Here is a 115,343-nt window from a genome sequence, read left to right as displayed (position 1 = left end):
ATTCGATATCGGGGCGAACTTCGGATGGCATGCGACCTTGTTCTCCGAGCGTGTCGGAGAGGAAGGGCAGGTCCACGCTTTCGAACCCGTATCGTCCATCCATGAGGATGCTGCTGCAAATCTTAGGTTGAATAATTGTCAAAATGTTCGTTTGAATCGTGAGGCGCTCTCCGATCGCAGCGGTACCGGTACGATGCACATCCCTAAAGCAAGAGGCGGAACCTATGCAGCGCTGCGAATGGACAGCAGGGAGGATTCGTTTACAGTGGAGCCATGCAGGTTGGAAACGCTGGACCATTATTGCCAGCAACATGAATTGCGATCGATTCAGCTCGTCAAAATCGATACGGAAGGCTCCGAGCTCTTGATTCTACAGGGGGCTGAGCGCATGCTCGCAGCGTATAAGCCTGTATTGCTGATTGAAACGGATCGCCGCATGATCGGAAAGTTTGGTGGTAGCATCGAGGAGATGGCGCGTTATGTCAAACGTCTAGGCTATTCTATCCACTTGTTTACGGAGGGGGAGCTCATCGAGATGGAATCTATTCAAGATCTTATCTATGGGAATCTGATCTGTATTCCCAAGGCCGATCGATGAAACGCAATATCGTCGATATTGAACTGCCGATCGGTTCGCCCTTATTCGTTACGTATAAGCATCATGCGCTTCCGCTTGCCGTATTGGCCAACGATCCGGCGAACAGAGCGAGTTGTTTAACTAATTTTATCCCTTTGTATACGGGATATGATTTAATGGGGGATTCCTATTGCGACACGCACTGGCTTGATTTTCTGAACACACAGCCCCTTGAACATTGGCTCGACAGAGAAGCGATCCTTTACGCGGACGTCAGTGCGGAGTTGATTATGCATGCGCTGGCAGCCGGGAAATATGCTTATGTTAACTATGATTCTTATTACATGAAGCATAGCTATGCTTATGGGCATCTGCATATAGGCAATAATTTGCTGGTGTACGGCTATAACGCCGAGCGGCATAAGTTCTTGGTACTGGACTACCGTTATGAGAACGCGTCCATGAATTATGCGAAGTTTCAAAGCGCTCCCAAGCTTGAGCAGATACTTGTCGATCCGCAGGAGCTTGAGATGGCGGTTAGGGCTGTTGAGCATCTCGACAGCGAATGGACCAGGTGCTCCTATCTTTGGACGCCTAAGGCATCTGCGTTCCGTTTCGATCGAACGTTAACGAAACAATTGATCGATGATTATTTGCATAGCTACCCGACGCATGCGCGCTTCTACCCAGGGAATTCGTTTTATGAGAAGTCGTTGTCGGGAATGGAAGTCTATAAAGCGCTTTACTATTATATTGACAGGCTCGCGTGCGACCAGACACATCCCACCATGCTTCCTTTTGCCGTATTGAGCGAGCATAAGCGGGTATGGGTAGAAGTCTCTCTTGAATTGGCCAACCATGACAACCACTTTGATCAGGGGGTAATCCAATCGGCCAAGGTACTGGAGGAATTGGGGGCGCGTATCAAAATGACAGCCATGATGTACATACTGACGGGGAAGAGGCATTATTTGCCTGCGCTCGAGCGGATGATCCGAATGCTGGAGCAGGAGGAACGCAGTTTTCTGAAAGCACTGCTTGATCAATTGGATGCGGTGCCAAATGTGGATGAGGGGAGTAGCTGGCTATGAATGCGATGAACAGCCCAGCCAGAGTCGGGATCGCCAAATTTGCTTATGTTGTATTCCTGATCGTCCTTTATCCCTTCTACTATTATGTCAAAAAGGATTTTATGAGACAGGTCAAAAAGAATCTCTTCTACCCGAGCCGGTTTGTCAGCTATAGCGAAACGCGTCCGGTCTATTATGATGTTTTTGCTTTTTTCGTCAATTTCCCTTTGTTCGATAAGGTGTATCGGGTGCTGCCGCCGCTTACGGGCCGCGTGCTGCAGGTTGGCTGCGGGACTGGGCTGATGAACCGTTACTTAAAGAAGCAAGGCATATTGCCGGACATGGTGAATTTGGATCCGAATATTCATTCGTTGAAGTACGCGATGAAGTGGAAACGCATCGATTCCTTTCTTCAATCCGGTATTGAAAAGGTGGATTTGCCGGATCAGAGCTTCGACACGATTCTGATGGCGCGCTGCTTCCACCACATCCGCAGCACCCGAAAAGCGCTGTCTGAGTGTTCACGCTTACTGAAGCCCGGCGGGAAGCTGATTATTTTCGACCCCGTTTTGCTGGACCGCAAACATGAAATTACCGAAGCGTACATGGCGAATTCAACGATTGACGGCTTCATCTGGCGCTATTCGGAGGAGTGCCTTGTCCGGCATGTGCGGAAGTTTACGCCGCCGGAGCTGCCCGTCACGGATATCCGGGCGGTACGGCTACCAATCACGACGAATTATTGTTTCAAGTACGAACATAAGGACATGATCATTACGCTGACCAAAACAGAGGAGGTCTGATTATGATTGAAAAGGTTATTAAACTGATTAGCGAGATTCGGGATGATGAGGCATTGGTGACAGAGTTGAATGGTAATTCGGATATCGTGAATGAAACGGGCATGGATTCCTTGCAGCTGATCAACTTCATTCTAAGGATAGAGGATGAGTTCGGCATCGACTTCGACTTTGAGGAATTCGATATGGCTCACCTGGAATCGATTGAACGTTTCTGCCGTTTCATCGAGAACAAGGTTGATGTTGCCTAGCGATGCGCGAGAGAACGGTATACGGCGCCGTATTCGAGGCGGAGAAGTATTGGCGCGAACCGAATGCAAGCCTGTTGCCGACGCTTAAGGATCGGCAAAGCGAGCGAATCGTAAGCGCTATGGATGAGCTGATGTTCGTTTTCTGTGAGCCGGACGATGTGTTGCTGACCAGACAGCCGTTTCATCCGATATTGCGCGAATATCTGGATAGTATTGAGATCCGTTTTCGCGGAGCATCGTTGGAGCTGAACCCCGATGCCGTACCTGCGGATGAACGCCATCTGTTTGCATGGCTGGCCGCCAACGAAACCGTGCCACGGCTAGTTACGTCGCTAGGCGGCGTAACTCGGCTTGTGCCGTATGCGCTTCTGCCGGATTGCGATCAAGCGGCAGCACGCTATGGTTTGGAGCTGCAGGCCCCCGAACAGGAGGTGGTTGCGAGGGTCAATTCCAAGGTGTATGCCATGGAGCTGCGGAATCGGCTGGAGCTTCCCAATCCTGCTGTCGTGGCCAGAAGCGCGGATGAGCTGGAGGAAGCGGGAACGGCGATGCTCGAAGCCGGGCCGGTGTTAATCAAGGACCCGTTAGGCGTCTCGGGAAAAGGCAACCTGCTGGTAGAAAGTCTGGACAGATTGTCCCGCATCGCCCAACTATTAAAGACACAAGAGCAGAATAAGGGGAGCGCAACGCATTTTATCGTAGAACCCCTGCTTGAAAAGGAAACGGATTTCTCCATCCAGCTTGAGATCATGCAAGACGGAACGTATGAATGCCTGAGCGTGAATCGGGTCGTGAATAACGGTTTTGCTTACGCCGAAACGGTAACAGCCGATGCCCGGTTGTTGGAGGAGATCAGAAGCAAGGGCTATTACGACACGGTGAGCCGGATCGCCTCGCAGCTGCATGGCGACCGCTATTTCGGATATGTCAGTCTGGATTCCATGCTGCTTAGGGGCGGCGCGCTTTTCCCCATTGTAGAAATCAATGCGCGTATGTCGATGAGCCTGATCAAGCATCGGCTTGATCTCTATCTGCAAAAGCTCGGCACGCAAGGGAACCTAACATTCCTGAACACGGAGATGCCAGCGGGGGGATTCGCCGCGTGGCTGGCATGGCTTGAAGCAAGCGGCTTGCTGTTCGACAACAGAACGCTTGAAGGCATCATGCCGATCAGCGCCAATACGCTGGAGGCCAACGCGGAGGAGAAGGCGCCAAAGGGCAGGCAATATATTGTGGCGGTGGCACGAACAGCGCAGGACAGAGCCCGGCTGGTGCAGCAGCTGCGAACGCTGCTGATTGAACGCGGCTGCCGCCTGTTCTGATGGTAGATTCATTCGGATCAAAGGGGAGGCATGGAAATGCAAAAAAAGCTGTATGTGTTGTGCTCCGGATTCGGGCTGGGCTTCTATAATCCGGGACTCCTGCTATGCGCCCAACTGGAAAGACGCGGCATCTCGGCTGAAGCGCTCGTGTTCGAGAGCTGCCTGCGCAACGATAAGATCGACGGCATCGGATCTACGCGGTCCGCGTATCATCATAATTTTCAAGCTGCGCTGGTGGGAGCCAAGATGCCGATCGATACGAGAAACAGCCTGGACGAAGACAAGGTGGAGCAGCTGCTAGCAGAGTGGGAGCGAGGCGGAGCTGGGAATTTCGTGCTGTTGTCCGGCAATTGGGTCTACTTGATCGATCTGTATAAGCAGCGCGCAAAGGTGCCGGTGCAGGCCGATATTTTATACGTCGATTCGGATTACGCCCCTTCCTTCGCCAGCTTGCGCAAGTTTGTCCCGGACTATGAAACGGGATATCGGGAGCTATGGCCTTTCAATTCACGCACAAGCGAGATTACCGCCTATTTGCCGGTATCCGAAGATCCCGCAATCCCCTTTGCCCAGAGGGAAAGCCGATATGTCGTACATGGCGGAGGCTGGGGAATGGGAACGTACCAGCATACAATTCCAGAGCTGGAGGCACGCGGTCTCCTGCTGGATATCGTCGCTTATGAATGGGGTGAAACCCGCAGAAGCGGCTCCGCTGCAAGCCGCTATTACATGAATGATCCGAATTGGCATACATGGGATACCGACGCGGAAGGGAAGCATACCTTCCCTCCCTTCAGTCAGATCATCGACGGCGAGGCTGTAGGATTCGCGATTCATCCGGATCGTCACGGGCTGTACGACGTTATCAGACGGGCGAAAGGAATTGTCAGCAAGCCTGGTGCTGGGACGCTTATTGATTCTCTCGCATCCGCGACGCCGATTATTATGCTGGACGCCTTCGGCAAGCATGAACAAAAAAATGCGGACTTATGGATGAAGCATGGGCTTGGGATCCGCTACGCCGACTGGCTAAGCTCAGGCTGCAACGAGTCGCTCCTCGATCTGCCGCATGCGAATTTGCTCAAGAAGAAAGCGGAGTGCGCCAATCTGACCGACCTTGTGGCTGAGCTTCATGTATCGGGTATTCTCAAACGAACGTAATGCGAGGGGGCATGATCATGGATGCATTGAATCCGGTATCCCAGGCTACAGGGCTTGCAAGCTTGCTACGCATGCCGAAGTGGATCTTTCTGCAGCTGATCGAAAGCTGCAATCTTCGTTGCAGAATGTGCTATGAATGGGGAGAGACGGGAACGTACAAGGAAAAGCCGGAGTTAAAGCAGCTTGACTTGGATGTAGTCCGGAGAATTATCGAGGATTGCAAGGATTCTAAGCCGCACTACGATCTGTTCGGCGGTGAGCCGCTGCTGTATCCGCATATCGAATCGGTTCTGACGATGCTGCGCGAAAACGGCAGCACGGTGGCCTTCCCGACGAACGGCACGCTGCTGAAACGCCATGCCGCCATGCTGGTCCGCACGCAGCCCTATCAAATCTGGGTATCGCTGGATGGCCCGGAAGAGATTAACGATGCGCAGCGGGGGAAAGGCGTATACCGCAAGGCGCTTGAGGGAATTGACGAGGTGCTGCGGCTGCGAGAGGAAGCGGGCAGCGAATATCCGAAAATAGGCATTACGTGCACGGTCACGCCGCTTAACTATCACCGCATCGAGTCGTTCTTCTTCGATATGATATCCGCGAGAAAGCTGGATGCAATGAGCTTTGAATTACAGTCTTACTTGACGGAAGAGGACCATGCGAATTACGTCCATGTGCTGCAAGAGCATTTCGATACGGATGCGGCTCCGTTCAGCAGAGGGTTTGTAAGGGGACTGGCTGATTTCGAACAGATGGATCTGGCGGAGTTGAACAGACAGCTGGAAGCGATTCGGGCCTACAGCCGCGAACATCAATTTTTCCTGAATCTGAACCCGAAAGATTTCAACCTGGAGAAGCTGGACGACTATTTTCATGCGCGCTGGGATCGAATTACGGCTCACAAGAAGCGGTGTCCTCAGCCGTGGACGACAACGGAAATCAATGCCAAAGGCGATGTGACGACATGCCATGCGCATTATGATCTCACGCTTGGCAATGTGAACGAGGAAAGTATCCAGAGCATCTGGAACGGACCAAAATACAAGCAATTCCGCAATTATCTGAAGAAGAATTTGTTTCCGATTTGTACGGCCTGTTGTTTGTATTATCAGGATAATACTCTCGTTGAGAAAGGCTAGGTGCGATACATGCAGCCCAAGAGCAGAGTCGAACTGGACGAGTTGAAATTCGAGCGTCTCAAGAGGACGATCAAGAACATTGCGGTGCCGCTGCGGGAGAAAAGCAAAAATCCGACGTACAAAACAGATGTTCCGGAATCGGTGGGCATCAAACTGACCAATCGATGCAATTTGCGTTGTATCCATTGCTATCAATGGAATGAAGACGGCTATCATCACAATATGCCGCTTGAAGAACAGAACCGCGAGCTTGATATTGAGCTGTTCCGCCACATTCTGGAGGAGACGCGGGAGAAGAAATCCCGGTTGTACATTTGGGGCGGCGAGCCGCTGTTCCATCGCAAGTTCGACGAGATATTGGACCTGCTGGCCGAGGATCGCCGCGAAACCGTTATTTGCACCAATGCGCTGCTGATGGGCAAATATATGGATAAACTTTGCGCGATATCGGATGGGCTTGATTTTCTCATCGCGATCGAGGGCTTCCAGAGCGAGCATGATTTCATTCGCGGCAAGGGCTCCTTCAAGAAGGCGATGGATTCCATCGATGAACTGGTGCGGCGGCGCAAGGAGGGGCTATTCCGCGGCAGCATCTCCATTCACACGGTAATTAATGAAAACATGATCGGCCATATGACTGAGCTGGTCGAAATGTTCGAGGCCAAAGGCGTGGATCTCGTCATTCTCTGCTTTCCTTGGTATATATCGCAAGAAACCTCGCTTAAGATGGACCATTATTTCAAGGAAACCTTCTCCTGGCTTAATCGGATGGAGGAAGGGAAAGTCAGCAGCTGGCATGCCTACAAATACAAGTTCAACCCGGATAAGCTGCCGCAGCTGATGGATGAATTGAAACGGATCAACGAACGGTTCTGGAACACTCGCGTTCGATACCAGCCTGGGTTGGAGTTACGTGAAATCGACGAGTTTATCCGCGGCGAACAGATGACGCCCAGCCGATGCGGCAATCATTGTCTCGCCTTGTCCACCCGGATGGATGTCAATCCCGACGGAACGGTTACCGCTTGCAAATTTTTCGCCGAGTTTCAAGTGGGCGACTTGAAGGCCAATCGCCTGTCGGACGTGTGGCATTCCAAGTCCTATGACGGCGTTCGCGAAATCATAAACGGCCAAGGGTTAACGCCTGTCTGTTCCAAGTGCAGCGTCTTGTACTTGCACGGGATATAACCGATGACTGGCGGCGATAGACGGAATAACCGTATTTGGCAAATCGGCAGCATCGGCTGTTCGCCCTTACTGGAGCGTTCCTTGTTCATGCCTTTATCGAAGCTCGGCGGCATTGGCCGAATTCGCGGCGTGGCGAGCAGGAATGTGGAGAAGGCGGTCGATTATACGCTGCGCTACGGCATCGACATCGCTTACCCAAGCTATGAGGCCTTGCTAGCGGACGAAGAGATTGATCTGGTGTATATTGCGCTGTCTAATGAACTGCACGCGCAATGGGCGCTGAAGGCGATTCGAGCCGGCAAACATGTGCTTGTCGAGAAGCCATTATGCCTGACTGCAGCGGAATGCGCTGCAGTCAGGCAAGCGATGCGCGAGCACCCGAGGGTGCTCGTCTTCGAGGCGCTTATGGTGGAACATCACCCTTGGCAGGCCGCACTCGCGGCAATCATCGATAGCGGCTCATACGGCAAGCTGAAGTCGGTTCATACCCAAATTCATATCGTACCTAAGAATAACTACACGGGGAATTACCGCAGCGAGCGGTTAAGGGGTGGCGGCTCCTTCTACGATTTGGGCTGCTATTGGCTGCAGTTTCTGCAGGCGATCGGCTGCGGGCTTACCGTTGAAGCGATGAACGCCCAGTCGGATTTTGCGGGTCCGGACGGCTGCGACTGGACGTTCCGGGCGCAGCTGGGCTTCGGCTCCGGCGTCAATGCGACGGTGACGACGTCATTCGAGCTGCCTTATAAGTCCGATCATGTGCTGGAGCTGGAGCATGCGCGCATCCATGTCCGTGATTTTTTTCGCGCGAATGTCGGGGAATTTCCCATCTCGTTGCGAATAGAGGATGACGTTACCGGGGAGAAGCAGAGGGTGCCGTTCCCACCGCAGCATTATTATACCAGCCAGTTGCACTCGATCCTCCAGGTATTGAACGAAGAGCGGCCCTATCCTCCGATCGAGGCCGTCTATGAACGCATTCAATTGGCCGAGCAACTCTATCAACTGGCGGTGAACAAAAGGAAGGGCGAAATGAATTGTCAATCATAAGCGTGGACCAATTATCGAAGCAATTTGCTTATTATAACAAGGAAGTGGGCTTGAAGAGCTCGATCCGCAATTTATTCAAGCGGGAGACGCTGTACAAGGACGCCGTTAAGCAAGTTTCCTTCGTGGTGGAGGAAGGGGAAATGGTGGGGTTTCTCGGACCGAACGGAGCAGGAAAGACGACCACGCTCAAAATGCTCTCCGGCATCCTGTACCCGACAGCGGGCAAGGTGTCCGTTATGGGCTATACGCCGTGGGAGCGCAAAAAAGAGTTCAAGCGCCAGTTCGCTATCGTGATGGGACAGAAAAATCAGCTATGGTGGGACTTGCCGGCGAACGAGTCGTTTCATCTGAATAAAACGATTTACGAGGTAGAGGACGGCGTTTTTCGCAAAACGGTCGAGGAGCTGTCCGAATTGCTCGACGTAACGAAGCTGATGAATGTTCAAGTCCGCAGACTGTCGCTGGGCGAACGGATGAAGCTGGAGCTGATCGCAGCGCTGCTGCACAAGCCGAAGGTTATTTTTCTCGATGAGCCGACGATCGGGCTGGATATTATCTCGCAGAAGAAAATCCGCGATTTCTTCAAGTATTACAACCAGCAGCATAAGCTTACGGTGATCCTGACCAGCCATTATATGAACGATATACAGGATCTCTGCAAACGCACGATCATTATCAACGACGGCAAGGTGGCCTATGATGGCGATCTGGCGCGAGTCAACGATCTGCTGAACCAAAAGAAGATCGTCAAAATCAAGTTGTCCGACGTTGTCGAAGAAGGCGTGCTGCTGAGATACGGCGACATGAAGCAATATGAGCTTACGGAAGCCGTGCTGGAAATCGACCGCGACGAAGTAAAGGCGATTCTGAAGCAGATGCTGGACGATTTGCCGATCATCGATTTTACGATAGAGGATTTGCCCATCGAAGACGGGATCGCGATTCTCTATCGCAAAGGAGAGCAGCCATAGTTGAACGTCGCATCCAAATATGTTCGTACGTTTATTCTCGGTCTGCAGAACGCCCTGACCTATCGCGCCAACTTCATGCTGAGTCTCGCGAGCTGCGTATTTCCGATACTCATTCAGTTTTTTCTATGGCGTTCCGTGTTCAATAGTACCGACCAGGAAATCGTATACGGCTACACGTTCTCCCAAATGATCGCGTATGTCATCCTATCGGCATTGGCGGGCAAGCTGGTGGCTACCGGCTTCGAATATGAAATATCGAACGATATTAAAACCGGTCAGCTTAGCAAATTTTCGGTTCAGCCAATCAGCTACTTCCTTTTTCGCGGCTGCGTCTTTATCGGCGAGAAGGTCGTCCAACTGATTATTCTGTTCCTCGTATTCGTAGCCGTGATCGTCGCCTTGCATGTCTATCTGGATTTCAGCATCCAGATCGGGCAGGTGCTCTTGTTCATTGGTTTTATTCCGTTATCCTTGCTATTGAATTTCATGATTTATTATTGTTTGGCTGCGCTTGGCTTCTGGTTTATCGAAGTGTGGGGCATTTACCATACCTTTTCGCTCGTTGCGATGGTCGTTGGAGGCGGTGTATTTCCGCTCGATGTTTTTGGCGACAGCATCCAGCGGGTGGTGCTGCTGCTGCCGTTTCAATATACGATTTTTCATCCGATTAGCATCGTTACGGGGAAGATCGATCTGCAGGCAGGCCTCTCGGGCGTTTGGGTCGTGCTTGGCTGGATTGCCGTACTCTTCTTGCTATCGAAGTGGGCATGGCGCAAAGGCATGAAGAGATTTGAATCGGTCGGGGGTTGAGGATTTGCTCGCTATGCGTAAGACCTTGCATCGCTATGCGGTCATTTATCATTTGTTTCTGAAGAATAGCTTGATTTACATGATGGAATACAGAGTCAACTTTATGTTCGGCGTACTGGTTGAGATCGGTTTTCTAGCCATCAAGCTGTCCTATGTCTACGTCGTATTTCGCATCGGAACAGATTTGAATGGGCTTTCTCCCCACAATATTCTACTCTTTATCGGTACGTTTACGATTATGGCGGGCTTATATTCCGCATTGTTCTTCTTTAATTTCAATCGGTTTCCCGAATTAATACGAAGCGGTGACCTTGATATCTATGTGACCAAGCCTGTGTCGCTGCAATTTTTCACGACGCTGCGGATGATCGATATCAGCTTTGCCGTGCCGAATGTGATCGGAGGCATTGTCATGGTCGTCATCGGCTGGCAGAATAGCGGGATTTCCGCCTCGATCGGCCATATCGCCGGTTTTGTGCTTTTCATCGGCATCGGGGTCGTCCTGACCTATTGTATCTTTCTGCTGCCCCAATTGTTGGCTTTCTGGACGGTGCGGACGAACGGCATCAACGATATCTCCAATGGACTATATGACTTTAACCAGATGCCGATGCAAATCTATCATCCTTATATTCAGAAAGCAGGGACGTTCTTGCTGCCGGTGTTTCTTACGACGAATTACTCGCCGATGGTCGCCCTGGACCGCCTCGGACCTGTCGAATGGATATGGGGCATCGTATCGCCGATTCTCTTCCTCATTATCGTCAGACTTCTGTGGAAGCTTGCCCTGCGAAACTATACGAGCGCCAGCAGTTAAGGAGGAACAGCATGACTCTACGTGGGAATAAGCCGCCTGTTGCCATTCTGTGCGGCGGGTACGGCAGCCGGTTAAGCGAGGAAACGGCGCGAATCCCGAAGCCGATGATCGAGATCGGCGAGCTTCCGATGGTGTGCCATATAATGAATATCTACGCGTCTTATGGTTTTACGGAATTCTACTTGCTGCTCGGCTATAAAGCGGACTATATTAAGCGGTATTTTTTGCACTTCCCGATTCTGCAAGGCGATTTTACCGTTCATACGGGGACGCGCGAAACGACGGTAACCAGACAGACGCGCAGGAGCGATTGGATCATTCATCTGGTCGATACCGGGATGGACACAACGACAGGGGGGAGATTAGGCCGGTTAAAGGATCGGATCGACGGGACCTTCATGATGACCTATGGCGATGGCGTGAGCGACGTCAGTATCCCGGAATTGCTGGCCGCGCACGCGTCCGCCGGGACGGTGGCTACAGTGACGGCGATTCGCGCAAGCGGCAGATTCGGCATGCTGGCCTGCGAGGCGGACAACCGCGTCGTCTCGTTCGAAGAAAAGCCGCAGACGGGGGACAATTGGATCAACGGCGGATTTTTTGTATTCGAGCCGTCTATCTTCGATTACTTAGAGGATGATTTCATTCACCTGGAAGGCGAAGTGCTGGGAAGACTCTCGCAAGCCCGCGAGCTAACAGCCTACAAGCATGAAGGCTTCTGGGCGTGCATGGATACGCTGCGCGACAAGCAGCATTTGGAGCGCCTGTGGCAGGAGGGCCGCGCACCGTGGAAAATATGGCGGGATTAGGAGAAAAGGAGGGAGCGATCAAGGTGGGGACTGATATTTTTGCGGAGGATATGGCGGAGATTGCCTTGCGGTTTGGCCAAAATGAGCGGTTCGCGGACAAAACGGTGGTCATCACCGGATGCGCCGGTTTCCTTGGTTTTTATTTATCGCATTATTTTGCCCGCTTGGCTGATCACGGCCTGGCACCGCGCAGACTTGTGCTGCTCGACCGCTTTCCGGCCGGCAAGCCCGGTTGGTTAGCGCAGCTTCAAGACAGGCACCCGTTCGTAACGGCGGCTGCATACGATGTTGCGCGAAGCGACGAACGGAGCGCAGCCGAACTGGCGGAAGCCCATTACATCATTCATATGGCTTCCATCGCTTCCCCGATCCAATACCGGCAATACCCGCTTGAAACGATCGAAGCGAATGTATGGGGATTTAGAAGGCTCTTGGATGCCGGAAGACAATCGTTATCCTTGGAAGGCTTGCTTTACTTTTCCAGCAGCGAGATATATGGCGATCCTGAGACCGAGTTTATACCGACGCCTGAATCCTACTGCGGCCATGTAGCGACGATGGGGCCAAGAGCCTGCTACGATGAATCCAAGCGTCTGGGCGAGACGCTTGGCTACGTCTACCACGAGCAATTCGGGGTACCGGTCCGGATCGTTAGGCCGTTCAACAATTATGGGCCGGGGATGAGCCTTCAGGATGGGCGCGTCCCTGCCGATTTTGCCAGATCCGTTCTGAGGGGGGAACCGTTGGTCATTCATTCGGACGGTTCGCCTACCCGAACATTCTGCTACATCACGGATGCCATTGTCGGTTATCTGAAGGTGCTTGTGCATTCGGCATTCGATTGTTTCAATATCGGCATGGATAAGCCTGAGATCAGCATTGCCGGCTTAGCTGAGATCTACCGGGAAGCGGGAGCGAGACGTTTCGGCTACGCGGGTGAGGTCCGGTACGTTCCCGCTTCGGATGAACGGTACCTGATCGACAGCCCGATGCGCAGATGTCCCGACTTGCGGCGGGCACGCGTCTTGCTCGGCTATGACCCGGTCGTCACGCTCGAGTCTGGCGTAGACCGTTTCCTGGCGTACTTGCAGAAGGCTGGCAGCCTATGATTGCAGTTGTCGGATTAGGTTTTGTCGGATTGACGACTGCGCTGGGCTTGGCGGATGTAACGGGACGAACCGTATACGGCTATGATGCCAACATCGGGCTGCGGAAGATGCTGGCGGAGGGTACGATTCCGTTCTATGAAGAAGGGCTTGAACAGATGCTTGAGCGCCATCTGCATAAACGGTTTAGGTTGGCGGAATGCCTCGAGGATGCTGTCGAGGGAGCCGATGTAATTCTCGTGTGCGTCGGTACGCCCAGCTTGCCTGGCGGCGAGGTCAGCCTGGATGATTTGCTAGGAGCGTTAAGTCAATTATCGGCTGCTCTGACGAATCACGGCAGGAAAGTCATCGCAGTCAAATCGACCGTTCCGCCGCGAACGATGGCAGACAAGGTGATTCCGCTGCTGCGCTCCGGCGGCTGGGAGCCGGGCAGGGATATCGGCCTCGTGCACAATCCTGAATTTTTACGCGAAGGCTGCGCGTTGAAGGATTTCATAGAGCCGGACCGAATCGTCGTCGGCGCCGTGGACGACTGGAGCTTCTCCGTCATGCGGGAGCTGTATGCGCCTTTCGAGGCTCCCTTGCACGAGGTTGGCTTCGAAACGGCGGAATTTACCAAGTACTTATCGAATAGTCTGCTCGCGTCGTTGATCAGCTTCGCCAATGAGATGGCGATGGCTGCCGGGGCGATTGGCGGCATCGATGTCCGCCGTTCATTCGATATCCTGCATGAGGATAAACGATGGCGCGGCGCTCCCGCCGGGATGGCGAAATATGTGTATCCCGGCTGCGGATTCGGAGGCTATTGCCTGCCTAAAGACACGGCTGCAGCGATTGCCGCTATTGAAGCGCACGGATACACTCCTACCTTGCTGCAAGAGGTGGTGCGGGTCAATGAGCGCGCCAAACTCAAAATCGTGAACGATATTGCGGCTGCCGCTGCACCGGATCAGGTACTCGGCATTCTTGGACTATCGTTTAAGCCGGGCAGCGACGATGTAAGAGGCTGCGTTGCCGCGGATATCCTATCTGCGCTTGCCGAGAGAGGTTATCGGCACATGCTCGCCTTCGATCCGATGGCGAACAGAGCATTCGCCAGCCGTTATCCAAAGCTGCCATTGGACTATGCAGATCGCCTGGAGGAAGTGATTGCGGGCGCGGACACCATTGTTGTCCTTACGGCTTGGCCCATATTTACCCGACTTAAAGCCGATTACCCGGACAAACAATGGATTGATGGGCGATATTGTTTGATCTAACTGATAGGCGCATCCTCTTTCGCGATATTGGGAAGGGGTGAGGCCTGGTTCTCTATTGAACAATTCTTCCTCATGGAGGATAGCTACCAACTTTAGGAGATGCATTAGCCAAATCAAGATCGTGGAACTTGCAGCCGTAGCACGCATGCCCTACATGCCCGATCCCACGATGTGGCAAGCATCATCGACGATAAATAAGGAGGATCGAATAGAATGAGACACTCGCTTGGAAGACCCTTCGCGGCCGTCATGATTCTCGCCCTCATCCTGCAGTTCTTTCCTATGAGCGGCGGCGCGGCGCCAGCGTTTGCGGCAACGCCGAACGAAACGAACGCCACGAATGAGGTTACGAACGAAGCTTCATATGCTCCGCCAAGCGGAAGAACCGTCTATAATCTCAACATTGATTGGCGGTTCTACAAAGGCGATGTACCGGGGGCTGAAGCCGTCGATTTCGATGATTCGGCTTGGGAGCTTGTCAGCGTGCCCCACACGTTTAACGACGTAGATACCTTCGATGAGTGGATTACGCACGATGGCGACAGTATCTGGAGAGGCGTCGTCTGGTACAGGAAGCACTTTAAGCTGACCGAGGAGCAAGCCGGGCAGAAGGTGTTCATCGAATTCGAAGGCATCCGCCAGGCCGCTTACATCTACGTAAACGGACAATTCGCAGGAAGATATGAAGCAGGCGTAACACCGTTTGGCTTCGATATTTCGGCATACATGAAGTTCGGCGATGAAGAGAATGTCATTGCCGTTAAGAACGATAATAGCGCACTCGCGGAGACGGGAACCGATACGACGTTTCAATGGAACGGCAGAGGCTTCAATCCCGTTTACGGCGGTTTGACCCGGGATGTCAAGCTGCACGTGATGCGCGATGTTTATTTTACGCTTCCTTTGTACAGCAACCTGCAGACCTATGGCACCTATATCTACCCAAGCGATATCTCGACCGACAACCGGACGGCTACGATCAATATCGAGTCGGAGATCCGGAACGAGAGCGGCGCGAATCGAACGCTCAGCCTGGAGTCCGTCATTGTCGATAGGGACGGCACGGCGGTCAAGACGATTCAAAGCGAAGCAACGACGCTGGCAGCCGGCGCGAAGCAGACGCTGAAGATATCCAGCGCGATGTCGGACGTGAAATTCTGGCAGCCGGGCTACCCCTACTTGTACACGGTGTATAACATTCTGAAGGCCGGTGACGAAGTGCTGGACGTCTATCCGATCACGACCGGCTTCCGCAAGGTCGACTTCCGCGGAGGATGGGACGAAGGCGGCGTCTATATCAACAACAAACTGGTCTACTTGTCCGGCTATGCGCAGCGATCGACCAACGAATGGGCGCTGCTCGGCGCTGCTACTCCGCAGTGGCTGACCGATTACGACGGCGAGCTGATGCTCGAGAATAACGCCAACTTCATTCGGTGGATGCACATCTCGCCGACGCCGAATTCGGTGCGGATGACGGATAAATACGGCATCGTCGTCGTCCATCCGGCAGGCGACAGCGAGAAGGATGTCGAAGGCCGCAAGTGGGATCAGCGCGTCGAAGTGATGCGGGACACGATGGTCTATTTCCGCAACAATCCGAGCATTCTGTTCTGGGAATCGGGCAATAACACGATCTCACCCGAGCATATGCGAGAGATGAAGGAGCTGAAGGAACGGCTCGATCCGCACGGGATGCGGGCGATTGGTTCGCGGGGGTTATCCGCTTCTAACGCGATCGACGAGTCCGAGTACGTCGGGACGATGCTGAATCGTCACTATACGGACTACGCGCGTGACCAAGGTCCGATTATCGAGACGGAGTATAAGCGAGACGAGGCACCGCGCCGCGTATGGGATAACGCTTCGCCGCCGGACTTCGGGTACGAGCACGATTCGTCTTCCACCTGGACGTATACGTCCGAAGAACATGCTGTTATTTCGGCGGCAGGAAGCTTCCATGAATTCTACAAAGACCGGATTCAAGGCCCTGAGTCGAGCAATGAAATGTATTCCGGCCAAGCTGCGCTAACGTGGGCGGACTCCAATCAGCACGGACGCAACTATCTCACGGAGACGGCCAGATTAAGCGGCCAAGTGGACGCGCTGCGCATTCCGAAGGAATCCTTCTACGCATTCCAAGTCATGCAGAGCAGCGAACCGGCCACCCACATCGTCGGCCATTGGTCTTATCCAGCGGGGACCAAGAAAGATATGTTCGTCATCGCCCATCATGTGGATACGGTCGAACTATTCGTCAATGGCGTCTCCAAAGGGTCGGTGTCGAACCCTGAGAGCGTCGAGGTCGATAACAGAGGCAAGGTCTATACGCCTTACGTATTCAAATTCGAGGACGTGGCATTCGAGCCTGGCGCCATTAAAGCGGTTGGTTATGACGAGAATGGCAGCGTCGTGAGCACGACTCAAATCGAATCGGCTGGCGCTCCTTATGCGATCAAACTGACGCCTACCGTAAGCCCGGAAGGGTGGCAGGCCGACGGAACGGACCCCGTCATCTTCGACGTGGAGGTCGTGGATGAACAAGGGCGCCGCGTACCGACGGATCAAGCGCGCATCGACTTTGAGTACAGCGGCCCTGGCGAGTTCCTCGGCGGGTACAATTCAGGCAAGCAATACAGCACATTCAAGGATTATATCGATACGGAAGCGGGCATTAACCGCGTCATTGTGCGGTCGACCCGCGAAGCAGGAGCCTTCACTTTAACCGCGAAACGAGAAGGGTTGCAGACAGCTACCGTAACGGTTACCTCTAAGTCTTACGAGATCAAAGACGGCGTAACGACCGCGAAACCGGTGGCGATGACACATGTGTTGCCTGCGGAGCTTCCGGAGTATGGTCCGGATGTGCAGCCGCCTAAGACACTGAAGCCGCGAGTGTTATCTGCCGGTAAGCCGGCAACGGCGAGCAGCGAAGAAACGGCGAAAGGCAATGTAGCAGGCAGTGCCAATGACGGCGGTCCGACTAGCAGATGGACGGCCGGCGGCAGCTCGGTACCCCAATGGTGGAAGGTTGATCTGCAGGACATCTATGACCTGACGGGAACAGAGATCAATTGGTACCGGGGCGACAGCTATTACCAATACAAGATTGAAGTGTCGTCTGATGACCGGAACTGGACGGTCCTAGTCGATGAAACGGCGAATACGGTCGGCCAGCCGTCGATCAAACACGACTTCGAGGCCAAAGGGCGGTTCGTACGGGTTACGATTACGGGCGTGCAATCCGGCTGGGCCAGTATGAACGAGGTGCGCATCTTCGGCAGCGGGGGCAGCGGCGGAGAGTGGAAGTCGCCTAGCGTCAACGCGAATTATGATTTCGGACCGGCCGGCAGCCCGCTCGAGACGGGTTACGTCAGAGTATCCGACGATACGCTGTACACGCCGACTTGGGAGTTCGGATTCGATCAGATCGAGAACGTGCAAGGCGTTGATAACGGGGTCGGCACCAGCGATCTGATGCGTGACTACATTACCGGCGACAACGCAACCTTCAACATTGACCTGCCAAACAAAGATTACGATGTCAAAATTATTGCAGGAGACGCCGCCGCGGATAGCCGTACGGAGCTCGCGATCGAAGGCGTAAGCCAAGAGGCGATTCAAGCGGAGAAAGGACATTACGCAGACAAAACCTACAAAATCCGTCTAACCGACGGACAGCTGAACATCAAGTTCAGCGGCAAAATAAACGCGATCGAAATTATGCCGCTGCCTCCTGTTCCGACAGGCTTGGCGCTCTATGCCAAGAACGATCAGCTGGCGCGAATCGGCTGGAGCCCCGTAACGGGATCGATGGGGTATAAAGTTTACAGAGCAATCGACGATTCGGACGATTACCAGCTAATCGCCGAAACGGAAGTTCCCGTGTATGAGGATACGCTGGAAGGCGTGGAAGCGGAGCGCCTATTCTATCGCGTTACTTCTATTATGGAGATGGGCGAGGTGACGCTGGTCGGGGAATCGTTCCCGTCGGCTCCGCTCATTGTCGATCTGGCTGGCGGACTGGAACCGAACTGGCAGGAGGCCTTCTACATCGCGTCCGATTATTTCTCGGCCACGAACCCGAACGATGTCCCGCCAATCATCCAGCTCATCCCTGAGCTGCCTCAAGGAGTCGAGATGGAAGATCTCATCTGGTCTTCATCTGCTGGTGAAGTGGCAGCGGTTGACCAGTACGGAATTCTAACCGCGAAACAAGCGGGAGAAGCGGTCATTACAGCCCGTACGCAGGATGGCGGCTTCAAAGTATCGACGATCGTTTACGTGCCGACGATTAGCGAAAGCTTCGATAACCAATTGGTTGGCGATACGTGGGGCATTAAGACGGGAACGGCCGGAGGCAGCGGGAATCTGAGCGGCACGGTGACCTCTCTGTCCGGCAACAATGTCATTCGGTTTAGCGGAGGCGGCACAGGTCCGCGCAGCAGCCAGAAAACGTTCGCGACACCGATTACAGGCGACAAGGTGATCTTGGACTTCGATTGGCAAGTCGGCAGCCCGGCCAACTCGCAGGGCGCTCAATTCAGCATCGAAGATAGCGCCGGCAACCGTTACTTGACGCTGCAAAATGCATCCGGACAGGAAATGGCATACGGCACAGGGGGCAAAGCCTCCAACACGCCGATCGCGGGAACGCCGGTAGGAACCGGATTCAACGCGAAAGAGGCGTTGTACCATATTCAAGCCGCCCTTAATTTCAAAGAGCGGACGATGGAGTTGACGGTAACGAACAAAGACGCTCCCGAGATTACAGCCGTCCTCACGGATATTCCGTTCGATCCGAATATGACGTACGAGGATAATGTCGAGAAGTTCCAATTCACGTTGACCAGACAATCGGGCTCCACCACTTCGTGGACGACATGGATCGATCAGTTCAATGTCTATGTCGCAACCGAGCAGGAACCCGGCACGGGAACCGAGGAGTTCCATGCCTCGATAACGAGTCTTCCGGATAGCGTGGTCGGCGGCGCTGCATTCTCGGCGGATTACAAGCTTCATAACATCCAAGAAGCAATCTACGCGCAGGATATTCTCGTCAGCTATGATCCGGAGAAGCTCGAATTCGTCTCGGCGGATTCTCTCGCGGAAGGGTTCCAATTACTGAACGTAGACACAGAAACTCCGGGGCGCGTTCACATTATTGCGGCTTCCACAGGGGAGAGCAACGCGATTGATGCAGATACGGCACTCATCAAGCTGAACTGGAAGGCGAAGGTGCTGAGCGAGACGGTGTCGACCGCGATCTCGGTTACCAACACGGCAGCAACAGAAACAGGCGTGGAGATGCAAGTCCCTGCAGCTTCGGCAGCTGTGCAGCTTCAGGCTAAAACGGATAAAACAGCGCTCGATGAGCTGCTCACTAGCGCGAAGGCGCAATACGATGCGGCGCAGGCAGGCACGAAGCCTGGTCAATATCCGCAGCAATCCAAGGACACGTTCGGCGCAGCAATTGCTGCTGCGGCGGCTGTTGCGCAAGATCAATCCGCCACGACGGCTCAAGTCGCGCAAGCGGTTGAAGCACTGACGGCCGCGATGAATGCATTCGCCGCATCCGTCAACGTTGCGCAACCAGGCGACACGAACGGAGACGGCGCTTATTCGATCGGCGACCTCGGCATTGTCGCCGCGGCGTACGGAAGAACGTCTGAAGATCCGCAGTGGAACGCGCTTTACAAGCCATACGATCTGGACCGCAATAACGCCATTGACTTGGATGATCTGGTTATTGTCGCGAAGGGCATTCTGACAACGCCATAAAGCGCTCGCGGCAGTGACGGATCAGCTCTTGGAATAACGCTTCACGAATGTAGGGGAATGCCGGAGGAATTCGGCTTCCCCTCTCGTTATGATTAATAATGGTTAGGATGATGGATATTATGGCTCGGTACAGGGCGCAATCGGGAAGCCGGCTATTCTTTGTCGCAATCTTCCTCTCGGGAACAAGCAGCATCATCTATCAGCTCATCTGGACGCGCTATCTGCATCACTTGTTCGGCGTATCCGTGCATGCCGTCGCAACGGTGCTTACCTGCTATATGCTGGGGCTTGTCGCAGGAAGCTTGTTCTTTGGACGGCTGGCGGATCGGTTGAAGCGGGGGCATCGTTTATTCCTGTCGCTTGAGGCGTCGATCGGGATTTATGGAGCTTGCTCCCCGTTCCTATATACGGCACTTGCCGACTTGAACGCGTGGCTCGCGTCATCGTTTGAGATGGGCGGCGAGCTAAGAATCACCGTACGGATCGCGCTGAGCCTATTGTTCCTGATCATCCCGACGTTTCTGATGGGCGGTACGTTCCCCGTTATGGTGAAGTGCCATGCTCGCATGACGGCTGGCATCGGCAAGGATATGGGGTCGATCTATGCGGTCAATACGCTGGGCGCGGCGATTGGCGCCTTCGTGACCGGGTTTTATTTGATCCAGACGATCGGCTTGAACCAGAGTGTGTATATGGCAGCAGGCCTGAATTTATTGGTGGCGGGCTTCCTGCTTATAATGCGGAAGCAGCGCGAGGAGGAGGATTATAAGGAAGTTCCGCTTAGCCGTGCACAGGTGAATCCACCGTCATCGGGATCCAGAAGATTCGTCTGGTTTTTCGGCTCAGCCTTCGCAATATCCGGATTAACGTCGCTGTCCTACGAGGTGCTATGGACCAGAAGCCTCACTTATTTCTTCCGGGACACCGTGTACGATTTTGCATTGGTCTTAACGGTATTCTTATTCGGTATCGTACTTGGCAGCTATGCGTGCTCCCGGCTGCTGCACCGCATTCATCGGCCGGTCGAGGCGTTCGGGATGGTACAGGTTGCGATTGGACTGTACTCCTTGGTCACCCTGCTCATCATCCATAAACTGCCGTATGCGATCAATCATCTCCAGACGATGTCGACGTTGTATATGCAATACGGAGATGGCTACTGGTTGGCCGGGTTATTCATTAAGCTCGGTTACACGGTTCTTATCGTCTTGATTCCTACTAGTCTATTCGGTTCTACTTATCCGTTAATCGGCAAAATCTTCTTGCAGAATGCCGATCAAGTCGGCAAGCAAGTCGGATTGCTGAACAGTCTGAATACGCTAGGGTCGGCAATAGGCGCCTTGCTGTCGGGATTTGTGTTCGTGTCATTGCTCGGCCTGCATAACAGCATCAAGACGCTGGCGCTGCTCAATTGCTGCATCGGCTTTATGCTATGCGTGCTGGTGTTGCCCAAGAAAGGCCGCTCGCGGATGAAAGCTGTTGTCGCAGCTTCGTTCATATCCGTTATCGTCGTCGCCGCGGTCGTTCCAAGGTGGGATCATCTGCGTATGTCGATCTCGTTCCTGGAACCGGATCAAGCGTTGGAGCAGTCGGTTCGGCTGCTCTATTACAACGAGAATAGCATGGATATGGTCAGCGTCGTGGAAGTCGTCCCCTATGAGCAAAAGTTTCTGACGACGAATCGGCTCTATACCCAGAATACGTCCAATATGGGACAAACGGAGGACCATCGCCGGCTGGGGCATATACCGCTGCTGCTCCATCCTGATCCCAAGAACGTTCTGGTCGTTGGCCTTGGAGCGGGCATGACGCTCAGCGGCGTCGGCGAGCAGGACGTAGGGCGGATCGATGCGGTGGAAATATCGAAAAACGTCGTAAACGCAGCCCGGCTGTTCGAAGAAGAAAACAACGGAATTTTGGATGATCCCCGGGTTCGCATCCATATTGACGATGGGCGCAACTTCGTGCGCTCCACGAGAGACGCGTACGACGTCATTATTAGCGATATCTATTTTCCGATGAGTTCGGGGTCCGGGAGCTTATACAGTACAGACTATTATCGCGCCGTCAGAGAGCGGCTTGCGCCGGACGGCTTGTTCGTCCAGTGGCTGCCCATCCACCAGCTCTCATTCGCCGATATGAAAATGATTATCCGATCGTTCCGCGAAGAGTTCCCGAATACCAGCTTGTGGTACGGCATGATCGGAGATTCCGCGCCTGTACTGGGCGTGATGGGCATGAATCACCCACTAGCCGTCGATTATGGGCAGTTGGATAGCCGGATGAAGCAGCCGGTGCTGCACGAACGATTGCAGGAGATGAACTTGTCGACGCCTTCGCTGCTGTTAAGCCACTTCATTATGGGAAGCGAATCGGTTGACGAGCTGGTCTGCGGCTATCCCGTCAATACGGATAACAAGCCCATCATCGAGTATACCGCACCTAGGCTGCATAACCGATCCTATCAGACGGGGCTTGCGAACATCTCTCAATTTCCTGATCGGACGGAATCCGTATTTCCATATTTGACGAACATAAGACCGGAGGAAGCGGCGCAGATCCAATCCCATTTAACGGATCATACCGAAGCGAAGAAGAGCATCATTCGAGCATTGACGCCACTCGTGGAGGGGCAGTGGGAGCTATCATTTGGCCAAATCAACGAAGCTGTGCAGCAGTACCGTGACAACGAAGACCTATTGTATTGGCAGCGGGAAATTGCCCGAAGGCAGTAAAGTTTATAGTGGACGGCACGAAGATTACGAGGAGGTTGCCGTAATGAGTCCGTTAAATCAGTGGGAGGATGCCGAGCCTGGCGTAAGGCGGAAAATATTCGCTCCAGGTCAGACCATAATGATGATGGAGGTTCATTTTGAAGAAGGGGCAGCGGGTTATCTGCATCAGCACGTACATGAGCAACTCTCTTATTGTTTGGAAGGACAACTGGAATTCACGGTCAATGGCGAGAAGATGATCCTCTCGGCGGGGGAAACGATCTACATTCCGAGCATGGCCGAACACGGATGCCGGGCGCTGCGGAAGAGCAGATTGCTGGATACCTTTACGCCACTCCGACAGGATTTAATTAAGTCGTGAGAACTACGGATAAAACTCGGCACTAACCAATGGTTACATCGGGTAGAGGATCTCGAGGACCTGATCAGCATCGGCACGATCGGCTTGATCAAAGCGATCGAGAGCTTCCAGCAAGGCAAAGGCACGAAGCTCGCGACCTTCGCCGCCCGTTGTATCGAGAACGAGATATTTATGCATTTGCGTAGTTTGAAGAAGACGAAGAAGGATGTATCCCTGCATGACCCGATTGGGACGGATAAAGAGGGGAACGAGATTACGCTGATCGACATCCTCGGCTCGGAGGCCGACGATGTGGTGGATAAAGTGCAGCTGAAGATCGAGAAGAGCAAGATATATAAGAACCTGGATATTCTGGATGATCGGGAGAAGGAAGTTGTTGTCGGAAGATTCGGGCTGGAGCACGGCGGGGAAGAGCGGACGCAGCGGGAGATTGCGAAGGAGTTGGGGATTCGCCGGAGTTACGTGTCGCGGATTGAGAAGCGGGCGTTGATGAGGCTTTATCCTGAGTTTTATAAGAAGAAGTGAGGAACTTCAATAATAACCCCCTCAATTTTGAGGGGATTATTAATAGGTAAGACAAGCATCCTTCAAAAAATGAAGAGTTAATATAAGCTTTGGTAACTGAAGCATAGTGTGATTCTTGCCGAGAAGGTTTTCTCATTTCAATGCTGTAGATGCCCGAATGACAAGCTCTGGCTCCAGGAATACATTCTTAATAGCTTCGGGATGATGAATCAAGTCAAACACGATAGCTGCAATGACAGATGTGATGGTTGAGATGGCGACGCCGACAGTAGTGGTCGGGATTTCGGTAACTTCCATCTGCGGAAGGTTGTCGTAACTCACGACTGCGATATCTTCCGGAACTCGAAGGCCCCTCTCAGCTATAGCCCTCAGGATGCCTTGTGTTAGATCAATTCCGCCGCTGATAACAGCCGTCGGAGGATTGTTCCAATCGAGCATCGACCTAGTGGCAAGAAAGCCATCATGAAATTTCAAGCCATTCAAGGATAAGACGATGTTCCTGTTTACAGGCAGACCAAGCTGTGACGCTTCATCCAGATAGGCTTTTATTTTGACGGTTTGCATAGGGTCATCATCGTTTGTTTCGCCAATATATGCGATTTGACGGTGTCCAAGCTCCGCCAGATGACGGAGTGCCAGTCGAATGGCTTGCCCGCGATTGACATCGATGGTAGAGAAGGGAGGCGAACCGGCTGCGCCATAAACGACAATAGGGATCGTCGATTTTTCGCTTAACGCTGTGTACGCCGAGTGGCCGCGATCGTCCCGGTCACCAAATATAAGAATGGCATCGATCCGGTAACGGTGAAAGGTTTCCATTGCGCCTTCCGGACGACTCGTCGATAGCAAGGACGCGATCGTACAGCGGATCTGCTATGACAATGCAAAGGATTACTTTCAATTTAATACATTGGTTTAAGTTCAGCTAATGTCGAGATGAGAGAACTTCCTCATTCTGCGAATTCTATATATGTGCATTTTAGATATAGGATGGTGGTAAAAAATATGAGCGCATCTAATGACGTCGATCTAGTCATGTTTATGGGAACGTCAATCAACTTATGGCAGCCGAATGGGGCATTTCTGAACGATGCCATTGCCCGGTTTAATGCCGCCAAGTCCTGGCTAACAGCAAACGGTTAAACGATCAAGAATAAATTCATGGTTTGGTGTCAAGGCGAGACGGACGGTGATAATCGGATGATGAAGGTGGATTATACAATCAAAATTAAGGCGATGATCAATGGCATTACCGCAGCCGGTCTCGATCGCTGCTACATCGTTCGAATCGGGAACGATCGAGACTGTGCAACGCTATCTGACCCGATCATTCAAGCGCAAACCGAACTTTGCAATACATACGCGAAAGCGGTTCTGGTTTCGACCAAATTTTCAGGAATGGCCGCAGCGGGATTAATGAAGGATCAGTTCCACTATACACAAGCCGGCTATAATGCAACAGGCGCCGATGCTGGTATTGCCTCAGCAGTTCATGTCACCTCAAGAATAACCGAAGCAATAACATTTATCGTAAGTAGCGGAGTACATCTATCGATTGAAGGAGTAATGGAACAGGCAGGGAAATGTTAATAACCACCGTATGTAATCATGTAGAAATAACCGGTCATCTAAAAAATGGCTGGTTATTTTTATTTTATGCTCAGTATGAGAATGAAATATGGATCGAAAATAAAGCAGACTGGTCACTGAGCGTTAAGCTCTCACGACGGAGGTTGGTCTAGGTAGGTTGAATTTCTCTCCATTTTTGCGAAGTGAAGAGTGGTGTGGTCCTGTATCCGTCTATGAACAAGTTTCAGAATGTAGGATAGGAAGTGAGCCTCAAACCCAGTCGTATCAAGGGATCCGGAATTCGGTTGATAGGCGGAAATGAGTATATTGTGGGCCATATACTTTCCTCGTATAGTGTGGTTAGTGACTTGGACCAAGACACTAATAGTAAGGAAACAGCCATTCAATATTAAAGCAAACGATAGAGAGAAGGGATTTATATGGATCGGAGTTTGGCACCAAGCAAGTCATTGCCAGCAATAAAGCGCCGGCAGGCAAAAGGGATCTGGAAAGATTACCAGCTGTATATGTTACTCATTCTTCCAATTGCCTATTTCATTCTGTTTAAGTACGTCCCCATGTACGGCGCTGCCATCGCTTTTCAGGACTACAGTATCTTTAAAGGCGTAACCGGCAGCGAATGGATCGGGTTGGAGAATTTTCGTGAGCTGTTTAAGATGGAACAATTTTATGTTGTCGTGCGGAATACGCTCATGCTAAATTTCCTGGACCTCATTGTCTCGTTCCCAGCACCTATTATACTTGCTCTATTGCTTAACGAGCTTCGTGTGGCCTGGTTCAAGAAAACGGCACAGACACTTCTGTATCTTCCGCATTTTATCTCTTGGATTATCATCGGCGGACTCGTGTATCAGATGTTCGCCAACAATGGCGGCTTGGTCAATAACGTGGTTACTTCCTTGGGCTTCGATTCGATTCCGTTCTTAACGGAGAAGAATCATTGGCTGCTAGTGTACCTCGGGACCGGTATATGGCAGAGCGCTGGATGGGGAACAATTATCTATCTGGCTGCTATGACTGGCATTAACAAAGACTTATATGAAGCTGCAGACGTAGATGGCGCTGGCAGACTGAAGAAAATGTGGCATATTACGCTGCCTGGCATCCGTCCGACTATTATCGTCATGCTGATCATGCAGCTTGGCCATATCATGACGATTGGTTTTGAACGTCCATTCGTTATGGGGAATACCCTTGTTATGGATTATGCAGAGGTCATTAGTACATTCGTATATAAAGCAGGACTACAATCCGCGCAATTCTCACTTGCGACCGCAATGGGCTTGTTCCAGGCTTTGGTTGGACTGTTCTTCGTGGTCATTTCGAATACAATTGCCAAACGGTTCGGTGAACAAGGAATATGGTAGGAGGCAGCAGCATGACAAAGGAAGCGAGATTGAAAAGAATCAGATTGTCGGACATTATCATTATGCTCATTGTTGGAACGGCCATGCTCATTTGCCTAGTGCCGTTCATGCATATAATAGCCGTATCACTTAGCTCGAAGCAGGAAATTATCTCCGATCGGGTGACGATTTTTCCGCGGGGGTGGGATTTTGAGTCTTACAGAATCGTCTTCCAAGATTCTAGAATGCTCCGTTCAATGGGGCTTACGATTGTTCTGACAACGGTGTTTACGATTGTGAGCATGATTATGAGTATTTGCGCGGCTTATCCGCTTACCAAGCCGCAATTGAAAGGCCGAACATTCTTTATGATGATCATCGTCTTTACGATGTTCTTCAGCGGCGGACTCATCCCGGAGTATTTGCTGGTGAAGCAGCTGGGGCTGTTGGATAGTATGCTCTCGCTCATTCTTCCGGGCATGATCAGTGCATTTAACTTGATTATCCTTCGTTCCTTTTTCACGAGCATACCGGTGAGTCTTGAGGAATCGGCTTACTTGGATGGCAGTTCCCATCTGGGGACACTAATTAGAATCGTGCTTCCATTGTCGCTCCCTGCACTGGCAACGCTCAGCTTATTCTATGCCGTATCAAGATGGAACGGCTTTATGGATGCGCTCTTCTATATCAGCAATTCGGAAATGTACCCCATTCAGCTGAAGCTGTATCAGGTCGTCATGAATAGTATGGTGACGGATCTGACTGCTCAAGAAGGCGCTGTTGCAACCGAGGTTGTGGCGGAAGGGCTTAAGGCGGCAAGTATTATGTTTGCAACCGTACCAATTCTGATTGTTTATCCTTGGCTGCAGCGGTATTTTGTATCCGGCGTAATGGTAGGGGCGGTGAAAGGATGAAGCCATTCACAATCTATGTAGCCGGTGATTCCACTGCCGCAAATTATCTGCCCGAGCATGCACCGATGGAGGGCTGGGGGGCGAAGCTGCATCTATACCTTAGGTCTTCGATCAGAGTCGTTAATGAAGCTGTAAACGGCAGAAGCTCGAAAAGCTTTATTGAGGAGGGCAGGCTGGATTCAATTCTAGACCGAATTCAGTCCGGAGATTTCCTGCTTGTGCAATTCGGCCATAATGACAGCAAAGAGGATGCCGAGAGGCACACGAGTCCTTGGCACACCTATCCGAACTATCTTCAGCGATATATTCAAGGAGCAAGAGATAAGGGAGCGACGCCCATCCTGATTTCTCCCCTTTGCCGCAGACATTTTGACGGCGACGGCCTGCTGATCAATACCCATGGTGACTATCCTAGGTCTGCAGAGGCACTGTGCGTTCGTGATAATGTGACATTCATCGACTTAAACGGTAGAAGCGCTGCCGCCTTCAAAGAGTTGGGCGAAGCGAGGTCTAAACAGTGGTTCACTTGGCTGCAGCCAGGAGAACATGCTAATTATCCGGAGGGCATTGAGGATGATACGCATCTGAATGAACATGGAGCTCAGGAAGTCTCTAAAATTGTAGCCGATGCTCTTATTAGACATTACCCTATTGGTTAATCCCTCTATTTGATAGAGGTGATAACATAGAGCAAGACACATTATGAGAAAAGGGGATTCGTACATGCACGCAAAACAAAGAAAATGGTTTGTAACATCGGCCGCTGTGGTACTGTTGGCAAGTGTACTCTCGGCATGCGGCAATTCGAATGATAACAATTCTACCAATACCTCAGATGCTTCAACCTCCGAGGGCGCAGCAAACACCAATAAAGAGAAAGTGACACTGAAGGTTGAAGTATTCGATCGAGGCAACGCACCAGCTGGTGCAGGTCCTGTAACGGATAACTTCTGGACGCAATGGATCCAAACGAACTTCGGCGATCCGAATAACATCAAGCTCGAATTCGTACCTGTTCCGCGTAACCAGGAAGTCGACAAGCTGAACGTGCTAATGGCTACCGGCGATGCACCGGATCTTGTATTTACTTATGATATGAATACGATTTACAATTATGTGAAGGACGATGGCCTGATCGATTTGACTTCCCTGATCGAGAACGCACCAAATCTGAAGAAATTCCTAGGCGACGAAGTATTGAATTACGGTGTATTCAACGACAAGCAATATACGATTCCTGCGAAGAGACCGCTGCAGTATACCCAATCAACGTATATCCGTAAGGATTGGCTGGATAAACTGGAACTTCCGGTTCCGACAACAACAGAGCAGTTCTACGAAACTATGAAAGCGTTTAAGGAGAAGGACCCTGGTCAAACGGGAGGCAAAGTGATTCCATATGACTTCAGTTCTCTGGATAACACATCGATTACAAGTCCATTCGTATTGGTTAACTCCTTCGTGAACAAGATGTCTGAAGAAGAGTTCTATTCTCTTACATCGTCGAGCTATATTCCGGAAATAACGAAACCGGGCTACAAAGACGGCGTTCAATATTTGAACAAGTTCTATCAAGAAGGTCTCATAAATCCTGATTTCGCGCTCGATAAAGACGGCAAGCAATTCGAGAGCGATGTAGCGAACGGTTATGTCGGCGCATTTACCGCGCTGGCTGCGCATCCTAACCTGATGGCACCGGGCAAAGTATTTGACACCTTAAAGCAAAACGTTCCAGGTGCAGAGTATATCGCAATCGACCCGTTCACGGATGAAGAAGGCAAAACACCTAAATCGATCTATGATCCAATCGGTATGCACATTATGATTCCGAAAACCAGCAAGCATGCGGCAGAAGCAATCAAGTATTTGGACTGGATGTCCCAGTCCGATGTACTCTTTACCCTGCAGAATGGTATGGAAGGTCAACATTATACGCTTGAGAACGGCTTCCCAAAAGCGATTACGACAGACGAAGCGAAAAAAACCTTCTATAACAACACGGATATTGCGATCATTGCCAATGGTAAGGATTTCGGTTCCATCGAAAAAGATATCGAAGCTACCTCTTATCAGTTCCCGGGCTATGAAGAGATTGCGAAGCAATCCATTCAGAATGCACTTAAAGACGGGTACTCGATGCCTCGCTTTGATCGTCCGATCGAATCCGAGATCAAATATGGTACGACGCTGAAAGCCAAAGCTTACGAAATCGTCGTGAAGAGCATTCTGGCCAAGCCGGATCAATTCAACAAGATCTTTGATGACGGCGTTAAGGAATACTTGAAGCTAGGCGGCCAGGCTATCCAGGATGAGCGTCTTGCAGCTTACCAAGAAATGAAGAAATAAAGGTTAACCAGGCAAACCCCTTCTGATCTATGGGGTTTGCCCCTATTTCTATTTGTAAAGGATGGCGAAGGTATGAGACTAAACAATAACTACATTATTCGGATGCTATTTTCATATCTTCCCATTCTATTTATTACGATCAGCGTGCTGATTTTTATTTTTTTCTCGATCATCAACCAATTTAACGTTCGGAATGCCTTGCAAGCGAATAATTTGACGGCCGAGTATGTCACGAACATGGTGGACAGCTCGCTCAAAAATATATCGATCGACGCGCAGAAAATGATTGAAACCGGCGGGAGTTTGGAACAGTTTCTGGAAGCAACATCGGACCGTGCTCTCAACTTCGAAGCGTCAAATCAGCTTAGCAATCTTATGGTGCGTTACGGCCTCATTGATTCCGTCTATTTGTACCGGGTCAAAGACGGCTATGTGCTCGATCAGAGCACGATTCGTCCGTTGGATCAATTTGCCGACCGTAGCTTTGTCCAAACTTCACTTGAACAGGCTTATACGGGCGTTTGGTCTTCTCCACGGGCAAGAGAAATTATCGCCCAAGGGGCGCCTGCACAAATACGCGTTATTTCGCTAGGCTTCAAGATTCCTCGTGATTCTGGCAGCCTCGGGTATCTGATGGTGAACGTGAAAATTTCGTCGCTCAGCAGCTATATTGGGCAGATGATAGATCGTACAATTACGGATGCACAGCTGTATGATTCTAAGGGTAACTCATTCTTTCAGGCAGGACATACGGCTCCATCGAAGAATAGGCTGAGCGCGGATGTCGTGTCGGACTATACTGGATGGACATACAGAATAAGCATCAAGGGTGGGCAGTTGCTCGATTTTCTATTCCATGGCAGCACACTATGGGTTTTGCTAGGACTTAGCGCAATCGTCCTTGCGATCGGCTCGATGTTCTATGTGACCCGGCGAAATTATAAGCCGATCGAATCCATCCTGCACCGGATCGAACGGTTCTCATCGATTATAAAGACAGATCCCAAGGACAAGGACAATGAGTTCTCCTTTATTGACCAAGCGATCGAACGACTGATAACGAATAATATGGCCTTCCAGGAGCAGCAGCAGGAGCATATGGTCATTCGCAGACAACAGTTTCTACAAATATTGTTGAAGGGGGAGTACAAGGAAGATCGGCCAGCATGGGAGCAGGAATGGCAACACTTTGGGCTTTCGGCCGGCCACTTTATGGTCGCGCTTCTGGAATTGGACCAATACGTACAGTTCGGATTGAAATATAGCCCGGCAGATCAATCCTTGTTCAAATTCATTATAAGCAGTGTTACCGTGGAGACAGCTGAACAAAACGGGATGAACGTAATCGTCGAGTGGATTGCGAAAAATCAACTTGTCATTCTTCTCATCTCCAAAGAAAACGGCACATTGGAACATCAGATGCTTCACCTCACAGAGCAGATTCGGGCATGGGTAGAGGACCATCTCGACTTTACCGTGACAATTGGGATCGGAACGGCAGCCAACGACGAAGTTTCAATCGCCCAATCCTTCGAGGATGCAGAGGCTGCAGTTAGCATCAAAGTATCAGTTGGCATTAATCAAATTATCGATTCCATAGAAGTGAAGGGCAGGCCGGACAGAGAATGGTTCGGCTATCTGGATATGATCCGAACCATTGTCCGCCAGCTCCGGATGTCGGAGGCCGAATGGCAGCATGAATTGAGAAAGCTATTTGAAGAGATTACGATCCATCGTCTTCGAAAGGAAGATGTCGATCGTTTGGTTCACTATTTTATTTTTCAATTGGAATTTGAAATCGATGGGGCATTGCCCGAAGCGATGAAGCCTTGGCGTGAGGTTGCGAAGCCCCGCCTCTCCGCTGCAGCGGAGCAATCGGATACGCTTGCCCAGCTTGAGCAGGAGTTTCTTGCGACCTTAATGCAGCTCTCAGATAATCTTATAGAACTCTCACAAAGCCGACGTCATAATGCGCTTATGCGAGAAATTCGAAATTATGTGACGGAGCAGTTTATGGACTCGAATCTCTCCCTTACGCTATTGAGCGACCGGTTTCAGATTAGCCCCAAATATCTGAGCCAGCTGTTTAAGGAAAGCATCGGGCAGAACTTTAGCGATTTTCTGATCGGCCTGCGGATTGAATATGCAAAGAAGCTACTTCGTGAGTCAGATGTTACTGTGCAATATATATCCGAGATGATGGGTTATGGCAACCCGACGTCTTTTATACGAGTATTCAAGAAGATTGTCGGCATATCCCCCGGGCAGTATCGGGAATTAGAGTCGAGGAGAGAGGATTACAGCGAGAGATAAAAAGCAATTCGTCCCGATGGTTAAGTCCGGGCTTTTTTGCATAATCGAGGGCATATCTGTCAAGGGTTTCGGAATTTGGTGCATGTCCTGAAAGGTGTCAATTGTGCCTGGTGCAAAGGTTTCCTATAGTAGATACAGATCGACGAATTAATGAAGGGAAGGAACGAGATGTTAGCGCAGTTGAAACTGGAAGGAATCGTACGTATTCATGTTGCTGTCGAACTGACCTCTCCCCTGGAGCATGCGCTGAGAATATTAAAGCGAGATTTGGAAAAGGTATTAGGCGCACAGCCGGAGATGGTCCAATATATCGAATCCGCGGATTTGGTCATCCGGCTAGGGGAAGAACAGGATCATTGTCCGCAGCGGCCGGAGGCATTCTGCTATCGTTTCGGTCAGCACGGAGAGGTTGGCCAGGTAGGTATTATCGGTTATGACGAATTAGGAATTGTCTACGCGGTTTTGGAATTTACGAGAACGTACTTAGGTATCCAGCCGTTCTGGTTCTGGATGGATCAGTCTATTGAGCCTCGAAGCAAGATTGTTATTCCTTGTCACAACGTTGATTCGTCGGAAGCCAAGGTGCGTTACCGCGGCTGGTTCGTGAACGATGAGGTTTGCCTGATTGGCTGGAAGGAGCCTTATCCGCCAACCCGAGAAGTATGGGAACCCGTATTTGAAGCGCTGCTTCGCTGTGGCGGTAATATGGTTATTCCGGGGACAGATCTGCCTAGAGACGGAATTCATTACAAGCTCGCAGCGGAGATGGGCTTATGGGTTACCCATCATCATGCTGAACCGCTTGGAGCGGAAATGTTCCTTCGGGCATTCCCTGGTAGACAGGCCAGCTACCAGCAAGAGCCGGAACTGTTCGAGCGTTTGTGGCAGGAAGCGATCGAAGAACAGAAGGATATGAAGGTCCTATGGGTATTATCGTTCCGCGGGCAAGGGGATGCACCGTTTTGGATGAATGATCCTTCCTTTGATACGTCCGAGAAGCGCGGTGCCATGATCGGTAAGGTGATTAAACGGCAATATGATATGATCAGCAGCGTAGTTCCTAATCCGGAATGCTGCGTAGCTCTGTATGGCGAAATCTCCGAGCTGTACAAAGGCGGGTATATTGATTTGCCGGCGGATGTCATCAAAATATGGGCGGATAACGGTTACGGAAAAATGGTATCCCGACGGCACAATAACGTGAATCACCGGGTTCATGCCCTTCCGGCTGCCGATGACGGCGGTAAACACGGTGTATATTACCATATTACTTTCCATGATCTGCAGGCATCCAATCATTTGACCATGTATCCGGGATCGGCCGGTTTTCTCAGGCAAGAAATTGAGGGTGCTTTTGCTGCCAGAGCGCATGAATATCTACTGGTTAACAGCGGCAACATCCGCCCGCATGTGTACTCGCTCGATATCATGAGGGAGCTATGGCTTACCGGCAAGATCAACGTGGAACGGCATCTGGAACAGTTCGTCAGCAGCTACTATTCTGCTTATCATAGCGAGCTTGCGGAGCTGTACCACAGCTACGCGGAGGCGGCAATTGCCTATGGCAAGAATGAAGATGATCTGGCAGGCGACGAATATTATCACCATCCGGCAAGACAGATTATCGGTCATTGGCTGCAGGGAAAAGACGGTAAGCCGGATCCGAGGCTCATCTGGGCAGTTGGCGAAGTTCCGTTTCAGGAACAAGTAAAGGGCTTCGAGGAACGGCTTACGTCAGGCATCCAAACGTGGTCGGCGTGGCTGGAGCGCTGTAATCAGGTGCTGGACAAGCTTGAGCCCGGTGACCGGCGCAGAGCCATCGATCAGCTTCGGTTCCATGGCGAGCTCCATTCGTCAGGCTGCGAAGGGTTCTACTGGTTATGCCGCGCTTACGACGAATTTGCCGCTCAGCGTTATCCGCAAGCGTTCGTCTATGCTTCCGAATCGATGTGGAGTTACCAGAGAGGGCTTGCAACATTAAGGGAATCCGAGCATGGCAAATGGGAGCGCTTCTATCAGGCAGACTGGCTGACCAACATCGAGAGCACCGTACAAAATGTCGATACGCTCAGAAGATGGATCCGCATGTTCGGCGATAGTCCGGACTTCTTCCTCTGGTATAAGGAGCACCTCATGCCGGAAACCGAGAAATACATTTATCTTGAAAATACGCACCGCAATCCGTTGTCCGATGATGAGCTAGCGCGACGATTGAAGGAACATTTTACAAATAGTGCCAGCCTCTCCCACTAGTTCATCAGCCGTCTTGCCGTCAATCGGCAAGGCGGTTTTTTCTTGCCTGATCGAGATCTTTCCCGACTTTGATGGACCGTATTCCAGCCGAAAACCTTGCCGTGTCAAGCGTTTTGGAAATCGGTGCATGGCCGGAAAGATGTCTATTGTGCGCCAAGAGGGGGTCTATCTATAGTAAAGATGACCATTTTGAGGGAGGGAAGTTAATGGGAATAAGAAGAGGTTTAAGAAAAGGGTTCATTGTCATGTTAACGATGGTTATGCTGGCGGCAAGCTTCACGGGAATTATGAACCCGAAGCGGATACCAGCAGCTTACGCGGCGGCTCCAAGCAGTAACCTTCTAGCCAATCCCGGTTTCGAAAGTGATGCGGCAGTAACCGCCACGCCAACCGGGTGGAAGACGATTACGACAAACGGTACAGTTACGACGCAGGCTTCAAGCAAGGCAGGTGCTTATTCAGTCAAAGTTGCGTCGACGAGTAAGACGGGTTCTTTCGATAATCCTGCAGCTGGGGTTTATCAAACCTTCACCGGGCTCGAGCAAGGTACTTATACCTTCAGCGCCTGGGTGAAAACAAGCGCCTATAAGGCTGCCGTCGCTTCCGGGCCGGATCAGTCCGCCTATCTGGAAGCGAAGAATACGGGAGCACCGGTTATGCGCGCTTATGTAAACGGTTACCCGAACGCGGATGGCTGGGTTCAAATCGTGATGCGCAATGTCATTTCCTATAATGGCCAGGCGACGATTGGCCTGTACCTTCAGAACGCGACGGCCGGCATGACATTGTCAATGGACGATGCTTCGTTCACGCTGGTGCTGAGCGATCACAATCCGGTTCGGAACTGGGGATTCGAGCAGGATCTGAACGGCTGGTCGGCCACTGGCGAAGCCGTCATAGCGGGTATTGAAGTTGATGCCGGATTGAAAGCGCTTAATCTGGTGGCAGGTGCGAAAGTTACGCAGCAGGTGCCCTTAAAGCCAAATACGAGTTATATCGCTTCCGTTCGGGCCAAGGTCAAACAGACGGACGGCCTAGTGAAGATCGGTATAGCCGATATCGATAACGCGCGAAGCGCACCTTCCGCCACGACGGACTATTCCCTGTTGACTGTCGGTTTCAAGACAGGAGCAGGCGAGACGCAAGGGATGCTAGCCCTCGAGAATGCCGGAGCAGGCTCCGCTATCGTTGACAGCGTAGACCTGTTCGAGCTGGATGACACCATTATTAAAGGCGTCGATATTTCGTTTGTGCCGTCAATTGAGGATTTCAACGGCCACTATTATGCCAATGGGGTACGCCAAGACTTCTTTGATATCATGCAAAATCGGGGCGTAAACGCCGTTATTCCGATGACCTTCGTACAAGCGGGTAATCTGACTAAAGGTTCGAGTTCAACCTACAGCATGCTTCCCGGATACTTCGATAAGGATGATACCATCGAATTGGCAGAGCGGGCGAAGGCCCATCACATGAAGTTCATGGCTTCTTTCCACTACAGCGACGGTTGGATGAGCTCGGGAAAAGCTACCAAGCCGCTGGCTTGGGAGAATCAAAATCTGGAGCAGCTGCAGACGACGATGTATAATTACAACTTCGATTTTTTGGAAGGTATGACAGAGGCCGGCGTAGAACCAGACTTCGTAAAAATCGGCAACGAGGAGAACTCGGGCATCGTCTGGGATGATGGGAAGATCTGGTCGAACACCCGCGCAGGATTTGCGAAGCTGATTAATGCGGCTTACCAGGCGATGAAGGACGTGTCGCCGGCGATGCGTGGGCATCTTCATCTGAACAACGGTTATGATCCGGCTTCCACCAATTCCTGGTTCGATGCCAATACGAATGCGGGTATTACGTGGGATGGACAGGATTATTCCTTGTACGGCGGTCGGCCGACAGGCTCGCTCTACAGTATGCTGTCTAACAATCTCGCGAAGTGGCCGGATAAAGATGTGATTTTCGTAGAGACGGGCTTCAGCTACACTTCAGCTGATTACACCCCTGAAGTGCCGAACGGATCGAGTACCACGAACGGCTATTACGAGAAGTCGGAGCGTGGCCAATACAACTGGCTGATCGATTATATGCAGACATTGCGGGATGTACCGAATCCTACGGGTCAGCAGGTCGGCTTCTTCTACTGGGCCGCGGAATGGATTGAGAAAGGGGACGGGTACGAAGGAGAATACAGCGAGAACAGCCCGTATCTGCCGGGTCCGAAAGGTCATCAGTGGGGAAATGATGTAGGCGACCGGACGTTGTTTACCCACGACGGCCATGCAGTTGACGGGACCTATGCTTATTTATGGAGAGGAAAGCCGCTTGCAAAGCCGTTGGATGGTCAGCTTGCATTCAATACGGCTTCTTATGCGGTGACGCCATCGCCTGTAACGGGCATTGCCATGAAGGAGAAGATTACGACCGTCGTAGCCGGCCAATCGAAGCAGCTTTTGGCCACGGTTGCTCCTGCCGATCAGGTCACGAATGCAAACCGGAGATGGACGTCATCTGATCCTTCCGTCGCCACGGTCAATGCCGCCGGCATTGTGAAAGGCGTTTCGTCAGGTACGGCTACCATTACGGTAGAGACCGAAGACGGAGGATTCACGGATACAAGCACAGTGACGGTGACGCCGGCAACACCAGCCGGATCGTTAACGCTGAGCGGGAGCGGACTTACGGCAGAAACGATGTCGCTAGATATCGGGGAGCGATCCGTCTTGCAAGCCACACTGCCTACAGCCGCAACGAATCAAGTGATCAAATTTACTTCATCCGATCCTGGGGTTGCCGGATTCCTGGGAGAACCAGTCCAAACCGGCAAGCCGGGTACGCTTTATCAGCAAAGTAATGTGACATCGGGCGTTACGGTGATCGCGAAGAAGGAAGGGGCCGCGACGATTACGGCTTCGGCGATGGATGGCTCTGCTTCCAAGCAGTTTGAACTGACGGTAACGAAGGTTCCGGTGGACGCCGTTACGCTGGATACGGCTAACGTGCAGCTTGGGGTAGGCAGAACGAAGCAGCTGACTGCGGTCATTGCTCCATCGGATGCCTCTTATCAAGGCGTAACCTGGGCTTCCTCTGATGAAGACATTGCAGCCGTGAGCAGCACGGGACTTGTTACGGCCAAGGGTGTAGGTCAAGCGATCATTACGGTAACAACCGAGGATGGCGGCAGGACGGCCGAAGCTGCCGTTACGGTCATCGACGTGCCGACCGAGTTGATTACGCTGAACAAGAATTCGCTGCGGCTTCGCACGGGCGACACGGAGACCCTTACGGCAACCATATTACCGGCGGATGCCAAGGATAAGAGTTTGACCTGGACGACGGGTAACGCCTCCGTTGCAACGGTTAGCGGCGATGGAACCGTTACGGCTGTCGGCAATGGCGAGACGACACTTACGGTCGCTGCGAATGACGGCGGGGCAACGGTGACGATACCGGTTATCGTCGCGGATGTTCTGAACGTAACGGGCGTCGCCATTGATCCTCCGGCGGTAACAATGGACGCCGGAAAGATGACGCAGTTGACAGCGGTCATTACGCCGGATTCAGCGGACAACCCGAACGTACAATGGAGCTCCAGCGATCCGCAGGTGGCCACGGTTGACGGTAACGGCAAGGTATTCGCTCTGAAAGCTGGTACAGCTTCTATTACAGTCACGACGGATGATGGCGGCTACACGGCGGACTCTGTTGTCACGGTGACGAACGTCTTGTCGCTGGGCAAAAGCGTCACAGCTAGTAAAACCGGCTCCTCTTATTCCGCATCAAGCGCGGTGGATAACAGTGACACGTCGGCATGGTCGCCGAACTCGTATACGTATGGCGCAACGTTGACGGTCGATTTGGGGCAGACGGCTCTCATTGATGCTACGAGAGTCTATTCGTGGGCTGCAAGCGATTTTGAAGTCAGCGTGTCCGAGGACGGCACGAATTTCACGAGAATTATCAACCACAACGATATTGTCAGCTCGTACGATACAGCGCAGGCTTACAAAGTGTCGACAACGGATCCGTTCCCGGCAGGCGTGTATGCGCGTTATGTCAAGCTGACCGTCAATACAGTACAGAAGAAAGGGACGGCGCAGCAATATACCGGTATCTATGACTTCAAGGTATATGGCAAATATGTCGCGCCGGTAGAGAGCATTACGCTGCAACATGTTCCTTCCAAGTTGATTATTGGCGATTCCGTAACTCTGACTGCAGTGATCACACCGGTCAATGCCGATCCGCGGCTGACTTGGTCCAGCTCCAATCCTGACGCAGTTACGGTGGATCATAATGGGAATGTAACGGCAGCAATCCTGGAGGGGGCTCAAGGAGAGACGGTCGACACCTCCGTTATTACGTTAACGGCCAAGTCCGGCGTTACGGCAAGTCAAACGATTGGCGTCAAGGTTCCTATTATTGTTGAAGGAATCGGTATACAGCATAATGGACTTCCGATTGACGATGATCGTCTTGCTCTGGTGCTTGGGGAGAAGGAACAGCTTTCGGCGAGTATTTTCCAGGGCAACGCGGATTACAAGTCTATTGCGTGGTCATCCAATAACCCGGAAGTCGCGGCAATCGACGCGGTTACCGGAGAAGTAACGGCGACTGGAGTAGGTACGGCGCAAATTTCACTAACCGTCGATTCTTATACATATCTGCCTGGAGGCAACGAGTTCTCAGCAAGTATCGAGGTCCACGTCACTGCTTCAGGTATTGCAGTAACAGGTATAACGGTAAACCCTGATTCTGCGGAGTTATCGGTAGGAGAAACGACCCAGCTGCAAGCGAAGGTTCTACCACAAGAAGCCAGCAATAAAACGGTCAACTGGTCAACAAGCAATGCAGCAGTCGCTACCGTTGATGCAAACGGATTGGTGACGGCTGCAGGAGAAGGCTCTGCGGTCATTATGGTGACGTCGACCGATGGTGCATTTACGGCAACAAGCGTCATTACGGTAAGCGCAGAGGCAGAGCCAACCGAACCTACGGCATCCTTAATCGGCCCTGCATCCATAGTCGTTGATAATAATGTGGATATCAAAGTCACACTTCAAGGTTTAGATCGGGACTACAATTCGCTTCGTCTGGTTCTGAATTATGATCCGGAGAAGCTTGTATTCCCTACAAAACAAAATGAAGACAATCAGTTGGTAATAGATGACGGAGCCATTGAATCATTAGCATCAGATATGCAAATTATCGGTACAGGCATAAAAGCTGATATTGGGCAAATCTTGATCCTGATGCTGAGTACGTCTGATAACAACCTCTCTGGAAGCAGCGAGCTTGTTAGGCTGCACGGGAAGGCTAAATCGGACGCATCGGCCGGCACGGCTAACATATCGTTGTCTGATTTTGTTGTAGCTCACAGCGAAGGGGACATAAGTGTCAACACCTCGGATGCGACATGGGGGATTGAAGTGAAGCTGGCGGATAAAGCCGCTTTGATCAGTACGATTGCTTCGGCTCAAGCGCTGCATGAGTCGGCTGTAGAAGGTACGATGGTCGGCCAATACCCGACTGGTACGAAAGCGATACTTTTATCCGCAATTGAAGCGGCTCAAGCTGTCGCAGACGATGATACCGCAACTCAAAATATTGTGTATGCTGCTGTCAACGCGCTCAATAGCGCAGTACAGAACTTTGTACAAACGGTAATTGGTATCGATAAGTCCGGACTGAGTAGCGCCATCACGAACGCGCAACAGCTCCTTGCCAATGCGCCAATCGGTTCTTCTCCTGGCCAATATCCAGTAAACGCCAAGATAGCATTGGAGAATGCAATTAGTGCCGCAGCTGCGGTCAGGGACGCTGCGGAAGCTACGCAAGAAGAACTTAATGATGCAACGACAGTGTTGAACGTTGCTGTCGATACATTCAATAACAGCAAGATCCAAGTACAAGTACCATCCGCCAATAAAGAAGCGCTTAACACGGCGATAGCGGCTGCGCATAGTAAACTGGACCAAGCGGTGGCAGGCAGCAAGATTGGCCAATACCCGCAATCAGTAATCGATGCACTTCAAGTAGCCGTTCAAGCCGCTAAGGCGGTATACAACGACGAACAAGTAACGCAATCCGAGGTGGATTCGGCGACAACCGTATTGTCGGCTGCGCAAATCACGTTCTCTAGCCAAATTATTACGCTTGTACCAGGACAAACGAGCGTAACGATTCGTGATCTGGCGATCATAGCCAAATACTATAACACCAAATCGACGGATGCGGATTGGAGTAAAGTGGAGAAAGCCGATTTGTTCGGCAACGGTCAAATTACGATTGTAGAGCTTGCCGCTGTTGCCCGCATGATTATTGGCAATTGGCTGGCGGGAATTGAATAACCCCTTATCACTTACATGCCTGGTCGTCTGACCAGGCATGTATCTCTTTATATTTTGAGGAGGCTTCTCATATGACAAGGCACAACTGGCAGTTTTGGCTTACATGTCTACTCCTTGTGATGATGTATACCGCTTTACCGATATCCGAGGCAGCCGCAGCCGGGAATCCCATGCCCTCGGTCAAGCTGGAACTGACAGACCAAGATGACAGCATCGAATTGACAGTAGCAGCTGACAATTTAACGGATATGTATGCTTATGATATCGTGCTCTCCTATGACCCTGCACTTGTACAATTTCTATCATCCAGCACAGGTCTAACTGGTTTCTTCGTTAATCCTTTTACAGGCAGCGTTCCTGGCTTGAATGGCAAGGCCAAGCTTGCAACTTTGATTTTCAAGAAAATAAGTACAGGGAGGACCATGCTGCGGTTAACCCAGATGAAACTTGTAAATTCATACTTAGATCTACAAACGATTGATCCGGAGGCCAAGGTTGAAGCACGAATAAGCACCCGGCAAATTTACGGATATAGCCGGTCATTGGGCAGAGGCAGCCATTATTAACGCGGTCGGACAAGGTGTTGTGAAGGGCTACCCAGACGGCACTTTTAAACCTGGTAAAGGCGTCACGCGTCGTGCTGAATTTGCTGTAATGCTGGCGAATGCGCAACAAACCAAAGTCGAGGTCAGCAGTTCTCCAATCTTCTCTGATGATATTCCATTATGGGCGGCAACCGCGGTCGAAGCTGTTGTCCGAGAGCACTGGATGACTGGCTATCCGGATGGGACGTTCCGACCCAATGCCCTGATTACAAGAGAGGAGATGGCTGCTGTCATCATCCGATCGATTAACCTGGTTAAACCCAATACCGGCATAACGGATTACGCAGATCATGAACAAATCTCAGCCTGGGCCAGATCCTATATAGCCACCGCCGCCAAGGCTGGTTTAATGAGAGGCAAAGAGAATCACCGTTTTGCTCCCAAAGAGATGACTACGCGGGCAGAGGCAGTAAGCGTTATTATTGCAACCTTAAGGAAGTCTCTAGCAAATGAATAAGCTACTTGAGTCTTGCGAAAACCGGGTACCTTACAACCCTAACAATCCGGATCGAAGTGGTAGGCAAGGGTGCTCCGAGTTCCAATAATAGCTACGTGAATATAATGATTGCAGCTCATGTGAGCTTATAACAATGACCGCAACTAATGACTATTCCCGGATTCGGCGGCCTTGTCGGCATGCGGCGGCGATCATCTAAGCAAGGCAGGACTATCGACGGCAACCCTCCCTATTCTCTATGATGAAACCAGATTCAACCAGCTGGTTGTACAAGAGGAGCCGAAAGGAAGGAAAGCTCATGCTGATTGCCAGATTGATGCGAAACCGCTGGCTTTATTTGATGGTCCTGCCAGGGCTATTGTATTTTCTTATTTTTAAATATTGGCCGATGTACGGCATCTTCATCGCATTCAAGGACTATCAGCCGTATCTGGGCTTCTGGGATAGCCCGTTCGTCGGATTCAAGCACTTCGACCGTCTCTTCAGCGATCCGAACTTTATCGTCTTGTTCCGCAATACCTTCATTCTCGCCTTATATAACATTCTGTTCTTCTTCCCGCTGCCCATCCTTGTCGCGTTGATGCTCAACGAGCTGCGGCATGAATTATCCAAGCGGATCGTTCAGACGCTCGTGTACATTCCTCACTTCATGTCTTGGGTCGTCGTCGTCGGCATTGCCTACATGTTCCTCACGACGGAAGGCGGATTCATCAATGTCTTGCTGGAGAAGCTGGGCGGGGAGAAGGTCACCTTCCTCGTGAGCAACGAATGGTTCCGGACCATTATCACGACAGAGGTGATGTGGAAGGAGACCGGCTGGGGGACGATCATTTTCCTTGCCGCCTTGTCCGGCGTGGACCCGCAGCTGTATGAAGCCGCCCGGATGGATGGCGCGAACCGCCTTCGCCAACTATGGCATATTACGCTTCCGGCGATTCGCAGCACGATTATTATTCTGCTTATCCTTCGGCTCGGCCACTTCCTGGATACGGGGTTCGAGCAAATCTTCCTGATGCTGAACGCCATGAACCGCGAGGTCGGCGAAGTATTCGATACGTATGTGTACGCCGTCGGCATCAGCCAGGGACAATACAGCTTCAGTACGGCGGTAGGCTTGTTCAAGTCCATCGTCGGCTTGATTCTCGTTGTCTTGGCGAATCGATTAGCCAAGAAATTCGGAGAAGAAGGCATCTATTAGAGAAGGAGGGTTACACCGTTATGCCGATTAAGCAAAGCTGGGGAAGCCGGCTATTCGACGGCGTGAATGCCGCCATGCTCTTTGCGTTCGCGCTCATCACCGTCATCCCTTTTATCTATGTCATTGCGGGTTCATTCGCGACGCAGAAGGAGTTGTTGACGCGCGGGTTCATTCTGTTCCCGACGGAGTTCTCGCTGGATGCGTACAAATATATTTTTTCGACCCAGACGCTGGTTAGAAGTTTGCTGGTGACCGTGTTCATTACCGTTGCGGGAACGCTCATCAATCTGTTCTTCACTTGTCTGATGGCGTATCCGCTGGCCCGGAGGGACATGGATTTCCGCAAGCCGATTCTGATGCTCGTCGTGTTCTCGATGCTGTTCAGCGGTGGGATGATCCCCACGTTCCTCGTCGTCAAGCAGCTCGGAATGATCGATACCTACTGGTCCTTGCTGATCCCCGGCGCTATCAGCGCCTTTAACTTGATCATTATCCGCAATTTCTTCCAGCAGCTGCCGGATGGCCTGGAGGAATCGGCCAAGATCGACGGATGTAACGACCTGGGCATTTTCTTGCGAATCGTCCTGCCCTTGTCGATGCCCGCTATCGCGACCTTCGCGTTGTTTTATGCGGTGGGGCATTGGAATACGTTTTTTAACGCCGTGCTGTACATAAATGACAATACCAAGTGGCCCATTCAGGTGCTGCTCAGGCAGATCGTGATACTGGCTTTGGGCGGCATCGGCGACTCCACCGCGATGGAATCGGAAGTGCCTCCGCCGGATCAGGCGGTCAAAATGGCGGTCATTGTGGTCTCCACTCTTCCGATCCTGCTCGTCTACCCGTTCTTGCAGAAGCATTTTGCCAAGGGGGTACTACTGGGCTCGGTTAAGGGATGAAGATATAATAGAACCAGGAAAAGGGAGGATACAGGTATGGTCAGAACAAAACGGAAACGTATGATGAACGCGGGGGCTTTGCTGCTCACCTTCACCTTGGCGCTTACCGCTTGCGGAGAGAATAATCAGGGCAACCAGTCCAGCGGCAATCCCGGCGAAGAGGGACCGCTGCAACTCACCATGATGCTCCCAACCTACAGCCCGGAGCAGATGCCGAAGGACAGCGCCGTGCTGAAGCAGCTGGAGGCGAACACCAATACCAAGCTGACGGTTTCATGGGTGCCTTCCACCACGTATACCGATAAGCTGAGCGCTACCGTTGCCTCTGGCGAGCTTCCGAAAACTTTCGTCGCGCTTGAGCCGAAAGCTTCCTATATCGTGAACGGGGTCCGAAGCGGGATGTTCTGGGAGATTGGTCCGTATCTCCAAGACTATCCGAACTTGAGCAAGATGTCGGAGATTGTCCTGAATAACGTCTCCATCGACGGCAAGGTATACGGGTTATACCGTCAGCGCGATCTGGCCCGTTTCGGCCTGATGATGCGGCAGGATTGGCTGACGAATCTGGGTCTGCAGCCGCCGAAGACGATCGATGAGCTTTACACCGTTTTGAAAGCCTTTACAACAGATGATCCCGATCAGAACGGCAAGCCGGACACGATCGGCCTCGCTATAGGCATGCAGGGGAATAACATCGCCGGCTTCAAGGATATTCTCGTGTATATGGGCGGACCGAATGAATGGGAGCTGAAGGATGGCAAGCTGGTCCCGGCTCATATGACGGGCGCTTATATGGAGACGTTGAGGTTCTACAAGAGGCTGTATGATGAGCAAATGATCAATCAGGACTTCGCGATTGTGCAGGACGGCCGCTCCGTGATGCAGAAAGGCCAAGCGGGGCTCTGGATTGATAATATGCTGGACGCCAAGAACATCGAAGAGAACACGAAGAAGGTCGTGCCGGATGCGAAGATCGGCCTGATTAATCGGATATCAGGTCCGCTCGGCGAAAGGACGCGTGCCGGCGCAGGCTATCTGGGCATGTATATGATTCCCAAGACCAGCGTGAAGACAGAAGGCGAGCTTAAGCAGATTCTCACGTATTTCGATCAAGTGTCCGAGAAGGACAATCAGAATCTAATGAAATATGGCATCGAAGGGAAGCAGTACACGCTCGATAGCGGCAACTATTTGCCGACAGAGGATCCGAAGGTCAAAGCCGAGATTACGGACGGCAACCAATTTATGATCCTGCAGGATCAAGTGGTTAACTACGGAACGGAGCTGGAGAAGCAGACGACGCAGCTATTCCAGGACAATGCCACGATCGCCGTGCCGAACCCGGCTGCGCCGTTCATCTCCAATACGGAGATCGAGAAGGGCAAGGAGCTGTCCAAAATCATTGCCGACGCGACGGTCAAATTCATCATGGGCTCCATTGACGAAGCCGGTTGGCAGCAGGCGGTCGAGCAGTGGCAGCAGAGCGGCGGAAGCAAGATCGTCGAGGAGATCAATGCGGAATATGCGAAATTGGCGGCCCAATAACGGGTAAGGACAGCAGCGGGCAGAAGACGTTAGCGCCCTGGAATCCCATCATAGCTTAAGCCGGAGTTTTCATGATAGACTTGAACTGCTGATAAGAAAACTTTCCATGGGAGGCATTATGAGATTTCGGCCCTCGTCTTATCTAGTCAAGCTTTTGCTACTATCCGTTCTGATCGGCACGGTTCCGGTGATTCTGCTCGGAACGTTCGCCTACTATAACTCGACCAGGACCGTGCAGGAGAAGGTGAATGACAGCAATAAGCTGCTGCTGCAGCAAATGCAGATGCGCGCCGAGCAGACGCTTAGAACGATCGATAATTCAGCGACCCAGCTGCTCCAATCGCCTGTCGTTGCCAACGCGTTCGACAAGGAAATCACGAATCAGGATTTTCAGATGGTCCGCGAGCTCTATCAGGGTATCTCCCAGATCCAAACGTATGAGCTTGGCATCCAAGAGGTATTCCTGTTCAGCCTCGCTAACAAATGGATGGTGTCGGGGAGCGGGGTCAACGACTACAGCGCGCCGCAATTTCGGCCGATGCTCGAAGCTTTCTCCAGGAATGAGCGCGGCTCTTTTTGGTCGAGCGGTTCACTGGATAATCCAAGCTCCTATCAATCCGTCTACTTTATTAAGAAGTACCCGTTTAATGCGCTGAACCCGACGGGAATCATCTGCGTTGTATTGTCGGCAGACGTGATTAAGGATTTCGATGCCTCTTTTCAAAATGAATTTGGAAACGCCTTCATTCTGGATCAGAACGGCACGATCATTGTGGACCGCGATAGCAGCCGACTCGGGTACGGTGCAGCAGAGGAGTCTCATCTGCAATCCCTGATTGAAGCGGATCAGGCTGCTGGTCAATATTCGGCCAAGCGGGCAGGAGAGGCCGTCACGGTGACGTACCGCAAATCCGCTTATAACGGCTGGTCCTACATCTCGGTTACCTCTAACAAACAGCTGAATGAGCAGAATGCGATTATCGGCTGGATTACCGTGCTGGTATGTTTTGGGATTATGCTGTTTACACTCCTTCTGGCCTGGTTCGGGTCGAGGAAAATGTATCGTCCGATCCACTCGCTGTATGCGATGCTGACGAGCATTCCGTCTACGGAGAAAGAAAACAAGCCATCGGGTGAGCTTCAAGTCATTGGTGAGCGGGTGGATTACCTGATCCGCAACCAGTCCGCCATTATGAATGAGCTGAAGGGGCAGCAGATCCAGCTGAGGGAATTTTTCATGCAAAAATTGTTCAGCGGCACGATTCAGCCTGTGGATTTCGAGGAAAAGCTGAACTTGTACGATCTTACCAAGCCTTGGCAGGCGATGTGTGTCGTTGCGATCCAGATCGATTCGCTTAAAGATACCAGATTCGAGGAGTCGAATCGGGATCTGCTTATGTTCGCCATCAGTAATATAGTCAGCGAGCTTATCGTGCCGGAGCAAAGGCTGGTGCCGATCGTAAAATCGGACTGTCAGGTAACCTTGATCGGCTCTTCCAAGGAAGGGTTCAAGGAGCAGATCTTCGGCTTGTGCGACGAAATTCAGAAAGCTATCGTTCAATATCTTGAGATTAAAGTGAGTATCGGAATCAGCCGCTCCTTCAGCAGTATTGCCGAAGCGCAGCAGGGACTTCATGAAGCGTTGACTTCATTGAAATATAGGGTAGGCTTAGGGCAAGAATCGATCTTATTCATCGAGGACGTGCAGCCGCAGAAGAGTAACTTCAACGAATATCCATATGCGGGCGAGCAGGCGTTGCTGGATGCGATTCGCGCCGGGAACGAGGAGCAGTCGGAGATAGCGCTGCAGCAATTTATCCGAGAGCTGTTCCAGCCGAAATCGCAACCCAGGGACTATCAGCTGACTCTGCTGAGGTTATTGACCGACCTCCTTAAGTTCGGCCAGGAATTGTCCATTCCGATGGAACAGATTGCCGAGGATGAAGCTACGCTGATCCAGTCCTTATTTAAGCTTCGGAACGTGCAAGAGATCGAGCACTGGTTTTGGTCAATCTTCGTCCTTCCTTATATTCAGGAACTGGGCAATCGCCGGGAGTCCCAGTTCAAGCTTATTTCCGAGGCGGTTATGGATATGATTCACAGGGAATTTGACTCCGGTATCACGTTGGAGGAATGCGCTGCACGGATCAATTACCACCCGCACTATGTTAGCCGTGTCTTCCGCCAGGAGACTGGCATTAACTACGGCGAATATTTGACCCAATACCGGATGAGTATGGCCAAGAGATGGCTGAAGGAATCCGATCTCAAGATTGTAGAGATCGCAGAGCGGTTGCAGTATAACAATTCGGCGAACTTCATCCGTTCATTCCGCAAGATGGTCGGCATGACGCCGGGGCAATATCGTGAAGAGGCTTAGGATGCGTTGGTTCGGGGTATAGAGAAGCGGGTGCTCATACATTCGAGCGCTGATGTGTGAAGTGAAATTATGCGTGTTCAATAAAAGCCAAACACTTAAGTTAAAGGGCGGGTTCCAATGATGGAATCCGTTTTTTATGTGGGGCGTGACTTACTAACCACTGGTTACATCGGGTTGTGTTCACATAGTCAAAAAATTCGATAACACGGGAGAGGATTTGGAGGACTTGATCTCGATCGGAACGATCGGTCTGATCAAAGCGATCGAGAGCTTCCAGCAGGGCAAAGGCACGAAGCTCGCGACCTTCGCCGCCCGTTGTATCGAGAACGAGATACTTATGCATCTGCGCAGTTTGAAGAAGACGAAGAAGGACGTATCCTTGCATGATCCGATCGGGACGGACAAAGAGGGGAACGAAATAACTTTGATAGATATCCTCGGATCAGAGGCCGATGATGTAGTGGATAAAGTGCAGCTGAAGATCGAGAAGAGCAAGATTTATAAGAACCTGGATATCCTGGATGAGCGGGAGAAGGAAGTTGTTGTAGGGAGATTCGGGCTGGAGCATGGCGGGGAAGAGCGGACGCAGCGGGAGATAGCGAAGGAATTGGGGATTAGTAGGAGCTATGTGTCGAGGATAGAGAAGCGGGCGCTGATGAAGCTGTATCATGAGTTTTATAAGCAGAAGAAGTAAGGACTTTACTTAAACAGACTGCTCAAAAGGAGAGCAGTCTATTTGGGTTTATTCGTTATAAAACAGTATAAAAATGTGGTGTGTGTCTACCATTCAAACCTCTCGTTCCGCTCCCCTTCATGAGCCAATTCCCATTTATGAACAGAACTGATTTCTTCGCTAAAAGTCTTTTCTTCTTGAATGGCCCATTGTGATACAATGGGATCTTCATGCTTTTGTAGTTGCACTAATAGTGGAACAAAACTTTGCATTATCTCCGCGCGTGAACCCTCCCATGAGGATGGTCTGAAACACTGTTTTAATTGATTTAGCACTAGCATTTGATCAGGCGCTTTCATAATTAAGGTCATTGCGAGAGGGGTCCACTCGATTCCTTGCCCAATATTTCTGTATGGTACAATAGCAGAGGCTAAATTCGGATAACGTATGTCTGGTTTAACTCCACCCCATGATAAAATCACATCATCATTGATTACGGACATCGGGCTTGAAGATGAATAGATTTCCTCCAAAAACAGTCTAGCGATCCTGTGATTAGTTTCTCGTTCTTCCAGAAAGATATCTAGAAATACTATCGGATGTGTCGAAGCAAGCGCCTTCAGGACATCATCAAAATCCGAGGGATAAATATTATAATTTCTCAGTCCTACGGCTATTTTGTTTGCAACTATTCGAGCCTTTTCCTTCGCATCCTCACTAGAGAAACAACATTCCACGATTTTAGCTAGCTCATAATCCCTACGGATAACATTGTTATCAGTGAAGGGGTATTGTACAAGTAATTCCTGTCCCAATGAGGTTAATACGTCACTTACATTTTCTTCTCCGTGTATTCTCATTGTAAGAATTGCGATCGCAACGTTATAGCCTTCATTCTTGGAAGCTACCATTCGCAGTAAATCGCAAAAGTCCTTATCATTTATACCATCAAGTGTTTTTCCGTATGCTAAACATTGGTATGCGCCAATTGGTGCACTACTAAGTTCAAGTGCTTGTTTCAACCTTTCTATTCCTTTTTCGTTGATATCCACACTAGTTTGAATATATGGAAACACTTTTGATAAAAGTGGATCTGTTACTGCTTCATTTAACAATGTTTCACTTGCTTCGTAGTTTGTTTTAGATATCCCGTTTAAGAAACCTCGGAATAGCTGGTAGTTACGCTTAGCGTCAGGTATAGAGTATAATGCCATGAGCATTTTATTCCAAATAATTATTGGACTACGGCTACCTTCAGACAGACCTTGTCCAAAATCAAAAATCCTTATTCCCTCACTACCTAGTAGTTCAGGCAACAATTCATCTAGTAAATCTAATTGAGAGCTAATCTCTTGTCCAAGAGAGCGCGCAATCTTACTTGCCTTAGAGTAATCTTTAGCTGAATCTGACTCATCTTCTATTATGTCAATCACGTTCAGAGCATTGTTAGTACCGGAAAGTGTATATAGTCTGGCGTTCTCAATCAAAGTAGTTGGCGCCAGAATCTTAGCTAAGTTATCTAACCTTGCAGTTACATCTGGTTCCATACGTTCAGAGTCAAAACTTTTCGTGCTTTTTACAGCAGCCCACCCTTCATTCCAACTGTGCTTAGCAACTATATTTCTGGCTGCCAATTCAAGTTCGTTATACATCTTGGCTCTAGTCCACAATCCTCTAAATTTGATCGACAGAAGCCCTCTTAGTTTAGCCGCTAGAGAATTATCAGAACTAGCTAGTGGAACTAAATAATTCAGAAAAGTGTTAAACCACTGATTAATATCTGTCCTGTTCCTTGGTGACCAACCATAGTCTCTCGCATGTGCGCCAAATTCAAAACCATGAGAAGAGCTAAAATGCGATGCTTCTAACGCTGCACTAAGCAATGAAAAGCCTATTTCAATTTTTTCTTCTGAATTCGATTCCAATAATGCTGAAATTATATTTAATCTTTGTTCGGGCGTTGCATGAGTCCCTGAGAGGGTGATGTAGAACAGAGATTTTAACAGTTTCCTAATAGAATTGCTGTTTTCATTAGAACTTTCAGACAGAGCAAACCGACACAAAAGTAGAACAGCTCTTTCAAATAATATTGGGTCATATGCTATGGATCTGAGAAGCCTGGTGAAATCAGAAAAATAAGCATTTTTACGTGAGAAGAAAACATCTGAGTTTTCCTTACCAACTGCACCCTCTATGAGGGAAAGTGTTGAGCTTGGTTCCACGGGAGTAATATTTTTAAGCAGTGCGATTCCAAGTTCATTGAGGTTCATAATATTCCCAAGCAGGCCTGACTCCGAAAGCCATTCCCTAGCAATTTCTCTCGCCACCGTTGAATTATGAAGGTATCCGAGTCTTCTAGAAAATGATTTGAGTAATCTTTCAGAACCCCCGTACAAGAATGCATCAGTAATCACTTTAGATGGGATATCTTGAAGAGCTCTCCCTGCAAGTCTGTTCGCGACGGCATGAGGGAGTACTGCTCTCCAGTGACTCCTCTGTTGAATAAGGTCGCGTCGTTTAAGCTCGCTCACATTTTCATATAGCTCACGGGCACTTAGATCAATTATTGATCCTAGTAATTTAAGTTCTTTACTCTCGTCCTCATCTATACGAATATCAAATGAATATACAAGAGAACAGATTTCTGCAGATTTGAGGAGCCTGTGATTCGAGTCGTTTCTTTGCTGAAAGAGCCTTTCGAATAAATCGTGATCTCTAAGCTGAGTAATATTTTCTCCTCTTTCAACAGTCCTTGCTAAAGCAATCGCAATTCGGGCATTCCCACCTGCAAATTCGGCTATGATTCTTGCGCCCACCTGAGAAATGTGAGTAAATCGACGAATAATGAGTTTTTCAATTAGCTCGTTAGAAGCTGGTTCTAGACGAAAAACTTCTGTTTCTTCAGGTTGATCATCTCTCACGTCATATTCAACAGTGAGTAGGCTAATTAAACTTCCAGTTGCGGAACATACAGAGGTTAATCTCCTATGTAATTCCGGAGTACAGTTATCGACCACAAGTGTTATTGGTTTTTGGAGAGCAATCAACATCTCAGTGAAAGTCCTCGGATCTGGATGGGGACTGTCGCTCATGTCGGTGTAAAATACTTGAGTGGAATTAAGCGGCATTTCCCCAAATCGCTCATCAAACAGAGACTGTACTAAGCGTGTCTTTCCGACCCCGGATAATCCAACTAAACGAACTGCTGATTTTGGCTGACTAAGCACACTTCGAAGTTCGTTAATCCCCTCGGTTACTGAAATTCCTTCGGAAATACCTCTACTTGTGCTATGTAAACGAACGTGGCCGTCAGTAAGATATGCTTCCTCAATTCCTCCAGGACAGTTTGCCCAATTCCCATAGGTTTTCCACCCTTGAATTGGACGACCTATTTTATGACGTACCCATAAGATTAGAGAGGGGTGAGTACGAACCCAGCTAGCAACTCGCTCTCGATCATAGAAATCTACCTTCAGCAAGTTCGCATTTGTGTAATCTGATACTGCTGCTTGCATCGCTGTTTTCCGATTTCTTAAAACTGAGTCTGCTGTGGAGCCTTGGCTGCTGACAATTATGTAGGCTCCATTGTTATCAGCCAACTCCTTAATAACCTGTTTGAGTTGATTTTCAGAGCGCATTTCTTTATTAATTGCAGCTTTAGGCATATCAGGCTTTTTAACTTGGAATCCTGTCTTAGATCTAGGTATAAAGCCGTCGTTATGGAGTGATGTAGTTAAATCAACTCGAACATCTATGCCCCCATCACTAGCATTTTGGTGTCCACCCCAAGTAACACCAGCGGTTGGTATCCCTGCACTTCGAAGTTCGGCTTCACATAGAAGCCCTATAAGTGACCTTAGGTCAGAATCATTAAGTGCGGCAATGTCATTCCCTGTAATGTCCAACATAATATAGCCTCCTGGTTCTCTGGTCTAGAAAGGCTGGTTGTAATTAACAATATTATACTAATTATACTTGAAATTTGTTGAATCAGTAAGTAATAACTGGATATATCACCGCCTTGCGTTGTCATATGAGTGCTGATTACATTGGGTTGTGTTCACATTGTCGATCGGCACGATCGGTCTGATCAAAGCCTTTGAGAGCTTCCAGCAGGGCAAAGGGACGAAGCTCGCGACCTTCGCCGCCCGTTGTATCGAGAACGAGATACTTATGCATCTGCGCAGCTTGAAGAAGACGAAGAAGGACGTATCGCTGCATGACCCGATCGGAACGGACAAAGAGGGTAATGAGATTACGCTGATCGACATCCTTGGCTCGGAGGCCGACGATGTAGTTGATAAGGTGCAGCTGAAGATTGAGAAGAGCAAGATTTATAAGAACCTGGATATTTTGGATGATCGGGAGAAGGAAGTTGTTGTGGGCCGGTTCGGACTGGAGCATGGCGGGGAAGAGCGAACGCAGCGGGAGATTGCGAAGGAATTGGGGATTAGCAGGAGTTATGTGTCGAGGATTGAGAAGCGGGCGTTGATGAAGCTGTATCATGAGTTTTATAAGCAGAAGAAGTGATGGGACGCTGCGCCCACCTTGTGCCCGCAGTTCCAATTGCAGATGAAAAACCCGTCGGCTAAAGCGTCGACGGGTAGGGGACTAGTTTGATCACTCTGGGTCGAAGTTAACTGCTATTTTTGCTTTGCCGTTAACTTACCAGCTCCGATTCCCTTCACTATCTGTTTTGGACTTGATATCGATTACAACAGTACTCCTCGCTAGTTGCATAACTTTGATTTTAGCGATATATGATTTGATAAATCCAAACCTCTAATAGATGAATAAATAAATTGATAGCAGCAACAAGTAACTAGTAACTATAGTATAATTAACCACTTCATGAAACAAAGCGGACACTCTGAACTTACTTCGTCAAGTATTTTATTATAAAGTATCTGCTTTTAAGCAACTTTAGCTCAGTATTCAACCGGGCTAAGGTTGTTTAGTTTTTCTTCGTATGCACACCTCATCAATCATTTTGAGTGTAATCAGAATGTTAAATGACTGCTTCTCAATTAGTCATTCGAGCAAGCCAGATCGTTGGCTTCTCTCTACTTGTAATTAAGGCAAGGTATAATGAGGCCAATTGCCATTAACCATTTCAAATTTGATACTTCTCGACAAGTGTAGACATAGTTTTAAGACTTAATATCTATTCAATCATCAATTTATACGCCCTATAATAAATTCCATGTAAAACCATATTTTATAAAATATAGGGGGTGCGGATAGTGACTGACTTGATTATTTAGCCTTTCATAATGATGAGATGAATTCATTTTATTTAAGGGTCTTGAGGCAAGGCATTTTAAATTGATTTTTCCAAATAGTTGGCAACCTTTGTTCTGCGAGCGACGTCTAAAAATGAAATTGAGGAGTTGAACCAATGGATATGATGAAATTTGTTTCGAAAAATAAAACAACCATTACAATGATCGCACTTGGGATTGTGGTATTCGTGGGAACTTCCTATGTAAGTACCGTTCAAGCAAAAGGCTTAGGATATAGATGGTATTCTAAAACTACTGCTGTCCAATTTAATGTTCCTTTTAACGATACTTGGAAGACGCCTATTCAAGCAGCAATGTCATCATGGAACAATGTTGCAGATGCAAATACCAGTGATAGCGCTACTAGTCTCCCGAAACTATCTGTAACAACTACCGACGTTGAAAATGACTTTTATACTGTAAATAGTACGTCGTATCCCTGGTCTGGTAAGATGTTTCCTACAAAATACACCTCCGGCGGTAAGGAATATTTAAGTGCAACTGATATAGCATTTAATTTGAGATATTCGTTTACCAATGGCGCTGAGGAAAACAAAATTGACATACAGGTTAATGCTGCTCATGAACTAGGTCATGCCTTAGGTGTAGCACATTGCCATGAGGAAGGCGAGACTCATAACTCTGGCGATTCGAATAATACAATGTACCCAAGCGTTTTCTTTAATACGACATACCAAAGATCATTAGAATCCTATGACACAGCTTCTTTTCAGCTTATTTATTGGGATTAACTAAAAATTTGGAGGAGGAGTTCTACGGATGATTAAAAAGATTGCGTTGACAGGTACTGTGATTGTGGCATGCGTAACGGCTGGGCTATATTATCCTTTTCTTGGTCATTCAGAAAAAATTGTTAAGCCAGTTTATCATGACTCAGCGTCTTACCCATATTTTGAAACGGAACAACTTATGGGTGAAGCTGAAGTAGTAGCACATGGTGTTGTTAAACAGAGGGGTAAAACAGAGATCGTCAAAATTCCGGTTACGACAGAAATAGATGTCACGAAAGAAAATGAAGGAAAATTTGTTGAGAACGTTGAAACCCCCATCACCATAGAGGTTACAGAAATCATTAAGGGCAAAGAGAAGAAGAAAAATATTATATATATGGAAGAAGGCGGGGAACTTGAAGACCGCATCGTAGAGCCAGATGGTGGATTTTTGCAAGAAGGAGATGAGGTTGTAGTCTTTTTGACAGAAGGCGGCCATTCTTGGGGTAAACAAGGTGTTCTGAGAGTAAACAAAACAGATAATTCAGTAGTTGTCCAAGAAAACAAACAAGAAAAGAAATTAAAAATTGATGAATTGAAAACGAAGTTAAAGAAGAAGAACCAGGAACTCCAATTAGAAGATCAGCTTCCATCAACAGAAGAGGCAGTATTAACCGAGAAGGATCCCCCGGTGGAACCAACAAATGAAGAGGCAACAACAACCAAAGAGGTTCATTAATAGTTCATAAGCCTAAGGGCAAAAATCGCCCCTAGCTTTCAAACGTCCGAGATTACTCTGAGAGGTGAAATTCAAGGAAATACATTTTGCGATTGGTCAGGAGGTGACTCCTGCTATTCTAATAATTCTTATTTAGTGGTTACTAACAAGGCTCTTGAAATTCTGATAATGCATCAATAGATGATTGTGAGAAGGATACAATTATCAGCTCGTTTACCTAACGGGAGACTGTACAGGGAGTAGTTTGCCGCCGCGGAAGCTACTCCTGTTTCATTGAAGTACGAAGAACGTTAGTGTAATTAAAGAAACCACTCCATTGTCAGGAGTGGTTTTCACTTTATATACTGATGTAGATATTATGGTCAAACTGTATTTTGTGCTTAGCTTAGATACATTGCGGGGAACCGTACCATAAGTAAGCATAAACTCTTCTCTAAGTGAAGCTTCAAAGAACAATTCAATGTCCTTGACGTTTCTTTGGTCTGGGCTATTACCAACGTTTATTGTGATCTTATGATGATCGTGTGGAGTAAGTGTATGCAACCCCAAAAATACTTCTTCATGTCGTGTCCGTAGCAAACCGTATTATAAAAAAGACAGCCAAACGCGTTGACGGGCTACCGCATTGATAGTTCAGACGCAACTTCACAAAGTCGTTGATTCTTTAGAAGATGTATTGGCAGTTAGTTCTGACACCTTTGTTCTGTCCTCTTCAAAGTTCGTAATTGAATTTCATCATGAAGGAAAAACCACTATTGGCCACCTAACTCATTCACACTTTAGCAAACTGACGCAAGGACTGATTCACTAACCATTGGTTACATCAGGTTGTGTTCACATAGTCAAAAAATTCGACAACACGGGCGAGGATCTGGAGGACTTGATCTCGATCGGCACGATCGGTCTGATCAAAGCGATCGAGAGCTTCCAGCAGGGCAAAGGCACGAAGCTCGCAACCTTCGCCGCCCGGTGTATCGAGAACGAGATACTTATGCATTTGCGCAGCTTGAAGAAGACGAAGAAGGATGTTTCCTTGCACGATCCGATCGGAACGGACAAAGAGGGGAACGAGATTACTTTAATAGATATCCTCGGATCAGAGGCAGATGACGTTGTTGAGAAGGTGCAGCTGAAGATTGAGAAGAGCAAGATATATAAAAACCTGGATATCCTCGATGATCGGGAGAAGGAAGTTGTCGTAGGCCGGTTCGGGCTGGAGCATGGCGGGGAAGAGCGGACGCAGCGGGAGATTGCGAAGGAGCTTGGGATAAGTCGCTCCTACGTGTCGCGGATTGAGAAGCGGGCGTTGATGAAGTTGTATCATGAGTTTTATAAGCAGAAGAAGTGAGGGAACTGCCTTACTCGGGTAATGACAGACGTATCAAACAGGTACGTCTGTTTGTCATGTTGTACACATGGGTGAAACTAATATTAACCATGAAGATATGATATACTTTGTTATCTTCCAAATGAGGGGACGGGGTTAGCGTGAATCGCACACAAGATCTGGGGAAGTTTATTAAATTGACCGGGGATCGAGCAAAACTGGATGCAAAAGCCAATGGAACCTATATCGTATACAAAACCAGCGAAGGCGAGTTTGTGAAAGAATACAGCAATGGCGAGGTCGAGCGAATGAATGTACAGGACCTTCACCATGAATGAACCTCTGGTTACAATGTTTGTATTCGCCGGTAATAACGGCAGCGGTAAAAGTACGATTCGCAACCTAATTGTTGATCGACTCGGGGTAAGTGTGAATATCGATCCAGATGCTTTGGCTCGTGGAATTGACCGCGAAAATCCAGAGCGTCGAAGAGTTTCAGCGGGAAAAGAGGCGATCAAGCTTGCGAGGGAATGCATCCTGCATAAGCGTGATTTTACAGTGGAAACCACACTCGCGGGCGGTAATGTGATTCGTCAGATGCAAGAAGCCAAGAAGAATGGATTTGAAGTCATCATGTTTTACGTAGGACTAGGGGATGTTCGCCTTAATATTGAACGCGTCGCCGCGCGAGTTGCTTTTCGCTTTTGCGAGGAGCTGTGCGGCCTTCTCGATGCCCGTAGAGCCCCAGCACGTTGCATATGGATTCTCCAAGCATTAATGACATCCGGCACTGAATATGTCTCGAGATCCTGGGGGCAAGGGAAGGTCTTGAAGGTCGCCGATGACCGCTTACAAGTCCAGTCTTTAAATACAGTCGGATCCTCAGAAAACGGATGTCCAGCAAGCGTACGATAGAGCATAGAGACTACTTGTGATTACTCCTTGATTACTGAAATCCACTTATGAAAGGTTCTTCTCTAATAAGATCATCACTTGTTCTTCCATCACACGTGGTGGATAGAGCCATGTTTTACTGTTCCAACAATGACAAAAACCGCAGATAGGATCAGAGCAAAGCCCAGTAAATCAATCATCTCAAACCTATTGTCCAACCAAACAACGGACAGTATCGTGGCCAGAGCATCAATACGCTACGGGCAGATATACAAGTTGAGGAATAAATTATCTACTCTAAGGAGAGATATCAACCAGTAAACACTGGCTGACATCATAATACGAAATGTTAGAGGAGTTCAACAAGAAATCTCCCAATCATCGAATGGGAATTTCCTTTCAATTCGACTCGGAGCTCATTGCTAATCATTATTGCATTGCGTCAAAATCAAGTGGCCGCTGAAGTGCTTTCACAATCTATTTTCTGTTGCGGTCGGAACCACGAGGCTGCAAGTGCCAGTAGAGAAGTCCCTATTAATGCGACGATGACCCAGCGGTAACCTTGAATGACGAAAGTAAAATCAACGGCCGAAAGCACATTATTCTTTCCGGTATACAGTACGTTCTTCAGGTGAACTGGCAGCGCTGCGCCGACGATGGTTAAAGAAAGCGCCGTACTCAGCACCTGGCCCAAGTTATATAGCATGGACCGCAGTCCATTCGCAACCCCGCGGCTTTGCTCTGTGACGGACGTCATAATCTCCGTCGTATTGGGGGTAAGAAATAATCCGGTCCCGATCCCGATTAACAGCATACCGCAAGCAGTGACTCCGTAAGAAAAATTGCTCCCGACTACGAGCAGGAGTAGGAGAAGTCCTGCTGTAGAAATGAGAATTCCAAGCGAGGTCAGAAACCGAATGGCTACCCTCTTGGTTAACATGCCGGCAATCGGAGAAATCACCAACATCCCTATCGAAATTGGAAGGATCCTGAGACCGGCATCGAGCGCGTTTTGGTGGAAGGCAAATTGGTAATACAACGCGAAGAGCAGAGCGACAGCTGTGCGGGAAAAGGAATTAAAAAATGTAGCGATGTTCGCCATACCGAACGTCCAGCTTTTAAAAAGGCTTAAATCAAGCAATGGTGATGCAGATCGATGCTCATGCCATATAAATAACGGGGTCAATATGGCGAATACTGCAAAACCTCCGATCACCTGCATGTTTCCCCAACCCAACTCTCCCCCCTCGGATAAAGCAATGATTAACCCGGCTAAAGCGAAAAAAATCATGATGCCTCCATATCTGTCCACTTTTGAATGGATTCGCGTTAGGGGCATCTCCCTTAGAATACAGAGGCCCCAGATTAGAGCAATAATTCCGAAGGGGACATTACACCAGAACACCCACCTCCAGCCCCAAGCGGTCGTGACCATGCCGCCGACGACCGGGCCAAGCACCTGTGCGACGGAAGCAGACAATATATTCAGACCAAGTCCGGTCCCGAGCTGCGATTTGGGAAATGCATCGGTGATCAGCGGTGTAGTATTTGTCACCACGAGCGCACCTCCGGCAGCCTGTACGATCCGAAGAAGAATTAGTATCTCTACATTAGGCGCATAGCCAAGTAGTAGACTGGATACGGTAAATATGGCCATTCCTACTAAATACATCCGCTTTCTTCCGAAAATATCCGAAATTTGTCCAAAGATTAATATCAGAATAGTATTTACCAGCATATAAGAAAGCAAAATCCAGCTGGACGCTGAGGCACTGGCATGAAATTGCTGGCTTAATTCTGGCAATGCGACATTTAGCGTTCCGATATTGATCAGAACCAGGAACGCGCCGAGACTGGTTACAGATAAAACTAACCAGGGGTACATCCTGTTGGACCTGGTACTTCTCCTTTGAGTAATTGCGATCAACCTCCCACTAAAAAGTAATATTCTCTCCCGGTTTCTCGCTGATTCGCCCCTAAATTAAAGAAACGACCCCTGGAACCTGATAGATCCCAAGGGCACATCTCAATAGGTTCAAGCTTCTTCAAGTGCAGAGATGATTTCTTGCGTTGTCCGAATACGTCCAATACGCGGAAAGATAGTATTTTTCACGTAATCGTGCTCAGCTTGAGAAAATCCGGTCATGGCATCAATCGCGAAAATTTGCTGATACCCATGCATAAACGCCTCCCGCGCGGTCGTATCCACGCCAAGCCCGGTAGCGATCCCGCATAAGACGATGGTGTCGATTCCTCGACGGCGCAACTGCAGATCGAGATCTGTTCCGTAAAAAGCTCCCCATTGCTTCTTGGTGATGATATGGTCTGTCTCGGCGACCCGCATCTCCGAGACGATCTCATCCCATCTCTCAGGCAGATTCATTGGTGGCGCAGGAGAATCCAACTTCGGTCTCGGGATATCCTTAAGATCCTTGCTAGATACCCGGACAAGAGCAACCATCGAGCCTTGCTCACGGAAAGCATCTGCCAAGGCGGCAGCGTTAGATACCACCTGCTGGGCGGAATAAGGGGAGTATTGATTCCCTAACCATTTTTGCAAATCAATGACAACCAACGCTGTCTTTTTCGGATCCAATAATTTTTCCACTTCGCATGTGCTCCTAAACGATTTAGATTTGACCTTCAGTTTGTTATAATGAACTCATGGTCATTTGACTAGATGTTTGATATTTTGTACGATAATTCATAAATAGTCAAGCTGAGGAGACTTTTTTATGAGTGTGACAAGAGAAGATGTTGTAAAATCGGCGGTCAGACTGTTTAAGGAACGGGGGTTTCTATCGACGACGATTCAGGATATTGCAGAGGATTGTGGTATTGCTAAAGGCTCTGTCTATAAATATTTTCCTTCCAAGGAAGACCTTTTCAGTGAGGTATTTGATCAATGCCATAACGACTATTTTGATCAGGTCGATGAGCTGACGCGCCTTCCTGGACTCTTGCCGGAAGAACAGTTTGTGCAGCAGATCATTCTACGATTCCGTTATTTTATAGAGTACAAGCATATACTGGTCGAATTCACGGAACTCCCCATCCAACAAGATCCCAAGTTCCAACCGCTTAGACACAAAGTTAGGGGACGGCTCATCCGATGGCACAGTGAGTGCTTGCTGCATGTGTACGGCGATAAAATCAATCCGTACTTATGGGATTTGGTTTCCATCTATCGAGCGATTCTGAAGGAGTACCTATTTTGGATTGTTTATGAGGAGAAGTCGTTGTCGCTCGAGGAAACGGCAATGTTCATATTGGACAAGCTCGATGTGCTCGTTAAGCATTTGGTTGCTTCCGATCCGAAGCCATTACTGAAACAAGCTTCGTTCGAGAGGTATTTAAGCTGGGGGCTCGCGGACCGTCAAGGGGAGAGGGAGCAGATCCTTACCGAGATATTCCTGGAGATGGATTCGACTCTTAACGTTCTTCCAGCCGGTGCCGAACATCGTTCGGAGCTGAAAGGGCTTTATCATTTTATCCAAACGGAGGTTAGGAAAGCGGAACCGAATCTCCCGTTGTTACAAGCTTCGCTATACTATTTGGAAAGGGAGAAGAGGCTTAAAAGTCTGGTCATCCAATTGAGGAATATTATTCATTCGGGTATATAGGGCGTTCAGTATGGATTCGGTAGTAATCGGGTAAATAGTGGACTTGATTTGCAGAAGCTATATTCGCGACTTTGTGTCCCTTGCCCTCAGTTCTCTCTTATCGTAGAACGCCTTTATCTTCTTGTTACGGAGAAGACGCCTGGATCAAGGCCAGCGAAAGCGACGAGCTTTTTGGAATTGTCGAACCGCTCGATCTCGCCGACTTCGGATAAAGCTGTTGCCGCAATTTTATTGCCGATGCGGGGATTGAGCGTAAGTGTTCGAATGTTGCAATCTCTTCAGCGAGAGCATCTATTTTAACTTCGAAGCGGGATAGATGCTCTTGGTTCTTGAGAAGCGATTGGACTAGGATTTCAAGGCTTACAAAATGGCTGCTCATCGTTGCTTGAGTAAGCGGATTTCGTTCGGCGGCTGCCATCAGTTTGTCGGCACGTTCCTCAGCCCAGCGTTCCGACGCGCCCGGAGGATAAGCTCCTTAATCGCTGCAATCAGCTCAGATTTGCTTGTCTCCAGCACTCCTGGAGGTCGGAATCCGAAGCAGGACATGAAGCGAAACCAGTACTTGCGTATAAAGGAGAATATAATGAATACCAAGCACCGCAAAGTTATTTTGGTTATAACCCTGTGCTATACAGTCTTGATTTTTTATTTTATGTTTCTTGCTTTTGGCAGAGCAGAAATGGTAGATCAGGTGACAGGGTATAGCTTTCTATTTTTACCGGATGAGTTTTTTAGGCTGCCGGGTCTATCGAATCTTCTACATCCGACGCTGATGGATGTTTGGGCTCTTGGGAACATCGTCGCCTTTATCCCTTTCGGCATCTTGATCCCGTTGTTGTATCGAACAGGTTTCTTTCGATACATGATCCTTTTTATCATGTGTATCCTTGTACTTGAGACCGTTCAGGCGCTCACTTTGCTTGGCAGCTTCGATATGAACGACGTTATTCAAAACTCAGTGGGGGCAGCAGTCGGATTCGGGGCGTTTAGATTAGGATTTCGTACAAAAAGGGTCTGGAGAAACATAGCTGCTACGTGCATCTCCGCCATAGTCCTGATGATTGGGATCTGGGGAAGCTTCGGGATCGTCGACAACGCGTTCACTAAAGAACAAGGCACCTTCGTTGCGTTAAACGATCTGAAAAACAGCGGTATACATTCATCGGCGGGAACAAAGCGAGACAGCTTCCAAATTGGTGAACAAAACGTAGAGCCCCAGTATAATGCATATAGCACCGAAGGCCAACAAACGGTGACGTACACCTATACGTTAGGCAAAAAGGAGCTGTATCTCTACTTGAATTTTGGGATTCCCAATCAGGAGGAGGCTTATGGGAGTCTAAGCGTCTCCGCCGATGGCCAGGAGTATCTGTCTATGTCCGCAGAAGATCCAAGCGATGAACCGGAGATGTCCTCCATTTATCTTCAAGGGGCCAATGAGCTCACGATCACCCTGGAGGGGAATGCGAGAATATGGGATGTGGGATTTAGGGAGATGAAGTACAACTGGAATTGGTAAAGGGGACGACCATAGGAGAAGAATGACGTTCAAGCTACTTGAAACATTCGGGCTTACTACCGAATTTTATTCATTAGTACAGTTAATCATGGACTGTATCTTAAAATAGCTTCCCCGTTCCGTTCATATGGAGCAAAACCCTTTTAAAGAAATGCAACCAGTCGTCAGATATCAATTGGCGATTGTTGTTATCATTTGATGAAATAGTAGCTCCAACAATTTTACTAACCATTGGTTACATTAGGTTGTGTTCACATAGTCAAAAAATTCGATAACACGGGGGAGGATCTGGAAGATTTGATCAGTATCGGGACCATCGGTCTGATCAAAGCGATCGAGAGCTTCCAGCAGGGCAAAGGCACGAAGCTCGCGACCTTCGCCGCCCGTTTGTATCGAGAACGAGATACTTATGCATTTGCGGAGTTTGAAGAAGACGAAGCAGGATGTATCGCTGCATGATCCGATCGGAACGGACAAAGAGGGGAACGAGATAACGCTGATTGATATATTGGGTTCCGAGGCGGATGATGTAGTGGATAAAGTGCAGCTGAAGATCGAAAAGAGCAAGATTTATACAAACCTGGATATCTTGGATGAGCGAGAGAAGGAAGTTGTGGTAGGACGGTTCGGGCTGGAGCATGGCGGGGAAGAGCGGACGCAGCGGGAGATTGCGAAGGAACTGTGGATCTCGCGGAGTTATGTTTCAAGGATAGAGAAAAGGGCGTTGATGAAGCTGTATCATGAGTTTTATAAGGCGAAGAAGTGAGGGATAGGCACTCCGGTCATATCCTCCCCAAATAGTAGTCAGGTGAAAGTCATAGCAATTTATGCCTGTAAAAGAAAAAGGCGCGGACCATTGTAAACTGGTACCCATACACTGGACACTTCAAAAAAAGTGTTCAGCGTATGGGTGACTTTTTGTATACTACCCGAGCAAATCCTAGGCCAAGGAAAGCATGAACATCAAGTGTGCTTCGATTCCAACTTGAACACGAACAAGTAGTAGCCCGCATCCAGACATCAAGATGTGGGCCGCAAGGATGGATGTTATTCTTGTTTATATACTCGACAGCGATACCGACGACGACTACGGAAGCAGCAAGTCTCCTATATTAAAAGATACGGATATTGCTCTATACCTGGTATCGTGTAGACTCTGCTATAGCCTGCATCGATAAGCGCCTGGGCCGCTACAGAACTCTTATACCCCTTTCGACAGTAAAGGATTAATGGTGTATCTTTTCTAACACATACCGAAAACGGATTAATTGATATCGCATGTAACGGTATACAGATGCTTTCCTGGATATGCCCTGTTTTATAGTCTTCATTCGTCCGCACATCAATAAGCATTGCAGCAGGATCCTTTAACATCAGCTCCCACGCTTCATCGGGGGACAGATTTTTACTTTGGAATCCTCTGCCCTCAGTCGGAGGAGTGCGCTGCTCCCTATCAAGCATTCTTATGACAACTGCTGCAGCTTCCGCATGAGTTAAGCTGCCCGCAGCGTCGAACAGGTTAGGGTCACGACCGGGCATTATGCCTTTCACATACATCTGCGCTATATGCATAACGCATGTGCGGCAGGAATATAAGTCCCTAAGATTTTCTGCCGCCGACCATTCATATTCATCTTTTTCTCCAAGTTCTGTTAACAGCGCCTCATGAACGATTCTTGCAGCTGAACGGCGCTCAATAGGTTTGCTTATGTTAGTTAGATCATAATCCTCAATGATTCCCTTATACAACGCGTAATCCATATACCCTGATGACCAACAGCCGCGAGTTGGCTCTATATGGCCTTTACTGCTTCTTATGACCATGGTCACAAACTGTTCAGTCGTAACATGATCATCAGGATGAAGATTGGCCTCCGCATCAACATTTATTGCTGTTTCCATTCCTATTCTCCTAGGTAAGTTCTCGGGTTAAACAGGAGTAACTCTTATGGTGACATTGTCATAGGCGTCAATACCTGTCACGGAGAAGGTTCTTGAATTGTTCGTAGTAACCTTGTCTGTCCATAAATCCTTTAGGCAATAGCTTTCAGCATTTTTGAATTTTTCAGCATCCATTATTTTGTGCCCAAGATAATCAATAATGCGGCTCACATCAACGGAATGCTCCTTCGTGTCTCTTGAGTCGCTGAGATTTATAAAGGATATGGCAATATCTCCGTTCGCAAGAGGCTTTACCAGAATATCGACACGGTTGTTATTAGCGATATAGGCCGTATCGGGATTGGCATTATCGATCGAGCAGTAAATTCTTTTGGCCTGGATACCGAGGGGGTCCTGATTCAAAGCGATTACATCTTTGTTCGCAATAATCATCCATAGCTCGTCACCCTTTGCAACCCGTCTTAAATCCAATCCAAGCATAATCGGAGCATTCATCATACACCACATCGTCATATGGGTTTTACTCATGTTCGTTGTGATACCGTTCATGCCGATGACAAGCATATCGGGATCGTTCCACCCCTTGTCAAGTCCGGCAAACTCGTCCATAATAACCGCCTTACTATATTGCGAGGTTATACTTGCGGTATGGTTGGAACTCCATTCGGCGGAGCCCGGATCGCCATCAGAGCCGACACGGAAGGTAATATCATTGAGAATACGCCAGGAGTCTCCAACCTTATATCCCCAGTTATGAGGCTGTGTTTTACCCCATTCACAGATTGAGAGTACAATATCATGGGCAGGGTCAGCCTTGTTCAAGCCTTCGAGCAAAGCTGCATAGGAATTAAGGGTATTTTCCTGCCTTCTGTGGTTCATAAGACGTATGATATTTACTCCTTCATTTAAGAAAACCGTTATTTCTTCCGAATCTACGAATGCAGCTGTACTTGGGGTAAGAGGGAGCATATTATCAAAATATCGAGTTTCATTCTCTGCGTTTCCTACCGCAAGCTGGAGCCAGCGTCCCGTGCCGTCTTCCTCACCGCTTGCGTAATTTACGGTTATGGCGTATTGTCCGCTAGTCGGTGTGTTCACGGTAAACATAAGCTCGCCCCAGCGGTCGCCCACAGGTGTCGTGCCCACGTTTGTTCCGTCGAATGTACCGATATTTGTGACATCGTCGCCGCTGTTTTTGGATGCGCCCTGGCCTAAAATAACACCGTCCTTAACAGCATTTAAAGTTACATTCAGTCCCTCGCCGGTAACCGTTATGCTTCTGATATTCGGGGCATAGGCATATTTTGCATTTGTTGAGTCTGAGAACGTTGCATTGTCCCATAGGTAGTAGCAGTTATCAACCTTTATAAAGTCAACCCCCCAGTCTACATAAGACCTCGTGTCGACATCTTCAAAGCCGCAAGTGCCTACCGCAGAGCCTGCACAAAGATTGGTACCTATATCGTTGTACATACCGAATTTTAGGCCCTTGCCGTGGATGTAATCGGATAATGCCTTAAAGCCGCTTGGGAATTTAATCGTTTCATTTGAAAGCAATCCGTTCACGCGTTCGGACTTATAGCAGCCGTCATCGAGCACGACATACTTGTATCCCATATCCGCAAGCCCCAAATCAACAATTGCGTCCGCCATTGCCTTTGTGAGTGCCTCGTTGTTCTTACTGCCAAATGCATTCCAACTGTTCCAGCCCATGGCGGGGAGCCGTCCCTGCTTTTTATCTAAAAGCACCTTGCCGTTTGAGAAAGCCGGAAACATATAGTCAGGATCTGTGATCTCGTCCGGCGCAGTCCTTGATGTAGTTCTCGCCGATGCGGAGGTAGATATTGACTTTTTATTCATAAACTTGTCCATAAGAAACCCTCCTTGAAACTAGCGTTTTCATTGTTATGATAGGACAATTAATTGTGTTGTTAAATATGTTTTTATCGAGTGATTATGGGGAAATGTGATATATTATTTTCGGAGCTGATTTCAATGAAACTATATTATGCACGAAGCCCTTTAATCTCATCTGATATTTATCCCATGCAATATGGTGAACAGCAGTGTGAAAACAGCTATTCCTTTGGACCTGCAGTGCGCAACTTCTATGTCATCCACTACATTTACAGCGGGCAAGGCGAATTGCATATTAATAACAAAGCTTATAACGTACACGCAGGACAGTTTTTTCTGATTTATCCGAAACAAACGGCATATTATAAGGCGGATGACAATGATCCATGGCTCTATCGCTGGATTGAGTTTGACGGCAGCTTTTCGGAAAAGCTTATGGCTGTGACGGGCTTCTCACACGAAAACCACGTTATAAATGATGATAGTGGTGTTGGGAAGGCACTTAAACATCTAATAGATATAGGCTGGTCGGACTTCGAAACCATCATGAGCCATTTTTGGTCACTTATCGCGGCGTTTACGAAGGGTAAATTATTAAAGAAAGATGAGAATACAGCAGAAACTTATGCCTCGAATGCCAAAAACTACATAAGAAGCAATGTTCACAAAAGGATATCCGTTTCAGAAATTGCACATTTTTTAAACATAGACCGCAGTCATCTGGCACGTATTTTTAAAAGCATATGCGGCATAAGCACACAGCAGTTTATCATTTCTCTTAAAATGGAGATGGCTTCGCAATCCCTAAAAAAAAGCAGTATGACGATTAAAGAAGTTGCCAATAGTGTCGGATATGTCAATCAGATGGAATTTTCCAAGCTTTTTAAAAAACACTTTAATATGACTCCCACACAATGGAGAGAACTAGAATTCTTTCAACAGTCCATAAATAACTATGAATGAAAGTTTTTCGGCGGCCTTGATCCGGTCATCTATCGGACAAAGGCCGTCTTTTTCTTGCAATCGAGCGAGAGTCCTAAGTTACATCATGCTATTTCATCAGACCGGAGATTTTCTTTGTAAAATAGAAGGAGACCCTTCCGGTTGGATATTGTCCAGCCGGAAGGGTCTGCATTTTTCTGTTTACGCTTTTACTTAGCTAAATATTCGACGAACCTTACAAAGATAGTAGCTACTTCGGCGCGGGTTGCGGTGACTTTGGGGGCAAAGTGGTTGTCCGGCTTGCCTAATACAATGCCGATGCCCTGCAGCGCTTGAACGGCCTCCAACGCCCATGAGCTGATCTCACTCTCGTCCGCGAAGGACTTAGATTGGCTTTCAGGTATCTCATAGCCCTTGTATTTCATGTAGTTGTACATGATCACCAGCATCTGCTCGCGCGACATCAGTGAATCGGGGTCAAACAGGTCTGCGTTTATACCGTTGACTATGCCGCTTTCGGCCGCCCACTCGACTGCCGCCGTGTACCACTGCCCGTCCGTCACGTCGCTAAAGCGGGAACTCGTGTAGCCGGAGCGGTTTACGTTCTCAAGATTGGCCAGTACCTGCACGAACATCGCGCGCGTCATTGCGGTGCCCGGTGAGAACGTCGTGGAAGTCGTGCCGTTGAAAAGACCGTATGCGTAGGCGAAGTTTACGTAGCTGTAGTACCAGTCGTCCATGTTGACATCCTTGTAAGGATTGCCCGACATCACGAAGAAGCCCAGTGGGGTGTCGTTATTGAACACAAGCTCCGCACCCTCATGGATGTTCAGCGACATGCCGTTGTCTAAGCCGACACTCGCGCCGCCCGGTCCTACCACAATCGCACCGTCGCTCTGTATCTTCGAGCCGCCGTGGATATCCACCTGGTTTCCGCTTAGCAGGTTCACATGCGCGTCACCGCCGCCCACGGTGACCGTACCGTCGCCCGCTATCGTCGAGCTGCCCGGAATGGTCACTGTGCTGTGGCTGCCGGGTAGCGTCACTTCGGCGCTCTTGTCCGCCGGAATGGTCACCTTATCGTTCGAGTCTATCGTTGTGCCTTCGGGTACCTTAATCTTCGTCCCGCCCTTGGTTGCAATCTCGCCGCCGCCGGGTAGGGTGATGTTGCCGTTGTTGTCTGTGATCGCGGGCTTATCCTTAGGTGTATTCACTGTGTAGTTCGACTTCGACAATACAGCGTTTGTCTCTGTGCTCGTATTGCCGCTGTTGCCACCAGAAGGATAGGTCACAATGGGAGTCGATGTCTTCTTCGGTGTAGCCGTTGCACTACTCTCCGCGCCGTCGCCCTTTGCACTTACCGCAACGATCTTGAAGGTGTAGGCTTGGTCGTTTGTCAGGCCCGTGAAGGTATATTTGGTCTCCGCCGCACCCAGTGTGACTAGCGTCACGTTGCCGTACCAGACTTTGTAACCCGATATCGCGCTGCCGCCGTCCTCAGCCGGAGCAGTCCAGCTCAATGCGACCTGTCCGTCGCCCGCCGTCGCCTTGAAGCCGACCGGAGCACCGGGACCGTCCGTTTTTCTCTGCGCGAACATCCAGTCAAAGACGTCTGTGTAGTCATTGTTCCAAGCCGGCAAGTTAGAGGACTGCGCCGTGGGAGCTATGCTCCAAGTCCCCATCGTTATCTGGTTGTAAAGAACCGCAGCTTCAACCTCGTGCGCTATATAATCGGCCAGGACAGGTGTGTTGGCCGGATTCGGCCTCTGACTCGGCTGATCATATTGATTGTAGGGCCACGTAAGAGCCTCATTGCTCTCAAAGCGCGAAGCCCTCGCGTTGACCATTTTCGGCATATTGGTGTTTATGAAGTTAGTGAGGTTAGTCTGGTATACGCCAACGTTATTCGCATTGATAAACATCCAATAAGCCAGTTTGGCGTGAGCGTCGTTGGTGCTCGCGTTCGGTGATCCGTTTACCGGAGCCATAGGTGCGGCGGCGGCGAAGAAGCCGGGGTAGTCATTAACTAAGGTGTTCGTATATAGGCCGCCCCAAGAGAAGCCCGCCGCGTAAATACGGTTAGGGTCTACTGCGCCGCTGGCAACCAGGTCGTCTATAACCTTCTTAACATTGGCTGTGGAGGGAGTAGATACGCCATTATAGGAAATATTCAGGATATGGCTGGCGTATTTTTCGGGATTTTCCTCCATTTTTTTCATTAGAGCGACCGAGCCGTTGGCGGATTTCATGGCCGCTTTGGGGTCTGTTTCAGCGTTTATGCCGCCGCGCGACCTGCCGTGGGTATAGACATACAGCGGCAATCGTTGCACCACATTACCGTTGCCATCCTTGTGAAGGTAGAGCGCGCGATTGACCGAATCGCCCGTTGGTGTTGTAAACTTGTCAAGGATCGGATTCACAACTTTGTCCTGTTCAAAAACCACGTTGCGAAGCGGACTCCCGTTCGTCAGTGCGATCTCGTCGTTTTGGACGATGTTGTAAACTTGCTTTGTCGAGTTACTGTTGCCATCCAGCGTTAAATTGCCGCCGCTCTCTGAATAAAACTCAAACTCAACCACGATGTAACGGCCGTTTGCCAGTCCTTCCTGATAATCCGGTGAATGGCTTACCGTCCCCAGATAGCCGCGTACCTTTGGTTCGTCGTTGGCGTATACCCTTGTGATCTTACGCGTCCCTTCAAAGGTCACCGAGTCGCCGTTCAGGGTCGTGTTCCTGGCCGAGACGGTAAACAAGCCCGGTTTAAGCGCGGAGTCTAACGCCGCCTTCCCATCGCCTAAGTCAATGATGACGGCCGTCGTGTACTCGCCACGGGCGAAGTTGTCATTCCATACGATAAAGGGAAGCTGCTTCGCGTCCGGATCGTTTTTGAATGTCACGTGAATGGTATGGTCAGCCTCAACATTTAGAAAGGTATAAGTGCCAGCAGTTAGAGTCACGGCCTCGCCGTCTACCGTCACGGTATCCACAATTTTGCCGTGATTGGGGGTAAACGTAAATTGTTTGCTTGAGCCCTTAGCAAGTCTCAGAACATCGCCGGGTGGGTCCGGCGTTATTGTACCGCCCGGTCCCGCCGTGGCGGTGATTGAGAATCTTGTGTCCGTTTCATTGGCTGAATTGAGCTGCAGGCTGTCTGTAAATGAAGCATCGCTGGAATAGCCCGCGTCCGGAACTCCGAAAGAGGAAACGACTTCATAGCGGTCGCCGCCCTTTTCCGTCGAGTTATTGATATAAACCTCAAAGGTAAGCTTGCCTTCCTGTAAGTTCAAGGTTCCTTTGGGTATTCTCATCTCCACGATATATCCTGTATCCGTGATCTGGGTCCACGCAGCTCTGCCAGGAGCGGACTGCCCTGAAAATACGCCCGTCGCGCTGACGCGCCATTGGTTTGAGCCTCCGGATCCGTTGCCGACATAAAACTCCAGGCTGTCGTACTGGTAATCTCCGCCGGCTCCCTGATATAGATTGCTGTCCTCCACAACTACGCGTGCATACAGGTAGTCGTGGTCCCAAAGGATTCTGGCTGTGCCCGTGGCATGGGGTCTGGGGTCGCCGGGTACAGTGCTTTTGTTGATGGGATGCTCCATTGTCAAGGCCCACAGCGGGTCGTCTGACCCGAGTTCGGGAGTTCCGAAAATGGCGGTCGGCGTTTCATTCGCCTGCAAGCTTGTAAGAGTTGTAGAACCGAGGTCGCCATCACGTGCTTCTGCGTACTCGATGTTGTCAGTGGCGGCGGCAAAGCTGGCAGGCATTAGCGACGCCACCATAACCAAGCAGCAGAGGAACGCGAGCATTCTGCCAAATCGTTTTGACATCAATGAAAATCCTCCTTATTTTTCGATCCGGTGCGCGGCTTACCGCATCGTATTCGGACAAATTGTCAATTTAACAAATGCCCAACTATATGATGTGGTATATTTACCAGGGTTTCAACCTGTCAAAATATAGAATCTAAGGAAACGAGTTCTCCGAGAAATCTTTAACAATAATCATGATTCAATTCAACTAAATGCTGATGTTAAAGGGACTTAGGGCCTACTCTATGCTTCAACGATTGTTAGTGGTATTTCTTTTCTTTCTTCTGCGCGTGCGGTAAAATATAGTAAAAATATGGAAGGTGGGGTTTGGAGATGGACGTAGTCAAATTAGGTCGAACTGGCCTTGAGGTTTCGCGGATCTGTTTGGGTTGCATGAGCTATGGCGATCCGGCGCGCGGATCGCACTCATGGGTGCTGAATAAAGAGGAAAGTCGTCCCTTCATTAAAAGGGCGCTTGAGCTCGGCATCAACTTTTTTGATACGGCGAACATCTATTCCGCTGGAGCAAGCGAGGAAGTCGTCGGTCAAGCGCTGAAGGAGCTTGTTCCTCGAGATGAGGTCGTCATAGCGACCAAGGTGCACGGACGGATGCGGCCGGGTCCAAATGGTGCCGGCTTGTCGCGCAAGGCAATTATGAGTGAAATTGACCACAGTCTGCGCCGTCTCGGCATCGACTACGTCGATTTATACCAGATCCACCGTTGGGATTATCAAACCCCAATCGAAGAAACGATGGAGGCGCTGCACGATGTGGTGAAAGCCGGAAAAGCCAGATATATCGGGGCGTCTTCCATGTATGCTTGGCAGTTCCAGAAAGCGCAGTTTACGGCTGAACGCCATGGCTGGACACGATTTGTTTCGATGCAAAATTATTTGAACCTCCTTTATCGCGAGGAAGAGCGCGAGATGATTCCGCTATGCAAAGATGAGGGCGTAGCGCTTATTCCATGGAGCCCGCTTGCAAGGGGGCGCTTGACGCGTGCTTGGGACGAGACGACCGTTCGCTCGGAGACGGATCAATTTGGCAAAACGCTTTACAGCGCCATGGCTGAAGCCGACCGTAAGGTCGTCGAGCGAGTCGGCGAGATTGCGGCGGAGAGGGATGTGCCGCGCGCACAGATTGCTCTTGCATGGGTGCTGCAAAAGGAGCCGGTTGCAGCGCCGATTGTCGGTGCGACTAAGGCACATCATCTGGAGGATGCGGCCGCGGCGCTTTTAATCAAGCTGACGCCGGAGGAAATCATGCGGCTTGAAGAACCGTATGTGCCACATCCGGTGCTTGGTGGGCTTACGCAGCCGATATAATGAGGCCGGCCGGATTTTGGGCAGCGCTCGACCATTCATGCTGGCCGGAGCATTGGATTTTATAGTGGATTTGGGGTCAACCAAAAAAATGCCGGCATGTCCGTTTTCTGACGACGGGCATGCCGGCTGTTAACATGTTCTATTCATTGGCGGGTGGTTGTATGGAAGGCAGATGAATGTCAACCGTAGTGCCCTCTCCAAGTGTGCTACTAAAAGTGAGCGTACCTTTATGGTTGGCAATGATTCGTTTGCTTATCATGAGGCCTAGGCCGGTGCCGTTTTCCTTACTCGTAAAATAAGGATCGCCAAGGTGGCCCAATGATGCCTGCGGACCGAGGCTACCGTCACAGTGACCAGCAACACGGTGGCAAACGAAGATGGCAAAGAGCTTCAGGCCGCCGGAACGTCTGCCACAATAGCAATCGAGATCACAGTGGACAAGCGCCCTACGCTAACATTATGATTATTTCCGGCTAGAATTGAGAATGAGCATAAGAGCGAGTAAAATGAAACTCCATTATTGGCATGCCTGAGTTTCGGGAGAAAACTACTTCGCGTGAGACAATTGATTGCTTAAACAACAGCGACTTATAGCCGCTGTTGTTTTTTGTTGTTCGTCCTGAGTGGGTCGGACTGAAGAACTTCGAATACCTGTTCACGACTTAGGACGCTTTCGTCATTACAGGAGCTATCTTCTCCGTTAATCATTCTTTAATGGCTTTTGAAGTACGTCCACAATGGCTGCGATGATACTCGTTGCTAGAATCCCCATTAGACCTAGAGATATTGGACCTGCTGCATCATCACCTGTGATTTGAGCATGCACTCTTAAATAAACGATCGCTAATAAAATGAAGAAAATGACAGTAAAAGCGCATTTTTTGATTACCTGCAAAGATTGAAGAGACAATTCAGAGAAAGCATTGTTCTTTTCGATATTGGCTAAAAGTTTGAATGCTTGATACAACGCTACGGAAAACGTAATACATATTCCATATGCACAGACCAAAAGTGGATATAGCGAATAATCACCTGGACGCTCTATCGCGTCTCTTCTGGCTGCTTCAGGCAACAAAAATATACACACGGCAAGCACTGCAATGCCAATCAGAAAAATGATTACTTTTAAGAAAGTGGTTGAACCTCGTTTAATATTCACTTAAAACACCTCATTTAAATAATGACAACATGATTTTAGCATGTAAATTATCGTTTTACAATAAATTAGTGTTGTTTCATATTAAATATCTATTGATATCGAGAAGGGTGAGGTCTACAAGAACCTGGACATCTTTGATGACAAGGAGAAGGAAGTTGAAGTGGGCAGATTCGGGCTGATCACGGTCCACAACGTCAACCAGAGTCAATCCCGCTGGGGTCTTACTTTTATATACACTGCATAAATAATTTGTTATGATGATAAAAAGTTTGGTTTACAAACTGCTGAAAAGTAAACTAACTAACGACTAGTATCTTAAATTGCGGAGTGAGCATCATGGGTAAGAGTAAAAAGATAACAATGCAGGAAATTGCGGATATAGTCGGCGTATCCAAATATGCAGTATCCAAAGCGCTGTCCGGCAAACCGGGGATTAGTGCATCTACGAGGGAAAAAATATTCGAAGTGGCCTCGCAACTCGGCTATCTGGATCAGAAGCTGATCAAAAACATGAATAATCACGTGCAGGATGCGGACGATGAAAAAATGATCGGCATTCTCTTTCCGAATATTCGCAGTCAGAACAGAGACTCCGGGTATTGGGGCAGAGTCTTGGAAGGGGTGTTCAAGGGGTTAGAGTCAAGCGGCATAAGCTCCGTTCTCATTACTGACGATTCGCCTCGCAATTTCCATAAAATTATGCGTCCTGAAGGGCTGCTCGGGATAATTGGAATAGGGTTAATCGATACCTCCATGCTTGTCGATTTACGCAATGTAGGTATTCCCTTCGTGCTTGTCGATCACGAGGACGAGCTGGTTAGTTCTGACAGCGTCTTCATGAACAATTATGATATCTTGCGTAAACAGGTTAAATACTTGATCGGCAAGGGCCATACCGACGTTCAGTTCGTCGGAGATTGGCGTTTTGCGAGAAGCTTTGCAGATCGCTGGAACGGCTTCAAATCGGTATTGGCCGAAAGCGGGATTCCGTACACGCCAAACGAGTCGCTGATTCGCGTTAAGCCCACAAACGATCAAGAGAATCTCGATCTCATCTTGTCTACCCTCGCGGAATTGCAAAGCGGCTCGCTGCCTACTTCTTTTGTGTGCGCCAATGACAAGATCGCTTCGTATGTCTTGCGCGCCATGCGGCAGCTTGGCATTCGCGTTCCGGAAGATACATGCGTCACTGGCTTCGATAACGATGCGGAAATTATGCTGGAGTTCCCGGAGCTTAGCACGGTCAACGCTGAATCGGAGGCTCTGGGGATCAAGGGGGTAGAGATTCTGTTCTGGAGACTAGCCAATCTTCAAATGCCGCATGAAAAGCTTTTGCTGCAAAGCGATCTCATCATTAAGGGCAGCATCGCTCCTCCCCGGACAGCCGGGGAAAAGCATTCCATTTAATGTAGCATTCCAGCGAATGGATCCTCCAAAAATCTCTGATTTGGCAGTTATGCGAATCAGAGGTTTTTTTGTTATTAGTGATCTTATTGTTGTAAACATAAACACAAGTTGTAAACATAATAAATCAGCGATTTTAGTTGACGAATCGAGACTCGATCAACTATTATGTTCCTAAGGAAGCAATTGGAAGCGCTTTATAGATTGAATTCTATAGAAATGAGGTTATGCCATGTTTGGTAAAAAAAGCGGATCCGGCAAAAAGTTTCAGCATAACACGGCTGGATATCTTTTTATTTCCCCGTGGCTAATAGGGTTTCTTCTTCTGACTCTATGGCCGATTTTACAATCGCTTTATTTGTCATTTACCGAGTATTCTCTGCTTGATTCTCCGGTCTGGATAGGAACGGAGAATTATTCGAATATTTTATCCGACAAGCTATTCGTGAAGTCGCTCATCGTTACGTTTACATTCGTGCTTTTTGCAGTGCCGATCAAGATGATGTTCTCTTTATTGGTTGCCATGCTCCTCAACAAAAACGTAAAAGGCATGAGCATATACAGAACACTCATTTATTTCCCTTCTTTAATTGGGGGCAGCATCGCAGTCGCGGCTTTATGGCGCAACATGTTCGGTCTTGAAGGGTACATCAATCATATTCTGGGTTGGTTTGGCATTCAGGGCGTCGGCTGGATCGCCAATCCGGATACGGCGCTCGGTACTCTGATTTTGCTCAATACTTGGCAGTTCGGCTCTACGATGGTTATTTTCTTGGCCGGCTTGAAGCAGATTCCTAAAGATCTCTATGAATCCGCTTCCGTTGACGGCGCAGGCGTGTTTCGGAAATTTTACAGCATTACGCTTCCGATGCTCTCGCCGGTCATATTCTTCAATTTGGTGCTCGGCATTATCAATGCTTTTCAGATGTTCACCTCGGCATTCGTCATCACTGGCGGAGGTCCGGCCAACTCGACTTACATGTACGTATTGTTCCTGTATGAGAAAGCGTTCAAGCAATATCAAATGGGTTATGCATCGTCGCTGGCTTGGATCCTTCTCCTTATTATCGGCGTGTTCACTCTTATTAACTTCACAGTGTCCAAGTACTGGGTCCATTACGAGTCGGAAGGGGGCAAATCCAATTGATGACGGAAAAACAAAGTTCTTGGAAGAACCATCTGATTCTGATTCCGTTTTCACTTCTCATGATTTACCCGGTCATCTGGTGGATCGGCGCTTCCTTCAAAAGCCAAGCGGAGCTATCCCTGCCGACGTTATGGCCCGAAACGTACATGTGGGAAAACTATACGAACGGCTGGTCGTACTCATCCCAATATACGTTCGCAAAGTTTTTTGCCAATACGCTCATCATGGAATTTTGGAGCGTGCTCGGCGGCGTGCTGACGGCCGCTCTCGTCGGTTACGGCTTTGGCCGTCTCAACTTCCGGTTCCGCAACTTCTGGTTTTCCGTGTTGCTAATGACGCTCATGCTGCCATCGCAGGTTACCGTCGTGCCGCAGTACATTATGTATAACAAACTAGGTTTGACAGACAGCTACATTCCGCTCATCTTGCCGCATTTTTTCGGCGGCGGCGCATTCTTCGTCTTCCTTGTCGTGCAGTTTATCCGGGGTATTCCGCGAGAGCTGGACGAAGCGGCACAAATTGACGGCGCATCGGTTTACGCCATTTTTTTCCGCATTATCGCTCCATTGATTAAACCGGCGCTATTCACGGTAGGCATCTTCACCTTCTTGTGGAGCTGGGACGATTTCTTCGCCCAACTGCTCTACTTGAGCTCCGTGGAGAAGTTTACGGTAGGCTTGGGGCTGAGGATGTTCATTGATCAGTTCGAAGTGCAATGGGGACAATTGCTGGCGATGTCGTTGCTATCCGTCGCTCCTTCGGCCATCATCTTCTTCCTGGCTCAGAAGCATTTCGTGGAAGGCATCGCAACAACAGGCCTTAAGGGCTAAACCCATCCATGCTCCATCTGTCTTACGGCTTCCTCATTTCATTATATTAAAGGGAGTGTTCACATGAAAAAGACTAGACCTTGGTTAAAAACGTTGGCGGTCGGTGCCCTGGCATCCGTCCTCGTATTGTCCGGCTGCAATGCCGGCAACAGCGGAAGCGGCTCCTCCGATAAAGCGGCCAATCTGAAAATTATGTGGTGGGGATCCGACGTGCGTCACGAAGCGACCCAAAAAGCGCTAGATATGTACACGGCCGCCAATCCGAAAGTGACCTTCGCTCCCGAGTTCACCGCTTGGGACGGATACTGGCAGAAGCTTCCGACGCTCGCCGCGTCGAAAACGCTTCCCGACATTATGCAGATGGACGCAGCCTATATTCAAGGTTATGTCAAGCGCGGCCTGTTAGCGGATCTGTCCGACATTGACTTGTCCGGTATCGTTGACGAGCAGGTCATCGACAATATCAAGATCGACGGCAAAGTGTACGGCGTTCCGCTCAGCTACAATGGGCAAGGCATGGTATACGACAAAGTTGCGCTCGAGGAAGCCGGGATTACGCTCCCGACCAACAACTGGACGTGGGAAGACTTCTTCGCTTACGCAGAGGAAGCCCGCACGAAGCTCCCGAAAGACAAATATCCGATCGATGATCTCAGAAACATCTGGGAATGGTACCAATTCTATCAAACGTCGAAAGGATTAGGCCCAATCTTTAAGGACGGCACGACGTTTAACTTGGACAAGGATACTTGGTTTGAATTCAACAGCAAATATGCCGAGTTCCAAAAAGCAGGCATCGTACCGCCGGCGGACCTTCAACTTACATCCAAGGAAAACGATCCGCAGACGGATACGTTCGGCACTGGACGCGTTATGCTAAGAGGCGCATCGGTAGGTTCCGCAACTGCAATCGAAGCCTTGCTCCCTGGCGGACGCATTGCCGTCAACAGCTACCCGATTGGCGAAGCCGGCGGCGGCTGGGCGCAATCGACGATTTTCTTCTCGGTAAGCGCAGCATCGAAAAATCAGGCGCAAGCGAAGGAATTTATTAAATGGTTCATTTCGAATGCGGAAGCGGGCAAAACGCTCGGCACCGTGCGCGGTATTCCGATCAATAACGATATATTGAAATCGATCGAAAGCTCTTTTACGGCTGGCGAGCAGCTTGGCATCGATTTGCTGGGAGTGGCCAAAGAAAAAGCGTTGCCGTTCTATCCTGCTCCCGCAGGCGCGGAAGATTTCGTGTCTACGTACAAATCCGAGATGGAATCGGTCATGTTCAACAAAACGACGCTGGAGCAAGCGTATGAGACGCTAGTTGAAAAAGGAAAAGCGGCGGAAGCCAAACTGAAATAAACATCCAGTATGGAAACGGTAAACGAATAGACAGACAGCCATTTGGTCCGACAAAGCTTACGCACACTGTTGCCGGAGCTTAAGTCGGACCAAAAATTTATTGGGTAACATGGAGGACCTTATGGAACTATCGGGCGAATGGAGATTACAGCATTATGAGGTCGGACAGGTGCCGCCGCTTCAGCTCGCGGACGCCGGTCTGGACGATCGCTTCTGGATTACGGCTGCCGTGCCGGGCGACGTTCATTCCACACTGATTGAGAGGAAGCTGATCGAGCATCCTTATTACGGCCATAACGACATCAAATGCAGATGGATCGAGCAGAAGGAATGGTGGTATCGGACCAAGTTCCAGCTGGATGAAGCGCCAAGCCAGGATGAACGGCTGGAGCTTGTGTTCGAAGGATTGGACACGTTCGCCACAATCTATGTGAACGGTCTGGAGATTGGGCAAACGGCCAATATGCACCGCAGTTATGTTTACGATGTGACACGCATTGCGAATCGCGGTAAAAATACGGTGGCGGTCAAGTTCGATCCGCTGTCCCTGCATAATCGAGACAAAGCTCAGATGCAATGGTCCTCCTATACGAAGGAGCGCCCTTGGATTCGCAAGGCGGCCATGAATTTCGGCTGGGACTGGGGTCCTCGCATGGTGACGACAGGCATCTGGGGCAAGGTTCATCTAAAGCGCAGCAAGCTCGCTCGTCTGGACAGCGTGTATGCGCGCACGGAGACGGCTGACAAGGGTATGGCGACCGTGCGGGCTTCCATTGAGGCAAAATGCTTCAATCGCAGCGTCGAATTGACCTATCGAGCCAGTCTGGTGGACGCTCTTGGCGATACGGCGGCAGAAGCGGCTGGCAAGCTTGCGCGCTCGCGTGCGGAAGTGAGTTTGAATATTGACCATCCAGAGCTATGGTGGACCCATGATCTTGGCCAGCCATACCTGTATGATCTTGAAGTCATTCTGTACGCGGATGGACAAGAAACGGATCGCTACCGCAAGCCTTTCGGCATTCGTACGATCGAGCTGTTGCTGCAGGATGAACATGGCCGGCATGCTTTTGCTTTCCAATTAAATGGCGTTCGTTTGTTTGCTAAAGGCTCCAACTGGATTCCAGTGGACAATTTCATCGGCTCGGCGCCCGATAAGCGTTATACGGATCTCATTGAACTGGCCGTTGAATCGAATATGAATATGCTGCGCATTTGGGCCGGGGGCATTTACGAAAAAAGTTTCTTTTATGACGAGTGCGACCGGCTGGGCGTCCTTGTTTGGCAGGACTTTGCTTTCGCAAACGCGCTCTTCCCTGATTACAATGCTGATTTCATGGACAATGTCAGACAGGAAGCGATTTGCAATATTAAGCGATTGCGCAATCACGCATCGCTTGCCATATGGTGCGGGAACAACGAAATTGATTGGCTGTACGATATGAAGTCGTCTGACGGCGATATCACCTGCCCGTTCTACGGCGAGTCGATCTACCATCATTTATTGCCTGAGGTGCTGGAGCAATACGACGATTCCCGCCCTTATTGGCCGTCTTCGCCATATGGCGGCAACGACGCGAACGATCCGGAGGTGGGTGACCGGCATAACTGGCAAGTCTGGCACGGGTCGGTCTATCCACGCAAATTCGGCGACCGAACGATGCTTGATTACAGCATCGAAGGCGTTACCTTCAAAAATTATAAAAAAGACGATACGTTGTTCAGCAGCGAATTCGGCATGCATGCCTCGGCCAATCGCTATACGCTGGAGAAATACGTTCCCGACGAGGAGTTCTATTGGGGGAGCGTCGAGATGGCTTACCGGAACAAGGATACGAATCATCAAAAAGGCATTCTGCTGATGGAGGGATTTACCGGCATTCCTTCCGACATCGAGGAATATATGGGGTTTTCGATGTTGACGCAGGCAGAAGGACTCAAATACGGCATTGAGCATTATCGCCGCAACAAGGCCAGAACAAGCGGCGCTCTCATCTGGCAGCATGGCGACAGCTGGCCAGGAACAAGCTGGTCATTGATCGATTATGAGCTGCTGCCGAAGGCTTCATTCTATTATGCTCGTAAATTTTATCATCCGCTGCACCTTACGCTGGATCACGATCCCGGAGAGCCGCTCAAGCTGTGGGTCGTTAATGACCGTCTGCAAGCCTGCTCGGGCAAGGTGACGCTGCAGGTGTACGATTTTGAAGGCAAGCTTGTGAGATCGTTGGAAACGGCTGCCGAAGTTGGAGCCAATACGGCCGTAAAGCTGGGAGAGTGGGAAGAGCTCGACATCCTCGGCGGACTTTCTCCAGATAGGGCGTTGGTGAGGCTATCGGCACCGGGATGGGATTGCGAGGACAACTATTATTATCTCCGGGACCATAAGGAGCTCGACTTGCCGCAAGCACAGTTGACGGCAAGCGTGGACGCAGAGCTTGGAGTTGTGACATTAAGGACGACAGGCGCAGTCGCCAGGCTGGTGACCATTGATATCCCGCAGGGCAACGTCCGGATGAGCGACAATTTCTTCGAGCTGCTGCCGGGAGAGCCTAAATCGATCAAGTTAAGGCAAGCTGACGGACAGGCGTTGCTGCTAGACCGAATTCGAATTGGCGCGCTGAACGCGGCTTCGACAATACCGTTATTCAATAGTTAGACCTGCCAGTGATCCGACAAATGCAGGAAGCGAAGGCGAATGGTTTCGAAAATAAGTGGGTATAAACCGATTTCCGTCTTGAGGCGGAAATCGGTTTATTTTTGTTCCGAAATTACATCGGGTCGTGTTCATAGAGGGGAACGAAACTACGTTGAGTCGGCTTTGTTTGTGTTATGCTATCACCAAACAAAGGGAATGAACTGGAGGTTGTTGTGTTGAACCATCTATTGCTTGCTGACGATGACCCAAGTATTAGAGCATTGGTGAGATATGTCATGACCCGGGAAGGATTTAGCGTGCATGAAGCTCAGGATGGGGGTGAGGCAGTAAAAGTAATGAAACACTCCCAAATCGATATCGCAATCATTGATGTGATGATGCCACGTATGGACGGATTTGAACTGTGCGAATATATTCGCCAGCATTATGACATTCCAATTATTTTGCTTACGGCTAAAGATCAGTTGTCCGATAAAGAACAAGGCTATCAAAGAGGGACAGATGATTACGTAACCAAACCTTTCGAGCCGGAAGAGCTGCTTTACCGGGTCAAGGCGCTGTTCCGCCGCTATAACCGGGTGGCTAATGACATCATCCGGATGCATCGTATTACCATTGATCGCAAAAATGTTGAAGTGTCCGACGGCCAATCGGTATTTTTGCTGCCGATGAAAGAATTCGAGTTGCTGGCCCAATTAGCGCAATATCCAGGACGTCTGTTTTCCCGCGACGAGCTTATTCGTCTTGTATGGGGTCCGGATTATGAAGGAGATGACAATACGGTCATTGTACATATCAACCGACTCCGTCAGCGTTTTGCCGATTATTCGGATGACTTTATGATTCAGACGGTTCGCGGCATCGGCTACAAGATTGTGGTGAGGGAAAAATGAAATCCTTATACTACCGTGTGTTTCTGATCACTTTAGCGGTCATTCTAGCGAGCAGTATATTAGGGTTTCTCGCGTCCAATACGTACTACCATATGAAACTGAAACCTTACAACGACGAGAAGCTTGTATCCATTGCTGAGGATATGAAGGAATTCATTGAAGTAGAGCCTACAAGTATGGAGCGCTATCTTCGCAATGCGGCCGCGCTTGGGTACGAAATCTATGTGACGGATGGGCAAGGGGAATCCCATTTCTTCGGAAGGAGTTTCCGACGGCAGGATCTGGACAAGCAGGATATCGCACTGGTTCTAGGCGGCGGCGTTTATCACGGAGTAGCGCGGTTCCCGAACAAGCCGTTCATCTCCGGATTCTTTGATAACCGATTAAGCAATACCGTAGGCGTGCCCGTTCAATCATCAATGAAAAAATACGCCTTGTTTATGCGGCCGGATGTTTTGCTGCAGTTTGGCGAGCTTCGTACCTTCTTTGCCTTAGTCGGATTGCTGACCATCCTAATCAGTATTTTATTGTTTTTGATCAGCACGCGCTATATCGTCAAGCCAATCACAAGGTTAACTGAAGCGACTAAACGCCTCGCGCAAGGGGACTACAATTACCGGTTAGCGACAGGTAGACGTGATGAAATCGGTCAGTTAGCCGAGCATTTTACTACGATGAGCCGGGAGTTGGAGCGCGTCGACCTGGCACGACAGCAGTTTGTAGCGAACGTATCACACGAAATCCAATCGCCCCTTACCTCAATTCAAGGGTTTGCTAAAGTTTTAGCGCAAGGGGATCTACGGAAAGAAGAACGCGAGCAATATGCCGCTATCGTAGAAGCCGAAAGCCGGCATCTCTCTATGCTGAGCAAACAGTTGTTGCTGCTCTCTACACTGGAACAAGGGGAAGAGGCGCTGAACAAAAAGAGCTTCTCTTTACGAAGCCAAATCCGTCAAGCCGTAGAGATGTTGCAATGGCAGCTAGAGGAGAAGGAACTGCTATTGAAGCTGTCAATTCCCGAACAGCTTAAGGTTTATGGCGATGAGGTGCTGCTGCTGCAGGTATGGACTAATTTGTTGAGCAACGCGGTGAATCATATCCCGACGGGGCGTAGCGTTGAAGTCCGGGCTGAGGAAGGACAATCGCATACATGTATCATAATCTCGGATACCGGGGAAGGAATCGCATCTGAACATTTACCTTTTTTATTCGATCGCTTCTACCGTGTCGATCGTGCACGTGAACGTTCTTCGGGTCGAACGGGTCTGGGACTTTCCATCGTGAAAAAGATTGTGCAGCTGCACGAGGGGAATATCCATGTGAGCAGCTCACCAGGGGAAGGCGCCCGTTTTCACGTAACGCTCCCCAAATTGTAATTTGTTATTTATGCGCCGTTTATATTCGCTTCCTATACTGAGGACATTCAAGGGAGGGAAGCACAATGTATTTGGCCATTCGAGAGATGAGGTTTGCAAAAGTCCGTTATTCGCTCATAGCGATAATAATGCTGCTCGTCGCCTTTTTGGTTCTTTTTGTTACCGGGCTAGCGCGTGGACTTGCCTATGATAATGCTGCATCGATTCAGAATATGGATGCTACGCATTTTATTATGGAGAAGGATTCGAATCATCGCTTTACCCGTTCACAAATCAGTGAACAAGTATTATTGCAAGCAAGTTCAATTGTCGGAGAAGATAATGTTCAACCACTTGGTGTCAAGATGACCACCATGACAGCAGAGGGGAAGATTGGCAAACTGGACGTAACGCTTCTTGGTATAAATCCGGAAGGCTGGTTGATGCCCAAATTAACCGAAGGTGCAGCAATCACAGCCACCGGGACTGGGCAGGTACTTGTGGATCGTAAGCTGAAAGATTCGGGAATTGGTCTAGGCACGGTCTTGATTGATCAGGCCTCAGGCTTAAAATGGACGGTCAGCGGTTTTGTTAACCATGAATCATTCAGCCACTCACCAGCAGTCTTTCTGAATGAACACGATTGGCAACAGCTTCAATTGACGACTATAACGACGCCGAGTGCGACAAAATGGACAGATTCAACTTACAATGCGGTTGCCGTAAAAGCAAATACACATCACAAGGAACAGCTTACCGCAGTTCTCGCTGACGCCGAAATCGTGACTAAGGCAGATGCCGTATCGGCCATCCCTGGCTATAAGGAAGAACAGGGATCACTTTGGATGATGATTATCTTTTTGTTTATCATCTCTTCGTTCGTCTTAGCTGTGTTTTTCTATGTCATCACCATTCAGAAAAGCAGTCAGTTCGGAATCCTGAAGGCGATCGGAACGCGCACCGGGTACCTTGTTCGAAGCGTTGCTCTTCAAGTGTTACTATTATCAGCAGGCAGTCTAGTCGTCAGCATGCTTCTTATCCAAGCGACTGAATCCATCTTGCCTAGCGGAATGCCGTTTCTGCTTCAATCCTCTACCATGGCGTTAACAAGCATCGCTTTTGTTACAATGTCCCTCGTTGGATCCTTGCTTTCCGTTTGGAAAGTAACAAAAATAGATGCCTTGGATGCAATTGGGAGGACCGCAGCATGAGACATAGACTGATTTTGAATAATATCACTCACACCTTCGAGGATGGCGGCATCCAGCGAACGGTACTAAATAACCTGAACCTGCAGGTATCTGAAGGTGAATTGGTCGCTGTTATGGGGCCGTCCGGTTCGGGTAAAAGCACCTTTTTATCGATTGCAGGAGCACTCCTTGATCCAAAAGGCGGTGAGGTCTTGCTCGATGGTGAATCGGTATCCGATAAAAACAAGCAAGAATTGTCCGATATTCGCCTTCATAAGATCGGATTTATTTTTCAGAGTGCGAATTTGATTCCTTATTTAAAAGTGGAAGAGCAGTTGACGCTGGTTGCAAAGCTGGGGAATATGAATAAGAGGAAGGCGGCCGAACGTATTCGGGAGCTGCTTGATATGCTTGGCTTGAATCATCGCCGAAGTGCTTATCCCGACAAGTTGTCCGGAGGTGAACGTCAGCGCGTCGCCATTGCCAGAGCACTCATGAACGACCCAGCTGTGTTGTTGGCGGACGAGCCTACGGCGAGTCTAGATGCCTCCAGAGGAATGGACGTTGTACGCATGCTTGCAGAAGAAGCAAGAGAACTAGGCAAGAGCGCTGTTATGGTCACGCACGATGAGCGCGTTCTGCCGCTGTGCGATCGAGTTTTATATTTAGAGAACGGTGGTCTGATAGAAAGAAAATAAGTATGGTATCAATCCAAGCTGTCCTTTCACCTAAGGATACTGCGTTGATTAGTCTAATATAATTTTCTCGTCCTTAGCTATTGCTGTTTTGTTTTCTGTGAGGCATGCGAAAATACAGAAGCCGAGTTCAACTAATACTCGGCCTTTGTATTTCTCTTTAATAATTAGACTATTATGAGAATCGATACGTCCAGAATCGTTCCGTTCCGAAGCGCGCCTGGATTTCCGCATCCGATAATTTTTTGTTACCTAACAATTCAGCGGCTTGGAATTGGGACTTATGGGCTTGAATAGATGCCATTTTCTGTTTCAGGTAACCTGTAACGTCATTAATGATATCAGGCTTTCCGATTTCTTGTTCGTGATTGTTTGCGAATGCCATGCAATGCACGGCCGGCCTATGTTCTGCAGGCATTCTGCCGATCGTTCGGATTACCGCCGCCCCGCATGCGTTGTGATCGGGATGAACGCTCAGCGTTGGGTGGAAAGTAATAACCAATGAAGGATTCAGCTCTTGGATGAGCGCCTCGATGCTTCCGTCTAACTTCGCTTTATCCTCGAATTCGATCATTTTATCGTGGAATCCAAGCATTCTGAGATCCGAAATGCCAATGGCACGGCAAGAAGCCTCCAGTTCCTGCTTGCGTATGGAGGGTAGAGTGACCCGGTTAGCGAAAGGCGGTATTCCCATGTTGCGGCCCATTTCTCCTAAAGTCAAACACGCGTAAGTGACTTCCGCCGATCCTTGGTCGAGATGCATGGCAAGCGTCCCTGACACGCCGAACGCTTCGTCGTCCGGATGCGGAAGCACAACTAGGATATGTCGTTTCATCATTGTTCAATTCCCCCTTTACCTTAGAATGGTTCCCGACTCAATTGCAACGCCACAACGAGTTTTCCTGCAGTGTCGTGACCCGCGAGGATGAGCCTATCGGAATCCGTCTCTTCATAGTGGGTAAGCCCTTCGGAATAAACCCAGCCAAGCTCCGTTTTCAAACCGACACGATATGGGCCGTCCCCGGAAATCGAACCGTGGGAATAACGAATAACGGCGTTCGAAATAAAGGTCGCGGCTGGATGTTTCGTACGATCCAGATGCGCTGCATAAGCTCCCGTTGTCATCTCGAGATGGATATATAAATCGCAATCGACTAGGATATCTAAAAATTGCTGGACTTTCGTTTTGTCGATGAGTTGCATTTTCTTTCCTCCTCCTGGCGCCTATAGCATTACCCGTAAATTATAGAACAATCATTCCCCCTTCGTCACCATAATATCGCGCACGAAGCTCGCCATCTTCGCCGCTCGTTGTATCGAGAACGAAATTATGCTGATCGATATACTGGGATCAGAGGCAGATGATGTGGCTAAGCGAATGCTCCACCCGTATAACAACGATCGCGCCGGTATATACTGAGTCATATTTTTTGACAGGAAAAGGAGGAATCTGTTTATCCCCGACTATCCCTATATCACCGTGTGCGCGATCGTTTTGGCGTCGGTCATCATGATCTCTATCATCTATGCCAGTATACGCAACGGAATATCTCCGATGCCCGCCTCAGCTCCGGTGCGGCGAGTTGTCGTTCAAGAGCTGAGCCGCTATCCGGAAGCGCAAACGATTGTGGACGCCGGGTCCGGCTGGGGAACGCTGTGTCAGGCGATCTACGCGCGTTATCGCGAAAAGCGCATTATCGGCATTGAAAATTCGCTGATTCCCTTGCTCGTGGCGAGGCTTCTTGCTCGAGGTCGGATATTCTATGTGCGCAAAAGTCTATACGTATATGACTATAAAGAGGCTGACCTCGTCATCTGCTATTTGTATCCCGGCGCGATGAGGCGGTTAAACGAGATCTTTCGCGACCAGTTGGCGTTCGGGTCAAGAGTGATGAGCATTTGTTTTGCCATGCCGGGATGGGAGGCAGAGCGTGTATTGACTTGCAGCGACATGTATCGCACGAAGATTTATATCTATAGGAAGAACTAATCGGAGATATCATGAGTCTCGAACGGGAGAGGCGAACGCCAATCTTAAAAGAGGAATCTTCTCCGCCGCGATTGCTCGTGTATTCAAAAGCTTTTAAACTGAAGCAATCAGGTTAAATACCAGACTTATGCTGAAAAACGATATCCAAGGAATTCATAATAATGATAATATGGATAAACGATAAAAGTTAGGAGAATGAATCATGGAAATACTTTGTGGAAGCTGTGCTCAAGCGAAGGGATTGTCTATCGAGGAACGTATTGTCTTGGCGAAGTCACGTTTGCCCAAGCAACTTTATTTGTGCCCATCCTGCAAAAGTGAGCACACCTACTCCTCTAAGGTCAAAATACCGTCACAAACGCCGATAGTTGAACCGACCCGAGAGGTTTTAGAGAAGAAACCAGAAAACAAAGCCACGGCTCCAACTGAGGGTCAAATGTTGCTGTTCTAAGGAAGGTTCGTAAAATATCATTAGTTTATTAAATGAAGAGCTGACCGATATGGTTTAGCTCTCTTGTGCTTTCAGATAAAGTTAAGGAGGTTTTTTCAAAAGATATGTTTACATTCTATAGTATAGGAATTGCTAGTGGATTTGTTTTTAGCCTATTAGAGTTGATGACAGCTCAGAAAATACTTGAATAATGAACGGAATCAAAGAAAAAATGGATAGGAATAACCGACTTCTGTAGTGGGACAGAAGTCGGTTATTTTTATTTCGAAATTACATCAGGTCATGTTCGTGAGACAGTTCCATCTCCGCGGTTTTCGTCAGCGTGATCGATCCATCTTCCGAATTGTAATCGACATCCCATCCGAACAAATCCGCAATGAAGCGAACCGGTACATGGGTGCGGTTATCTCGGCTCAGGACAGGGCTTCCAATCTCGATCCGTTTGCCGTTAAGCTCCATGTATTCGGCATTGATCCAGAACTCCGCCTTGTTGTTTCCCGCAATAACCCATACAGAGTTGTTGTCGGCATCCCAAACGATGCTGGCGCCGATTCCTTCCGCCAAGTAACGAAGAGGGATGTACGTCGTTCCTTTGTCCATAAGCGGCATGGTATCCATTTGGGTGGTTTTACCATCGATAATGAGCAGGTTCGATTTGATTTGGAACCATACCTTTTGAACGGCGGGCGGTGTAGAAGACGCTGCCGTATGGAAAATATCCGGGAACTGTTTCGCAATCCCGTCGGCAAGCACAGCGCCTGTAGGGAACATGTGGCTATAGGCTTCCTGGATGTCAGAATAAGCCTTCGCGTAGTCCTTTGCTGCATATTTGTTGAATGCATCAAGCAAATGGTTGATGTGGTTCTTGAGCTCGCCGGCGATTGCCTGTTCGCTGAAGTTCGGGTTGGCCGCCGCAAAGAATTTTGCCTGTTGCATCCGATATTGCTCAAGTTCCGCAGTCGCCTTGGCTTTAGCGTTCATGTCATCGGCAGCAGTCGCCTTGACGTAATCCACGAAATACCCGATATGGGAAGACCAGATCGTGCGGAAGGCCTCGCCTGCTTCTTCTCCGTACACGGAGGCAACGGCGGCAGTGATATCATTCGTATTTCGATTTAGAGAGCTGGCAATATCGCCGAAATCGGCGGCACCGTCAATTCCTTTTTGCATGGCGAATACGGCCAGCAAGGCGTGCTCGCCGAGCTTTTGCTCCAGCGCGGAACGCAGATCGGATGCTGGATTCGACGCTGCCGCATCCGGGAACTTCGCCGGGAATTGGGCCGTAATGCCCGCGGTTAAGGCATCGCCGGTCATATACATATGGGAGTACGCCGTTGCGGCATCGCTATAAGCGGCAGCATAGTTTTTCGCGACATAATGATCAAATGCGGACAGTAAATGCTCGATGTGGCTTTTTAATTCGCCTGCGATCACTTGCTCGTTGAAGTTCGGATTGGCCGCCGCAAAGAATTTTGCTTGTTCCATCCGGTATTCCTCAAGTTCGTCGATCGCCTTTTTCTTGCCGGCTTCATCGCTCGCGGCCGTTGCCTTTACATAGTCGACAAAGTAGCCGATGTGAGAGTTCCAGATTTCCTTGAAAGCTTCTCCGCCGGATTGGCCATATAAGGAAGCGATGGCTGCCGTTAATTCATCCGTATTATGGTTTAACGCTCCGGCCGCATGGGCGAAGTCGGACGCGCCATCGTAGCCTTTTTGCATCGCGATTATGGCCAGCAACGCATGTTCGCCAAGCAACTGGCCCAGAGCCGAACGCAGGTCGGGCGTCGCCCCTTTCGTGCTGACCGTATGCGCGTTCGCCAGCGCAGGTACAAGCAATAGCAGCGATAACATAAGAATTGCGATTTTGTTGCGTATTCCTTTCATTTGTAGATTCCTCCTCATTTAGGCTCTAAAGTCTTTCATATAGCTATTCGAAACAGACGCGAGGTTGGATCACCGATTCGAAAAAAAACTTTTCATATCATCCATCGAATGTTTATTCTCGAACAACTATAATGGGGGGAGTATAAGAGAGGAGGTCTTCCGTGGAGACACCAATAGACGAGGCTTTGATCATGCAGAGAATCAGCCAACAGGACCCCGTCGCTCTTGAGGCGCTATATGATCGTTATGAGAAGCCGCTATACGCCTACGCTTATCGTTTTGTCGGCGATGCGATGTTAGCTGAAGAAATCGTGCAGGAATTGTTCATGCGCATTTGGAATCGCGCTCATACATTCGACGGATCGCAAAGCAAAGTGTCGACATGGCTGTTCGCCATCCTTCGAAATATTGCGATTGATCAGCTTCGCAACAAACAAAACCGAACGGCTAAACAGACGCAAGATGCGGAGACCTTTGCCGAGTTGATTGACGATCAGGTGAACCTGGAAGAGCAAGCAGCCAATAATTTGATGGCGGCCGAAGTCAAGAATGCGGTGAGGGAGCTTAATGAGGAACAGCAACATGTGCTTGATCTGATGTACTATCAAGGGCTGACTCAACAAGAAATATCCGAGAAGAGGGGAATTCCGCTCGGTACGGTGAAGAGCCGAATTCGATTGGCTTTAAAACATCTCAGAACGCGGTTGGTCGAATTTGAAAGGAGGTAACCCGAATGGACGGACAAAATCGCGATTGCGAACTATTGGAGATCTACCTGTTGGACGGACTAAATGCGAAAGATAAGGCGGAGTTTGAAGTTCATTTGTCACGCTGCGAAGCATGCCAGGCCAATCAATCGGAGCTGCAGCAAGTCATCGACCTGTTGCCTCTTGCCGTAGAGGAACAGCCAGTGCCAGCGGGCATGAAGAAGAGGGTCCTTTCCAATGTTCTTGGACAAGAGGCGAATGCGGACACGACAGGAGCAAAACAATCGACCTCACTTGCGACGGAACGTCGGTTGAATCGCAAGAATGGGCAAAGCCGTTGGCTTATTCCTGGGTTATCAGCCGCTGTGGCGCTACTCGTTTTCTTTGCGGGTTATCAACAAGTAACGATTCATGATTTGAATCAACAGCTTGCTGGATCTGACATAAAGCCAGGTGAGCCCGTGAAAGTGGAGCAAGCCGTTAAATTGTCTCCTGCTGCCGAGGATTTCGTTTCCGAGGGATTAGCGACGATCGTTATTGACCAGAAGGGAACTCATTTGCTCGTTCAAGCGGAACAACTCCCCCAGTTGAAGGGAACGGAAGCCTTTCAAGTGTGGCTGATTAAAGGGGAGACCAAAGTTAGCGCCGGGACTTTTCTAGCCGAACAAGGAAACGGTGCGCTCTACTATTCGTTCGAGCCCAACGACTACGATACCATTGCCATCACGTTAGAGCCCGATGCGTTAGGTGATCAACCGCGGGGCAAAATGGTTCTAGCCGCTCCCATTCGGACCGGGGATATCGGATAATTCGTTCGTTACCTATCTGTCGACTGCGACCGACGCTATACAGTGTGAAAATGGCAGCCTGACGTGAAGTCAGGCTGCCATTCGTTACTTTGGATACATCGCCTATCTCAATCGGTCTCTCAATTATTCCAACGTGAACGACGCCAGACTTGCGTTGCCGATGCCCCTGTACGTGAAGTATAAAGCTTGAACGCCGTTCGGAACCGCGATGTCGGCCGCATACGTCGTCCATACGTTCGTGAAATCGACCGGGATCGATCCAAGCGTTGGACCATCCCATGCCGTTTTGACCTCGAAGCTGCCTTGGGCGTATCCGCGAACCTGAATCATCACGCGATTCACGCCCTCGCATTGGAAATACTTGAATCCCGCCGTTGCGGAATCCCGCATATTCGCGATATAACCGATCTCTTCGTCTCCGTCTTTGCCGTCTTGGGTGATCTTCGGGAATCGGCCGTCCATCCATGCGCCGTGCGTGCCCGTGTAGCTCTCATCCGTCTCCGTGAATAGGTGGCAGGCTAAATAGGCCGGGAACTGGCCACGCCCGACGAGCGGGCCGCCGTTCGGACCGCTCGTCGTGATCTCCACCTGCGGTATGGTACCGTCTTCGAGGATCTCGATCGGTTCGATGCAGCCTTGGCGGCTGAAGCTCGTACCGTTCGTATGGCGGTGATAGAAGATGTACCATTGACCGCTTGCTTTTACCAAGCCGCCGTGATTGTTGCCGCCATAGTACATGGGCTTGCCCGCCGGCTTATACGAATCGATATGCATGTCGTTATTGCTTACGATGACGCCGCGGTATTCGAAGCCTTTCGTCGGATGCTTGCTGGTCGCGTAACACAGCTCGTGCATGACGACGGAGGAATAGACGAAATAGTACGTATCGCCAAGCTTGCGGATGGATGGCGCTTCGAAGAACGCGTGTCCTTCGTAGCCGGATCCTTGGCTGTACGGCTCGCTGGGCGCGATGAACACCGGTTCTTCGAGGATCGTCAGCATATCCGGCCCGATGACGGTGGCCATCGCGCCCTTGCGCGACTTGTCTCCGATCGCGCAGAACCCGGTATACAGGTAAGTGAGGTCGCCCTCCGTCAAGACGCCCGGATCGAATTGCGGCTGATCGCCCGCCCGTTCGCCCAGGCGCGTCCCGTCGGCATACTGCACGTAGCCGTGAAATTGATACTTGCCGGCAGGCGTATCGCAGACGGCGACCGACACGACGGATACCTTATCCAGCACATAGAACAGATAATAACGTCCGTCCGGACCTTGGGTGACATCAGGGGCATAGAGGCACATGCGTCCGTCCGGATTCAGCGGATCGTCCGCCTTCTCGAAGATTACGCCTTCATATCGCCAGTCCGCCAGATCGTTCGCGGGCGCCGACCAGCAGACGTAATCGTTCAGACAGAAGACATGCCCGTTATAACGGTCATGCGAGCCGTATACGTAGACTCTGTCCTCGAACACATGGGGCTCGCCGTCGGGGATATACTCCCAGGACGGCAAGTAAGGATTTACGCCTTGTTTCTTCATCAGATTGATTTCCACTCCTCCGGTACTTATCTGCTTGTTCGGTTATCCCTTTACTCCGCCGACGATCATGCCTTTGACAAAATACTTCTGGAGGAACGGATAGACCATAATGATCGGCACGCTGGCAACGATCGTCATCGTAGCGCGAACCGATGTCGGCGTTACGATATCGGCGCCTCCCTGAGCATCGGCATATTGGTCAGCGGCTGAAGAGCCCGTGTCCGACGTGGACAAGATCTTCACCAACTCGTATTGCAGCGTACTCAGGTCGTGCCGTGAAGAATTGTACAGGAATACGTCAAACCAGGAGTTCCACTGATAGACGGCCACGAACAGAGCTACGGTCGCCAGAGCGGGCATGGTCAGCGGAAGCACGATGCGAATAAAGGTGGTGAGGTCGCCCGCGCCGTCCATTTTGGCCGATTCCATGATGCCTTCCGGCAACCCTTCGATGAAGGACCGAACGACGATCATATTGAACACGCCGATGATGCCCGGAATGATGTAGACCCAGAAGCTGTTCAGCATGCTGAGTTCTTTAATAAGCAGATAGTTCGGGATCAAGCCGCCGCTGAAATACATCGTGAAGATGAAGGTAATGGAAATGAATGTCTTCAATTTATATTCGGGCCGGCTGATCGCATAGGCCAGCATCGCCGTGCAAAATACGGAAACGATCGTCCCGACGATCGTCCGTGCCGCGGAAATGAAGGTCGCGTAGAACACGTTCGATTCGTTAAACACATACGCATAGTTTCGGAGCGTCCATTCGCGCGGCCAAAAATAGATGTCGCCGCGGATGGAGTCGTTGGCGTCGTTGAACGACAAGGCGAACATATTAATGAAAGGATACAAGGTGACGAAGATTAAAAAAATCATGAAGACGTAATTGCACGCGTCGAATATTCGATCGCCAACGGAAGAGAATCCAGTCGATTTTGTTTTTAACATCGTATCATCGCCTTTCATCAGTACAGTCTGCTTTCGCCAAGCCGTTTGGCGAGGTTGTTGGCAACGATAAGGAAGATGAAGCTGACCACGGTTTTGAACATGCCGGCTGCCGTCGCCAATCCATAGTTATTCATCTGTATCCCATACTTCAGAACGAATATATCAAGATTTTCCGAATATTCAACGTTCATGCCATTGCCAAGCAGGTATTGCGGCTCGAAGCCGGACTCGAGGATATGGCCCAGGTTCATGATGAGCAAGATGACAATGACGGGCTTTATGCCCGGGAGCGTAATATGCCACATTTGTTGCAAGCGCGACGCGCCGTCGATCCGGGCCGCTTCGTACTGGGTAGGGTCAATGGTCGTGATGGCTGCCAAATAAATAATCGTATTAAAACCGACGTTCTTCCATATTTCCGTCACGCCGAGAATGCCCCAAAAATATTCGCCGACGCCGAGCCACAAGACGGGCTTATCGATCAGATTGAGCTGAAGGAGCAACACGTTGATAATTCCCTCCGGCGCAAGCGCCGTCTGGACGATATTGGCGGCGACGACCCACGAGATGAAATGCGGCAAATAACTGATCGTCTGCACCGTCCGCTTGAAGGCGATTCTGCGGAGTTCATTCAGGAGAAGCGCTAATACGATAGCGGTTACGAATCCCATGACAAGATTAATCGAGCTCATCACAAGCGTATTGCGCAACACGAGGTAAAACTGTTGTTCCTTAAACAAATACTTGAAGTTATCCCATCCAACCCAAGCCTGGTCGAAAATATCCCTGCCCAGCCTGTATTTTTGAAAGGCGATCGTCCAGCCCCAGAGGGGAATATATTTGAATACGATGACCCACGCGAGAAAAGGCAGCGACATGAGCATCAGCATTTTTTGCTTCCCCAATGCTTTGAAATAGGCGCTTAGGCGCGAATCTTCAGAAGCCGAACCTTTCAGCTGCACGGTATGTTTCCCCACTCGATCCGTCTCCCTTCCGGCATACTCTTATCTGTCCCTAGCATAGTTAGAGGGAAAAGCGAATGGCATCGCTTTTCCCGGTACACGACAATCGTTAGAAGCGGGCGTTTACCACTTTCCTGCGACGCGATCCTTCACCTTGGCGGTCATGAAGGCCTCGAAGCCGGCCGCATCCAGTTTGCCGAACTCTTTGAGATAGTCGTTCCAGACGGATTCGAACTGCCCTTCGGAGGCAAGAACCAGCTTCGGATAATACTTCTGCTGAAGATCTCCGGCTTTCTGATTGAAGATATCTTCAGGAGAACCTTGCTGCTTCTCGATACTCCAAGCCGGGTACCAAGGTCTCTCCACAGGTTTCGCGTAGAAACCGGAGAAGGTTTGGATACCGTAAGCTTCAAGCAGCGCTCGGTCGCCATCCGTATAATTGATGTTCGCGACTTCAGGCTGGGAGAAGGGGCGATGCGCATTGCCGTCCTCATACACGGAGTTATCGCCGTAACGCGGCCATTCATAATCGAAGTAAGCCCAGCCGTATTTGCGTTTGAACTCGTTATCGTTGCGATTGGCCAATTGCTCGTCATTCATGACGTAACGTCCCTTTTCGTTCACGGAGTAGGTGACGCCTTCTTCGCCCCATTGGACCAGCTTCTGGTTCTCGTCGGTCAGCAGGTTATCCCAATATTGGATGATGCGAACCGGATCCTTGGCGCTTACGCTAATGCCGAGACCGCGGTTGTTGACAAAGGAAGGAGGGTCCATGTAGGCATCCGTGATGCTCTCGTCAAATACGATCGGGAGCTGCACATAGCGCAGATCGTCATTACCGGCTGTCTTGAGGTTGTTGATGGCATCGCCGATCTGCCAGGTGTAACCGCTGAATCCGAGCACGCGGCCCGAGGTCAGCTTGGCCTTGAATTGGTCCCCGTTCGCGGTGAAGCTCTCCGGATCGAACAAGCCCTTGAGGTTCAACTCGTTCAACGACTGCAGCCATTGCTTCTCGTAATCGGTTCCCTGGTACAGCTTGGCTTCATGCGTCTGCATATCAACCAACACATTGCCGTCGTTCGGATAACCGGCCAAATGCATCGGGGCATTGGTTATCGTATAGAACTGACCCGGTTCGCCGGCGAATGTAGCGTAGCCGATCGTATTTTTTCCGTCTACGGAAGGATATTTGGCTTGATATTTCTCGATCAGTTCAAAATACTGATCAAGCGTCTTAACCTTCGGGTAGCCGAATTCCTTCAGCACTCTGCGTTGAATCCAGATGTTGCTGCCCGCATCCGGATCCGTCAGGTAGCCGCCGATGTTGGCCGTGAAAGGCAGGATGTAGATGTTGCCGTCTTCATTCGTGATTTTGTCCATGTAAGGGCCATATACGCGCTTGATATTAGGACCATGCTTCTCGATCAGATCATTGAGCGGAATCAATGCTTCCGCATCCAAAAGCTTCGACAGTTCGCCTACCGGCGAGATGACATCCGGATAGGCGCCGCCGGCAATCATGACGCCCGCCTTCGTGCTCGGGTCTCCGGTAACGAACTCCATTTTCCAATCGACGCCCGTTTGTTCCTGGAGGATCTTGCCGATCGTCGTTTCGCTTGCCAGCACGTCTTTATTCGTTCCGAATCCGAAATAAGTGAAGGTAACCGGGTCTGTGCTGACCTCTCCGGTCGTCTCGTTGGCCGCGGAGCTGTTGTTCGTGTTGTTCGTCTTTCCTCCCTCGCCATTATTCGACGAGCAACCGGCAAGGAGGAGCGATACGGCCGTTAGCACGGCCAGGCTGGTAGGAAGCCACTTTTTTCTACGCACTTGAAATCCCCTTTCTCTTAATCAAGTTGTGTAAGCACTTTCATTGTAGAAGAAAAAGAAATGAATTGTTATATAGCAAACCTTAGGTCGGTCTTTGAATAGTTAAGATTTGTCGGATAGATCTTATTCGCTTCGCGTAATGGGCAGACGCAGCGTGATTCGCGTTCCTTTGTTCGGCGCACTGGCGATGGCGAAGTTGAACGATTCGCCGTAATAGATTTTGAGGCGCGTCATGACGTTCTTCATGCCGATGGAATCGCCCATCGCATCATCCTCGTGAATGTAACGGTGAAGCTCGTCGATCTTCTCTTGCGCGATGCCGCTCCCGTTGTCCGATATGAGGAAGATAATCTGTTCCTGTTCCTGCGCGATCTGAATCGTAATATAGCCGATGCCGGGAATATTCTCGATCCCGTGAATACTCGCGTTTTCCACGAACGGCAAAAAAGCCATCTTCGGAATCTCAATAGCCATAACGGATTGATCGACCTCGATATGATACTCCAGCTTGCTGTCGAAACGATATTTTTGAATTTCCAGAAAGCACTCGATCAATTCCAATTCCTCCCGAATCGTAACGAAGCTTCGCTTCCAGATAATCGATTTGCGGAAGATGGTCGCCATGTTCTGGATCGTCTTGGCCGTCTGCGATTCGCCGTTCATCAGACTTCGCATGCGGACGGTTTCAAGCGCGTTAAATAAAAAATGAGGGTTGATCTGACTATGGAGCGCGTGTAGCTGGGCTTGCCGTTGCCGCAGTTCCAGTTCTTTCTTCTGGAGCTCGGAAACATAGAAATCGTTGATCAAGTTCTCGATCCGAGCGCTCATCCGATTGAATTCCACCGCTAATTGGCCTACTTCATCCCGTTCTTGATGATAGGGGACTCGTTCGAAGTTATTGCCGCGCACAGACTTCATGTGTTTCAGAAGCTCCTGGATTCGCGTATGGATCGAGCGGGAGAAAATGAGGATGACGATCGTAGGCACGAAGAAATTAATCGCTGCGAACCACAGGATAAACCGGCCGGATTGCCTGACTTCGTACAGGATGTTCGCTTCGTCAAGGACGCCGTATACCTTCCAGTCGTTTAAGTAACGGCTAGACTGATACTGTTTGGCAATCACGATGGCTTTGTTCGGCTTCGGGATCTCATCGAGACGGGGCGACCGGTCTTCGGTGATCAGCCCGCTAGGCTGACCGCTTGCCAGTCGGCCGTAACGCGCCTCATTGGACGGATCCAGCAAATAAATATCGCCTTCAAAACCGGATAGATCGAAAATTTGCTGAACGTAGTTTTTATTCAAGTCGATTTTGACCACATTCTCATATGTCCCGTACCGGCGGTTCGGCAGCTTCTGTATGACGCTGATGCTGTCGTGCGTCACATACAGATGGGGAAACGTGTTATTGTAATTGACGATTTGGCGATACCAATCCGTGTCCCGCGTTTCATCCTCGAGCTTAATAATATGGCTCGATGTCAGAATCGTCGGATTGTCGCTCATGATCGTCACCGAGCTAATCGTTTTGTACTCCTTGTCCGCGCGGTTAAACAGATTCGATATGCCGCTGAGCGACTCGACATAGCGATCGGATGAAGCATGCTCGGTATTCAGATGTTCGCCCAGCTGATTGTCGATCGAATACAAGTAGGAGATCCCCGCAGCATCGTCAATCAGGGCTCCTAGTTCGGACTGCAACAAGGTCATCGCTTGCTCCGCGTCGGCCGTCTTCTGTTTTTTGACATTGAGGGTGGTCACGTGATAGAACGTCACGTTGGTCAGCACGATCGGCAGGAATACGCAGATCACATAGATGACGATTAACTTGTTTCGGAGCTTCAAATGGTGGAATCGAAAGTTGAGCAAGACGGACCTCCTTAGGATGGATCGATCATTTTATTGCGATAATCCGACGGCTTCATTTTCTCCAGCTTCTCGAATTGGGTGGCGAAATAATCCGCGTTCTGGAAGCCGACGAGCTCGGCGATTTCGTACATGCGTTTTTTCGTTTGCCGCAGCAGACGTTTCGCTTCCTCGATGCGAAGCGTCAACAGGTATTCATTGAAGTACATCCCGTAATTTTTGCGGAACAGCTGGCCAAGATAGATCGGGTTCATATGGAATTCGGCGGCAATGCCCTTCAGGTAGATGTTTTCCCTGAAATGGCCATCGATATATTTTTTGACTTTTTCAATACTGCCATTGCTTTTTTCCCCGCGCTGCTTGGCGATATATGCTGCGGCTTCCGCGATGAAGTTCGTGAAAACAGACCTTAGTTGGTCCAAATTACGATATTTAGTCTGCCAATTCATGAGTTCTTGCAACCATGCGAGATCCTCTTCGTTGCCTTCCAGCTGCCGAATAATGTTAATCGTGGCAATCATGCTTCGCCTTACGGTATTCGCAACCGCGCCGGGAGTGAAATACCGTTCCTTAAAGGCAAGGAAGATCGCATCGATCGCGCCGTTGTATCCTTCCTTATGATTGGCTTCAACCTCATAGATCAGCTTGCTATGCAGTTCTTCATCGACATCGTAATAATAGAGAGGCTGATCTAACAGCTCCGCCGCCATGAATACGCCATTAAAACCGACGGCAAAACGGTATTTCAAGCATTCGTCGGCGCTGGTGCGGGAGTGAACGATTTTCTTCAATTGATCGACCTTATGACCGGCAAACAAAGCGATTTCCGTCGATAAATGGTCTTCCAAGCACTGATGAAGCTTCATGTAACCCATCCGTTCAGAGCCGTAATGCTCGTCTTGCCACAATGGCGGCACGATAAAGCCATATTGATTGTACGCGCGTACATGGATGAGTAGAGGTTGCCCTTCGAGATGGAAAAATCGCTGGAGCAAACTTTGCAACGGTTGCATATAGTCAATCTCCCTGTGAGGGAGCTTGTCCTGGATTTCTGCAATGACATACGAATAGGAAGAGGTCAGAGGAAGCTCGAGCGTGTGCGCAATTTGCGTCATCACCTGTTCTTCGGGTTCGGCCTGGACCAAGCTTTCGATAATGATCTCGACAAGCGGCTTTTCTCTTGTCATCGATAGAAGTTGTTTCTGATTCAGCGTAGTCGCGATTCTTTTGAGGGTCGCTGCGATCTCCTGTTCATTAACCGGCTTCAGAATATAGTCGGACACATTGTAACGAAAGGCTTGCTGCGCATACGAGAAATCAGGGTACCCGCTCAGTATGATAAATAACGGCTGATGGCCACCTTGTGCAATCACCTGTCGGATTAGTTCCAGACCGTCAAGCACGGGCATTCGGATATCTACGATGACCAGATCCGGGGATCGTTGTTGGATAAGGGTTAACGCCTGTGCTCCGTTCTCCGCTTCGCCGCATATTTCGAATTGCAGCGACGGCCAATCGATTAGATTAATCAAGCCTTTGCGCACAAAAATCTCATCATCGACAATCAGTACCTTATGCATGAGCCTTCCTCCTCGGATTCGGTAAAGGTATTATACTTGGATTCCCTTCATGGAACAATGTTGTTAATCAACTCCTAAGAATCCAAACAGTAGGATGTAAGTTTCCTAGGCTAGTTAGCGGGCATTTAGGTATGGTATATATGATATCTAGCGTTTTATCGATAAAATGGAGGTGCTCCAGTGCTACGAACGGTGAAATACATGAGATCTTCCATTCGCGGCCGGCCGAAAAAATTGGCGCTAAAAATCCCATTTTACTATTTTTTGGTGATCTTGCTTTCGGTGGCTTTCAGCTATGTCGTATTCAACAAAATATCCACGAATTCCGCCCAGAACAAACTTAACGAAGCCTCTTTGCAAACGCTTACCTCCATCCAAACAAACGTGGATTTGATGGTGGGTAACGTGAACAACTATTCCAAGATGATATTTTCGGATGACAACTTGCAGAACTTGCTTAGACAGGGGAATGTGTATGCCGATTTGCAAACCCAGTCCAAAGTCAGTATGTATTTGAATAATCTCATGCAAGCGGTTCCGATCATCGATTCCGTCTACATATTCGATAACTCGGGAAATCGTTTTTCCGTCGGAACCCAGCAATCCCCGACTTTTGCGAGAGCGAACGTCCATGACGCGGAATGGTATTCGCAGGTGGTAGCCGAGAAGGGGAAGTACATTCTGCGATTAAATGGGAGCGGGGCGTTCACCGAAAGCTCCGATAGCAATTTTGTATCCTTTATCCGATTGATTCGGGACATGGACGACACGTCGCCTCTCGGGGTGCTGGTCATCAATATCAAGGGTGAGGCTTTCGTACAGGCGTATGCCAATCTCCCGAATCAAAATGCTCTGCAAATCGCGATTCTGGACGAGAATAACCAGATCATTGCCGCTAATTCGACGGATGATGATCGTTTCGCCCTTATGAAGCAGATCATGGCGTCAGACGAGCAGTTGCTCAATCAAACCTTACTGCAGCAAGCGGCGGGCAACCTTTCCGTGAAGTCCGATTCCCAGACCTATACGGTCTCTTTTCTATCGGAAGGGAGTTTCAACTGGAAGTTCGTGAGCGTAACGCCCCACAATTTATTCCGCACAGTCAATAAATCACTTGTCCTATTAGCGCTTATGCTGCTCATTATCAATGGCGTCGTTTTCTTCGTGACCTCATTCATTATCTCGCGCAGCATTATTCATCCCATTCATCAACTGTTGCGATCCATGAAAAAAGCCCAAAGCGGCAGTCTTCGGAAAGTGCCCGCTGCGACGAGCAGCTACGAATTCGAACAGCTGTTCATTGGCTACAACAACATGATTGAACAAATCGATCAATTGCTGAAGCGGATTATCGAAGAGCAGAAGACGATTCGCAAGGCGGAACTCAATACGCTGCAAGCGCAAATCAAGCCGCATTTTTTATATAATACGCTCGACTCCATTACTTCCTTGGCGATGTCGGGGTTGAACGATCAGGTATGCGACCTGCTGGAAGCGCTGGGCAGCTACTACCGCATGAGCGTCAGCAAAGGACGCGATATCATCACGATCGGCGAAGAGATCGATATGGTGCGCAACTACTTGAAAATCCAAAAAGCACGCTATCAGGATATTTTCGAGGTCGAATACGACGTGGACGAAAGCTGCTGCCCGCACAAAATTCTAAAGCTGGTTTTGCAGCCGTTGGTCGAGAATTCGCTGTATCACGGCATAAGGTCCAAAGGAATGAAGGGGACAATTCGAATCAGCGCGCATCACGCGGACGGGATGTTGAGAATATCGGTTGCCGACGATGGCATAGGCATGTCGGAAGAAGAAGTCGCGCGAATTGTTCGCCCGGAGGGAAAAGGGCAGATCGAGAGCTTTGGCTTGTGGGGGACCTTGGAACGTCTGCGTATCTTTTACGGCGACCGAAGCAGTTTCAAAATCGAAAGCGAACCGGGCAAAGGAACGGTTATCGCTTTATTCATACCGTTGGGAGGGGATACATCATGGACAAGCTGAAGGTTCTGATCGTGGACGACGAATATCTCATCCGGAATTTGATCAAGATGCGCATGGACTGGGAAGGCCGGGGAATGACGATTGTAGGCGAAGCAGCGAGTGCGCATGAAGCGTTAGATCTGGTGGATCAATGGCGACCGGACATTATTTTGACCGATATTTATATGCCCTCGATGAATGGGATCGAATTCAGCGGCATGGTCCTGGCGAAGTATCCGCATATCAAAATCGTGATCGTCACCGGGCATGACGAGTTCGAATACGCACGCAAGAGCATCCAACTCGGGATTTCGGACTTCATCCTAAAGCCTATTCGCGCCGCGGAATTGCTCCAGGTAACGGATAAGCTTAAACGCAAAATCGAAGAAGAGCGTATGCGCGATCATGAGCTGAAGCGACTGAAGGAAGACTTGGAGCGGAATTTTCCGTTTCTGAAGGAAAAATTTCTGATCCAATGGATAACCGGCGCCCTCTCTCTGGAAGAAATTCAGGAAAAGGCGGCTTATTTCGGGTTTCCGCTACACCAAGCGAGCTCGTTTCAAATGGCTGTTATCGAGATTAGCCCGATCTCGGAGACAATGTCCGAGGAACAGCTGCTCTTATTGCAGATGGAAGGCAAGAACAGAGCCAACGCCTTCTTCCAGGACGACTCCGGCGTCTTCATGTTATCGGATGCCCGAAACCACATCGTCGTTATTGCCATGGATCGGGACGCTGATTTCGTAAGCGAGTGCGTACGGCTGCAATCCAATCTCCTCCATTCCTGCCGCTGCGTCGTCAACATTGGGATCGGTCGTACCCATCATAAGGCGCAGGAGATGAGCCTGGGCTATCAGGAGGCAGCCCGTGCGCTTCAGTACAAAACCTTCGTCGGCCACAATCAGGTCGTATGCTTTGAAGACATCGTCGATAACGGTGGGAGTCCGTATCGTTCCAACCCGGAACTTCTCAAGCAATTACAGTTCGATGTCAGCGTCGGATCGTCTGAACGCGCGCTTGGGGTCATGCGCGATATCTTCGATGTCTCGTTCTCCGGCGTTTCTCAATTCCGCATGGCGGCGATGGATATCATCACGGCATGCCAGCATGCGGCGATCGAACAGCAAGTCGAGCATGATTACGCGTTTCATAAGGAGACGCTCGATACGGTACTGACCGCGGATAATCTGCCCGAGTTCAAAACCGCATTAGAGAATTACGTCGGTCAGCTTGCAAGCACCGTCTATGCCAAAAATGAAGCCAAAGAGGGCAACTTGATTAGCCGCATGAAGGCGTATCTGGAGGAGAACATGAGTGATCCCAAGCTGGGCTTGGCCAGCGCCTCTGCAGCATTCTTCGTCAGTCCAGGGCATTTGGGCAGGCTGATGAAAAAGGAAACGGGGCAGACCTTTGTGGAGTATCTGACGAATCTGCGCATGAAAAAGGCCGAGGCCTTGCTGAAAAAGACGGACTTAAGAGGCTACGAGGTGGGGGAAAAGGTAGGAATCACGGATCCCCATTATTTCAGCATTCTCTTCAAGAAGAATATTGGGCGGTCCGTCAACGAATACCGAAACCTGAGAGGATAAAAGGTTGGATGTTCGAATTTTGAAAGCGGATGCACGTATTTTGAATGGAGTAAATGCGGGTTCTTCCCTAAAATTGGAGGTGAATTAACCATTTTACTGAGGAGGTAGAAAATGAAAGCGCTGTTACGACCCGTTGGTATGATGTTAACCGTTGGAGCCTTGATGTTTACGAATGGCCTGGGTTCGTGGTCGGATGTATCTGCAGCACCTGCAGCAACTGTGAAACCGTCGGAGGGACCGGCGAAAGTACCGGTAGACAAGTATGGATTCGACTCCCAAGGCAGGATGGTGGCCTATTTCGGATCGCCCGTGGTTGATGGTACCATCGATCGAGCATGGAGCAGCGCACCGGCGGTTATCCCGAAACACGGTTCAAGCCAGGCCGAGGCTTCAGCTTCTTTTAAGGCTTTATGGGATGAACGCGCGCTATATATTCTTGCGGAAGTCAAGGATAAGAACTTGTCCGTGCAATCCGGAACGCCCTATATGCAGGATTCCGCGGAACTCTTCATGGACGAGAACAATGACAAGACGCAAGAATACGGCGTGGACGACTTTCATTTTCGCGTAAACTATGAAAATGCCCAATCCGTGGACAATGGAGCTGCCGAGCGGATTTATACCTCTGCGAAAAAGGTCGACGGCGGATATGTCATCGAAGCAAGAATCGCGCTCCGGACAAAGCCGGAGAACGGCAAGGTGCTCGGCCTCGAGCTGCAGGTTAATGATGCGAAAGGATCGGAACGGATCGGTACGCTGAATGTTTTCGATTCCACGGGCACCGCATGGAATGATACGAGTAAGTTCGGCAACGTCCTGCTTGCCGGCAAGACCAAGCATGCGGTTAGCGGGCTAAATCCTTATGACCTCATGAATCTCATCACGAGCACGTTGAAGCTTGATTTCTCGCTGTATACCAATGCAAATATCGTTACGGATGCGATTACGAAGGTTGTCGCCGATAACATGATCAACGATGGTACAACCACGCAGGAACAACTCGATAACCAATACGCTGCGATCAAGGAGGCAATCGGTAAGCTGGAAATGACCGAAGAAGCGGCAAACGAGAAGTATTTCAAGGCTGTCCCGGATGAATACCGGCAAGAGAGCGATCAACCGGGTACAATCGAGAGCTTGACGTACAGAGCTCCCAACTTAACGAACGGCATGGATGATAAAAAACTGAATGTCTATCTGCCTAACGGTTATGACGCTTCCGATTCGAATAAGAAATATAATGTTCTCTACCTCATGCACGGCGGCGGAGAGAATGAGAATCTGATCTTCGGCGGACCCGGCCAGAGTAAAGAACTGAAGCGGATTCTGGACAATATGATCGCGAATGGCGATATGGAGCCGATGATTGTGGTAACGCCTACTTTCTATGGCGGAAAGAACGATACCGCATTGTTTCACGAAGAATTAATCGGCAACATCGTTCCGCTCGTGGAGACCAAGTATCATACGTATGCCCAATCCGCGAGTCTGGACGATCTACGAGCATCCCGAGCGCATCGAGCCTTCGGCGGATTCTCGATGGGTTCGGTCACGACGTGGTATACCTTTATCCATGGCCTTGACTACTTCAAGTACTATATGCCATTAAGCGGCGATAGCTGGGTCTTGGGCCAGGCGGCCGGGGGCAGCAAACCAAAGGAAACGGCGGAATACCTCGCCAATGTCGCCCGAAATTCCGGCTATGAGCCGAAGGATTACTATGTGTTCAGCGCTACGGGCAACCTGGATATCGCTTACCCCAACTTGAAGCCTCAAATCGATGCCATGAAGCAATTAACGGATGCCTTCATTTATTCCTCGGATACGAACAAAGGGAATTTCTATTTCATCGTGGGCGATGGCGGCACGCATGCTTGGAATTGGGTGAATCAATATATCTATGACATTTTGCCGGACCTGTTCCAATAGGCAGGTCATCAACGACGCTAGCCTTAACCTCCTGCCTGCAGGGGGTTAGGCTATTCTTTTTTTGTGCGGCGAGATGTTCGAATTTTCAAATCTGATGCGCGTATTTTGAATGGAGTAAAGACAGCTGCCATCTTAAAATAGGTGAAGAAACATGACTAGGGAGGTTCAAAGATGAAAGCGTTATTAAAAAGATCGATGGTGGTTGTGCTGGCTCTCGGCCTTACGGGCAGCTTAGCCGCATGCTCGTCCCCGTCTGAGGGAGAGACGCAAGCAGGGGGGAGCGGCACGATAAAGTTGAAGCTCTGGGATCAGTCTGTCGGCAACACCGATCCGTCATCCAAGTTACTGCCGGAAATCATTGAGAAATGGAACGCCGATCATCCGAACATTCAGGTTGAACGGACGGGTACCACAGGGGAGCAGTATAAGACCAAAATCAAGACCGCACTCGCGGCCAACGAAGCGCCTGACGTCTTTTACGGCATGGGCGGCGGCAGCTTTATGCAGCCTTATATCAAGTCCGATAACGTGCTGGACATCACGAGCTATGTGACGGACGACATTAAGGCAAAGATGGCGCCGGGCATGCTGGAGGGCATAACGACCAACGGGAAAATCTACTCGCTGCCGGTCTATACCCATATCGCGAGTCTTTATGTGAATACCGAACTGTTCCAGAAAGCCGGAGCTAAGATCCCGACGACCTATCAGGAGCTGCTCGATGCGGTATCGAAATTGAAGGAAGCGGGTATTACGCCTGCTCTGATCGGAGAGAAAGACCGTTGGCCGGGCATGTATTGGTATGACCTTATCGCGATGCGCCAGGCAGGCAATGACGCCGTAGTGGAAGCATTCAAAGATCCTTCCAAGTGGAACACGCCCGACTTCGTCGCCGCAGCCGCCAAGATGCAAGAACTGGCAAAGGCCGGCGCCTTCAACAGCAGCATGTTCAGCATGAGCTACGATGAAATGCTCGGTGCTTTCAATGCGGGCAACGGAGCCATGATGGTCCAAGCGAACTGGGTCAATGGCGGGATCGAGGACGAATCTTCCGCCGTTAAAGGCAAAGTTCAAGTCGTTCCTTTCCCGATCTTCGAGGACGGCAAAGGCAAGAGCACCGAAATTTTCGGCGGTGGCCAGGATGGTTTCTATGTGAGCAGCTCCACCAAATATCCCAAAGAAGCCGTTGAATTCCTCACCTATTTGAGCATGGAGCTCGGTACGAAAGGTTTTCAGGCCGGAGCGGGGCTCCCTAGCTGGAATACGGATGGGATTGACACGTCAGGGCTTTCCGAACTTGACCAAGCCGCTGCGGAAATCATGAAAACGGGGAACTCGTTCATTACGTGGTGGGATAATATTCTCCCGGCTGAATCGGCGGATGCGCACAAGAACTTGATCGCAACGCTTCTATCAGGAGATATGTCCCCGGAAGAATTCTGTAAACAGATGGCGCAGTTGAAACCGACGGAACTGGATCTGTGATCCAATCATCATCCGAAATCTGATGTGGTTAGGGCACTCCTAGCCACATCTAGGATAGGAGTAACATTATGAATTCTGTATTCTCGAATAAAACGGCGATTTCCATCTTCGTTCTTCCGACGCTTCTCATTTTTTGCGGGATCGTTCTGGTACCGATCTTCATCTCCAGCTACTATAGCTTGCTCGATTGGAATGGCGTAGGTAAAGGTGCTTTTATCGGCTTCCGAAATTATGTTGAAATGTTCACGGATACCCGGGCATTGCATGCGATGAAAAATTCCCTCTTGTTCGCGGCCGCGTCCGTTTTCATTCAACTTCCAATTTCCCTGGTGTTAGCCCTTGTACTTGCATCCGCAGTCAAGGGAGAAGGGTTTTACCGTACGGTTTATTTTATCCCGGTTCTGATCTCTACCGTCGTTATTGCGCAGCTTTGGTCTAAAATCTACAACGCGGACTATGGTCTTCTGAACACCTTGCTGAAGGACATCGGCCTTTCCGGTTGGGTACAAGACTGGCTGGGGCAGAAGAAGACAGCGCTTATCGCCTCGTTTATTCCAACGTTGTGGCAATATATCGGTTATCATATGCTGCTGATGTACGCAGGCGCGAAGTCGGTTTCGCAGGACATTTTCGAAGCGGCCAAGATTGACGGGGCATCCCGCGTGCGAACGGCCATTGCCATCACGATTCCGCTCATGAGGCCGATCCTCAAAGTCTGTCTTGTTTTCTCCGTCATCGGCGCGTTCAAGGTATTCGATCTGGTATACGTATTAACGGGCGGAGGCCCTCTATTCGCTACGGAAGTGCCAAGCACGCTGATGTACACGACCATATTCGATACGTACAGATACGGTTACGGGAGTGCATTGTCCGTCTTTATTATTCTGGAATGCCTCGTGTTTACGGTCGTCATCAATACATTTTTCAAAACCGAGTAGGGGGTGAGCAAAGTGAATGCTGCCGAAGCTGCTTTGCCAAGAAGGCCTAGGTCCGCGGGGAAAATCATCGTGCAAGCGTTTTTGATCGTGATCGCGATCACGCAGATCTACCCGCTCGTCTGGCTGGCCTTTTTCTCTTTGAAAGACAATAGCGAGATTTTTAGCGGCGATGTGCTGGGACTCCCCAAGAAGTTCCTGTGGAGCAATTACGCCAAGGCATTTACGGAAGGCCATGTGCTGACCTATTTTTTCAATAGCGTCTTCGTGACCGCGGTAACCATTCTCCTCGTTGTGGTGCTTGCCTCGATGACGGGCTACGCGATCACGCGCATGAACTGGAAATGGAACAATTTGACGATGATGCTCATCCTGCTCGGGATGATGGTCCCGATTCACGCGGCTTTGCTGCCGTTGTTCATGGTACTGAAGAATTTGAAAATGTTGAATACCTATTGGGCCTTGATTATCCCTTATGTCGCTTTTGCGATTCCGATGGCGGTATTCATCCTGGCCAGCTTCTTCAAAGGGATCCCCCGCGAGATGGAAGAATCCGCGGTCATTGACGGCTGCGGAATCTACAGAACCTTCCTGTTCATCGTATTCCCGCTTGTTCGTCCCGCGGTGGCGACGGTGTCCATCTTTACCTTCCTCTCTTCTTGGAATGAACTGATGTTCGCGGTGACATTCATTAATGAAACGTCATTCCAGACGCTAACGGTCGGGATGATGTCCATGGTAGGCACCTATATTACGCAATGGGGAATTATCGGCGCAGGGCTCATGATCACGACCATTCCGACCATCATCATCTATTTGCTGCTCAGCAAACAGGTACAAAATAGCATGATCGCAGGCGCCGTCAAAGGATAAGAACGCAATAAGGGGAGATATAGAATGAATACGACAATCACGGTCAATACCGATTTACCGGCAGGTAAGATCAGCCGGCATATTTACGGGCATTTCGCCGAGCATCTCGGCCGATGTATTTACGAAGGCATCTGGGTCGGAGAAGATTCACCCATTCCGAACACGCGGGGTATTCGCAACGACGTCCTGGAAGCGCTGCGCAACCTCTCCATTCCGGTGCTCCGGTGGCCGGGCGGCTGCTTCGCCGACGAGTATCATTGGAAGGACGGCGTGGGCCCAAGGGAACAGCGCAAGCGCATGGTCAACACGCACTGGGGCGGCGTCGTCGAGAATAACCACTTCGGCACCCATGAATTTTTCGATCTGTGCGAGCTGCTCGGCACGGAGCCGTATATTTGCGGCAACGTGGGCAGCGGCTCGATCCAGGAAATGCAGGAGTGGGTCGAGTACATGACCTTCGACGGCGAGTCGCCGATGGCGAACTGGCGGAAGGCGAACGGCCGCGAGAAGCCATGGAAGCTGAAGTATTTCGGCGTCGGCAATGAGAATTGGGGCTGCGGGGGCAACATGCGGGCCGAATATTACGCCGACGAGTACCGCAGGTACCAAACTTACGTACGCAATTACGGCGATAACCGGCTGTATAAAATCGCGGGCGGAGCGAACACCGACGACTACCATTGGACGGAGACGCTGATGCAGCAGGCCGGACCCCTTATGGACGGTTTAAGCCTGCACTATTACACCGTTCCTGGCGGATTCGAGCTCAAGCGACCGGCTCTTGGCTTCGACGAAGCGGAGTGGTTCGAGACGATGCAGCAAGCGCTTCGCATGGACGAGCTGATCGCGCGCCACTCCACGGTCATGGACAAGTATGATCCGAACAAGCGGGTCGGTTTGATCGTGGACGAGTGGGGGACCTGGTTCCGGGTAGAGCCGGGGACGAACCCTGGCTTCCTCTACCAGCAGAATTCGCTGCGGGACGCGCTCGTGGCGGGGCTTCATTTTCACGTGTTCCAGCGGCACTGCGACCGCGTACATATGGCGAACATCGCGCAGACGGTCAACGTGTTGCAGGCGATGATCTTGACCGAGGGCGTGAATATGCTGCTGACGCCGACCTATCACGTCTTCGAGATGTTCAAGGTACACCAGGACGCGGAAGCGCTGGCCCTTCATCTCGAGACCGGCGAATACCGCGTGGGAGACGAAACGATTCCTCAGGTCAGCGTATCCGCGTCGAAACGGGCCGACGGCACGATCGATATCAGCTTGTGCAACGTCGACCCTAAGGGTGAAGCGCCGGTGGCGCTGCGTCTGCGCGGATTAAAGGACATCCCGCAGGTGAGCGGCCGCGTGCTGGCGCATGCGGACATGAGCGCGCACAACACGTTCGAGCAGCCGGAGACGGTAGTTCCGCAGCCGTTCGACGGGGTGACGGACATTAGCCTGGAAGGTCTGTCCGTGACGCTAGCGCCAATGTCGATTACGGTACTCACGCTGCGCTTCTGATCATGCGGACGAACGACGGCTGCAAGGGATGCTCGGCGGACGTGCGGGTGACGCGCGGGCAGATCGCCCGCATGCTCGCCTCCATGGAGGGCAAAGATTTCGTCTTTGTCAGCGAAGAGGCGTATATGGCCCGGCTCGATACGTGCCGGGCTTGCCTGTCGCTGGCGTATGAGACAACATGCATGCACTGCGGATGCCTGGTCGAAGTGCGCGGGAAACTTGCCGAGAAGGACTGCCCGCATCCAGACGGTACGAAATGGAGCATCTCGGGCATCACGACGGAATGATCCCAATCATCGCCCCTTATCAAGCAGCAGTAGAGGACCCGCGCCAGCATAGGATGCGGGTCTTTTTATTGTGCCTGTGCAGTAGGAAAGAGCAGACATAGACCGGTCCCTACAATAAAATTGCACTATTTTTGGTTCGATGTGTACTTTTTTGTTTGAGGGCAAACAGGTCGGATAACGAACGCCGAAGCAGGTCATTCATGGGGAGATTCTAACCATTCCACGAATAGTAGCAGTTCGGCCAAAGCATTGCTTTTAAAGGTAAACGATGGTTTGCAGATGTAAAAACATGAACCTTGTAACGAATGCGCGAAGAGCAACATAATGAAAATATGAACCGTGATTTTCTGAAAATGCTGCTAAAAACCATTCGAAATCCCCCATGAGCCAGGCCGAAAACCACCCTTCAAAACAAGCAAAATAATCAACTTTTTAACGAAGAAAACACATCGAAAACGCGTAAACATTCGATTATGCTAGTTCTCAACCGCTCCTAAAGTTAATTTGTTAGCGGTTACAAATTAACGTGAACAGGTCCTGTTCGATCTTTAATGCAGTTATGGCGAAAGCGGATTGAGGGGCACGGGCGTGCGTAACGCGATCAAGAATGGCAGCGCTTACAGTATGGCGATGAAGGGAGGTGACAATGTTCCGAGCTATTCAAGATATCGTGTAAAAAGGTCTTATAAGTAACTTAAATCCATTGACGCAAAAAAGTGGAGGGTATACGAAATGAAAACATGGAAAAAGCTGATGGCCGTCACGATGGCTGCAACATTAACGGTCTTATCCAGTCCCATCGCTGCGGTACAAACCTATGCTGCGGAAGCCGCAGCCATCACGCCTGCTATCGCGAAGACGCCCGAGAGAGGCAACCCGCTCATCTCGCACAAGTTCGGCGCGGATCCGTCCGCGATGGTCTATAACGGCAGAGTGTATATCTACATGACCAATGACATTCTGGAGTACAATGCCGACGGGACCGTCAAGGATAATACGTACGGCAGAATCAATAAGATTACCGTTATTTCGTCGGCCGATATGGTGAACTGGACGGATCATGGCGAGATCCCCGTAGCCGGATCCCAAGGCGCGGCCAAATGGGCCAATAACTCCTGGGCGCCAGCAGCTGCGCATAAGACGATCGATGGCAAGGAGAAATTCTTCCTCTATTTCGCGGACAGCGCGAACGGGATCGGCGTACTTACGGCGGACAGCCCGATCGGCCCGTTCACGGACCCGATCGGCAAGCCCCTCGTCAGCAGAAGCACGCCGGGCGCGAGCGATGTGACATGGCTGTTCGACCCTGCGGTGCTCGTGGACGATGACGGAAGCGGGTACTTGTACTTTGGCGGCGGCGTTCCGGCAGGCAAGGAATCCGATCCGGGAACCGCACGCGTCGCCAAGCTCGGCGCGGATATGATCAGCCTCGACCTGACGGCTAGCAACGGCGTCGTGAAACCGATCAATCCGCCGTGGCTCTTCGAGGACTCCGGCATCAACAAGTACAACGGCAAGTACTACTACTCCTATTGCACGAATTTCTCGGGCAGTCATCCGGCGGATATTCCTACGGGAACGATTGCTTACATGGTAAGCGACAATCCGATGGGGCCGTTTACTTATGTCAAAACGATCCTACCGAACCCTGCCGCATTCTTCGGCGTGGGCGGTAACAATCACCATGCGATGTTCGAATTCAATGATCAGTGGTATATCACCTATCATGCGCAGACGCTGGCCAAGGCGATGGCCGAGAGCGGGACGTACCCGCAAATGGGGGGCCAGCCCCACGGCTATCGTAACGCGCACGTCAATAAGGTAAGCTTCGATGCCAACGGCGTCATTCAGAATATTACCGGCGATTATACAGGTGTTCCTCAGGTGAACAACGTCGACCCTTATACAAGAGTCGAAGCGGAAACCATCGGTTGGAACGGCGGCATCGCTACGGAAAGCACGACCGAGCCAGGCGGTATGGTCGACAGCATTAACCTAAGCGTCAGCAGCATCCAAGATGGTGACTGGACGGCCGTATCCAATGTTGATTTCGGCACGGCCGGCGCCGGTACATTCACGGCCAATGTAGCAAGCGGCTCTATTGGCAGTAGAATCGAACTGCGTCTGGACAGCGCCGACGGCCCGTTGGTCGGGACGCTTCCGGTTGCTAACACAGGCGGCGAGACGGACTACCAGTCCAAGACGACAAGCGTATCCGGCGCGTCAGGCATCCACGATCTATACATGGTCTACCGGGGAGCCTCCGCAGGGAATCTGTTCAAGATCGATCATTGGCAGTTCGGGCAGAAGAGAGAAGCGCACGAGCTCGTTGCAATCAACGCCTCGATCGATAAACAGAAAATCGATATTGTATCCGGCACCAACCAGGCTTCGATCCAAGCAACCGCCGTATATGCCGACGGCACAAGCGAGGATGTGACGGCTCAGGCCGTCGTAACCCCTGCGCAAAGCGGCATCGTAAGCGTGAATAACGGAATCGTGACCGGCGTTGGCTATGGATCGACTAGCATGAATGTCAGCTATGGCGGCAAGAGCGATACCCTTCATTTGCTGGTCAAGGATTTGAACAGCGAGCTTACCGTCAAGAAAATTACCGTCGACAATGCTTCGTTCGCGCTTGAGGCCGGTCGAACCGCAGCCTTCAAAGTAACGGCGGAATATATGGATGGGCATACAGAGGATGTCACGAAGACAGCGACTTACACCAATGCAAATCCTGAGGTTGCCGACGTGGCGAACGGGACCATTACGGCCAAAGCTAGCGGAACGGCGCAAGTGACGGTTCGTTACAAGGGGACATTAGGCGAAGCCGTAACCGCGCAACTATCGGTAACGGTCAATACGCCTTCCATCGTGGCGATCGAGGCGGAAACGGCAGCGGAGAACACGGAGAACGCCTATGTATCGGGCACGATCAACGGTCATACATGGTCGCTGGTTGACGGGCAGTCTACCAAAGCGATGCTGTTCGGGCCGGATACGGGCTTCGCCATGTCCGGAACAGATGCGGCGACGCTCGCTTCCGGATCCAAGCTGGGCTACAAAATCAACGTTCCGGCAGCAGGCACGTACAATGTGTGGATTCTGGCCAAGAGCGTGGACTATAATTCGGACTCCATCCACGTCGGGCTGGACAATCAATACAAATTTACCGCCAATGGCATCGAAGGCGTCAGCGGGGGTCAGTTCAAATGGGTCAACCTCAGCAACGGAGGCTCGGCTGTGGTCGGGGGCGCGGCATTGACTATTCCTGCCGGCGTGCACGAATTGAACTTCTGGGGCAGGGAAGACGGTTTGACGATTGACCGCATCTATCTGACGACGAGCAATTCGGCAGCCGATCCGGTCTGGCCGCCGGTGCAGCAGCCGGGACCGACGGCTTCCCTCTCGGCAGCGGCAAGCGTGAAACCTGGCGCAAGCTTTGCCGTGTCCGTTAAGCTGGACCATATGATACAAAATGTATATGCCGAGGATATCACGTTGTCCTATGATCCCGACAAATTCGAATACGTAAGCGCGGAAGGCGCGAACGACAACATTCAGGTCGTGGGCGAAGATACGAAGACGGCAGGGCAAGTCAGACTCATTGCCGCCAATATCGGCAGCGTATCCGGTACCAGCACGCCGGTGTTGAATGTCACGTTCAAGGTGAAAGACGGGGTTCACGATACGACGGGAACGATCGCGGCTACCCAAGCTTTGCTTGGCGTGACGGCGGCAGGAACCGAGATCGAAGCTGCTCTGGGCAGCGCGAGCATCGCGGTAGGCAGCGTGGAAGTGGTTGTCGATAAGACGGCATTGACCACGGCGATCACGAATGCGCAAAGCCTCTATGACGCGGCAGTCGTGGGCACGCAGCCGGGTCAATACCCGCAAGCGGCCAAAGATGCTCTGGGAGCAGCGATTGAAGCAGCTAAGGCTGTCAAAGACAAGGCAAACGCGACGCAGTCCGAAGTCGACAACGCGGTAACCGCACTGGGCAGCGCAGTGGATACCTTCAAGGCAGCGGTCGTGAAACCAGCTTCCGCGGACCTGAACCAAGACGGACGCTATTCCGTAGGCGACCTTGCGATGGTTGCGTCCCATTATGGCAAGGATTCCGGCAGCGCGGATTGGACAACGGCCAAGGCAGCGGACATGAACAATGACGGCAAGATCGATATCGTGGATCTGGCGTACGTCGCAACGAAGATTCTCCAATAACGCATGACTTAGGCTTGACGCTTATCATTTCATCCGTTCAACCAAGTGAGTCACTTTAGCGCAAAGCATGTTCCACCGATGGGAGACGCTGGTCTCCCATCTTTCATTCCTGCGTGAGGAGGAAATCGAATCGATGCTTACAAGAAGAATAGCGCTGATCCTGCTTGCTTTTGCGTTCATGCTAAGTTATCTGCCAGTCGGAACGACTTATGCAGAGGAAACGACGGCCAAGAATCCGATCCTATGGGCGGACGTACCGGATGTTTCCGTCATACGGGTCAATGATGCCTATTACATGACCAGTACGACGATGCACATGAATCCGGGCGTTCCGGTCATGAAGTCCAAGGATCTCGTCAATTGGGAGATCGTCAATTATGTTTACGATATTCTCGCCGATGGCGATAAGCAGACGATGTCCAACGGGCAGAACATCTACGGGCAAGGCTCTTGGGCGAGCAGCATCCGATACCACGACGGCAAATTCTATGTCGTCTTCGCCTCCAACGATATCGGGAAAACGTTCATCTTCCAAACCGCCGACATCGAGAATGGACCGTGGGAGAAGCATGAGCTTGCCGGCGGGGTTTATCATGACATGTCGCTGCTGTTCGACGATGACGGACGCGTCTATATGGTGTATGGCAATGGAACGATCAAGGTCATTGAACTGACGGCAGATGCCACGGCAATCAAACCAGGCGGCATGAATAAGACGAT

The 115,343-nt window shown here is 49.9% G+C and carries 86 protein-coding genes and 4 pseudogenes (2 of these 90 cut by a window edge); 71 read left to right on the top strand and 19 right to left on the bottom strand.

Annotated elements, in window-relative coordinates; genetic code table 11:
- The 19 genes from FHS18_RS00810 to sigK (FHS18_RS00720) form a co-directional block, all read left to right on the top strand.
- Window positions 1–598: the 3' portion of an FkbM family methyltransferase gene (locus FHS18_RS00810; RefSeq protein WP_183595945.1), read on the top strand. It extends 308 nt beyond the left edge of the window; only the last 598 of its 906 coding nucleotides appear in the window; the start codon falls outside the window, past its left edge; it ends in the stop codon at window positions 596–598.
- Window positions 595–1,668 carry a hypothetical protein gene (locus FHS18_RS00805; protein ID WP_183595943.1) on the top strand — a complete coding sequence of 358 codons (1,074 nt, stop codon included), beginning with the start codon at window positions 595–597 and terminating at the stop codon, window positions 1,666–1,668. Before FHS18_RS00810 ends, FHS18_RS00805 begins: the two co-directional genes overlap by 4 nt.
- Window positions 1,665–2,450, top strand: coding sequence for a class I SAM-dependent methyltransferase (locus FHS18_RS00800; protein WP_183595941.1), 786 nt, complete (start codon window positions 1,665–1,667; stop codon window positions 2,448–2,450). The genes FHS18_RS00805 and FHS18_RS00800 overlap by 4 nt, the downstream gene beginning before the upstream one ends.
- Window positions 2,451–2,452: 2 nt before the next feature.
- Entirely contained in the window at window positions 2,453–2,698 is a 246-nt protein-coding gene (locus FHS18_RS00795; protein WP_183595939.1) for an acyl carrier protein, read from the top strand.
- Between the two features lie 2 nt (window positions 2,699–2,700).
- Window positions 2,701–4,020 (top strand): ATP-grasp domain-containing protein, encoded by a 1,320-nt coding sequence (locus FHS18_RS00790; protein WP_183595937.1) that lies wholly within the window; start codon window positions 2,701–2,703, stop codon window positions 4,018–4,020.
- Window positions 4,021–4,056: 36 nt separating this feature from the next.
- On the top strand, window positions 4,057–5,181 hold the full coding sequence (locus tag FHS18_RS00785) for a glycosyltransferase family protein (RefSeq protein ID WP_183595935.1): 1,125 nt from the start codon (window positions 4,057–4,059) through the stop codon (window positions 5,179–5,181).
- A 17-nt stretch (window positions 5,182–5,198) separates the two neighbouring features.
- Window positions 5,199–6,317, top strand: a complete 1,119-nt coding sequence (locus FHS18_RS00780) for a radical SAM/SPASM domain-containing protein (RefSeq protein WP_246427390.1) — start codon at window positions 5,199–5,201, stop codon at window positions 6,315–6,317.
- A gap of 9 nt (window positions 6,318–6,326) precedes the next feature.
- On the top strand, window positions 6,327–7,505 hold the full coding sequence (locus tag FHS18_RS00775) for a radical SAM protein (protein ID WP_183595933.1): 1,179 nt from the start codon (window positions 6,327–6,329) through the stop codon (window positions 7,503–7,505).
- Window positions 7,506–7,592: 87 nt separating this feature from the next.
- Window positions 7,593–8,555, top strand: coding sequence for a Gfo/Idh/MocA family protein (locus FHS18_RS00770; RefSeq protein WP_183595931.1), 963 nt, complete (start codon window positions 7,593–7,595; stop codon window positions 8,553–8,555).
- Window positions 8,543–9,526 (top strand): ABC transporter ATP-binding protein, encoded by a 984-nt coding sequence (locus FHS18_RS00765; RefSeq protein ID WP_183595929.1) that lies wholly within the window; start codon window positions 8,543–8,545, stop codon window positions 9,524–9,526. The genes FHS18_RS00770 and FHS18_RS00765 overlap by 13 nt, the downstream gene beginning before the upstream one ends.
- Window positions 9,527–10,336, top strand: a complete 810-nt coding sequence (locus FHS18_RS00760) for an ABC transporter permease (protein WP_183595927.1) — start codon at window positions 9,527–9,529, stop codon at window positions 10,334–10,336.
- Between the two features lie 13 nt (window positions 10,337–10,349).
- On the top strand, window positions 10,350–11,153 hold the full coding sequence (locus FHS18_RS00755) for an ABC transporter permease (RefSeq protein ID WP_183595925.1): 804 nt from the start codon (window positions 10,350–10,352) through the stop codon (window positions 11,151–11,153).
- Window positions 11,154–11,164: 11 nt separating this feature from the next.
- Window positions 11,165–11,962 (top strand): glucose-1-phosphate cytidylyltransferase, encoded by a 798-nt coding sequence (gene rfbF / locus FHS18_RS00750; RefSeq protein WP_183595923.1) that lies wholly within the window; start codon window positions 11,165–11,167, stop codon window positions 11,960–11,962.
- Window positions 11,950–13,071: an NAD-dependent epimerase/dehydratase family protein gene (locus tag FHS18_RS00745; protein WP_183597262.1), complete on the top strand. Its 1,122-nt coding sequence runs from the start codon at window positions 11,950–11,952 to the stop codon at window positions 13,069–13,071. Before rfbF ends, FHS18_RS00745 begins: the two co-directional genes overlap by 13 nt.
- Window positions 13,068–14,327 carry a nucleotide sugar dehydrogenase gene (locus FHS18_RS00740; protein ID WP_183595921.1) on the top strand — a complete coding sequence of 420 codons (1,260 nt, stop codon included), beginning with the start codon at window positions 13,068–13,070 and terminating at the stop codon, window positions 14,325–14,327. The genes FHS18_RS00745 and FHS18_RS00740 overlap by 4 nt, the downstream gene beginning before the upstream one ends.
- Window positions 14,328–14,540: 213 nt before the next feature.
- On the top strand, window positions 14,541–20,108 hold the full coding sequence (locus FHS18_RS00735) for a discoidin domain-containing protein (protein WP_183595919.1): 5,568 nt from the start codon (window positions 14,541–14,543) through the stop codon (window positions 20,106–20,108).
- 119 nt (window positions 20,109–20,227) lie between these two features.
- Window positions 20,228–22,843, top strand: coding sequence for a fused MFS/spermidine synthase (locus FHS18_RS00730; RefSeq protein WP_183595917.1), 2,616 nt, complete (start codon window positions 20,228–20,230; stop codon window positions 22,841–22,843).
- A 43-nt stretch (window positions 22,844–22,886) separates the two neighbouring features.
- Complete coding sequence (locus FHS18_RS00725) at window positions 22,887–23,204, top strand: cupin domain-containing protein (RefSeq protein WP_183595915.1); 318 nt, start codon at window positions 22,887–22,889, stop codon at window positions 23,202–23,204.
- A gap of 9 nt (window positions 23,205–23,213) precedes the next feature.
- Window positions 23,214–23,729 (top strand): RNA polymerase sporulation sigma factor SigK, encoded by a 516-nt coding sequence (sigK, locus tag FHS18_RS00720; protein WP_343060389.1) that lies wholly within the window; start codon window positions 23,214–23,216, stop codon window positions 23,727–23,729.
- 132 nt (window positions 23,730–23,861) lie between these two features.
- Here sigK (FHS18_RS00720) and FHS18_RS00715 read toward each other — a convergent pair whose 3' ends face one another.
- Window positions 23,862–24,548, bottom strand: a complete 687-nt coding sequence (locus FHS18_RS00715; protein WP_183595913.1) for a substrate-binding domain-containing protein — start codon at window positions 24,546–24,548, stop codon at window positions 23,862–23,864.
- Window positions 24,549–24,929: 381 nt separating this feature from the next.
- Between FHS18_RS00715 and FHS18_RS00710 the strand changes: the two genes are divergently transcribed.
- From FHS18_RS00710 to sigK (FHS18_RS00640), 15 genes are all read left to right on the top strand, one after another.
- Window positions 24,930–25,319, top strand: a complete 390-nt coding sequence (locus tag FHS18_RS00710; protein ID WP_183595911.1) for a hypothetical protein — start codon at window positions 24,930–24,932, stop codon at window positions 25,317–25,319.
- Window positions 25,320–25,738: 419 nt separating this feature from the next.
- Window positions 25,739–26,686, top strand: a complete 948-nt coding sequence (locus FHS18_RS00705; RefSeq protein WP_183595909.1) for an ABC transporter permease — start codon at window positions 25,739–25,741, stop codon at window positions 26,684–26,686.
- Between the two features lie 11 nt (window positions 26,687–26,697).
- Window positions 26,698–27,579 (top strand): carbohydrate ABC transporter permease, encoded by an 882-nt coding sequence (locus tag FHS18_RS00700; RefSeq protein WP_183595907.1) that lies wholly within the window; start codon window positions 26,698–26,700, stop codon window positions 27,577–27,579.
- Window positions 27,576–28,238, top strand: coding sequence for a rhamnogalacturonan acetylesterase (locus tag FHS18_RS00695; protein ID WP_183595905.1), 663 nt, complete (start codon window positions 27,576–27,578; stop codon window positions 28,236–28,238). The genes FHS18_RS00700 and FHS18_RS00695 overlap by 4 nt, the downstream gene beginning before the upstream one ends.
- A gap of 64 nt (window positions 28,239–28,302) precedes the next feature.
- Window positions 28,303–29,925: an extracellular solute-binding protein gene (locus FHS18_RS00690; protein ID WP_183595903.1), complete on the top strand. Its 1,623-nt coding sequence runs from the start codon at window positions 28,303–28,305 to the stop codon at window positions 29,923–29,925.
- 237 nt (window positions 29,926–30,162) lie between these two features.
- Window positions 30,163–32,238, top strand: a complete 2,076-nt coding sequence (locus FHS18_RS00685; RefSeq protein WP_246427389.1) for a helix-turn-helix domain-containing protein — start codon at window positions 30,163–30,165, stop codon at window positions 32,236–32,238.
- Window positions 32,239–32,406: 168 nt separating this feature from the next.
- Window positions 32,407–34,491: a glycosyl hydrolase 115 family protein gene (locus FHS18_RS00680; RefSeq protein ID WP_246427388.1), complete on the top strand. Its 2,085-nt coding sequence runs from the start codon at window positions 32,407–32,409 to the stop codon at window positions 34,489–34,491.
- A 206-nt stretch (window positions 34,492–34,697) separates the two neighbouring features.
- Complete coding sequence (locus tag FHS18_RS00675; protein WP_183595897.1) at window positions 34,698–40,841, top strand: Ig-like domain-containing protein; 6,144 nt, start codon at window positions 34,698–34,700, stop codon at window positions 40,839–40,841.
- Window positions 40,842–40,912: 71 nt separating this feature from the next.
- Window positions 40,913–41,407, top strand: coding sequence for a cohesin domain-containing protein (locus FHS18_RS00670; RefSeq protein ID WP_183595895.1), 495 nt, complete (start codon window positions 40,913–40,915; stop codon window positions 41,405–41,407).
- 19 nt (window positions 41,408–41,426) lie between these two features.
- Window positions 41,427–41,903: an S-layer homology domain-containing protein gene (locus FHS18_RS00665; protein ID WP_183595893.1), complete on the top strand. Its 477-nt coding sequence runs from the start codon at window positions 41,427–41,429 to the stop codon at window positions 41,901–41,903.
- 298 nt (window positions 41,904–42,201) lie between these two features.
- A complete protein-coding gene (locus tag FHS18_RS00660) occupies window positions 42,202–43,101 on the top strand; it encodes an ABC transporter permease (protein ID WP_246427387.1) in 900 nt (299 codons plus the stop codon).
- A 20-nt stretch (window positions 43,102–43,121) separates the two neighbouring features.
- Window positions 43,122–44,000, top strand: a complete 879-nt coding sequence (locus tag FHS18_RS00655; RefSeq protein WP_183595891.1) for a carbohydrate ABC transporter permease — start codon at window positions 43,122–43,124, stop codon at window positions 43,998–44,000.
- Between the two features lie 36 nt (window positions 44,001–44,036).
- Window positions 44,037–45,545: an extracellular solute-binding protein gene (locus FHS18_RS00650; protein WP_183595889.1), complete on the top strand. Its 1,509-nt coding sequence runs from the start codon at window positions 44,037–44,039 to the stop codon at window positions 45,543–45,545.
- Between the two features lie 118 nt (window positions 45,546–45,663).
- Window positions 45,664–47,925: a helix-turn-helix domain-containing protein gene (locus FHS18_RS00645; protein ID WP_183595887.1), complete on the top strand. Its 2,262-nt coding sequence runs from the start codon at window positions 45,664–45,666 to the stop codon at window positions 47,923–47,925.
- A 160-nt stretch (window positions 47,926–48,085) separates the two neighbouring features.
- Window positions 48,086–48,619: an RNA polymerase sporulation sigma factor SigK gene (gene sigK, locus FHS18_RS00640; RefSeq protein WP_183597258.1), complete on the top strand. Its 534-nt coding sequence runs from the start codon at window positions 48,086–48,088 to the stop codon at window positions 48,617–48,619.
- 86 nt (window positions 48,620–48,705) lie between these two features.
- Here sigK (FHS18_RS00640) and FHS18_RS00635 read toward each other — a convergent pair whose 3' ends face one another.
- On the bottom strand, window positions 48,706–52,506 hold the full coding sequence (locus tag FHS18_RS00635) for a hypothetical protein (protein ID WP_183595885.1): 3,801 nt from the start codon (window positions 52,504–52,506) through the stop codon (window positions 48,706–48,708).
- A gap of 157 nt (window positions 52,507–52,663) precedes the next feature.
- Between FHS18_RS00635 and sigK (FHS18_RS00630) the strand changes: the two are divergent.
- The 7 genes and pseudogenes from sigK (FHS18_RS00630) to FHS18_RS34145 form a co-directional block, all read left to right on the top strand.
- Window positions 52,664–53,128: pseudogene (gene sigK / locus FHS18_RS00630) on the top strand (RNA polymerase sporulation sigma factor SigK); the annotation flags it as partial.
- A gap of 868 nt (window positions 53,129–53,996) precedes the next feature.
- Window positions 53,997–54,632 (top strand): matrixin family metalloprotease, encoded by a 636-nt coding sequence (locus FHS18_RS00625; protein ID WP_183595883.1) that lies wholly within the window; start codon window positions 53,997–53,999, stop codon window positions 54,630–54,632.
- Between the two features lie 28 nt (window positions 54,633–54,660).
- Entirely contained in the window at window positions 54,661–55,350 is a 690-nt protein-coding gene (locus FHS18_RS00620) for a hypothetical protein (RefSeq protein WP_183595881.1), read from the top strand.
- A gap of 625 nt (window positions 55,351–55,975) precedes the next feature.
- The gene (locus tag FHS18_RS35320; protein WP_425497273.1) at window positions 55,976–56,161 is read left to right on the top strand and encodes a CDI toxin immunity protein; all 186 of its coding nucleotides are present in this window, start codon (window positions 55,976–55,978) and stop codon (window positions 56,159–56,161) included.
- A 3-nt stretch (window positions 56,162–56,164) separates the two neighbouring features.
- The gene (gene sigK, locus FHS18_RS00615; RefSeq protein ID WP_409348525.1) at window positions 56,165–56,698 is read left to right on the top strand and encodes an RNA polymerase sporulation sigma factor SigK; all 534 of its coding nucleotides are present in this window, start codon (window positions 56,165–56,167) and stop codon (window positions 56,696–56,698) included.
- A 140-nt stretch (window positions 56,699–56,838) separates the two neighbouring features.
- On the top strand, window positions 56,839–57,015 hold the full coding sequence (locus tag FHS18_RS00610) for a hypothetical protein (protein WP_183595879.1): 177 nt from the start codon (window positions 56,839–56,841) through the stop codon (window positions 57,013–57,015).
- Complete coding sequence (locus FHS18_RS34145) at window positions 57,008–57,592, top strand: zeta toxin family protein (RefSeq protein WP_246427386.1); 585 nt, start codon at window positions 57,008–57,010, stop codon at window positions 57,590–57,592. The genes FHS18_RS00610 and FHS18_RS34145 overlap by 8 nt, the downstream gene beginning before the upstream one ends.
- A gap of 427 nt (window positions 57,593–58,019) precedes the next feature.
- Here the strand turns inward: FHS18_RS34145 and FHS18_RS00600 are convergent, their stop codons facing one another.
- Complete coding sequence (locus FHS18_RS00600) at window positions 58,020–59,498, bottom strand: MFS transporter (protein ID WP_246427385.1); 1,479 nt, start codon at window positions 59,496–59,498, stop codon at window positions 58,020–58,022.
- 108 nt (window positions 59,499–59,606) lie between these two features.
- The gene (locus tag FHS18_RS00595; protein ID WP_183595877.1) at window positions 59,607–60,179 is read right to left on the bottom strand and encodes a hydrolase; all 573 of its coding nucleotides are present in this window, start codon (window positions 60,177–60,179) and stop codon (window positions 59,607–59,609) included.
- Between the two features lie 127 nt (window positions 60,180–60,306).
- Between FHS18_RS00595 and FHS18_RS00590 the strand changes: the two genes are divergently transcribed.
- Window positions 60,307–61,194 (top strand): TetR/AcrR family transcriptional regulator, encoded by an 888-nt coding sequence (locus FHS18_RS00590; protein WP_183595875.1) that lies wholly within the window; start codon window positions 60,307–60,309, stop codon window positions 61,192–61,194.
- A gap of 113 nt (window positions 61,195–61,307) precedes the next feature.
- Here FHS18_RS00590 and FHS18_RS35315 read toward each other — a convergent pair whose 3' ends face one another.
- On the bottom strand, window positions 61,308–61,460 hold the full coding sequence (locus tag FHS18_RS35315) for a transposase (RefSeq protein WP_183597254.1): 153 nt from the start codon (window positions 61,458–61,460) through the stop codon (window positions 61,308–61,310).
- A 317-nt stretch (window positions 61,461–61,777) separates the two neighbouring features.
- Here FHS18_RS35315 and FHS18_RS00580 point away from each other — a divergent pair, with 317 nt between their 5' ends.
- Both FHS18_RS00580 and sigK (FHS18_RS00575) read left to right on the top strand, forming a co-directional pair.
- The gene (locus FHS18_RS00580) at window positions 61,778–62,713 is read left to right on the top strand and encodes a VanZ family protein (protein WP_183595873.1); all 936 of its coding nucleotides are present in this window, start codon (window positions 61,778–61,780) and stop codon (window positions 62,711–62,713) included.
- Between the two features lie 252 nt (window positions 62,714–62,965).
- Window positions 62,966–63,479, top strand: a pseudogene (sigK, locus tag FHS18_RS00575) (RNA polymerase sporulation sigma factor SigK); the annotation flags it as partial.
- A gap of 341 nt (window positions 63,480–63,820) precedes the next feature.
- Here the strand turns inward: sigK (FHS18_RS00575) and FHS18_RS00570 are convergent.
- A complete protein-coding gene (locus tag FHS18_RS00570) occupies window positions 63,821–64,615 on the bottom strand; it encodes a rhodanese-like domain-containing protein (RefSeq protein ID WP_183595871.1) in 795 nt (264 codons plus the stop codon).
- 27 nt (window positions 64,616–64,642) lie between these two features.
- The gene (locus FHS18_RS00565; RefSeq protein WP_246427384.1) at window positions 64,643–66,487 is read right to left on the bottom strand and encodes an alpha-galactosidase; all 1,845 of its coding nucleotides are present in this window, start codon (window positions 66,485–66,487) and stop codon (window positions 64,643–64,645) included.
- A 123-nt stretch (window positions 66,488–66,610) separates the two neighbouring features.
- Here FHS18_RS00565 and FHS18_RS00560 point away from each other — a divergent pair, with 123 nt between their 5' ends.
- Complete coding sequence (locus FHS18_RS00560; protein WP_183595869.1) at window positions 66,611–67,435, top strand: AraC family transcriptional regulator; 825 nt, start codon at window positions 66,611–66,613, stop codon at window positions 67,433–67,435.
- A 188-nt stretch (window positions 67,436–67,623) separates the two neighbouring features.
- Here FHS18_RS00560 and FHS18_RS00555 read toward each other — a convergent pair whose 3' ends face one another.
- Entirely contained in the window at window positions 67,624–71,247 is a 3,624-nt protein-coding gene (locus FHS18_RS00555; RefSeq protein ID WP_183595867.1) for an S-layer homology domain-containing protein, read from the bottom strand.
- 315 nt (window positions 71,248–71,562) lie between these two features.
- Between FHS18_RS00555 and FHS18_RS00550 the strand changes: the two genes are divergently transcribed.
- Window positions 71,563–72,555: an aldo/keto reductase gene (locus FHS18_RS00550; protein WP_183595865.1), complete on the top strand. Its 993-nt coding sequence runs from the start codon at window positions 71,563–71,565 to the stop codon at window positions 72,553–72,555.
- A 139-nt stretch (window positions 72,556–72,694) separates the two neighbouring features.
- Here the strand turns inward: FHS18_RS00550 and FHS18_RS00545 are convergent, their stop codons facing one another.
- Together FHS18_RS00545 and FHS18_RS00540 are read right to left on the bottom strand one after the other, a co-directional pair.
- The gene (locus tag FHS18_RS00545) at window positions 72,695–72,874 is read right to left on the bottom strand and encodes an ATP-binding protein (protein WP_343060340.1); all 180 of its coding nucleotides are present in this window, start codon (window positions 72,872–72,874) and stop codon (window positions 72,695–72,697) included.
- A gap of 381 nt (window positions 72,875–73,255) precedes the next feature.
- On the bottom strand, window positions 73,256–73,714 hold the full coding sequence (locus tag FHS18_RS00540) for a DUF2975 domain-containing protein (protein ID WP_183595863.1): 459 nt from the start codon (window positions 73,712–73,714) through the stop codon (window positions 73,256–73,258).
- A gap of 85 nt (window positions 73,715–73,799) precedes the next feature.
- Here FHS18_RS00540 and FHS18_RS34140 point away from each other — a divergent pair.
- The 10 genes and pseudogenes from FHS18_RS34140 to FHS18_RS00495 form a co-directional block, all read left to right on the top strand.
- A pseudogene (locus FHS18_RS34140) lies at window positions 73,800–73,892 on the top strand (RNA polymerase subunit sigma); the annotation flags it as partial.
- A 158-nt stretch (window positions 73,893–74,050) separates the two neighbouring features.
- Window positions 74,051–75,121 (top strand): LacI family DNA-binding transcriptional regulator, encoded by a 1,071-nt coding sequence (locus FHS18_RS00535; RefSeq protein ID WP_246427424.1) that lies wholly within the window; start codon window positions 74,051–74,053, stop codon window positions 75,119–75,121.
- Between the two features lie 229 nt (window positions 75,122–75,350).
- Window positions 75,351–76,265: a carbohydrate ABC transporter permease gene (locus FHS18_RS00530; protein WP_183595859.1), complete on the top strand. Its 915-nt coding sequence runs from the start codon at window positions 75,351–75,353 to the stop codon at window positions 76,263–76,265.
- Window positions 76,265–77,095, top strand: coding sequence for a carbohydrate ABC transporter permease (locus tag FHS18_RS00525; protein WP_183595857.1), 831 nt, complete (start codon window positions 76,265–76,267; stop codon window positions 77,093–77,095). Before FHS18_RS00530 ends, FHS18_RS00525 begins: the two co-directional genes overlap by 1 nt.
- Before the next feature lie 63 nt (window positions 77,096–77,158).
- Window positions 77,159–78,451 carry an ABC transporter substrate-binding protein gene (locus FHS18_RS00520; RefSeq protein WP_183595855.1) on the top strand — a complete coding sequence of 431 codons (1,293 nt, stop codon included), beginning with the start codon at window positions 77,159–77,161 and terminating at the stop codon, window positions 78,449–78,451.
- A gap of 121 nt (window positions 78,452–78,572) precedes the next feature.
- On the top strand, window positions 78,573–81,107 hold the full coding sequence (locus FHS18_RS00515) for a beta-mannosidase (RefSeq protein WP_183595853.1): 2,535 nt from the start codon (window positions 78,573–78,575) through the stop codon (window positions 81,105–81,107).
- A 173-nt stretch (window positions 81,108–81,280) separates the two neighbouring features.
- Window positions 81,281–82,000 carry a response regulator transcription factor gene (locus tag FHS18_RS00510; protein WP_221401161.1) on the top strand — a complete coding sequence of 240 codons (720 nt, stop codon included), beginning with the start codon at window positions 81,281–81,283 and terminating at the stop codon, window positions 81,998–82,000.
- Window positions 81,997–83,376: a sensor histidine kinase gene (locus FHS18_RS00505; RefSeq protein ID WP_183595849.1), complete on the top strand. Its 1,380-nt coding sequence runs from the start codon at window positions 81,997–81,999 to the stop codon at window positions 83,374–83,376. The genes FHS18_RS00510 and FHS18_RS00505 overlap by 4 nt, the downstream gene beginning before the upstream one ends.
- Before the next feature lie 65 nt (window positions 83,377–83,441).
- A complete protein-coding gene (locus FHS18_RS00500) occupies window positions 83,442–84,566 on the top strand; it encodes an ABC transporter permease (RefSeq protein ID WP_183595847.1) in 1,125 nt (374 codons plus the stop codon).
- The gene (locus FHS18_RS00495; RefSeq protein ID WP_183595845.1) at window positions 84,563–85,243 is read left to right on the top strand and encodes an ABC transporter ATP-binding protein; all 681 of its coding nucleotides are present in this window, start codon (window positions 84,563–84,565) and stop codon (window positions 85,241–85,243) included. Before FHS18_RS00500 ends, FHS18_RS00495 begins: the two co-directional genes overlap by 4 nt.
- A gap of 172 nt (window positions 85,244–85,415) precedes the next feature.
- Here the strand turns inward: FHS18_RS00495 and bshB2 are convergent, their stop codons facing one another.
- Together bshB2 and FHS18_RS00485 are read right to left on the bottom strand one after the other, a co-directional pair.
- A complete protein-coding gene (gene bshB2 / locus FHS18_RS00490; RefSeq protein ID WP_183597248.1) occupies window positions 85,416–86,075 on the bottom strand; it encodes a bacillithiol biosynthesis deacetylase BshB2 in 660 nt (219 codons plus the stop codon).
- A 23-nt stretch (window positions 86,076–86,098) separates the two neighbouring features.
- Window positions 86,099–86,443, bottom strand: a complete 345-nt coding sequence (locus FHS18_RS00485) for a YojF family protein (protein WP_183595843.1) — start codon at window positions 86,441–86,443, stop codon at window positions 86,099–86,101.
- Between the two features lie 292 nt (window positions 86,444–86,735).
- Here FHS18_RS00485 and FHS18_RS00480 point away from each other — a divergent pair, with 292 nt between their 5' ends.
- The gene (locus FHS18_RS00480) at window positions 86,736–87,230 is read left to right on the top strand and encodes a class I SAM-dependent methyltransferase (RefSeq protein WP_246427383.1); all 495 of its coding nucleotides are present in this window, start codon (window positions 86,736–86,738) and stop codon (window positions 87,228–87,230) included.
- Window positions 87,231–87,432: 202 nt separating this feature from the next.
- A complete protein-coding gene (locus tag FHS18_RS00475) occupies window positions 87,433–87,681 on the top strand; it encodes a hypothetical protein (RefSeq protein WP_183595841.1) in 249 nt (82 codons plus the stop codon).
- Window positions 87,682–87,951: 270 nt separating this feature from the next.
- Here FHS18_RS00475 and FHS18_RS00470 read toward each other — a convergent pair whose 3' ends face one another.
- Window positions 87,952–89,565: a copper amine oxidase N-terminal domain-containing protein gene (locus FHS18_RS00470; protein WP_183595839.1), complete on the bottom strand. Its 1,614-nt coding sequence runs from the start codon at window positions 89,563–89,565 to the stop codon at window positions 87,952–87,954.
- Between the two features lie 161 nt (window positions 89,566–89,726).
- Between FHS18_RS00470 and FHS18_RS00465 the strand changes: the two genes are divergently transcribed.
- On the top strand, window positions 89,727–90,293 hold the full coding sequence (locus FHS18_RS00465; RefSeq protein ID WP_343060338.1) for an RNA polymerase sigma factor: 567 nt from the start codon (window positions 89,727–89,729) through the stop codon (window positions 90,291–90,293).
- Window positions 90,294–90,298: 5 nt separating this feature from the next.
- Window positions 90,299–91,081: an anti-sigma factor gene (locus FHS18_RS00460; RefSeq protein WP_183595837.1), complete on the top strand. Its 783-nt coding sequence runs from the start codon at window positions 90,299–90,301 to the stop codon at window positions 91,079–91,081.
- A 123-nt stretch (window positions 91,082–91,204) separates the two neighbouring features.
- On the opposite strand, the gene FHS18_RS00455 is transcribed toward FHS18_RS00460, so the two are convergent.
- The 6 genes from FHS18_RS00455 to FHS18_RS00430 form a co-directional block, all read right to left on the bottom strand.
- Window positions 91,205–92,620 carry a family 43 glycosylhydrolase gene (locus FHS18_RS00455; RefSeq protein ID WP_183595835.1) on the bottom strand — a complete coding sequence of 472 codons (1,416 nt, stop codon included), beginning with the start codon at window positions 92,618–92,620 and terminating at the stop codon, window positions 91,205–91,207.
- Window positions 92,621–92,662: 42 nt separating this feature from the next.
- Window positions 92,663–93,571, bottom strand: a complete 909-nt coding sequence (locus tag FHS18_RS00450; RefSeq protein WP_183595833.1) for a carbohydrate ABC transporter permease — start codon at window positions 93,569–93,571, stop codon at window positions 92,663–92,665.
- Window positions 93,572–93,588: 17 nt separating this feature from the next.
- On the bottom strand, window positions 93,589–94,548 hold the full coding sequence (locus FHS18_RS00445; RefSeq protein ID WP_409348526.1) for an ABC transporter permease: 960 nt from the start codon (window positions 94,546–94,548) through the stop codon (window positions 93,589–93,591).
- Window positions 94,549–94,656: 108 nt separating this feature from the next.
- Entirely contained in the window at window positions 94,657–96,360 is a 1,704-nt protein-coding gene (locus tag FHS18_RS00440; protein ID WP_183595831.1) for an extracellular solute-binding protein, read from the bottom strand.
- Window positions 96,361–96,483: 123 nt separating this feature from the next.
- A complete protein-coding gene (locus tag FHS18_RS00435) occupies window positions 96,484–98,229 on the bottom strand; it encodes a sensor histidine kinase (protein ID WP_183595829.1) in 1,746 nt (581 codons plus the stop codon).
- Between the two features lie 11 nt (window positions 98,230–98,240).
- On the bottom strand, window positions 98,241–99,806 hold the full coding sequence (locus FHS18_RS00430) for a response regulator transcription factor (RefSeq protein WP_183595827.1): 1,566 nt from the start codon (window positions 99,804–99,806) through the stop codon (window positions 98,241–98,243).
- Window positions 99,807–100,088: 282 nt separating this feature from the next.
- Here FHS18_RS00430 and FHS18_RS00425 point away from each other — a divergent pair, with 282 nt between their 5' ends.
- From FHS18_RS00425 to FHS18_RS35075, 11 genes and pseudogenes are all read left to right on the top strand, one after another.
- Window positions 100,089–101,810, top strand: a complete 1,722-nt coding sequence (locus FHS18_RS00425) for a sensor histidine kinase (protein ID WP_343060337.1) — start codon at window positions 100,089–100,091, stop codon at window positions 101,808–101,810.
- Window positions 101,798–103,378 carry a response regulator gene (locus FHS18_RS00420; protein WP_183595825.1) on the top strand — a complete coding sequence of 527 codons (1,581 nt, stop codon included), beginning with the start codon at window positions 101,798–101,800 and terminating at the stop codon, window positions 103,376–103,378. Before FHS18_RS00425 ends, FHS18_RS00420 begins: the two co-directional genes overlap by 13 nt.
- 111 nt (window positions 103,379–103,489) lie before the next feature.
- Complete coding sequence (locus FHS18_RS00415) at window positions 103,490–105,307, top strand: sugar-binding protein (protein WP_183595823.1); 1,818 nt, start codon at window positions 103,490–103,492, stop codon at window positions 105,305–105,307.
- A gap of 171 nt (window positions 105,308–105,478) precedes the next feature.
- Window positions 105,479–106,792 (top strand): extracellular solute-binding protein, encoded by a 1,314-nt coding sequence (locus FHS18_RS00410; protein WP_183595821.1) that lies wholly within the window; start codon window positions 105,479–105,481, stop codon window positions 106,790–106,792.
- A gap of 68 nt (window positions 106,793–106,860) precedes the next feature.
- The gene (locus tag FHS18_RS00405; protein ID WP_183595819.1) at window positions 106,861–107,730 is read left to right on the top strand and encodes a carbohydrate ABC transporter permease; all 870 of its coding nucleotides are present in this window, start codon (window positions 106,861–106,863) and stop codon (window positions 107,728–107,730) included.
- 69 nt (window positions 107,731–107,799) lie between these two features.
- Window positions 107,800–108,600 (top strand): carbohydrate ABC transporter permease, encoded by an 801-nt coding sequence (locus tag FHS18_RS00400; RefSeq protein ID WP_343060336.1) that lies wholly within the window; start codon window positions 107,800–107,802, stop codon window positions 108,598–108,600.
- Window positions 108,601–108,624: 24 nt separating this feature from the next.
- On the top strand, window positions 108,625–110,112 hold the full coding sequence (locus tag FHS18_RS00395) for an alpha-N-arabinofuranosidase (RefSeq protein WP_183595815.1): 1,488 nt from the start codon (window positions 108,625–108,627) through the stop codon (window positions 110,110–110,112).
- Between the two features lie 2 nt (window positions 110,113–110,114).
- Window positions 110,115–110,399: a DUF6171 family protein gene (locus FHS18_RS00390; protein ID WP_183595813.1), complete on the top strand. Its 285-nt coding sequence runs from the start codon at window positions 110,115–110,117 to the stop codon at window positions 110,397–110,399.
- 753 nt (window positions 110,400–111,152) lie between these two features.
- Window positions 111,153–112,709, top strand: a pseudogene (locus FHS18_RS35310) (glycoside hydrolase family 43 protein); the annotation flags it as partial.
- Window positions 112,710–112,928: 219 nt separating this feature from the next.
- Window positions 112,929–114,623, top strand: coding sequence for a dockerin type I domain-containing protein (locus FHS18_RS35305; protein ID WP_425497308.1), 1,695 nt, complete (start codon window positions 112,929–112,931; stop codon window positions 114,621–114,623).
- 133 nt (window positions 114,624–114,756) lie between these two features.
- A protein-coding gene (locus FHS18_RS35075; protein ID WP_183595809.1) for a family 43 glycosylhydrolase crosses the window boundary here: on the top strand, window positions 114,757–115,343 show its start. 2,659 nt of this gene lie beyond the right edge of the window; the window shows 587 of its 3,246 coding nt (coding positions 1–587); the start codon lies at window positions 114,757–114,759; the stop codon falls past the right edge of the window.

The sequence above is a fragment of the Paenibacillus phyllosphaerae genome (assembly GCF_014192105.1).
GTDB lineage: Bacteria > Bacillota > Bacilli > Paenibacillales > Paenibacillaceae > Paenibacillus_Z > Paenibacillus_Z phyllosphaerae.
Note: the sequence above shows the minus strand (reverse complement) of the source record. Positions and strands in the feature narration are given on the sequence as shown.

Coding starts and splice junctions, on each gene's coding strand:
- FHS18_RS00730 (WP_183595917.1), top strand. CDS start 20,228: ATGGCTCGGTACAGGGCGCAATCGGGAAGCCGGCTATTCTTTGTCGCA.
- FHS18_RS00505 (WP_183595849.1), top strand. CDS start 81,997: ATGAAATCCTTATACTACCGTGTGTTTCTGATCACTTTAGCGGTCATT.
- FHS18_RS00770 (WP_183595931.1), top strand. CDS start 7,593: ATGCCTTTATCGAAGCTCGGCGGCATTGGCCGAATTCGCGGCGTGGCG.
- FHS18_RS00500 (WP_183595847.1), top strand. CDS start 83,442: ATGTATTTGGCCATTCGAGAGATGAGGTTTGCAAAAGTCCGTTATTCG.
- bshB2 (WP_183597248.1), bottom strand. CDS start 86,075: ATGAAACGACATATCCTAGTTGTGCTTCCGCATCCGGACGACGAAGCG.
- FHS18_RS00775 (WP_183595933.1), top strand. CDS start 6,327: ATGCAGCCCAAGAGCAGAGTCGAACTGGACGAGTTGAAATTCGAGCGT.
- FHS18_RS00660 (WP_246427387.1), top strand. CDS start 42,202: ATGCTGATTGCCAGATTGATGCGAAACCGCTGGCTTTATTTGATGGTC.
- FHS18_RS00715 (WP_183595913.1), bottom strand. CDS start 24,548: ATGGAAACCTTTCACCGTTACCGGATCGATGCCATTCTTATATTTGGT.
- FHS18_RS00705 (WP_183595909.1), top strand. CDS start 25,739: ATGGATCGGAGTTTGGCACCAAGCAAGTCATTGCCAGCAATAAAGCGC.
- FHS18_RS00460 (WP_183595837.1), top strand. CDS start 90,299: ATGGACGGACAAAATCGCGATTGCGAACTATTGGAGATCTACCTGTTG.
- FHS18_RS00680 (WP_246427388.1), top strand. CDS start 32,407: ATGTTAGCGCAGTTGAAACTGGAAGGAATCGTACGTATTCATGTTGCT.
- FHS18_RS00415 (WP_183595823.1), top strand. CDS start 103,490: ATGAAAGCGCTGTTACGACCCGTTGGTATGATGTTAACCGTTGGAGCC.
- FHS18_RS00755 (WP_183595925.1), top strand. CDS start 10,350: ATGCGTAAGACCTTGCATCGCTATGCGGTCATTTATCATTTGTTTCTG.
- rfbF (WP_183595923.1), top strand. CDS start 11,165: ATGACTCTACGTGGGAATAAGCCGCCTGTTGCCATTCTGTGCGGCGGG.
- FHS18_RS00470 (WP_183595839.1), bottom strand. CDS start 89,565: ATGAAAGGAATACGCAACAAAATCGCAATTCTTATGTTATCGCTGCTA.
- FHS18_RS00780 (WP_246427390.1), top strand. CDS start 5,199: ATGGATGCATTGAATCCGGTATCCCAGGCTACAGGGCTTGCAAGCTTG.
- FHS18_RS00515 (WP_183595853.1), top strand. CDS start 78,573: ATGGAACTATCGGGCGAATGGAGATTACAGCATTATGAGGTCGGACAG.
- FHS18_RS00550 (WP_183595865.1), top strand. CDS start 71,563: ATGGACGTAGTCAAATTAGGTCGAACTGGCCTTGAGGTTTCGCGGATC.
- FHS18_RS00805 (WP_183595943.1), top strand. CDS start 595: ATGAAACGCAATATCGTCGATATTGAACTGCCGATCGGTTCGCCCTTA.
- FHS18_RS00735 (WP_183595919.1), top strand. CDS start 14,541: ATGAGACACTCGCTTGGAAGACCCTTCGCGGCCGTCATGATTCTCGCC.
- FHS18_RS00685 (WP_246427389.1), top strand. CDS start 30,163: ATGGTGGACAGCTCGCTCAAAAATATATCGATCGACGCGCAGAAAATG.
- FHS18_RS00555 (WP_183595867.1), bottom strand. CDS start 71,247: ATGTCAAAACGATTTGGCAGAATGCTCGCGTTCCTCTGCTGCTTGGTT.
- FHS18_RS00655 (WP_183595891.1), top strand. CDS start 43,122: ATGCCGATTAAGCAAAGCTGGGGAAGCCGGCTATTCGACGGCGTGAAT.
- FHS18_RS35305 (WP_425497308.1), top strand. CDS start 112,929: ATGAATGTCAGCTATGGCGGCAAGAGCGATACCCTTCATTTGCTGGTC.
- FHS18_RS00675 (WP_183595897.1), top strand. CDS start 34,698: ATGGGAATAAGAAGAGGTTTAAGAAAAGGGTTCATTGTCATGTTAACG.
- FHS18_RS00690 (WP_183595903.1), top strand. CDS start 28,303: ATGCACGCAAAACAAAGAAAATGGTTTGTAACATCGGCCGCTGTGGTA.
- FHS18_RS00390 (WP_183595813.1), top strand. CDS start 110,115: ATGCGGACGAACGACGGCTGCAAGGGATGCTCGGCGGACGTGCGGGTG.
- FHS18_RS00395 (WP_183595815.1), top strand. CDS start 108,625: ATGAATACGACAATCACGGTCAATACCGATTTACCGGCAGGTAAGATC.
- FHS18_RS00560 (WP_183595869.1), top strand. CDS start 66,611: ATGAAACTATATTATGCACGAAGCCCTTTAATCTCATCTGATATTTAT.
- FHS18_RS00510 (WP_221401161.1), top strand. CDS start 81,281: ATGCTATCACCAAACAAAGGGAATGAACTGGAGGTTGTTGTGTTGAAC.
- FHS18_RS00785 (WP_183595935.1), top strand. CDS start 4,057: ATGCAAAAAAAGCTGTATGTGTTGTGCTCCGGATTCGGGCTGGGCTTC.
- FHS18_RS00495 (WP_183595845.1), top strand. CDS start 84,563: ATGAGACATAGACTGATTTTGAATAATATCACTCACACCTTCGAGGAT.
- FHS18_RS00625 (WP_183595883.1), top strand. CDS start 53,997: ATGGATATGATGAAATTTGTTTCGAAAAATAAAACAACCATTACAATG.
- FHS18_RS00530 (WP_183595859.1), top strand. CDS start 75,351: ATGTTTGGTAAAAAAAGCGGATCCGGCAAAAAGTTTCAGCATAACACG.
- FHS18_RS00695 (WP_183595905.1), top strand. CDS start 27,576: ATGAAGCCATTCACAATCTATGTAGCCGGTGATTCCACTGCCGCAAAT.
- FHS18_RS00410 (WP_183595821.1), top strand. CDS start 105,479: ATGAAAGCGTTATTAAAAAGATCGATGGTGGTTGTGCTGGCTCTCGGC.
- FHS18_RS00745 (WP_183597262.1), top strand. CDS start 11,950: ATGGCGGGATTAGGAGAAAAGGAGGGAGCGATCAAGGTGGGGACTGAT.
- FHS18_RS00710 (WP_183595911.1), top strand. CDS start 24,930: ATGATGAAGGTGGATTATACAATCAAAATTAAGGCGATGATCAATGGC.
- FHS18_RS00455 (WP_183595835.1), bottom strand. CDS start 92,620: ATGAAGAAACAAGGCGTAAATCCTTACTTGCCGTCCTGGGAGTATATC.
- FHS18_RS00565 (WP_246427384.1), bottom strand. CDS start 66,487: ATGGACAAGTTTATGAATAAAAAGTCAATATCTACCTCCGCATCGGCG.
- FHS18_RS00430 (WP_183595827.1), bottom strand. CDS start 99,806: ATGCATAAGGTACTGATTGTCGATGATGAGATTTTTGTGCGCAAAGGC.
- FHS18_RS00520 (WP_183595855.1), top strand. CDS start 77,159: ATGAAAAAGACTAGACCTTGGTTAAAAACGTTGGCGGTCGGTGCCCTG.
- FHS18_RS00650 (WP_183595889.1), top strand. CDS start 44,037: ATGGTCAGAACAAAACGGAAACGTATGATGAACGCGGGGGCTTTGCTG.
- FHS18_RS00580 (WP_183595873.1), top strand. CDS start 61,778: ATGAATACCAAGCACCGCAAAGTTATTTTGGTTATAACCCTGTGCTAT.
- FHS18_RS34145 (WP_246427386.1), top strand. CDS start 57,008: ATGAATGAACCTCTGGTTACAATGTTTGTATTCGCCGGTAATAACGGC.
- FHS18_RS00795 (WP_183595939.1), top strand. CDS start 2,453: ATGATTGAAAAGGTTATTAAACTGATTAGCGAGATTCGGGATGATGAG.
- FHS18_RS00475 (WP_183595841.1), top strand. CDS start 87,433: ATGGAAATACTTTGTGGAAGCTGTGCTCAAGCGAAGGGATTGTCTATC.
- FHS18_RS00420 (WP_183595825.1), top strand. CDS start 101,798: ATGGACAAGCTGAAGGTTCTGATCGTGGACGACGAATATCTCATCCGG.
- FHS18_RS00800 (WP_183595941.1), top strand. CDS start 1,665: ATGAATGCGATGAACAGCCCAGCCAGAGTCGGGATCGCCAAATTTGCT.
- FHS18_RS00635 (WP_183595885.1), bottom strand. CDS start 52,506: ATGTTGGACATTACAGGGAATGACATTGCCGCACTTAATGATTCTGAC.
- FHS18_RS00790 (WP_183595937.1), top strand. CDS start 2,701: ATGCGCGAGAGAACGGTATACGGCGCCGTATTCGAGGCGGAGAAGTAT.
- FHS18_RS00700 (WP_183595907.1), top strand. CDS start 26,698: ATGACAAAGGAAGCGAGATTGAAAAGAATCAGATTGTCGGACATTATC.
- FHS18_RS00450 (WP_183595833.1), bottom strand. CDS start 93,571: ATGTTAAAAACAAAATCGACTGGATTCTCTTCCGTTGGCGATCGAATA.
- FHS18_RS00535 (WP_246427424.1), top strand. CDS start 74,051: ATGGGTAAGAGTAAAAAGATAACAATGCAGGAAATTGCGGATATAGTC.
- FHS18_RS00645 (WP_183595887.1), top strand. CDS start 45,664: ATGAGATTTCGGCCCTCGTCTTATCTAGTCAAGCTTTTGCTACTATCC.
- FHS18_RS00590 (WP_183595875.1), top strand. CDS start 60,307: ATGAGTGTGACAAGAGAAGATGTTGTAAAATCGGCGGTCAGACTGTTT.
- FHS18_RS00725 (WP_183595915.1), top strand. CDS start 22,887: ATGAGTCCGTTAAATCAGTGGGAGGATGCCGAGCCTGGCGTAAGGCGG.
- FHS18_RS00670 (WP_183595895.1), top strand. CDS start 40,913: ATGACAAGGCACAACTGGCAGTTTTGGCTTACATGTCTACTCCTTGTG.
- FHS18_RS00485 (WP_183595843.1), bottom strand. CDS start 86,443: ATGCAACTCATCGACAAAACGAAAGTCCAGCAATTTTTAGATATCCTA.
- FHS18_RS00525 (WP_183595857.1), top strand. CDS start 76,265: ATGACGGAAAAACAAAGTTCTTGGAAGAACCATCTGATTCTGATTCCG.
- FHS18_RS00740 (WP_183595921.1), top strand. CDS start 13,068: ATGATTGCAGTTGTCGGATTAGGTTTTGTCGGATTGACGACTGCGCTG.
- FHS18_RS00620 (WP_183595881.1), top strand. CDS start 54,661: ATGATTAAAAAGATTGCGTTGACAGGTACTGTGATTGTGGCATGCGTA.
- FHS18_RS00570 (WP_183595871.1), bottom strand. CDS start 64,615: ATGGAAACAGCAATAAATGTTGATGCGGAGGCCAATCTTCATCCTGAT.
- FHS18_RS00405 (WP_183595819.1), top strand. CDS start 106,861: ATGAATTCTGTATTCTCGAATAAAACGGCGATTTCCATCTTCGTTCTT.